110 protein-coding genes and 5 tRNA genes (1 of these 115 running past the window's edge) are annotated in these 112,378 nt (G+C 62.7%); 26 read left to right on the top strand and 89 right to left on the bottom strand.

The genetic code is table 11. The annotated features are described in order from the left end of the window. Positions 1-180 precede the first annotated feature (180 nt). From QOS90_RS05925 to QOS90_RS05910, 4 genes are all read left to right on the top strand, one after another. Positions 181-1,002 (top strand): ion transporter, encoded by an 822-nt coding sequence (locus tag QOS90_RS05925; protein WP_027592975.1) that lies wholly within the window; start codon positions 181-183, stop codon positions 1,000-1,002. A gap of 217 nt (positions 1,003-1,219) precedes the next feature. Further along, the gene (locus QOS90_RS05920) at positions 1,220-2,218 is read left to right on the top strand and encodes a sulfate ABC transporter substrate-binding protein (protein WP_085272522.1); all 999 of its coding nucleotides are present in this window, start codon (positions 1,220-1,222) and stop codon (positions 2,216-2,218) included. A 103-nt stretch (positions 2,219-2,321) separates the two neighbouring features. Then, positions 2,322-3,524, top strand: a complete 1,203-nt coding sequence (locus QOS90_RS05915; protein WP_085272521.1) for an alginate lyase family protein — start codon at positions 2,322-2,324, stop codon at positions 3,522-3,524. A 93-nt stretch (positions 3,525-3,617) separates the two neighbouring features. Further along, positions 3,618-5,642: a mechanosensitive ion channel family protein gene (locus QOS90_RS05910; protein ID WP_085272520.1), complete on the top strand. Its 2,025-nt coding sequence runs from the start codon at positions 3,618-3,620 to the stop codon at positions 5,640-5,642. Between the two features lie 8 nt (positions 5,643-5,650). Here QOS90_RS05910 and QOS90_RS05905 read toward each other — a convergent pair whose 3' ends face one another. Further along, a complete protein-coding gene (locus tag QOS90_RS05905; protein ID WP_085272519.1) occupies positions 5,651-6,577 on the bottom strand; it encodes a class I SAM-dependent methyltransferase in 927 nt (308 codons plus the stop codon). A gap of 142 nt (positions 6,578-6,719) precedes the next feature. Continuing rightward, a complete protein-coding gene (locus QOS90_RS05900) occupies positions 6,720-7,616 on the bottom strand; it encodes a DMT family transporter (RefSeq protein WP_085272518.1) in 897 nt (298 codons plus the stop codon). Between the two features lie 134 nt (positions 7,617-7,750). On the opposite strand from QOS90_RS05900, the gene QOS90_RS05895 reads away from it, so the two are divergent. The 3 genes from QOS90_RS05895 (at position 7,751) to QOS90_RS05885 (ending at position 10,936) form a co-directional block, all read left to right on the top strand. Next, positions 7,751-8,188: an Lrp/AsnC family transcriptional regulator gene (locus QOS90_RS05895; RefSeq protein ID WP_027592981.1), complete on the top strand. Its 438-nt coding sequence runs from the start codon at positions 7,751-7,753 to the stop codon at positions 8,186-8,188. Positions 8,189-8,659: 471 nt separating this feature from the next. After that, positions 8,660-10,192, top strand: a complete 1,533-nt coding sequence (locus QOS90_RS05890; protein WP_085272517.1) for an NCS1 family nucleobase:cation symporter-1 — start codon at positions 8,660-8,662, stop codon at positions 10,190-10,192. A gap of 15 nt (positions 10,193-10,207) precedes the next feature. Next, the gene (locus QOS90_RS05885; RefSeq protein ID WP_027592983.1) at positions 10,208-10,936 is read left to right on the top strand and encodes an aspartate/glutamate racemase family protein; all 729 of its coding nucleotides are present in this window, start codon (positions 10,208-10,210) and stop codon (positions 10,934-10,936) included. A 214-nt stretch (positions 10,937-11,150) separates the two neighbouring features. Here the strand turns inward: QOS90_RS05885 and QOS90_RS05880 are convergent, their stop codons facing one another. The 16 genes from QOS90_RS05880 to ccmA all read right to left on the bottom strand — a co-directional run bounded on the left by QOS90_RS05880 (position 11,151) and on the right by ccmA (position 24,321). Beyond that, a complete protein-coding gene (locus tag QOS90_RS05880; protein WP_085272516.1) occupies positions 11,151-12,344 on the bottom strand; it encodes a D-amino acid dehydrogenase in 1,194 nt (397 codons plus the stop codon). Positions 12,345-12,389: 45 nt separating this feature from the next. After that, positions 12,390-13,052: a histidine phosphatase family protein gene (locus QOS90_RS05875; RefSeq protein ID WP_085272515.1), complete on the bottom strand. Its 663-nt coding sequence runs from the start codon at positions 13,050-13,052 to the stop codon at positions 12,390-12,392. 326 nt (positions 13,053-13,378) lie between these two features. Next, on the bottom strand, positions 13,379-13,717 hold the full coding sequence (locus QOS90_RS05870; RefSeq protein ID WP_027592986.1) for an FKBP-type peptidyl-prolyl cis-trans isomerase: 339 nt from the start codon (positions 13,715-13,717) through the stop codon (positions 13,379-13,381). Between the two features lie 41 nt (positions 13,718-13,758). Continuing rightward, on the bottom strand, positions 13,759-14,700 hold the full coding sequence (locus QOS90_RS05865) for a DMT family transporter (RefSeq protein WP_085272514.1): 942 nt from the start codon (positions 14,698-14,700) through the stop codon (positions 13,759-13,761). Between the two features lie 391 nt (positions 14,701-15,091). Next, positions 15,092-15,880 (bottom strand): PhzF family phenazine biosynthesis protein, encoded by a 789-nt coding sequence (locus QOS90_RS05860; protein ID WP_085272513.1) that lies wholly within the window; start codon positions 15,878-15,880, stop codon positions 15,092-15,094. Positions 15,881-15,931: 51 nt separating this feature from the next. After that, positions 15,932-16,870 carry a 2-hydroxyacid dehydrogenase gene (locus tag QOS90_RS05855; protein WP_085272512.1) on the bottom strand — a complete coding sequence of 313 codons (939 nt, stop codon included), beginning with the start codon at positions 16,868-16,870 and terminating at the stop codon, positions 15,932-15,934. Positions 16,871-16,966: 96 nt separating this feature from the next. Beyond that, on the bottom strand, positions 16,967-17,386 hold the full coding sequence (locus QOS90_RS05850; protein WP_027592990.1) for a hypothetical protein: 420 nt from the start codon (positions 17,384-17,386) through the stop codon (positions 16,967-16,969). Between the two features lie 12 nt (positions 17,387-17,398). Further along, complete coding sequence (gene ccmI / locus QOS90_RS05845; protein WP_085272511.1) at positions 17,399-18,589, bottom strand: c-type cytochrome biogenesis protein CcmI; 1,191 nt, start codon at positions 18,587-18,589, stop codon at positions 17,399-17,401. After that, complete coding sequence (locus QOS90_RS05840) at positions 18,582-19,070, bottom strand: cytochrome c-type biogenesis protein (RefSeq protein WP_027592992.1); 489 nt, start codon at positions 19,068-19,070, stop codon at positions 18,582-18,584. The genes ccmI and QOS90_RS05840 overlap by 8 nt, the downstream gene beginning before the upstream one ends. Continuing rightward, positions 19,067-19,603 (bottom strand): DsbE family thiol:disulfide interchange protein, encoded by a 537-nt coding sequence (locus QOS90_RS05835; protein ID WP_027592993.1) that lies wholly within the window; start codon positions 19,601-19,603, stop codon positions 19,067-19,069. The genes QOS90_RS05840 and QOS90_RS05835 overlap by 4 nt, the downstream gene beginning before the upstream one ends. Continuing rightward, the gene (locus QOS90_RS05830; protein ID WP_177323878.1) at positions 19,600-21,573 is read right to left on the bottom strand and encodes a heme lyase CcmF/NrfE family subunit; all 1,974 of its coding nucleotides are present in this window, start codon (positions 21,571-21,573) and stop codon (positions 19,600-19,602) included. Before QOS90_RS05830 ends, QOS90_RS05835 begins: the two co-directional genes overlap by 4 nt. 11 nt (positions 21,574-21,584) lie before the next feature. Further along, positions 21,585-22,040: a cytochrome c maturation protein CcmE gene (gene ccmE, locus QOS90_RS05825; protein ID WP_027592995.1), complete on the bottom strand. Its 456-nt coding sequence runs from the start codon at positions 22,038-22,040 to the stop codon at positions 21,585-21,587. Continuing rightward, entirely contained in the window at positions 22,037-22,213 is a 177-nt protein-coding gene (ccmD, locus tag QOS90_RS05820) for a heme exporter protein CcmD (protein ID WP_027592996.1), read from the bottom strand. Before ccmD ends, ccmE begins: the two co-directional genes overlap by 4 nt. Then, on the bottom strand, positions 22,210-22,977 hold the full coding sequence (locus QOS90_RS05815) for a heme ABC transporter permease (protein WP_027592997.1): 768 nt from the start codon (positions 22,975-22,977) through the stop codon (positions 22,210-22,212). The genes ccmD and QOS90_RS05815 overlap by 4 nt, the downstream gene beginning before the upstream one ends. Positions 22,978-23,023: 46 nt before the next feature. Then, complete coding sequence (gene ccmB / locus QOS90_RS05810; RefSeq protein WP_371097214.1) at positions 23,024-23,701, bottom strand: heme exporter protein CcmB; 678 nt, start codon at positions 23,699-23,701, stop codon at positions 23,024-23,026. Continuing rightward, positions 23,689-24,321 (bottom strand): cytochrome c biogenesis heme-transporting ATPase CcmA, encoded by a 633-nt coding sequence (gene ccmA / locus QOS90_RS05805; RefSeq protein ID WP_027592999.1) that lies wholly within the window; start codon positions 24,319-24,321, stop codon positions 23,689-23,691. The genes ccmB and ccmA overlap by 13 nt, the downstream gene beginning before the upstream one ends. Positions 24,322-24,486: 165 nt before the next feature. On the opposite strand from ccmA, the gene fliK reads away from it, so the two are divergent. The 3 genes from fliK to QOS90_RS05790 all read left to right on the top strand — a co-directional run bounded on the left by fliK (position 24,487) and on the right by QOS90_RS05790 (position 29,199). Further along, a complete protein-coding gene (gene fliK / locus QOS90_RS05800) occupies positions 24,487-26,043 on the top strand; it encodes a flagellar hook-length control protein FliK (protein ID WP_085272510.1) in 1,557 nt (518 codons plus the stop codon). Then, positions 26,040-26,378 carry an EscU/YscU/HrcU family type III secretion system export apparatus switch protein gene (locus QOS90_RS05795; RefSeq protein ID WP_085272509.1) on the top strand — a complete coding sequence of 113 codons (339 nt, stop codon included), beginning with the start codon at positions 26,040-26,042 and terminating at the stop codon, positions 26,376-26,378. Before fliK ends, QOS90_RS05795 begins: the two co-directional genes overlap by 4 nt. Before the next feature lie 82 nt (positions 26,379-26,460). Next, positions 26,461-29,199: a dermonecrotic toxin domain-containing protein gene (locus QOS90_RS05790; protein ID WP_085272508.1), complete on the top strand. Its 2,739-nt coding sequence runs from the start codon at positions 26,461-26,463 to the stop codon at positions 29,197-29,199. 186 nt (positions 29,200-29,385) lie between these two features. Here QOS90_RS05790 and QOS90_RS05785 read toward each other — a convergent pair whose 3' ends face one another. From QOS90_RS05785 to QOS90_RS05515, 55 genes are all read right to left on the bottom strand, one after another. Then, positions 29,386-29,781 (bottom strand): DUF2802 domain-containing protein, encoded by a 396-nt coding sequence (locus QOS90_RS05785; protein ID WP_027593003.1) that lies wholly within the window; start codon positions 29,779-29,781, stop codon positions 29,386-29,388. Between the two features lies 1 nt (position 29,782). Then, positions 29,783-30,262, bottom strand: a complete 480-nt coding sequence (locus tag QOS90_RS05780) for a chemotaxis protein CheW (RefSeq protein WP_003254393.1) — start codon at positions 30,260-30,262, stop codon at positions 29,783-29,785. A 42-nt stretch (positions 30,263-30,304) separates the two neighbouring features. Next, complete coding sequence (locus tag QOS90_RS05775; protein ID WP_085272507.1) at positions 30,305-31,180, bottom strand: CheW domain-containing protein; 876 nt, start codon at positions 31,178-31,180, stop codon at positions 30,305-30,307. Further along, a complete protein-coding gene (locus tag QOS90_RS05770) occupies positions 31,180-31,968 on the bottom strand; it encodes a ParA family protein (protein WP_027593005.1) in 789 nt (262 codons plus the stop codon). The genes QOS90_RS05775 and QOS90_RS05770 overlap by 1 nt, the downstream gene beginning before the upstream one ends. Positions 31,969-32,116: 148 nt before the next feature. Continuing rightward, entirely contained in the window at positions 32,117-32,974 is an 858-nt protein-coding gene (motD, locus tag QOS90_RS05765) for a flagellar motor protein MotD (RefSeq protein WP_027593006.1), read from the bottom strand. A 2-nt stretch (positions 32,975-32,976) separates the two neighbouring features. Next, entirely contained in the window at positions 32,977-33,717 is a 741-nt protein-coding gene (locus QOS90_RS05760) for a flagellar motor protein (protein ID WP_027593007.1), read from the bottom strand. Then, the gene (locus QOS90_RS05755) at positions 33,717-34,850 is read right to left on the bottom strand and encodes a protein-glutamate methylesterase/protein-glutamine glutaminase (protein ID WP_027593008.1); all 1,134 of its coding nucleotides are present in this window, start codon (positions 34,848-34,850) and stop codon (positions 33,717-33,719) included. The genes QOS90_RS05760 and QOS90_RS05755 overlap by 1 nt, the downstream gene beginning before the upstream one ends. 46 nt (positions 34,851-34,896) lie before the next feature. Continuing rightward, positions 34,897-37,116 carry a chemotaxis protein CheA gene (locus QOS90_RS05750; protein ID WP_027593009.1) on the bottom strand — a complete coding sequence of 740 codons (2,220 nt, stop codon included), beginning with the start codon at positions 37,114-37,116 and terminating at the stop codon, positions 34,897-34,899. 12 nt (positions 37,117-37,128) lie between these two features. Then, the gene (locus tag QOS90_RS05745) at positions 37,129-37,917 is read right to left on the bottom strand and encodes a protein phosphatase CheZ (RefSeq protein WP_027593010.1); all 789 of its coding nucleotides are present in this window, start codon (positions 37,915-37,917) and stop codon (positions 37,129-37,131) included. Positions 37,918-37,937: 20 nt separating this feature from the next. Continuing rightward, positions 37,938-38,312: a chemotaxis response regulator CheY gene (locus tag QOS90_RS05740; protein WP_077068541.1), complete on the bottom strand. Its 375-nt coding sequence runs from the start codon at positions 38,310-38,312 to the stop codon at positions 37,938-37,940. Between the two features lie 117 nt (positions 38,313-38,429). Beyond that, positions 38,430-39,170: an RNA polymerase sigma factor FliA gene (gene fliA / locus QOS90_RS05735; RefSeq protein ID WP_027593012.1), complete on the bottom strand. Its 741-nt coding sequence runs from the start codon at positions 39,168-39,170 to the stop codon at positions 38,430-38,432. Continuing rightward, the gene (fleN, locus tag QOS90_RS05730; RefSeq protein WP_027593013.1) at positions 39,167-40,000 is read right to left on the bottom strand and encodes a flagellar synthesis regulator FleN; all 834 of its coding nucleotides are present in this window, start codon (positions 39,998-40,000) and stop codon (positions 39,167-39,169) included. Before fleN ends, fliA begins: the two co-directional genes overlap by 4 nt. A 93-nt stretch (positions 40,001-40,093) precedes the next feature. Next, positions 40,094-41,401: a flagellar biosynthesis GTPase FlhF gene (gene flhF / locus QOS90_RS05725; protein WP_027593014.1), complete on the bottom strand. Its 1,308-nt coding sequence runs from the start codon at positions 41,399-41,401 to the stop codon at positions 40,094-40,096. 11 nt (positions 41,402-41,412) lie between these two features. Then, entirely contained in the window at positions 41,413-43,542 is a 2,130-nt protein-coding gene (flhA, locus tag QOS90_RS05720) for a flagellar biosynthesis protein FlhA (RefSeq protein WP_027593015.1), read from the bottom strand. 181 nt (positions 43,543-43,723) lie between these two features. Beyond that, positions 43,724-44,866: a flagellar biosynthesis protein FlhB gene (gene flhB, locus QOS90_RS05715; protein ID WP_027593016.1), complete on the bottom strand. Its 1,143-nt coding sequence runs from the start codon at positions 44,864-44,866 to the stop codon at positions 43,724-43,726. Positions 44,867-44,868: 2 nt separating this feature from the next. Beyond that, the gene (fliR, locus tag QOS90_RS05710; RefSeq protein WP_027593017.1) at positions 44,869-45,645 is read right to left on the bottom strand and encodes a flagellar biosynthetic protein FliR; all 777 of its coding nucleotides are present in this window, start codon (positions 45,643-45,645) and stop codon (positions 44,869-44,871) included. A gap of 7 nt (positions 45,646-45,652) precedes the next feature. Beyond that, positions 45,653-45,922: a flagellar biosynthesis protein FliQ gene (gene fliQ, locus QOS90_RS05705; RefSeq protein WP_027593018.1), complete on the bottom strand. Its 270-nt coding sequence runs from the start codon at positions 45,920-45,922 to the stop codon at positions 45,653-45,655. Positions 45,923-45,943: 21 nt separating this feature from the next. After that, the gene (gene fliP, locus QOS90_RS05700) at positions 45,944-46,699 is read right to left on the bottom strand and encodes a flagellar type III secretion system pore protein FliP (protein WP_027593019.1); all 756 of its coding nucleotides are present in this window, start codon (positions 46,697-46,699) and stop codon (positions 45,944-45,946) included. Next, positions 46,699-47,133, bottom strand: a complete 435-nt coding sequence (gene fliO / locus QOS90_RS05695; protein ID WP_033693999.1) for a flagellar biosynthetic protein FliO — start codon at positions 47,131-47,133, stop codon at positions 46,699-46,701. The genes fliP and fliO overlap by 1 nt, the downstream gene beginning before the upstream one ends. Positions 47,134-47,145: 12 nt before the next feature. Next, positions 47,146-47,610 carry a flagellar motor switch protein FliN gene (gene fliN / locus QOS90_RS05690; protein ID WP_027593021.1) on the bottom strand — a complete coding sequence of 155 codons (465 nt, stop codon included), beginning with the start codon at positions 47,608-47,610 and terminating at the stop codon, positions 47,146-47,148. Positions 47,611-47,657: 47 nt separating this feature from the next. Then, a complete protein-coding gene (fliM, locus tag QOS90_RS05685; protein ID WP_027593022.1) occupies positions 47,658-48,626 on the bottom strand; it encodes a flagellar motor switch protein FliM in 969 nt (322 codons plus the stop codon). A 9-nt stretch (positions 48,627-48,635) separates the two neighbouring features. After that, complete coding sequence (gene fliL / locus QOS90_RS05680; protein ID WP_085272506.1) at positions 48,636-49,133, bottom strand: flagellar basal body-associated protein FliL; 498 nt, start codon at positions 49,131-49,133, stop codon at positions 48,636-48,638. A 198-nt stretch (positions 49,134-49,331) separates the two neighbouring features. Further along, a complete protein-coding gene (locus tag QOS90_RS05675; protein ID WP_085272505.1) occupies positions 49,332-50,597 on the bottom strand; it encodes a flagellar hook-length control protein FliK in 1,266 nt (421 codons plus the stop codon). 72 nt (positions 50,598-50,669) lie between these two features. Next, on the bottom strand, positions 50,670-51,017 hold the full coding sequence (locus tag QOS90_RS05670; protein WP_027593025.1) for an Hpt domain-containing protein: 348 nt from the start codon (positions 51,015-51,017) through the stop codon (positions 50,670-50,672). A gap of 60 nt (positions 51,018-51,077) precedes the next feature. Further along, positions 51,078-52,769 carry a fused response regulator/phosphatase gene (locus QOS90_RS05665; RefSeq protein WP_085272504.1) on the bottom strand — a complete coding sequence of 564 codons (1,692 nt, stop codon included), beginning with the start codon at positions 52,767-52,769 and terminating at the stop codon, positions 51,078-51,080. Between the two features lie 8 nt (positions 52,770-52,777). Further along, positions 52,778-53,083: an STAS domain-containing protein gene (locus tag QOS90_RS05660; RefSeq protein WP_027593027.1), complete on the bottom strand. Its 306-nt coding sequence runs from the start codon at positions 53,081-53,083 to the stop codon at positions 52,778-52,780. Between the two features lie 526 nt (positions 53,084-53,609). Continuing rightward, positions 53,610-54,062, bottom strand: a complete 453-nt coding sequence (gene fliJ / locus QOS90_RS05655; RefSeq protein ID WP_027593028.1) for a flagellar export protein FliJ — start codon at positions 54,060-54,062, stop codon at positions 53,610-53,612. A 6-nt stretch (positions 54,063-54,068) separates the two neighbouring features. Continuing rightward, positions 54,069-55,427, bottom strand: coding sequence for a flagellar protein export ATPase FliI (fliI, locus tag QOS90_RS05650; RefSeq protein ID WP_085272503.1), 1,359 nt, complete (start codon positions 55,425-55,427; stop codon positions 54,069-54,071). Further along, complete coding sequence (fliH, locus tag QOS90_RS05645) at positions 55,417-56,187, bottom strand: flagellar assembly protein FliH (RefSeq protein ID WP_085272502.1); 771 nt, start codon at positions 56,185-56,187, stop codon at positions 55,417-55,419. The genes fliI and fliH overlap by 11 nt, the downstream gene beginning before the upstream one ends. 160 nt (positions 56,188-56,347) lie before the next feature. Next, on the bottom strand, positions 56,348-57,367 hold the full coding sequence (gene fliG / locus QOS90_RS05640) for a flagellar motor switch protein FliG (protein WP_027593031.1): 1,020 nt from the start codon (positions 57,365-57,367) through the stop codon (positions 56,348-56,350). Further along, positions 57,360-59,138 (bottom strand): flagellar basal-body MS-ring/collar protein FliF, encoded by a 1,779-nt coding sequence (fliF, locus tag QOS90_RS05635; RefSeq protein ID WP_027593032.1) that lies wholly within the window; start codon positions 59,136-59,138, stop codon positions 57,360-57,362. The genes fliG and fliF overlap by 8 nt, the downstream gene beginning before the upstream one ends. Before the next feature lie 15 nt (positions 59,139-59,153). Further along, a complete protein-coding gene (gene fliE, locus QOS90_RS05630) occupies positions 59,154-59,486 on the bottom strand; it encodes a flagellar hook-basal body complex protein FliE (protein ID WP_027593033.1) in 333 nt (110 codons plus the stop codon). Between the two features lie 246 nt (positions 59,487-59,732). Continuing rightward, positions 59,733-61,097 carry a sigma-54-dependent transcriptional regulator gene (locus tag QOS90_RS05625; RefSeq protein ID WP_027593034.1) on the bottom strand — a complete coding sequence of 455 codons (1,365 nt, stop codon included), beginning with the start codon at positions 61,095-61,097 and terminating at the stop codon, positions 59,733-59,735. Continuing rightward, complete coding sequence (locus QOS90_RS05620) at positions 61,097-62,314, bottom strand: sensor histidine kinase (protein WP_085272501.1); 1,218 nt, start codon at positions 62,312-62,314, stop codon at positions 61,097-61,099. Before QOS90_RS05620 ends, QOS90_RS05625 begins: the two co-directional genes overlap by 1 nt. 244 nt (positions 62,315-62,558) lie before the next feature. Beyond that, positions 62,559-64,034: a transcriptional regulator FleQ gene (fleQ, locus tag QOS90_RS05615; protein WP_027593036.1), complete on the bottom strand. Its 1,476-nt coding sequence runs from the start codon at positions 64,032-64,034 to the stop codon at positions 62,559-62,561. Between the two features lie 168 nt (positions 64,035-64,202). Further along, positions 64,203-64,496: a flagellar protein FliT gene (gene fliT / locus QOS90_RS05610; protein WP_027593037.1), complete on the bottom strand. Its 294-nt coding sequence runs from the start codon at positions 64,494-64,496 to the stop codon at positions 64,203-64,205. A 16-nt stretch (positions 64,497-64,512) separates the two neighbouring features. Next, on the bottom strand, positions 64,513-64,908 hold the full coding sequence (fliS, locus tag QOS90_RS05605; RefSeq protein ID WP_027593038.1) for a flagellar export chaperone FliS: 396 nt from the start codon (positions 64,906-64,908) through the stop codon (positions 64,513-64,515). Between the two features lie 78 nt (positions 64,909-64,986). Further along, positions 64,987-66,342: a flagellar filament capping protein FliD gene (gene fliD / locus QOS90_RS05600; RefSeq protein WP_027593039.1), complete on the bottom strand. Its 1,356-nt coding sequence runs from the start codon at positions 66,340-66,342 to the stop codon at positions 64,987-64,989. 79 nt (positions 66,343-66,421) lie between these two features. Next, positions 66,422-66,772, bottom strand: coding sequence for a flagellar protein FlaG (locus QOS90_RS05595; RefSeq protein ID WP_027593040.1), 351 nt, complete (start codon positions 66,770-66,772; stop codon positions 66,422-66,424). Positions 66,773-66,848: 76 nt separating this feature from the next. After that, a complete protein-coding gene (locus tag QOS90_RS05590) occupies positions 66,849-68,540 on the bottom strand; it encodes a flagellin N-terminal helical domain-containing protein (protein WP_027593041.1) in 1,692 nt (563 codons plus the stop codon). Between the two features lie 292 nt (positions 68,541-68,832). Continuing rightward, positions 68,833-69,762 (bottom strand): ketoacyl-ACP synthase III, encoded by a 930-nt coding sequence (locus QOS90_RS05585; RefSeq protein ID WP_085272500.1) that lies wholly within the window; start codon positions 69,760-69,762, stop codon positions 68,833-68,835. Positions 69,763-70,056: 294 nt separating this feature from the next. Further along, positions 70,057-71,622: a flagellar hook-associated protein 3 gene (locus QOS90_RS05580; RefSeq protein WP_027593043.1), complete on the bottom strand. Its 1,566-nt coding sequence runs from the start codon at positions 71,620-71,622 to the stop codon at positions 70,057-70,059. 12 nt (positions 71,623-71,634) lie between these two features. Next, positions 71,635-73,677: a flagellar hook-associated protein FlgK gene (gene flgK, locus QOS90_RS05575; protein ID WP_027593044.1), complete on the bottom strand. Its 2,043-nt coding sequence runs from the start codon at positions 73,675-73,677 to the stop codon at positions 71,635-71,637. Between the two features lie 10 nt (positions 73,678-73,687). Further along, complete coding sequence (gene flgJ / locus QOS90_RS05570; RefSeq protein ID WP_085272499.1) at positions 73,688-74,842, bottom strand: flagellar assembly peptidoglycan hydrolase FlgJ; 1,155 nt, start codon at positions 74,840-74,842, stop codon at positions 73,688-73,690. Positions 74,843-74,853: 11 nt separating this feature from the next. Next, on the bottom strand, positions 74,854-75,963 hold the full coding sequence (locus QOS90_RS05565) for a flagellar basal body P-ring protein FlgI (protein WP_027593046.1): 1,110 nt from the start codon (positions 75,961-75,963) through the stop codon (positions 74,854-74,856). 12 nt (positions 75,964-75,975) lie between these two features. Next, positions 75,976-76,671 (bottom strand): flagellar basal body L-ring protein FlgH, encoded by a 696-nt coding sequence (gene flgH / locus QOS90_RS05560; RefSeq protein ID WP_016488460.1) that lies wholly within the window; start codon positions 76,669-76,671, stop codon positions 75,976-75,978. A gap of 48 nt (positions 76,672-76,719) precedes the next feature. Further along, entirely contained in the window at positions 76,720-77,505 is a 786-nt protein-coding gene (gene flgG / locus QOS90_RS05555; protein WP_027593047.1) for a flagellar basal-body rod protein FlgG, read from the bottom strand. Between the two features lie 46 nt (positions 77,506-77,551). Next, positions 77,552-78,292: a flagellar basal body rod protein FlgF gene (locus tag QOS90_RS05550; protein WP_027593048.1), complete on the bottom strand. Its 741-nt coding sequence runs from the start codon at positions 78,290-78,292 to the stop codon at positions 77,552-77,554. 159 nt (positions 78,293-78,451) lie between these two features. Next, positions 78,452-78,643: a hypothetical protein gene (locus tag QOS90_RS05545; RefSeq protein WP_085272498.1), complete on the bottom strand. Its 192-nt coding sequence runs from the start codon at positions 78,641-78,643 to the stop codon at positions 78,452-78,454. A 154-nt stretch (positions 78,644-78,797) separates the two neighbouring features. Then, positions 78,798-80,120, bottom strand: a complete 1,323-nt coding sequence (gene flgE / locus QOS90_RS05540; protein ID WP_027593050.1) for a flagellar hook protein FlgE — start codon at positions 80,118-80,120, stop codon at positions 78,798-78,800. A gap of 27 nt (positions 80,121-80,147) precedes the next feature. Further along, on the bottom strand, positions 80,148-80,849 hold the full coding sequence (gene flgD / locus QOS90_RS05535; RefSeq protein WP_085272497.1) for a flagellar hook assembly protein FlgD: 702 nt from the start codon (positions 80,847-80,849) through the stop codon (positions 80,148-80,150). A 12-nt stretch (positions 80,850-80,861) separates the two neighbouring features. After that, a complete protein-coding gene (gene flgC, locus QOS90_RS05530) occupies positions 80,862-81,305 on the bottom strand; it encodes a flagellar basal body rod protein FlgC (RefSeq protein ID WP_027593052.1) in 444 nt (147 codons plus the stop codon). 2 nt (positions 81,306-81,307) lie between these two features. Then, positions 81,308-81,715, bottom strand: a complete 408-nt coding sequence (gene flgB / locus QOS90_RS05525; protein WP_027593053.1) for a flagellar basal body rod protein FlgB — start codon at positions 81,713-81,715, stop codon at positions 81,308-81,310. A gap of 346 nt (positions 81,716-82,061) precedes the next feature. Further along, positions 82,062-82,889, bottom strand: a complete 828-nt coding sequence (gene cheR / locus QOS90_RS05520) for a protein-glutamate O-methyltransferase CheR (protein WP_027593054.1) — start codon at positions 82,887-82,889, stop codon at positions 82,062-82,064. A 51-nt stretch (positions 82,890-82,940) separates the two neighbouring features. Beyond that, positions 82,941-83,870, bottom strand: coding sequence for a chemotaxis protein CheV (locus QOS90_RS05515; protein WP_027593055.1), 930 nt, complete (start codon positions 83,868-83,870; stop codon positions 82,941-82,943). Positions 83,871-83,947: 77 nt separating this feature from the next. Between QOS90_RS05515 and flgA the strand changes: the two genes are divergently transcribed. From flgA to QOS90_RS05490, 5 genes are all read left to right on the top strand, one after another. Further along, positions 83,948-84,700 (top strand): flagellar basal body P-ring formation chaperone FlgA, encoded by a 753-nt coding sequence (gene flgA, locus QOS90_RS05510; protein WP_085272496.1) that lies wholly within the window; start codon positions 83,948-83,950, stop codon positions 84,698-84,700. Between the two features lie 156 nt (positions 84,701-84,856). Further along, on the top strand, positions 84,857-85,171 hold the full coding sequence (gene flgM / locus QOS90_RS05505; RefSeq protein WP_085272495.1) for a flagellar biosynthesis anti-sigma factor FlgM: 315 nt from the start codon (positions 84,857-84,859) through the stop codon (positions 85,169-85,171). 50 nt (positions 85,172-85,221) lie between these two features. Continuing rightward, on the top strand, positions 85,222-85,689 hold the full coding sequence (locus QOS90_RS05500) for a flagella synthesis protein FlgN (protein ID WP_027593058.1): 468 nt from the start codon (positions 85,222-85,224) through the stop codon (positions 85,687-85,689). Between the two features lie 79 nt (positions 85,690-85,768). Next, positions 85,769-86,512, top strand: a complete 744-nt coding sequence (locus tag QOS90_RS05495) for a flagellar brake protein (protein ID WP_027593059.1) — start codon at positions 85,769-85,771, stop codon at positions 86,510-86,512. Between the two features lie 151 nt (positions 86,513-86,663). Continuing rightward, positions 86,664-87,242, top strand: a complete 579-nt coding sequence (locus tag QOS90_RS05490; RefSeq protein ID WP_085272494.1) for a hypothetical protein — start codon at positions 86,664-86,666, stop codon at positions 87,240-87,242. Between the two features lie 58 nt (positions 87,243-87,300). On the opposite strand, the gene QOS90_RS05485 is transcribed toward QOS90_RS05490, so the two are convergent. The 3 genes from QOS90_RS05485 to bkdR all read right to left on the bottom strand — a co-directional run bounded on the left by QOS90_RS05485 (position 87,301) and on the right by bkdR (position 90,808). Further along, a complete protein-coding gene (locus QOS90_RS05485) occupies positions 87,301-88,641 on the bottom strand; it encodes an MFS transporter (RefSeq protein ID WP_027593061.1) in 1,341 nt (446 codons plus the stop codon). Positions 88,642-88,771: 130 nt separating this feature from the next. Further along, on the bottom strand, positions 88,772-90,013 hold the full coding sequence (locus tag QOS90_RS05480) for a glutamine synthetase family protein (protein WP_177408591.1): 1,242 nt from the start codon (positions 90,011-90,013) through the stop codon (positions 88,772-88,774). A 309-nt stretch (positions 90,014-90,322) separates the two neighbouring features. Then, a complete protein-coding gene (gene bkdR, locus QOS90_RS05475) occupies positions 90,323-90,808 on the bottom strand; it encodes a Bkd operon transcriptional regulator BkdR (protein ID WP_027593063.1) in 486 nt (161 codons plus the stop codon). Between the two features lie 197 nt (positions 90,809-91,005). On the opposite strand from bkdR, the gene QOS90_RS05470 reads away from it, so the two are divergent. Genes QOS90_RS05470 through lpdA form a run of 4 tightly spaced genes read left to right on the top strand, consistent with a single transcriptional unit; the run spans position 91,006 to position 95,967 of the window. Continuing rightward, positions 91,006-92,238 carry a 3-methyl-2-oxobutanoate dehydrogenase (2-methylpropanoyl-transferring) subunit alpha gene (locus tag QOS90_RS05470; RefSeq protein WP_027593064.1) on the top strand — a complete coding sequence of 411 codons (1,233 nt, stop codon included), beginning with the start codon at positions 91,006-91,008 and terminating at the stop codon, positions 92,236-92,238. A gap of 1 nt (position 92,239) precedes the next feature. Then, complete coding sequence (locus QOS90_RS05465; RefSeq protein ID WP_027593065.1) at positions 92,240-93,298, top strand: alpha-ketoacid dehydrogenase subunit beta; 1,059 nt, start codon at positions 92,240-92,242, stop codon at positions 93,296-93,298. After that, positions 93,299-94,585, top strand: coding sequence for a dihydrolipoamide acetyltransferase family protein (locus QOS90_RS05460; RefSeq protein ID WP_027593066.1), 1,287 nt, complete (start codon positions 93,299-93,301; stop codon positions 94,583-94,585). It abuts the gene before it with no gap. Positions 94,586-94,587: 2 nt separating this feature from the next. Continuing rightward, on the top strand, positions 94,588-95,967 hold the full coding sequence (gene lpdA, locus QOS90_RS05455; protein ID WP_027593067.1) for a dihydrolipoyl dehydrogenase: 1,380 nt from the start codon (positions 94,588-94,590) through the stop codon (positions 95,965-95,967). Positions 95,968-96,096: 129 nt separating this feature from the next. On the opposite strand, the gene QOS90_RS05450 is transcribed toward lpdA, so the two are convergent. Continuing rightward, a complete protein-coding gene (locus tag QOS90_RS05450; protein WP_027593068.1) occupies positions 96,097-97,095 on the bottom strand; it encodes a sensor domain-containing diguanylate cyclase in 999 nt (332 codons plus the stop codon). Between the two features lie 215 nt (positions 97,096-97,310). Here QOS90_RS05450 and QOS90_RS05445 point away from each other — a divergent pair, with 215 nt between their 5' ends. The 6 genes from QOS90_RS05445 to QOS90_RS05420 all read left to right on the top strand — a co-directional run bounded on the left by QOS90_RS05445 (position 97,311) and on the right by QOS90_RS05420 (position 102,411). Next, positions 97,311-97,832 carry a hypothetical protein gene (locus tag QOS90_RS05445; RefSeq protein ID WP_085272492.1) on the top strand — a complete coding sequence of 174 codons (522 nt, stop codon included), beginning with the start codon at positions 97,311-97,313 and terminating at the stop codon, positions 97,830-97,832. 131 nt (positions 97,833-97,963) lie between these two features. Further along, on the top strand, positions 97,964-98,584 hold the full coding sequence (locus QOS90_RS05440; RefSeq protein ID WP_097151317.1) for a GntR family transcriptional regulator: 621 nt from the start codon (positions 97,964-97,966) through the stop codon (positions 98,582-98,584). Positions 98,585-98,848: 264 nt separating this feature from the next. Beyond that, entirely contained in the window at positions 98,849-100,222 is a 1,374-nt protein-coding gene (abaF, locus tag QOS90_RS05435; RefSeq protein ID WP_027593071.1) for a fosfomycin efflux MFS transporter AbaF, read from the top strand. 37 nt (positions 100,223-100,259) lie between these two features. Then, positions 100,260-101,204, top strand: a complete 945-nt coding sequence (locus tag QOS90_RS05430) for a dihydrodipicolinate synthase family protein (protein WP_371097234.1) — start codon at positions 100,260-100,262, stop codon at positions 101,202-101,204. Between the two features lie 140 nt (positions 101,205-101,344). Next, positions 101,345-102,085 carry an AzlC family ABC transporter permease gene (locus QOS90_RS05425; RefSeq protein WP_027593073.1) on the top strand — a complete coding sequence of 247 codons (741 nt, stop codon included), beginning with the start codon at positions 101,345-101,347 and terminating at the stop codon, positions 102,083-102,085. Beyond that, entirely contained in the window at positions 102,085-102,411 is a 327-nt protein-coding gene (locus tag QOS90_RS05420; protein ID WP_027593074.1) for an AzlD domain-containing protein, read from the top strand. Before QOS90_RS05425 ends, QOS90_RS05420 begins: the two co-directional genes overlap by 1 nt. A gap of 69 nt (positions 102,412-102,480) precedes the next feature. On the opposite strand, the gene QOS90_RS05415 is transcribed toward QOS90_RS05420, so the two are convergent. Together QOS90_RS05415 and phnN are read right to left on the bottom strand one after the other, a co-directional pair. Then, positions 102,481-102,557, bottom strand: a tRNA-Arg gene (locus tag QOS90_RS05415). 88 nt (positions 102,558-102,645) lie between these two features. Then, positions 102,646-103,275 (bottom strand): phosphonate metabolism protein/1,5-bisphosphokinase (PRPP-forming) PhnN, encoded by a 630-nt coding sequence (gene phnN / locus QOS90_RS05410; RefSeq protein WP_085272491.1) that lies wholly within the window; start codon positions 103,273-103,275, stop codon positions 102,646-102,648. A gap of 347 nt (positions 103,276-103,622) precedes the next feature. On the opposite strand from phnN, the gene QOS90_RS05405 reads away from it, so the two are divergent. Beyond that, the gene (locus QOS90_RS05405; RefSeq protein ID WP_003254499.1) at positions 103,623-103,949 is read left to right on the top strand and encodes an Arc family DNA-binding protein; all 327 of its coding nucleotides are present in this window, start codon (positions 103,623-103,625) and stop codon (positions 103,947-103,949) included. Positions 103,950-104,142: 193 nt separating this feature from the next. On the opposite strand, the gene mgtE is transcribed toward QOS90_RS05405, so the two are convergent. The 10 genes from mgtE to QOS90_RS05355 form a co-directional block, all read right to left on the bottom strand. After that, the gene (mgtE, locus tag QOS90_RS05400; protein ID WP_027593075.1) at positions 104,143-105,585 is read right to left on the bottom strand and encodes a magnesium transporter; all 1,443 of its coding nucleotides are present in this window, start codon (positions 105,583-105,585) and stop codon (positions 104,143-104,145) included. Between the two features lie 377 nt (positions 105,586-105,962). Then, positions 105,963-106,039 (bottom strand) — tRNA-Arg (locus QOS90_RS05395). 72 nt (positions 106,040-106,111) lie between these two features. Continuing rightward, positions 106,112-106,188, bottom strand: a tRNA-Arg gene (locus tag QOS90_RS05390). Positions 106,189-106,260: 72 nt separating this feature from the next. Then, positions 106,261-106,337, bottom strand: a tRNA-Arg gene (locus QOS90_RS05385). Positions 106,338-106,444: 107 nt separating this feature from the next. Next, positions 106,445-106,535, bottom strand: a tRNA-Ser gene (locus QOS90_RS05380). A gap of 72 nt (positions 106,536-106,607) precedes the next feature. Next, entirely contained in the window at positions 106,608-106,796 is a 189-nt protein-coding gene (gene csrA / locus QOS90_RS05375; RefSeq protein WP_003254503.1) for a carbon storage regulator CsrA, read from the bottom strand. Between the two features lie 160 nt (positions 106,797-106,956). Beyond that, positions 106,957-108,192 (bottom strand): aspartate kinase, encoded by a 1,236-nt coding sequence (locus tag QOS90_RS05370; RefSeq protein ID WP_027593076.1) that lies wholly within the window; start codon positions 108,190-108,192, stop codon positions 106,957-106,959. Positions 108,193-108,276: 84 nt separating this feature from the next. Continuing rightward, on the bottom strand, positions 108,277-110,901 hold the full coding sequence (gene alaS / locus QOS90_RS05365; RefSeq protein ID WP_085272489.1) for an alanine--tRNA ligase: 2,625 nt from the start codon (positions 110,899-110,901) through the stop codon (positions 108,277-108,279). Positions 110,902-111,294: 393 nt separating this feature from the next. After that, positions 111,295-112,302, bottom strand: a complete 1,008-nt coding sequence (astE, locus tag QOS90_RS05360; protein ID WP_085272488.1) for a succinylglutamate desuccinylase — start codon at positions 112,300-112,302, stop codon at positions 111,295-111,297. Positions 112,303-112,312: 10 nt separating this feature from the next. Then, positions 112,313-112,378: the final stretch of a hypothetical protein gene (locus QOS90_RS05355; protein WP_027593079.1), read on the bottom strand. It continues 225 nt past the right edge of the window; 66 of the gene's 291 nt are visible here — the last part of the coding sequence; its start codon lies beyond the right edge, outside the window; the stop codon is at positions 112,313-112,315.

Below are 112,378 nucleotides of genomic sequence, written 5' to 3'. Positions count from 1 at the left end.
ATACCAAGCCAGGCTGGTCAGCTGCCCTATTCATGACCGACTCACACGCTCGCCCATACCTGATGCCATTCTGCGGCCAACATTCGCGTCTCAACAACTGGCATTATTGCCAGCTCGCCCTGTTGCAGGCCCAAGCGCTGACCTTCTAGGCTTAATGCTTACGCACCCGGAACAAAAACCATGCAAACCCCGCAATCAATACGTGAGCGGCTCTACGTCATCGTCTTCCAGACCGACACCGTCGCCGGGCGCCGCTTCGACAAGACCCTTCTGCTGATCATCCTTGCCAGCCTGGTCACGGTGATCCTCGACAGCATCGACGAAATCCACCAAGGCTACGCCGGCCTGCTCGCTGCCATCGAATGGGGCTTCACCGCGATCTTCCTGGCCGAATACCTCACGCGCCTGTACTGCTCGCCCAAGCCCCTGCGCTACGCCTTCAGCTTCTACGGCCTGGTCGACCTGCTGGCGATCGTCCCCGGGGTCATCGCCCTCTATTACAGCGACGCGCAATACCTGCTGATCATCCGGGTCATCCGCATGCTGCGGATCTTCCGCGTACTCAAGCTTGGCCAGTACCTCAAGCAGGCCAACTACCTGATGGCCGCGCTGCGGGGCAGCAAGCAGAAGATCATCGTGTTCCTGGTCACTGTCTCGACCCTGGTGACGGTGTTCGGCACCTTGATGTACGTGATCGAAGGGCCGGAGCACGGCTTTACCAGCATTCCCAAAGGCATCTATTGGGCCATTGTCACCCTGACCACGGTGGGCTTTGGCGACATCGTGCCGAAGACGCCGCTGGGGCAGGTGCTGTCGTCACTGGTGATGATCACCGGTTATTCGATCATCGCCGTGCCTACCGGCATCTTTACCGCAGAATTGGCCAATGCCATGCGTGGGGAGCAGTTGCAGCATGACTGCCCAACCTGCCACAAGAGCAGCCACGAACACGATGCGTCATTCTGTTCGCGCTGCGGCAATGGGCTATTTCCCAAGCAGTGATGCTGCCTGTGCCGGCCCTTTCGCGGGTAAACCCGCTCCCACAGGATCACCACAGGCCTGAGCAGTGCGCGTTCCCTGTGGGAGCGGGTTTACCCGCGAAAGGGCCGGCACAGGCAGAAGCATAACCAAAGTCGTTTTTGTTCTTTAACCCGCATAAACCCAGCCGCTATAGTCGCTGGCAATCTGCCCCAATAACCTTCAAGAACAAGGAAGCAACGTGAAAAAACTCTTCACCGCCTCGCTGCTCGCCGCAGGCCTGGCCCTCGGCAACCTCGCCCAGGCCGCCCCGACCCTGCTCAACGTCTCCTACGACGTGATGCGCGACTTCTACAAGGACTACAACCCGGCCTTCCAGAAACACTGGGAAGCCGAGCACAACGAGAAGGTCAATGTGCAGATGTCCTTCGGCGGCTCGAGCAAGCAAGCGCGCGCGGTGATCGACGGCCTGCCGGCCGATGTCATCACCATGAACATGGCCACCGACATCAACGCCCTGGTCGACAACGGCAAGCTGGTGCCGGACAACTGGGTCACCCGCCTGCCGAACAACAGCGCGCCGTTCACCTCGGCCACCGTGTTCATCGTGCGCAAAGGCAACCCTAAGGCACTGAAAGACTGGCCCGACCTGCTCAAGGATGGCGTGCAAGTGATCGTGCCCAACCCGAAAACCTCGGGTAACGGCCGTTACACCTACCTCTCGGCGTGGGGCTATGTGCTCAAGCAAGGCGGTGACGAGACCAAGGCCCGCGACTTCGTCGGCAAGCTGTTCAAACAGGCGCCCGTGCTGGATACCGGTGGCCGCGCCGCGACCACCACCTTCATGACCAACCAGATCGGCGACGTGCTGGTGACCTTCGAAAACGAAGCCGAAATGATCGCCCGCGAGTTCGGCCGCGACCAGTTCGAAGTGGTCTACCCAAGTGTGTCCGCCGAAGCCGAGCCACCGGTGAGCGTGGTCGACAAGGTGGTGGCGAAAAAAGGTACCCAGGCCGTGGCCGAGGAATACCTGAAGTACCTGTGGTCGCCAGCGGCACAAGAAATCGCCGCGAACAACTACCTGCGCCCACGTGATCCGGCGGTGTTGGCCAAGTACACCGACCGTTTCCCGAAAGTGGACTTCCTGTCGGTGGAAAAAACCTTTGGTGACTGGCGTACCGTGCAGAAGACCCACTTCAATGACGGTGGTGTGTTCGACCAGATCTACAGCGGACAGTAACTTACAAACACAGTCCTCGCCGTACGGCTACTGATAGTTCTGTCAGTAGCCGTACTTCAGAAACTTGGCAGCATGGGCCTCATGACTCAATGAGGCACTCACCATGCGTAAATTCCTTTTAATCTCCGCCCTCACCCTTGCAGGCCTCAGTACGGCCATTTCTGCAGACTCCCCAAGCCTTTCGCCGACTGTCGGTCTGCCACTGAACCACCCTGGCATCCTGGTTGACACCGCACTTTTGAATTTCGTCAAAGCCCGATTAGACACGCAGCCTTGGAAGGATGCCTTTGCGCAAGCAAAGGACAGTAAATGGGCCGCTGAGGACTACCAGGCCACCCCCTTCGCCACGGTTGAATGCGGCTCGGGCTCCACTAATCCGCGCGTTGGCTGCTTTGAAGAAATGGATGACGCAGCGGCGACGTACACACAGGCGTTGCTGTGGTCGTATACCGGTAATCCTCAATATGCCGCGAACGTCAGAAGCATTCTGCTGGCGTGGGCAACGACGCTGACGGGCGGACATCAGGCGAGTAATGGTCCATTGCAAGCTGCCTGGACAGCCGCGCTCTTTACCCGAGGCCTTGAAATCGTCGATGAAGGCTACACCGGTTGGTTGCCGGATGAACGGGCGCAGGTTAAGAAAATGCTCACAGAGCAGCACCTCCCCACTATCAAGCAGATGTTCATCTCTGGCTCGCTTTGCCATAACAAGAACTGGCATGCCACCGCGATTGAGGCAATGGCCAATATCGGTATCGTCACGGATGACCGCGGGTTATTCGACGAAGCCATCAGGCGTTGGCATCAACTCGTACCTGCTTATATTTATGACGAGCAAGGCGATAACAGGCCGCCCAATGCGCCGTGGTGCAGGCTCGATGACGACCGGATCAAGGCGCACTGGCACTTTCCCAAGCACTACGTGAAGGGCCTTAGCCAAGAAACCTGCCGTGACCTCGCCCACACTTCGATGGGCTTGGCAGCCATCATCAACGTCGCAGAAACCGCCAGGCTGCAGGGCGTCGATTTGTATAGCAAAGAGCAGCAACGCATCGTCGCAGCGCTGGAACTGCATAGCGCGCAGATGAATGGCAACATCCCGCAGCCGCTCTGCGAAGGGCCTATCCTCGAGAACATCAGCGGCACCTTCGAAATTGCCTACAACCATTACGCACTGCGCAAAGGGGTCAACCTGCCCGAGACGCAAACATTTCTGGCAAAAAAACGCCCACAAGTGGGCGCGTTCCACCTGCGCTGGGAAACGCTCACCCATGGGCTGACGGGCTCACTGCAAGGCAATCGCTGACCCCAGCACACGCACATCGAACTTTCGCGCCGCTGAACAGCTCAGTTTCTGGAGTAACCCTGCCCCGCTCATCCCGGCCCAAGGAGTACTCCAGTGCTGCGCTACCTCACCACCCTGCTGCTCGGCTGCCTGCTGAGCACCCACCTGCTGGCGGCCGACCCCGCCCCCACCGACGCACAACCTGCCGAACCGGAGCCGGTGCTTCAGGGCGGCCTGCTCGGTGCCTTGGCCGACGGCCTGGACAGTGCCGCCCAGGAGCTTGACCTGGATGCCCACTTGGTCGACGCCTGGCGCCTACGCACCGACCGTGCAGCCAAGGAAGTGGAACGCCTGGTCGATCGCCATTCGGCCAGTGACTCGCTCACCTTGGCAGGTAACTTCATCCTGCTGACATTCACTTGGGCCGCGGCCTTCGCAGTGCTCACCACCCTTGGCCGCTGGGGCGCCACGCGCAGCGCCCGCACGGCATGGCTGCGCGACCGCCCGCGCGCCAGCAGCCTGCTCGGCTACCTGCTGCCCTATACGCTTCCCGCCCTGGCCAGCTTGCCGCTGACCTTGTATGTCAGCCGCTTCCTTGACCCATCGATCGCCCGCGCCCTGGGCCTGAGCCTGGCGTACGCCACCAGCAGCGGCCTATTCTCAACCTCGATCATTCTGTGCCTGGTCACCTTGTTCGATGCCGGCCACAAACGCTCGGCCGTGGCAGTGATCAAACGCCTGGCACCGCGCCCGCTGTTCCTGATCGGCTTCCTGGCTGCCTGGAGCGATGCGCTGACCAGCCCGCAGATCGCCCGCCAGTTAGGCGGCAACATCACCGCCAGCATCGCGGTACTCACCGGCCTCACCGCCACAGTCATCTTTGCCAGCCTGGTGATTCGCCTGCGCCGCCCGGTTGCCCACCTGATCCGCAACCGCGCCTTCAAGGACCGCCTGCAACACCGGGCGGTGCAGGAAACCCTGCGCATCTTCTCGGTAGTGTGGTATTTGCCGATCCTGCTGATGATTCTGGTCTCGGCCATTCACCTGATCGGCGCTGGCGAAGAAAGCCAGAAGGCGCTGCAAAAAGCCTTGCTGACCACGGTGCTGCTGGTGTCCACGGTGTTTCTCAGTACTTTGCTGCAACACCTGTTGGCGCCCCGCGAAGCCGATGCTGGGCAACAGGTACGGCCTTACAAGGAACTGCTGCGCAGCCTGGCCCACGCGCTGCTGCGCATTGCCATGGCGGTGGCCTTCATCGAACTGCTGGGGCGTATCTGGGGCGTCTCGGTGATCGGCTTCGCCCTGAGCAACCGCCTGGGCCAGGCCATCAGCAATTCGCTGTCGAGCATCGGCCTGATCCTGCTGGTCACCTGGCTGCTCTGGGTGGTGCTCGACACCGCTATCCAGGAAGCGCTCAAACCAGCGCCCGGGCGCCGTACCGCGCGCCAGCCGAGCACGCGGGTGCGGACCATCCTGCCCATGCTGCGCAATGCCATCAAAGTGGTGCTGATCGTCATCTGCACCATCACCACCATGGCCAACCTGGGCATCAACGTCGCGCCACTGCTGGCCGGTGCCGGGGTGATCGGCCTGGCCATCGGCTTTGGCTCGCAGCAACTGGTGCAGGACGTGATCACCGGGCTGTTCATCCTGATCGAAGACACCATCTCGATCGGCGACTGGGTGGTGCTCGACTCCGGCCACGCCGGCACTGTCGAAAGCCTGACCATCCGTACCCTGCGCCTGCGCGACGGCAAGGGGTTTGTGCACTCGGTGCCGTTTGGCCAGATCAAGGCGGTTACCAACCAGTCGCGGCAGTTCGCCTATGCGTTTTTCTCGGTGCAATTCACCTACGACAGCGATGTGGACCAGTCGCTGGCGCTGATCCATGAGGTGGGGCAGTCGATCAGCGACGACCCGCTGCTGCGCATCAACCTGCAGGGGCCGTTGCAGGTATTCGGGGTCGACCGCATGGACTTGAACGGGTTTGTGCTGACGGCGCAGTTCCGCACCATTTCCGGTGGGCAGTATGCGGTGAGCCGCGCGTTCAACGAGCGGCTGAAGAAGCGGGTGGACCAGACGGAGCAGGTGAGCTTTGCCCAGGTGTATCCGCTGCCTATGCGTGGAGTTTCAGCGTGAAGCAAGCCTCAAACCTGCCGGAATACCAAGGCTTTAAGGCCCCCAGCCGGATCCGCATCAGGAAACTCCGGCGGGTTCTCCAGTCGCTCGACAAAAGCCAACGCCGGCGCCTGCTCGGCCATGCCTTCGATCAAAAACTCTGGCCCGATCCCCGGGTCGTTCACACAGGCCAGCACGGTCCCGCCCTCATTCAGCAGCTCCGGCAACCGCCGCAGAATCTTCGCGTAATCCTGGGTCAGCACAAAGCTGCCCTTCTGGAAGGTGGGCGGGTCGATGATGATCAAGTCATAGGGCCCGTACTTACGAACCTTGCCCCAGGACTTGAACAGCTCATGCCCCAGGTAGGCCACCCGTGACGCATCGTGGCCATTGAGCCGGTGGTTGTCTCGCCCGCGGGACAACGCCGACTTGGCCATGTCCAGGTTCACTACCTGCTCCGCCCCACCCGCAATGGCCGCTACCGAGAAACCGCAGGTATAGGCAAACAGGTTGAGCACCCGCTTGCCTGCTGCCTGTTCGCGTACCCAGCGTCGGCCATAGCGCATGTCCAGGAACAGGCCATTGTTCTGCCGTACGCCCAGGTCCAGCAGGTAGGTCAGGCCGTCCTCGACGACCTCCCGCTGCTGGCACGGCTCGCCCCACAGCCATTGGCCGGGGCTGTCCGGCAGGTAGCGATGCTGGATGAGGATGGCCTGGCCATGCCATTGCGGGCGCTGGGCGAGGTTACGCAGCATGGCCTCCAGCTCCGCCAGTTGGCCTTCAGGCGGCTCACGGAACAGCGCCACCGACAGCACGCCTTGCAGCCAGTCCACTGTCACCTGCTCAAGGCCCGGCCAGCAGCGGCCACGGCCGTGGAACAGGCGACGGGTTTCCTGGGGGGCGGGGTCGAGGGCGGCGAGCAGGTGTTGCTCAAGGGTCTGGATCGGCGAGGTCATGGCGGGTCGCAAGCTGGAAAAAGCGGCATTCTACCCTTGCGGGCCGCTTCGCGGGTAAACCCGCTCCCACCCGTACTGCACCGCTTCGAAGGACAGCACCTGTGGGAGCGGGTTTACCCGCGAAGAGGCCCGCAAGGTCACCTCAATGCTTGGCTGCAACCCGCGCAGAACTAAACCACCACCCCTGCTGCATCCCCGCCGCTGCCAGCAGAATCAGTGCCACGCCCAGCCATTGCAACGGTGCCAGCCGGTGCCCAAAGGCCACCCAGTCGACAAGAATTGCCGCAATCGGGTACACGAACGACAGCGCGCCAGTCAGTGCGGTAGGCAAGCGCTGGATAGCGCTGTACAGCAACACATACATCACCCCGGTATGAACGATGCCGAGGGTCACCAGGCTGGCCAGTGCCGAAGTCTCACCCGGCAACCCACTCAGCTTGACCCACGGCGCCAGCAGCAGCACGCCGGTGGCAACCTGGATCAATGCGATCAAGTGCGGTGGCGTACCTTTAAGGCGCTTGATGATCAACGCAGCGACTGCATACAAAAACGCCGCGCCCAGCGCCAGGCCAATACCCAGCAGGTAATCCTCGCCACTGCCCTGCCCCACGCCGTGGGCGCTGACGATAGCCAGCATGCCCAGGAAGGCAACGCTCAGCCAGGTGACCTTGGGCAAGGTGATCTTCTCGCCCAGAAACACAGCCGCCAGGCCCACCAGCATGAACGGTTGGACGTTGTAAACGGCGGTGCCGATGGCGATCGAAGCGCGTGAATAAGAGGCGAACAGCAACACCCAATTGCCGACGATGGCCACACCGCTGGCAATCGCCAGCACAAACGCCGTGCGGCCGATCACACCCGGCTTGAGAAAGCCCAAGGCCGCGCAGATCACCAGCAACGTGCCGGTACCGAACACGCACCGCCAGAACACCACGTCGAGTACTGGCTGGCCCGACACCAGCACGAACCAGCCGATGGTCCCGGAAATCAGCATGGCAGCGACCATTTCCAGCGAGCCACGGCGCAATGAACTGTCCATCTCACACCTCCCATTGATAATGGCAACAGTATGCAAAGGGTGACGGGGGACCTTCCAGCGGATATCAAAGGCGCATCCGCAACCTTGCCTTTACTATCAAGGCAAATCACCCGAATAGCCTGATGAGGTTACGCATGACCGATGCTATCGACCAACTGCTGATCAACGCGTTGATGGAAGACTCGCGGCGCTCACTCAAGGCCCTGGCGCAGATCAGTGGCTTGTCTGCCCCCAGCGTCAGCGAGCGCTTGCGCCGCCTGGAAGAACGCGGTGTCTTGCGCGGTTACACCGTGGATGTCGACCCACGCAGTTTTGGTTACCAGCTGCAGGCGATCGTGCGTATCCGCCCGCTGCCGGGGCAGTTGCAGGAAGTGGAGCGGCAGATCATTGCGATCCCTGAGTTCACCGAATGCGACAAGGTGACCGGCGAGGACTGCTTCATTGCGCGTTTGCATGTGCGCTCGATGGAACAGCTCGACACCCTGCTCGACCGGATCAACGTGCTGGCCGAAACCAACACCGCGATCATCAAGAAGAGCCCGGTGAAGCGACGCCTGCCGCCGATGGGCTGAACCTGCCTCGAGGTGGTCGGCACAGGCAAAAGCTGACTATTTTTTGTACACAGGAATGTCACCATAGGTGCCATTTTTGTGTGCACTTTTCTCAACCTCGCCCCAATACGTTACACCCTCCACGCCACTAATTTTGACCAAGTGATCAACTAACAAAACGATCAAAAAATAAAAGCTGTTTAGTTGGTCAATTTTTATTTCCTTAATTTCATCTAGTTAGCGTTTCACAAGACGAAATCAAAACAATGGCAACTTGAACGTCGCTTTTCGGCTGGCATGGAACTCGCTTTTGTGTGTTCGTGTTTTGTATACAAATTAGGCAAAACATAAATACACAAGAACCCGCGACGTCGCCCTACCCGTCGGCCGTCGCGCCCAGAACCCAGTGATGCCAACGCTGCACCGACGAGATGGCGAGCCCGTGCGCATTGCCCGCTCATCGCAGTCCACGTGCATCAGGAGCCTGCCGGAATGCGTACAAGCCTCGACCTTGCCCCTGAACTTTCCGTCGCCAGCAGCAACCCCATCTCCACACTTGCTGGCCCTGCGCCAGCACTTGAACTGAGCCCGCGCCTGCACAACCGCGACCTCGCCCCGACACGCGCCGAAGGTCGGCGCTGGGGCGGTTACAGCATCTTTGCGTTATGGACCAACGATGTGCACAACATCGCCAACTACTCGTTCGCCATGGGGCTGTTCGCCCTCGGGCTGGGCGGCTGGCAGATACTGGTGTCGCTGGCCATTGGTGCGGCGCTGGTGTACTTCTTCATGAACCTGTCCGGTTACATGGGGCAAAAGACCGGTGTACCGTTTCCGGTCATCAGCCGCATTGCCTTCGGTATCCATGGTGCGCAAATACCGGCGTTGATACGCGCGGTCATTGCCATTGCCTGGTTCGGCATCCAAACCTACCTGGCCTCGGTGGTGCTGCGCGTGCTGCTGACTGCCGTGTGGCCGCAACTGGCCGTCCACGACCAGGACAGCATCCTTGGCCTGTCGAGCCTGGGCTGGGTCTGCTTCGTGGCAATCTGGCTGGTGCAGTTGGTGATCCTCGCCTACGGCATGGAGATGGTGCGCCGCTACGAGGCCTTCGCCGGCCCGGTGATCCTGCTCACCGTCGCCAGCCTGGCGGTGTTCATGTACTTCAAGGCCGACGCGCGAATCGCCTGGTCGGTGGCGGCGCCGCTGACCGGTTACGAGATGTGGCGCAACATCTTCGCGGGCGGAGCCCTGTGGTTGGCGATCTACGGCACCCTGGTGCTCAACTTCTGCGACTTCGCCCGCTCATCGCCCTGCCGCAAGACCATCCGCGTCGGTAACTTCTGGGGCTTGCCGGTGAACATCTTGGTGTTCGCGATGATCACCGTGGTGCTGTGCGGCGCGCAGTTCCAGATCAACGGCCAGATCATCGACAGCCCGACGCAGATCGTCGCCAGCATCCCCAACACCCCCTTCCTGGTCCTGGGTTGCCTGGCCTTCCTGATCGTCACGGTGGCCGTGAATATCATGGCCAACTTCGTCGCCCCGGCTTTCGTGCTCAGCAACCTGGCGCCACGCCACCTGAACTTCCGTCGCGCCGGGCTGATCAGCGCCACCCTCGCCGTGCTGATCCTGCCCTGGAACCTGTACAACAGCCCGCTGGTGATCGTGTACTTCCTGTCGGGCCTGGGCGCCCTGCTCGGCCCGCTGTACGGGGTGATCATGGCCGACTACTGGTTGCTGCGCAAAGGCTGCATCAACGTGCCGCAGCTGTACAGCGAAGACCCGGCTGGCGCCTATCACTACACCAAGGGCATCAACCTGCGCGCCGTGGCCGCCTTTGTGCCGGCCGCACTGCTGGCCATCGTGCTCGCCCTGGTACCCAACTTCCATAGCGTGGCGCCGTTCTCCTGGCTGATCGGTGCCGGCATCGCCGCGGCCCTTTACCTGCTGATCGCGCCACGCAACCGCCACTACCTGGATGTCAGCGGTGAGTGCATCGCCGTTGACCACAGCAGCCACTGATCAGGGAGAACTGCCATGCGTATTCTGATTGCCAACGTCAACACCACCGAAGCCATCACCGAGGCCATCGCCGAGCAGGCGCGCGCCGTTGCCGCACCAGGTACCGAAATCATCGGCCTGACCCCGTGGTTTGGCGCCGAGTCGGTGGAAGGCAACTTTGAAAGCTACCTGGCGGCCATCGCGGTGATGGACCGGGTGCTTGCCTACGATGGGCCCTACGATGCAGTGATTCAGGCCGGCTACGGTGAGCACGGCCGCGAAGGCCTGCAAGAGCTGCTGAACGTCCCCGTGGTGGACATCACCGATGCCGCCGCCAGCACGGCCATGTACCTGGGCCACGCCTACTCGGTGGTGACCACCCTGGACCGCACCGTGCCCTTGATCGAAGACCGCTTGCGGCTTTCCGGCCTGTACGACCGCTGCGCGTCGGTGCGCGCCAGTGGCCTGGCCGTGCTCGAGCTGGAAGCCGACCCGCAGCGTGCCGTGGAAGCTATCGTCGAGCAGGCCGAGCGCGCTGTGCGCGACGACAAGGCCGAGGTGATTTGCCTGGGTTGTGGTGGCATGGCGGGGCTGGATGAGCAGATCCGTCAACGCACCGGCGTGCCGGTGGTGGACGGTGTGAGCGCAGCGGTGACCATTGCCGAGTCGTTGGTGCGGATGGGGTTGAGTACGTCCAAAGTGCGGACCTATGCCACGCCGAGGGTGAAGAAAGTGGTGGGCTGGCCGATGCGCTTCGGGCGGTAAGATTCAGGTGCCTTAAGTGGCCCTAACGCCGGCAAGCCGACTCCCACAGGATGACCACAGGCCAGAAGGTTCTGAGACACCTGTGGGAGCAACTGTCTTGTGGTGCTTGTTCCGGCCTCATCGCTGGCAAGCCAGCTCCCACAGGTGCGGCGCTAGACTTGAAGGCTACATAGTTCGGGTGGGAGCTGGCTTGCCAGCGATAGGGCCGGTCCAGTCAGCGCAACATTCTGGCCAACCGCTCCCCACTGCCACAGGCCAACGTAAAACCCAGTGCCCCATGCCCCACGTTCAGCCACAGGTTCCGATACGCCGTCGCCCCAATGATCGGCACCCCGGTGGGCGTCGCTGGCCGCATCCCCGCCCATTCCACCGCCTGCCCGTAGTCGGCGGCGTTGGGCAGCGTATCCACCGCCAGCCGGCGCATGCTGTCGAGTCGGCGCGCATCCACCGATTCATCGTAACCGACGATATCCACCATCGCCGCCACCCGCAGTTGGCGGTCCAGCCGCGCATAGACGATCTTGCGCTCGTAGTCGGTAACACTGACCTCCGGCGCCCGATGCTCAGGGGCAATCGGCGCAGTCAGGCTGTAGCCCTTCAGCGGATAGACCGGCAACTTCAACCCCGGTAGCGCCAACCCCGCACTGCGATGACCTGCACACAGCACCAGGCGCTGCACATCGACCCGCTCGCTGCCCAACTGCAACGCAACCACCCGATCGTGATGTGTGACCAGCTGAGTCACAGGCTTACCGAGCAAAAACTGGCACTGCCCGGATGCGCGCAAGCGCTCGGCCAGGCGTACACAGAAGCGGTAACAGTCGGCGACTTCCTCATCAGGTGTGAGCACGCCCCCCACGAACGGCGCCTCGGCCAAGGCCGGCTCCAGGGCCTTGAGCTCGGTGGCATCGAGCACGCGTTGGCTGATTGGATCGAGCAGGCGCCTGCGCCCTTGGGCGAACGCCCGCTCACTACGAAAAGCGACCAGCTTGCCGTTACGTCGCCAGGCAAAATCCGTCAACCCATCCTCCTCGCGCCAACGCGCCAGGGCGGCTTGGCTTTCCAGCGCCAACGCCAACAGTTGTGCGCCATTGCGAGCATTGACACGGCTGCGACAGGCCATCATGAACGCCAGTAACCAACGCCACTGCGCCGGGTCAAATCGCAACCGCAAACGCAGCGGCGAATCCCCCTGCAGCATCCAGCCCAGTGCCTGCCACGGCACACCGGCATCGGCCAATGGCGCCACATAGCGGTACGACAACTGCCCGCCATTGGCGAAACTGGTGGCAGATGCCAGGCTGTCCCGCGCCTCGATCAGCGCTACCGACAACCCTTCGCGCACCAGCGCATAGGCCGTCGCCAAGCCAATGACACCCCCTCCAATGACCGTCACCTCGTGCTTCATGCATGGCCCCTGTTTCGGCTTCCTTGCCCACACAGTAGCAGCGCATCAGCTCGGACAGCTATGGGCACCGTCATTGAGGCCCTGCCGCACATTGCGGCTGAGCAGGCTGGCCTTGCCGTCGTGCCAGGTCAGCGTGAGCACATACAGGGTGTCGAAATCGTCACCGTTCCAGTCCTCGGTGATCACCCGCTCTTCACCCAGGGCCTTGCCGGCCACGGTATTGATGAGTTCTGGCAGGTAACCATGGGACCAAGCGGTGTAGACCGTCGCGTTGCGGTATTTGTCGCTCAGCAACTCTTCGGCCAGCGCGTCGGTGTCGTTGGCACCGTAGTCGATGTTCACCGGCAGGCCCAAGCGGATGGCGCTGGGGGTGATGGTCATCAGCGGGCGGATATAGCTGTAGCTCTCGTCCTTGCTGCCCTCCTCGACATGCCGCGACGGGTTGGCAGCGAACACGTAGTCGGCATTGCCAAAACGTTCTGGCAGCAACGTGGCCAGGTCCAATGCCCGGTTGAGGCCTTGGCAGTTCAGTTGCCCCAGCCCCTCGCCCGGTTTCTCGGCGTGGCGCAGGAAGACCAGGGTCTGGGTGCCATCGACCGGCTGCGCACGGCTTTCGACAGCATCCAACGCCAGCGGTATGGCCACAGCCGTGAGCACCAGGCTCAACAGCAAGTGGCGACGACGGCGGAGAAAGGTTGGCAACTTCATCAAGGCAGGCTCTTGTGGCAGAGAAAATCGGGTTGACCCGCCACGTTGCCCTGCGTCGCAGCCGCAGGGCGTCCTTGTAGTGAGTGCCATCCCTGGCAACGAGTGAGGGTCAGAGTGCCGTCAACCCGTTTGGTTCCTCCCTGAGCGTGATTGCCGTTCCCTAGGCAAGGCCAACGTTAGAGGATGTGTGTTGCTGAATTATGTATACCCTGTATGTACGGCGTGAATGATCTGGCGCCTACGAGACCGAGCGCCGCGCGGGCGGCGCTCGATCTCGTAGGCACTGCAAACCTCAAGGCATACACCCGCAAAAACTCATCAATATCTCAATCATCCCGCGTCAGCACTTCCAGCAGCTCGATCTCAAACGTCAAATCCGAATTCGGCGGGATCGCCCCCACACTGCGCTCGCCGTACCCCAGGTGCGCCGGCACCTGCAGTTTGCGTTTGCCACCGACGCGCATGCCCATCAAGCCTTGGTCCCACCCTTTGATCACGCGCCCCGTGCCGATCACGCACTGGAAGGGTTTGCCGCGCGACCAGGATGAATCGAACGTGCTGCCGTCGGCCAGCCAGCCGGTGTACTGGGTGGTGATCAGGGCGCCTTTGACGGCGGCTTTACCGTCGCCTTCGACGAGGTCGATGATCTGCAGTTCGCTGCTCATGGGCATGCTCCAACGCTGAAAAAATCAAAGCCGCCCTTTTCTCAGGTATGCACCGGTTTGGCAAGTTCTCGCGGCGTTCCGTGCTGGCGCATGGACCACAGCACGCCGCCAATCACCAGAATGATCGCTGCCGCCTCTAGCACGCTCGGCCCGGTCTGCCGCCAAAGGAAAGCGTAAAGCAGGGCGAACAAAGTTTCGAAGACGATCAGTTGGCCGCTCAGGGTGAGTGGCAGGCGCTTGGAGGCAGCGTTCCACAGCGCCATGGCCAACCACGAACCCAGCACCGCGCAGCCCAGGCTGGCCGCCCAGAACAACCACCAGCGCGCCATCGGCGCGTCCACCTGCAACTGTTGCGGCTGCCACAGGGCCAGGGCTGCAACCATCACCAGGCTGGCCAGTCCGGTCATCACCCCGCACAGCACCGACCACTGATGGCTGTCGAAATGCCCGCATTGTTTGAGGTAACGGCTGTTCTGTACCGCGTACCAGGTCCAGCAGGCCAGGGCGGCCAATGCGTAGAACAGGCCCAGGAGCTTGTCGCCGATGTCGCCGGGGGCGAAGGCGAACGTCTGCAGGTTGATGCACAGCATGCCCGTCAGGATCAGCGCCAATGGGCCGATCAGCCGCGCCAGCGGTACCGCGCCACTGTCGTTGCGACCGTACAGGGTGATGGTCAGGGGCAGTACGCCGACAATCAGCGAAGCCGGCGCCACGCCCAGACGCTGGATGGCGGCCACCAGGAAAACGAAATAGACCAGGTTGCCGATGACGGCCAGGCGCAGCAGCATCCACGCGTCGTGCAGGGTCAGCTGACGCAGTTGGCGGGCCATGGGCAGTGCCAGCAGCAACGAGATGACCCCGACCATGACATAGCGCACGCTGCTCAGCAGCATCGGGTTGAACTCAGGCAGCAGCTCAGGGACCATCAACACCATGCCCCACAACGCACCGGCCATGCCGGCGTACATCACACCGCGTCTCACGTCTGCGATCCTCGTTTGAATTGGGCGCAGGCTACTGGTTGTGCGGGGGGGAGGCAATGATTTGGGGGATGCGGGTGGGGTTGCGGGGGCATGTCTTGGGGTTTGCAGCGCCTGGGAGATCGAGCGCCGCCCGCGCGGCGCTTCGCAGCACAAGGCTGCTCCTACATTTGTTTCGGGCCAATTAGTCCTGGGGCATTGGCGCGCGGCCCCTTGGCGCACACCATGATATCGCGTCGGACCAACAAGGCGGTCGCGCGCCGCCCCCACAGGCGTGACTGGCCCGAAACAGATGTGGGAGCAGCCTTGTGCTGCGAAGCGCCGCGCGGGCGGCGCTCGATCTCCCAGGCGCTGCAAACCTAAAGACATGCACCTCAGGCACCAAAAACATCCCTCAGATAAACACCTGCCCCCGCAGATACAACGCCGCCCGCCCGCTGATAATCACCCGCCCATTGCCCGGCACCTCGCACAGCAACTGCCCCTTGCGCACCCCACCCTGCTCGCAACTCAGCACATTCTTGCCCAGCCGCTCGGCCCACAACGGCGCCAGCGAGGTGTGCGCCGAGCCCGTTACCGGGTCCTCGTTCACGCCCACCCGCGGGCCAAACCACCGGGTAACAAAATCAAACCCGCGCCCAGCCGCAGTCACGGCGATCCCGCGCACATCAAAGGCCGACAGGGCGACAAAATCGGGTTTCAACGGGTCCAGCAACGACGCGTCATCGATCACCACCACCAAGTCATCGCTGCGGTACACCGCACGCGCACTGCTCAGGCCCAGCGCCTCCAACAGGCCCGCTGGGGCCTCCACCGCTTCCGGCTGCTTGGCCGGGAAATCCATCGCCAGCAGCCCGTCGGCGCCACGGCTGACGCGTAACTCGCCGCTGCGGGTATTGAACCGCAACACGGGCGCCTGCTCGCCCAACTGCTCGAACAACACATAGGCCGAGGCCAAGGTGGCATGGCCGCACAGGTCGACCTCGACCGTCGGGGTGAACCAACGCAGGTCGTATGCCTCACCGTTACGCACGAAATAGGCGGTTTCGGACAAGTTATTCTCTTCGGCGATGCGTTGCAGCACATCGTCCGGCAGCCAGCTGTCCAGCGGGATGACTGCCGCGGGGTTGCCACCGAAAGGCTCAGCGGAAAACGCATCGACCTGGAAGATCTCGAGTTGCATGCACACACTCCTTGTTGGCCGGGACGCTGCCAGGCTCATGGGTGAAAAGAGTCAGTTTCGTACCGGGGTCAACACCGGCTCGCCGGCAAAGAACGCCTGCAGATTGCGCACTACCAACGTCACCGTGTCGCGCGCGGCCTCCGGCGACTGGCCCGCCACATGGGGTGTCAGCACCGTATTGCCGAGCGCCTTGAGGGCACCGGGCACTGCCGGCTCGTCGTCGAACACGTCCAGGGCGGCACCGGCAAGCTTGCCGCCCGCCAGCGCCGCCACCAGGGCCTGGGTGTCCACCACGCTGGCACGGGCGATGTTCACCAGGTAGCCCTCGGCGCCGAGGGCTTCGAGTACCGGTGCATCGACCAAGTGATGGGTAGCGGCGCCGCCTGGCGTGGCCACGACCAGAATGTCGACGGCATCGGCCAGGTGCAGCGGGCTGTCGTACCAGGTGTACGGCACATCCGGGCGCGGCGTGCGGCTGTGGTAGCTGATGCTCATGTCGAAGCCAAGGTTGGCACGCTTGGCGATCGCCAGCCCCACCGCGCCCAAGCCGAGAATGCCCAGGCGCTTGCCGCTCACCGACGGGCTGATCACACGGTTCCACTCGCCACGGCGGGTACTGGCATCGGCACGGGGAATGTCGCGCAGTAGCGCCAGTACCATTGCCAAGGTATGGTCGGCGACCGCGGCGGCATTGGCCCCGGCACCGTTGGTCACCGTGATACCGCGCGCGGCAGCGGCGGCCAGATCGACCTGCTCGTAGCCGGCACCGATCACGCAGATGATCTGCAAGTGGGGCAGCGCCTCGATTTCCGCGGCAGTCAGGCCCAATGGGCCCCGGGTGAGCACGGCATCGATTTCGCGGGCGTGGCGCTGGATGGCTTCGGTACGCAGTTGCGGCGACGGTGCGCGGATCAGCCGATAACCCGCCTGTTCCAGCAGGGGCAGGTAATCGTCGACGGTTTCCACCAACACCAGGACTGTCTTGCTCATGCCACCTCCGCGTCTGATCGAAGGGGCATTATGCGTAATCAGCGGTCGGTACAGTCAATCGATAAATGAGCAGAAAACTGTACTGTACCGGGCAACTTACTGGGCGAACGCCCGCCCAAGGCCACCGGGTACACCGCTGCTGTCGGTGTCCTGCCATGGGCCATCGGGGCTCAGTGACCAGCTCCAGCCCCCGTCGTAGCGGTAGTAGGTGCGCTGGCGGTAGAAGGTGTTGGGTTTTTTCTCCAGCACGTACACGCCCAGCTTAGGGTCCCAATGGCTGGAACCGCCCGGTGGCGGTGCAAAGCTGGCGGACGTGCGGGGCATCGGCTTGGGCGTCGCTGCGGGTTTGCTCGGCTGGGTCGAAGGCTGCCCGCCCGGCAACGGCTTGACCACCGGCCCCTGGTGCGGCGGTAGCCGCTCGATCGGTGGCGCGGGCTGCTCGTAAGGTTCATGCACCGTACACGCGGACAAACCCAGGGCCAGGGTGATCAGGGTCAGGCGGACGGTGCTGTGCATGGCAATGCTCTCTTACGGGTCTGGGCTGTCGATGGTCAGGTGTTGCGTGGCCTGGGTGGCAGTGGCCAGTGGCGAACCCTGGCCGATCCACTCGCCATGAGTGGGCTGGCCGGCACGCGACACACGGGCAACGAGTTGGACTTCAGTAAAGTCCGACAGTTTCATCTGCGGCATCATCGCGTCGGCATCAGACAACTCCACCTCGATCGGCAACTGCGCCACGGTCACCCGCTTCGCTGCCACGGGCATGGGCGGGCCATTACTGGCACGGGCGAAAATGAACACCGTGTCGTCGGGCTTGACCTTGTCTTTGAGCGCCGCTGCCAGCTCCACACGCACCTTCAGCCGGGCAGCCACGGGTGTGACGGTTTGGCCAGGCTCACCGCCCAGGCGCTCAGCAGCCCGGTCGATACCGCCTTGCAAGGCGGCGCGCGAGGCATCGCCTTCAGGCAGTTGTGCCAGTAGGCGCTTCCAGTAGTCGATGGCTTCCTGGTAACGCTCACCCTCGAACGCAGCAATGCCGCGCAGGCCCAGGCTGGTCACTTCGTTCGGGTCAGCCTTGAGGGCTTCATCGGTCAACGCCTGCAGTTGCGGGTTCCACTGTTTGTCGGCGGCAAAGTACTGCGCTTGGGCCCATTGCCCCAGCAACTCGGGCTGACGGCCCGCCAGGGCCACGGCACGTTCGAAGGTGCGTGCCGCATCGCCCGGGCGCTGTTCGGCCATGTAGGCACGCCCAAGGAAATACAGGGCTTCGGCGGAATCCGGCTGGGCCTTCACCACACGCTCAAGGCGCGTGGTCATCTCTTCCATGGTCTTGGGCGCCTGGGCAAATTCCTGGGTCAGCTCGACTTTGTCAGCCGCGCCAAAGTGCAGGTACAGCCCCAACGCCATCAGCGGCACCAGCACCGCCGCCAACAGCGGCAGCGCTTTGCCCAGGTGGCCTTGGCGCGCGGCCTCGCCCCCTTCGGTGTCAGCCAGCAGTTCACGGGCTGCTTCGTCACGGCCTTTGGCCAATTGCACGTCATCGAGCACGCCAGCGGCTTGCTGCGCAGCCAGTTCGGCCACGCGCTCCTGGTACAAGGCGACGTTCAGGGCGGTGCGGTCTTCCTCTTGCTGACGGCGACGGCCACGCAGGATCGGGATCAGCAGAAAGCTGAGGGCAGCGAGCAGCAGCAGGCCCGCGCTAAGCCAGAATTCAATCATGGGTCTGTTCTTTTTCCAGCAGTTTGGCGAGACGCTCGCGTTCGTCGACGGACAACTCATGCGCACCTTGGGCCGCTGCACCGCGGCGGCGGCGAACGATCACCAGCAGCACCACGAAGCCACCGGCCAGCAGGATCCCCGGGCCAAACCACAGCAACCAGGTGCGCCCGCTGAGCGCGGGCTTGTAGCGCACGAAGTCGCCATAGCGGTCGACCATGAAGTCGACGATCTGCTCGTTGTTCTTGCCTTCGCCCAGCATGCGGAAGATTTCGCGGCGCAGGTCGGCGGCAATCGGTGCGTTGGAGTCGGCGATGTCCTGGTTCTGGCACTTCGGGCAGCGCAGCTCCTTGGTCAGTTGCTGATACCGCTCACGCTCGGCGTCATCGCGGAACTGGTAGGTATCGATGGCCGCCCTGGCCACGCCCGCCACGCCCAGGCCCAGGGCCAACCCCAGTACGGCTGCTGCCAGCCCGCGCTTCATGGCTTGGCCTCATCGACCAGGCCCTGGTACAGCGGCGCCAGCTGTTCGCGCCAGACGCTGGCATCGACAATGCCTACGTGCTTGTAGCGGATGATGCCCTTGGCGTCGATCAGGAAGGTTTCCGGCGCGCCATACACGCCCAGGTCCAGGCCTAGGGTGCCCTGCTCATCGCGGATATCCAGCTGGTAGGGGTTGTGGAACTCGGCCAGCCACTTCAGCGCCGCGCCATTGTCATCCTTGTAGTTGACCCCGTGGATCACCACGCCCTGCTCGGCCAGCTGATTCAGGTACGGGTGCTCGACCTTGCACGACGGGCACCAGGTCCCCCACACGTTGACCAGCGCCGGGCGGCCCAACAGGTCGGCCTGGGTCAAATTGCGATCACCTTGCACCGAGGCCAGGGAAAACGCCGGGAAGGGCTTGCCGATCATCGCCGAAGGCAGTTCGTCGGGCTTGAGGAACAAGCCTTTGTAGAGGAAAACCGCCACCAGCAGAAACACCGCCAGTGGCACCACCATGATCCAACGCTTCATGCAGCTGCTCCAGACACGCCCAGGACATCACGCACCCGGGTCTTGACCTTGACGCGGTAACGCCGGTCCAGGGCCGCCAGCAAACCGCCCAGGCCGGTCAGCAGACCGCCCAGCCAGATCCAGCGGACATAAGGCTTGATATGCACACGCACCGCCCAAGCGCCGTTTTCCAACGGCTCGCCCAGGGCCACGTACAGGTCGCGGGTGAAGCCGGCGTCGATGCCGGCTTCGGTCATCATCGACTGCTGCACGGTGTACAGCCGCTTCTCAGGGTGCAGCGTGGTCACTTCGCGACCGTCGCGAGACACCACCACAGTACCCTTGTCGGAAATGAAGTTCGGCCCCTCGAAGTGCTTGGCACCCTGGAACAGGAAGTGATAACCGCCAAGCTCCACGCTTTCGCCCGGCGCCATGCGCAGGTCGCGTTCGGCACTGTTGTTGCTGGACAACACCACGCCCAGTGCGCACACCGCCAAACCCAGGTGCGCCAGCTGCATGCCCCAGTAGCTGCGGGTAAGGCCACCCATGCCTTTGGCCAGGCCCTTGTGGCGGGTCTTGTCGAGCACATCACGCAACCCGCTGAGTACGACCCAGGCCGCCAGGGCAAAGGCCGTCAGCGTTGGCCAGTCGAAGTCGTCGACGATGAAGCCCGCGACCGGGGCGAGCACTGCGCTGCCGATCAGAACCGGGGTCATCATGCTTGCCAGCCATTTGCCGGGCGTGTCCTTCCAGCGCACCACCACGCCCACCCCAAGCACCACCATCAGCAGTGCCATCAGCGGCAGGAACAACGCATCGAAGTAAGGCGGGCCGACCGACAGCTTGGCCCCGGTCAGGGCATCAAGTACCAGGGGGTACAGCGTGCCCAGCAGGATCATCGAGGCCGCCACCACCAGCACCAGGTTATTGGCCAACAGCAGCGTTTCGCGCGACCACAGGGCAAAGCCGACCTGGCTCTTGACCACCGGCGCACGCAGGGCGAACAGGGTGAGCGAGCCGCCCACCACGAACAGCAGGAAGATCAGGATGAACACGCCGCGTGACGGGTCAGCGGCAAAGGCATGCACCGAGGTCAGCACCCCGGAACGGACCAGGAAGGTGCCCAACAGGCTCAACGAGAAGGCAGCAATGGCCAGCAGCACGGTCCAGCTCTTGAACACGCCACGCTTCTCGGTCACCGCCAGCGAGTGGATCAATGCCGTGCCCACCAGCCAAGGCATGAACGAGGCGTTTTCCACCGGGTCCCAGAACCACCAGCCGCCCCAACCCAGCTCGTAGTAAGCCCACCACGAGCCCAGGGTGATGCCCACGCCAAGGAAGGCCCAGGCGACGATGGTCCACGGCCGCGACCAGCGTGCCCAGGCGGCATCAAGGCGCCCGCCAAGCAAGGCGGCGATGGCGAAGGCAAAGGCCACCGAGAAGCCCACGTAGCCCATGTACAGCATCGGCGGGTGGACGATCAGGCCGATGTCCTGCAGCAACGGGTTGAGGTCACGGCCATCGGTCGGCACTTGCGGCAGCAGGCGCTGGAACGGGTTGGAGGTGATGATCAAAAAGCTCAGGAAGCCCACGCTGATCATGCCCATTACCGCCAGCACACGGGCCAGCATCACTTGCGGCAGCTGGCGCGAGAACACCGACACGGCGAAGGTCCAGCCGCCCAGGATCAACGCCCACAGCAGCAACGACCCCTCGTGCGCGCCCCACACGGCACTGAACTTGAAGTACCAAGGCAAAGCGCTGTTGGAGTTGCTGGCGACGTAGGCGACCGAGAAGTTGTCGGTCATGAAGGCATGGGTGAGGCAGGCAAAAGCAAAGGTCAGGAAGGCGAATTGCCCCCAGGCCGCCGGGCGTGCCAGGCTCATCCACAGGCTGTCGCCGCGCCAGGCGCCGAGCAGCGGCACACTGGCCTGCACGGCGGCGAAGCAGATGGCCAGGATCATCGCCAACTGGCCGAGTTCGGGTATCACCAGTGCCGCGTTCATGGTTTGGCCCCCGCGCCGGCGGCGGCTTGGCCGCTTTCTTTCAGGGCCTTGGTGACCTCGGGCGGCATGTATTTTTCGTCATGCTTGGCCAGCACTTCATCGGCCACCACCACGCCCTCGGCATTGAGCTTGCCCAGGGCAACGATGCCCTGCCCTTCGCGGAACAGGTCGGGGAGGATGCCGCGGTAGGTGATCGGCACCGACTTGTTGAAGTCGGTGACCACGAAGCGCACGTCGAGCGAGTCGGCCGAACGCTGCACCGAGCCTTTTTCGACCATGCCACCGGCACGGATACGGGTATCCTGCGGCGCCTCGCCGTTGGCGATCTGAGTGGGGGTGTAGAACAGGTTGATGTTCTGCTGCAAGGCGCTCAGGGCAAAGCCGACGGCAACCCCGACACCGACCAACAGGCCGACGATGAGCAACAGGCGTTTCTTGCGCTGCGGATTCACTGGTTGTTCTCCCGGCGCAAACGGCGCGCCTCTTCTTGCAGGTAGCGACGGCGGGCCATCAGCGGCGCGGCGACATTCAGCGCCAGCACCGCCAGGCAGATGCCATAGGCCGTCCACACGTACAGGCCATGGTGGCCCATGGCGAGAAAATCACCGAACGAGGCAAAACTCATCGTGCGGCCCTCCGCCCCAGGCTGTTCAATACTTCCTCCTTGACCCAACTGGCGCGTGCCTCACGCTTGAGCACTTCAAGGCGCATGCGCATCAACAGCACCACGCCGAAGAAACAGTAGAAACCCAGCGCCGTGCACAGCAGCGGCAACCACATTTCGGCAGGCATCGCGGGTTTTTCGGTCAGGGTGAACGTGGCGCCCTGGTGCAGGGTGTTCCACCACTCCACCGAGTACTTGATGATCGGGATGTTGATCACACCGACAATCGCCAGCACCGCACAGGCCTTGGCCGCGCTGTCACGATTACTGATTGCCTGGCCCAGCGCAATGATGCCGAAGTACAGGAACAGCAGAATCAACATCGACGTAAGGCGGGCATCCCACACCCACCAGCTGCCCCAGGTCGGCTTGCCCCAGATGGCACCGGTGACCAGCGCCACGGCGGTCATCCAGGCGCCGATCGGCGCTGCGCACTGCAGGGCGACGTCGGCCAGTTTCATCTTCCACACCAGCCCCACCACCCCGGCCACCGCCAGCAGCACGTAGCAGGACTGCGCCAGCATCGCCGCCGGCACATGGATGTAGATGATGCGGAAACTGTTGCCCTGCTGGTAGTCCTGGGGCGCGAATGCCAGGCCCCAGGTGATGCCCACCAGCAGCAGCGCAAGGGAGGCAATGGCCAGCCACGGCAACATACGGCCGCTGATGGCATAGAACCATTTGGGGGAACCGAGCTTGTGGAACCACGTCCAACTCATTTTCATCAGGGTACATCCAGGGTATTAGCCAGGCTTGAGAGCCCAGGACTCGTTATTCGCCGACGCTGATCTTCAGGCCGGCCGCTATCGCAAAGGGTGCCAGTGTCACCGCCAGGGCCGTGAGGCTGGCAAGCCAGAGCAGATGGCCGGTGGCTGGCATATTCTGCAACGCCGCCTGCAACGCACCACTGCCCAGGATCAATACAGGGATATACAACGGCAGAATCAGCAATGCCAGCAGCAGACCACCGCGTTTAAGACCGACCGTCAGCGCCGCCCCCACCGCGCCCAACAGGCTCAGCACGGGCGTACCCAGCAGCAACGAGGCGAGCAGCACCGGCAGGCAATGGCTCGGCAGCCCCAACATCAGTGCCAGCAGTGGCGCCAACAATACCAGCGCCAGGCCGGAAAAGATCCAGTGCGCCAGCACCTTGGCCAATACCAGTAGCGCCAGCGGATGCGGCGACAGCACCCATTGCTCCAGCGAGCCATCCTCGAAATCGCTGCGGAACAGGCCGTCCAGCGACAGCAGCACGGCCAGCAAGGCCGCCACCCACACCAGGCCCGGCGACAAGGTTTGCAACAATTGGCTCTCAGGGCCGACCGCCAGCGGGAACAGGGCCACGACGATGGCGAAGAACACCAGCGGGTTGGCCAGCTCGGCCGGGCGGCGGAACAACAGGCGCGCTTCGCGACGCAACAACAGGATGAATACGCTCATGCCGCCCATTGCCCCAGGTTCAGTTCACGGTAGCCCGACGGTTTGCGTTCGAGGCTGTGGTGGGTGGTCAGCACCACCGTGCCGCCCTGCTCGCAATGCGCCGCCAGGTGCGCTTCGAGCTGCGCCACGCCTTGTTTGTCGAGGGCGGTGAACGGCTCGTCGAGAATCCACAAGGGGGGGCTTTCGAGGTACAAGCGGGCCAGGGCCACACGGCGCTGCTGGCCGGCGGACAAGGTATGGCAAGGCACGTCTTCGAAACCGCGCAGGCCGACCGCCGCCAGCGCCGCCCAGATTGCCTCGGCGCTGGCAGGTTGGTGCAAAGCACAGAGCCAGGTGAGGTTCTCCTCGGCGGTGAGCAGGTCCTTGATCCCCGCAGCATGGCCAATCCACAGCAGGATGCTGGCCAGGGCATGGCGCTGTTCGGCCAACGGCTGGCCACCGAGCAGAATCTGCCCGGCAGTCGGCTGCATCAACCCGGCCAGCAGGCGCAACAAGCTCGTCTTGCCGCTGCCGTTGGGGCCACTGATCTGCAGCATGTCGCCGGGCCGCAGCTCGAAATCCAGGTGCTCGAACAGCAGGCGCCAGTCGCGCTCGCAGGCCAGGCCCGCGGCTTGGAGGTGAAGGGTCACGGTTTCGCCTTATCTGTGTAGGGTTCAAGACCAGTCGCCGATCTTGAACCCAGTGTCTCAAGTCGCCCCCCTCCCTGCCGTTACAGTGGCAGTGGCGGACGGGCGGCATTATTACATGCACGGCCTCGCTGCCAAGAGGGCGGGTTCGACAGGTTGTATACAATCATGACTGAAATCAATAGTCTCGGCGCACAAACCGCGATCAGCGCCCAGGCCATCAAGGCGGGCATGACCGGCGAACTGCTGCGCCTCACGCAAGCGCAACCCGGCTTGCTGGCCCCGGGCGAAACGGCGCAGGCCGAGGTGTTGTCGATGCGCCAGCTGGGCCGGGAATTCCAGCTCGTGCTGCGGCTGATGCAGGCCAACGGCGCCCAGACCCAGCTGCAAGCCAGCGCCAGCCAGCCCCTGCCCCCGGGCAGCCAGGTCACGGTCAGTCAAACCGAAGGCAATCGCCTGGCCATCTTGTTGCAACAGGCCAGCACCAGCAACATCGCCGCCCTCGCCCGCCTGGACACGGCCAAGGTACCGGTCGGCACCCTGCTGCAAGGCAAGGTCCTGACCAACCAGCCCATCCTTCAAGCGCAGGGCCAGGCCGCCGGTTACCGTTCGCTGGTCAGCCTGCTAAACAGTGCCCAGGCCGGCGCCACCCTGACCATCGACAGCCCACGCCCGCTGCCGGTGGGCAGCCTGCTCAGCGCGCGGGTGCAAGGCGACCAGTCGCTGCAATTCGTGCCACTCAGTGGCAGGCAAGACCAGCTCAGCATTGCCCAGCAACTGCTCACCCAGCAAAACCGTCAGGCCTCGTTACCGGGCCTGCTCAGCGCATTGCAACGGCTCGCCCGCGACCCCGGCGCCGACGGCGATCTGCGCGCGACCGCCGACCGCGTGCTCGCCGGCCTGCCGGACGCGCGCCAGCTCGGTGATGCCAAGGCCGTCGCCCAGGCCCTGAACAACAGCGGCGCCTTCCTCGAGGCAAAGCTGCTGGGCGGCCTGCCAGCAAGCGTCGCGACCGACCTCAAGGCGCACCTGCTCAGGTTGGTGACCCAGGCCTCGGTCACCACACCCGGCGCACCAGCCCTAGCCCCCAGCACCTTGGCCCTGACAATGCCGGCCTTGGCCCGCGGGGCGCTGGGCATGCTCGACCGAGTCAGCCCGAAACCCCAGCCTGGGGCGTTTCCGCTGCCCTCACGGCTGCTCAAGGCCATGGAAGACGAAGGTGACCTGCAACAACTGCTGCGCCTGGCCGCGGCGGCTGTCTCGCGCCTGCAAAGCCACGCCATGAGCAGCCTGCAACAAACTGGCACGCTTGAAAACGGCAACCTGCAAACCACCTGGCAGACCGAAGTCCCCATTCGCCATGGCCAGGAGTTCATCCCGCTGCAGGTCAAGCTGCAACGCGAGGAAACGCCGCAGCAGCAAGCCGACCGCCAGCAGGCATCGCAAGACCCGCTGCAGGCCCTGTGGCGCATCGAGCTGGCCTTTGACCTCGCGCCGCTTGGCCCGCTGCAAGTCCAGGCCCAGTTGAGCCAGGGCCGCTTGAATGGCCAGCTGTGGGCAGAACGTGAACCCACCGCACGGCTGATCGACAGCCAGCTCGGCACCCTGCGCGAGCGCCTGCTGGCCCGCGGCCTGGACGTCGGCGACCTGGAATGCCACCCCGGCATCCCCCCTCAAGGCCCCCGCACGCGGGTCGAACAACGCTGGGTGGACGAAAACGCATGAGCCTCAACCCACCCCGTCAGGCCATTGCCCTGAGCTACGACGGCCAACAGGCACCCACCCTCAGCGCCAAGGGCGACGATACCTTGGCCGAAGCCATCCTCGCCCTGGCCCGCCAACACGAGGTGCCGATCTACGAAAACGCCGAGCTGGTGCGCCTGCTGGCCCGGCTGGAGCTAGGCGATCAGATACCCGAGGCGCTGTACCTGACCATCGCAGAGATCATTGCCTTTGCCTGGCAACTGCGCGGCAAGGTGCCGCCAGGCTTTGACGATTCCGCCAAACCCGAGCGTGACGTCACCGAGCTGTTGCCGCGCCTGACCGGCCAAGCGGGCTGAACCGCCCGGCAAGCATTATCTACCGTCGCACCCTGGCCCTGTCGGTCGATCCTGTGGTTTTTCCCGAGCCACGGAGACCGACATGCCGACCACCCACATCAACGCGGCTGGCGTGCAGTACGTACGCAATCACCTCGCCACCCTGCCCCGACCCGACCGCGACGCCAAGCAGGCCATCCAGGACTGGCTGGCGACACAAGGCGTGCACCTGGACCCCGACCAGGTCGAGGTGGTGACGCTGCACATACACCCGGCCGGAGCCACCCAGTACCAGGCACAGGTAGTGCAGCGTGTGAACCTGACGCAAGCCGTACTGATGAACTGGCAAGGTGAATCCAACAACGACTTTTTCGGCGGCCTGTTCAAAGCCCCCTGGGCCGGCAGGCTGCCCGAAGACGGCCCAATCACCTGTGTCGAGCACCTCCCAGTACAACCGCACGTCGACAACGGGGCCTGGTATGAGGTGTTCAACGGCCTGTTCAAGCGTACCGAACCTGCCCGCTACGACCACTCGACGCTACTGAACGTGCGCGCCGAAGCCCTGCAGCGTCACATCGAGGCACTGGACTTCCACACCCGCTACAAGGCGTCGCTCGACGCTTACTGGCACGACCAACTGCCCAGCTACCGCCTGTGCTGCAAACTCAACTTCCTTGCTGCCTGCAACAAGCAGATCGGCGACGGCAGCCTCAGCGACGCCGCGCGCCAACTGGCCTGGCGCGCGGCCGATGTCATCCCACGCGGCAAGGGCCTGCGCCTGAGCACCCTGAGCATTTACGGCTACGCATCCACGGACCTGCTGTACATCAACGACAGCCACAGCGACCTGACTTTGCTCTATGTACCCGGCAACAGCTCGCCCCTGCTGGAATTCGCCAGCGAAGCTCTGTTGAAGGATTGGGTCGGCCAACAGTGCAAGGACGCCACCCGGCGCCAGGCGCTCAAGCAACACTTTCGCTTGGCCGATGGCCCCCAGGGTATCGACTTCAGCGGCCTGGACACCGCGCTTGAAGGCTTGGGCGAATACCCACGCAGCCATCGCCTGCCACCGGAACATGGCTTTTTCAACGACGACGGCACCTGGCCCCCGCGCACCTATGTCAACTACCGCCCCGGCAAGTACAACCCGCGCATCACCGGCGACCTGTTCCAGGCCATGGCCCTGCGTCAGCGGCAGCGCTGCTACGACGACGCCGATTTCATCATCACCAGCAACAGCGAGATCAGCAAACGCAAATGGCGCAGCTACCTCAATAGCACGCTCAACCTGCTGGCGCCGCTGACCTTCGTGGTGCCTGGCCTGGCGCCCTTGCTGGCGCTGGGCGGTATCGTGCAACTGGGCCTGGGCCTGGACCAAGCCATCAATGGCAAGACCCTGCACGACAAGCTCGACGGCATCGGCAACATCACCTACGGCCTGCTCAATGCAACGCCGCTGGCACTGGAAGCGGTGGCCAAAGGCAAGGGCCTGCTGCGTTTCGAGCAGGACGGCTTCGTCGCCCCGCGCCGGGTGAACGAGCAGTGGGGTTACCCGCTGAGCCCTTCCGACCCACCGCATTTGCCCCCGGTGGATGTCGCGCCCTACTTCCACCGCCCTACCCCCATCGCGCCATTGCCGGACGGCGATGCTGCAGTGGCCAACTCTATACGGCGCTACCCGCGGTACAACGGCGATACCGATCGTATGATCAGCTATTACGAGGAGACGCCGGATTACCCGGAAGAGCTTGAATTGGTTTATGACATGCAGGCCGACCTGTTCATCACTGAGGAAGGCACCAATGAGGTAGACCCGACCTACTTCGAAGCCGAACCGCTCACCGGCAACATGCGCCTAGCCAACCCCGAAGGCCGGGCCGTCACCGACCCGATGCGCATGGCATCACTGCGTGGCCTGGGTATCGACCTGCAACTGCCTGTGCAGCTACCCAGCCCATTTCCCGCCGGCGCTCGCCCCATCCCGCAACGGATTACATCGCTGTGGGTAGGCGACAAGACACTTGGCCCCGAGCTGCTTGAGACGTTGGCTGGCAATGCCCGGCGCCTGGAGGAAGGCCCGTACCAGTACCGGCTGTACCTCTCCAAGGCAAACCCCCAGGCCTATGCGCACAACGTCGATGAACTGGCCAGGAACGTGCCGGGGCTGCAAGTACTGCCATTGGAGGACCAGGCCTTTTTCAAAGCCTTCGAGCAGAGCCAGTACTTCGGTCATTACCAAGCGGCCATCGAGGGCAATGATGGCGTGGCAAGCAACTTCGCCTCCGCCTCGGACGTATTGCGCTACCCGATGCTGCACGCCGAAGGTGGGCTGTACATGGACGTCGATGACGAACTACTGGGCCAAGGCGCACACGCGGCGATCGATGATGTGGTGCTGGCAACCACGGATGACGGGTTGCTCCTGCATCCGCCCATGTCCAACCAGAAACTGGGCATGAACACCCTGTACAACAACAGCATGATCGGCAGCCATGCCGGCAACCCGACCTTGCTGGCGATATCGGAAGAGATGCAGGCGCGTTTTCTTGCCGACCCGGACTTCTACCGGGCGCGGCCGACCTTGGCCAGCGACCCGCGAGGGTTCTATGCGTACGCCAAACGCCTCAGCCACATCACCGGCCCGGCGATGCTCAGCGCCGTGACCGACCGCTTGCTGCCCGACCTGTACCTGATTCGTCAGCTGTACAACCTGTACACGATGCCGCGTATCAACAGCTTCCTGTACGTCGACCTGGAGGCCTTGCGCCTGGTCTGGCGTGACCGCTTGCCGCTCAATCGCCTGGCCAAGGTGGGTGGCATGCATTCCTGGTCTACCACCTGAGGTGTGAGCCATTGGGGCTGCTGTGCAGCCCTTCGCAGCACAAGGCTGCTCCTACAAAATGGCGCTGTACCTGTAGGAGCAGCCTTGTGCTGCGAAGGGCCGCACAGCGGCCCCAAGGACCACCGCACATTCTGTAGGAGCAGCCTTGTGCTGCGAAGGGCCGCACAGCGGCCCCAAGGATTCAGCTCACTCGGTACGGTGCAACTTGCTCATCAACTCCGCCTCGGCCTGGGTCAGGCCGCAGGTCTCGGTCAGCTCGGACACGCTCGCCCCCATGCCGACCAGCTTGGCCGCCTGGCTGAAGGTGACGCTGCTGGGGTCACGCTGCTCCAGCCGCTCCAGCCGATCCGGCAAGGTGGCCAACGTCTCGCGCACGTCTTGGATAGCCTCACCCATGCGCACGGTACCGTTCTGGTAGTCGTCCAGGCGCTTGGCCAGGTCCTTGATACGCTGATCACGCAGCGCATCGCCCGCAGCCTGTTGCGCCGCCAGCTCGCGCTGGCGCTTGGTGTGGTTGAGGAACATCCACACACCCAGCGCCCAAAGCAGCGCCAGGAAGATGACAGCAACCTCAAGGATCAACTCAGATGTTCTCAAGCTCGGACCACTCTTCCTCGGTCATCATCTTGTCCAGTTCCACCAGGATCAGCAGCTCGCCGTTCTTGTTGCACACGCCCTGGATGAACTTGGCCGATTCTTCGTTACCCACGTTCGGCGCCGTCTCGATCTCGGACTGACGCAGGTAGACCACCTCGGCAACACTGTCGACCAGGATGCCGACCACTTGCTTGTCCGCCTCGATGATGACGATACGGGTGTTGTCGGTCACCTCGGTCGGCATCAGGCCAAAACGCTGGCGGGTGTCGATCACCGTCACCACGTTGCCACGCAGGTTGATGATGCCCAGCACATAGCTCGGCGCGCCCGGTACCGGGGCGATCTCGGTGTAGCGCAGCACTTCCTGCACCTGCATGACATTGATCCCGTAGGACTCGTTGTCCAGACGGAAGGTTACCCATTGCAGGATCGGATCTTCGGAACCTTGTGCGGACGACTTTTTCATTCCCCTACCCCTCAAAATCCGCGCTAGGCGGTGTGTTCGGTGTCATTTGTGTTTGGCGTGCATCTGCTTGACTGCGCCGCTGGCGATCAGCTCGGCCAGTTCGGCGACGTCAAGCAAGGCACACATGTGTTCGATCACCGTGCCGGCCAACCAGGGGCGCTGGCCACGCTGGCTGCGCCACTTGATCTCGGACGGGTCCAGGCGCAGGGAACGGCTGACCTGGTGCACGGCCAGCCCCCATTCATAGCCCTGGACCGAAATCACATACTGCAGGCCCTGGCGAAAATCGTCGCGGTAGCGGTCGGGCATTACCCAACGCGCGGTGTCGAGGACCTTCAGGTTGCCGGCCTGGCAGGTCAGGATGCCAAGAAACCAGTCCGGTTGGCCGAACAGCGGCGTCAGCTCCTGGCCGGCCAGGTTGTAGATCGAGCCCAGGCACACCAAGGGCACCGCCAGGGTCAGCCCGGCGACGTCGAACAGCAGGCACTCGAACGGCTCCGCTGCCCAGGCCGGGCGGCCATCGATGCTTGCTGGCGGCACCGGCAGGTTCGGCGCAGGCAGGTGCACATCCACCACCGGCACCGCCGGTTCTACCGCGGGCGCTTCGATCAGCACCGGGATGCTGGCCTCGGCCACTACCTGCTGCTCGACCACCGCCACCACCGGTTCTTCCACCGGCAGCACGCTGGGCAGTACTTGTAACCGCGGCTCGGCAAAGGGCCGGGGCGCCGCGAGGGTGGCCTGGGCAGGCTGGCGTGCATCACGCGCCTGCTCCTCGCGCACCGCGTCGGCGAAGTCCTCCGGTGCTGTCGGCAGCTCGAGCAGGTCGTCGGCCTCGGTGGCCTCTTGCAACAAGCCATCGAGGTAGGATTGCAGGGCCATCTGCGGCCGCGTGCTGGTTTGCCGTGTCTGCGTCATCAGGCCACCTGCACTGCGGTTTTGTAGGTCAGTAAATGCTTGAGCAGCGCCCGGTAGGCAATCAGCCCACGGCTCTTGCCATCGAACTGCGAAGGCGTCACGCCCTTGCGGCTGGCATCGCGCAAGCGCGTGTCGACCGGGATGTAACCCTGCCAGACATGCTGCCCATAGGTGTCACGCAGCAGTTTGAGCGTGCCCAGGGAGGCCTGGGTACGGCGGTCGAACAGGGTCGGCACGATCTGGTAAGGCAAGGCCTGTTTACGCGAACGGTTGACCATGGCCAGGGTCCCAACCATGCGTTCCAGGCCCTTGACCGCGAGGAATTCGGTCTGCACTGGGATCACCAGCTGCTGGCTCGCGGCCAGGGCGTTGACCATCAGCACGCCGAGCAAGGGCGGGCTGTCGATCAAGGCAAAGTCGAAGTCTTGCCACAGCTGCGCCAGACTCTTGGCGATCACCAGCCCCAGGCCGTTCTTGCCCGGCGACTGGCGCTCCAGCACCGCCAGCGCAGTGCTCGATGGCAACAGCGAAATACGCTCGTCGCTCGTCGGCAGCAGCAATTGCCCCGGCAAGCCCTCGGGCACGCTGCCTTGGTGCAGGAACAGGTCATAGCAGCTGTGTTCCAGCGCATCGGGGTTGTGCCCGAAATAACTGGTCATCGACCCATGCGGGTCGAGGTCGACGACGACCACGCGCTTGCCCGCCTCAGCCAGCAGGCCAGCCAGGGCGATGGTCGTGGTGGTCTTGCCGACGCCACCTTTTTGATTGGCTACTGCCCAGACTCTCATAGGACAACTCTTGACTCATGATGACGCTGATACCCTGTGGGAGCCGGCTTGCCGGCGATCACCGGCAAAGCCGGTGCCACACACCGCGTTGCCTGCATCGCCGGCAAGCCGGCTCCCACAGGGTACGCGGTGACAGAGAATTGACGAGTTATTGCCCCGTCCCCATTGCTGGCGTTGCCGGTGCACTTTGTGTGCCAGCACGGCGCAACGCCGCATCCGGCGTGGCATTGGCGCTACCTGTGCCAGTCAGGCTGCGGCGCACTTCGAGGTTGCGCGAAATCACCAGCACCACGCGGCGGTTGCGCGCACGGCCTTCGGCACTGTCGTTGCTGGCGACCGGCTGATACTCGCCATAGCCCACCGAGGCCATGCGCGCCGGGTTGACCCCTTCCATGGCCAGCAGGCGGACGATGCTGGCCGCCCGCGCCGACGACAGCTCCCAGTTGGTCGGGTACTGCGCGGTGCGAATCGGCAGGTTGTCGGTAAAGCCTTCGACATGCACCGGGTTGGCGAACGGTTTGAGGATGTTCGCCACCTTTTCGATGATGTCGAAGGCCTTGTCGCTGGGCATGGCATCACCGCTGCCGAACAACAGCGAGGAACTGAGCTCGATTTCAATCCACAGCTCATTGCCGCGCACGGTCATCTGGTCGGTCTTGATCAGGTCGCCAAAGGCGTCGCGCACGTCATCGCTGATGGTCTTCAGCGGGTCGACGTTGGTCTGCGCCAGGCCCGCTTCGGTCTGCTCGCTGTCCCTGACCAAAGGCTCGGCCGGGCGCACGCTCAGCGGCTGCTCATCACCGATGGGGATCGGCTTCATGCTCCGCTCGGGGTCGTTGAACACCCCGAGCAAGGCCTGCGAAATGACCTTGTACTTGCCCTCGTTGATCGAGGAAATCGAGTACATGACCACGAAAAACGCGAACAGCAAGGTGATGAAGTCGGCGTACGACACCAGCCAGCGCTCGTGATTCTCGTGTTCCTCGGTATGACGACGGCGGCGCATGGTTACTCCATGAAGCCTTGCAGCTTCAGCTCAATCGAGCGCGGGTTTTCACCCTCGGCAATCGACAGCAGGCCCTCAAGCAGCATCTCGCGGTAACGCGACTGGCGCATGACGATAGCCTTGAGCTTGTTGGCGATCGGCAACAGGATCAGGTTGGCGCTGGCCACGCCGTAGATGGTGGCGACGAACGCCACGGCGATGCCGTTACCCAGCTGCGACGGGTCGGCCAGGTTGCCCATCACATGGATCAGGCCCATGACCGCGCCGATGATGCCGATGGTCGGGGCGTAGCCGCCCATGCTCTCGAACACCTTGGCGGCCTGGATGTCACGGCCCTCCTGGGTCAGGAAGTCGACTTCAAGAATGCTGCGGATGGCTTCAGGCTCGGCACCGTCGACCAGCAACTGCAGGCCCTTGCGCGCATAGGGGTCGGGCTCGGCATCAGCCACCCCTTCCAGGCCCAGCAGGCCCTCTTTGCGCGCCGTCAGGCTCCAGTTCACCACCCGGTCGATACCGCCTGCCAGGTCGACCCGGGGCGGGAACAGGATCCAGCGCAAAATCTGCAAGGCACGCTTGAAGGCCGACAGCGGCGACTGCAACAGCGCCGCCGCCAAGGTGCCGCCCAGCACGATCAAGCCCGCCGGGCCATTGATCAGCGCACCCACGTGCCCGCCTTCGAGGAAGTTGCCGCCGACAATCGCGACAAACGCCAGGATCAGGCCGATCAGGCTTAGCACGTCCATCAGACGCAGGCCTCGACCAGGTGCTTGCCGATCTCGTCCAGGCTGTACACCGCGTCGGCCAGGTTGGCCTTGACGATGGCCATGGGCATGCCATAGATCACGCAGCTGGCTTCATCCTGGGCCCACACGGTACTGCCGCCCTGCTTGAGCAGGCGCGCGCCTTCACGGCCGTCGGCGCCCATGCCGGTGAGCACCACCGACAGCACCTTGTCGCCGTAAGACTTGGCCGCCGAGCCGAAGGTGATGTCCACGCACGGCTTGTAGTTCAGGCGCTCGTCACCCGGCAGGATCTTCACCGTGCCACGGCCGTCGATCATCATCTGCTTGCCACCCGGGGCCAGCAGCGCCAGGCCTGGGCGCAACAGGTCACCGTCCTCGGCTTCCTTCACGCTGATCTTGCACAGCTTGTCCAGGCGTTCGGCAAACGCCTTGGTGAAAGCCGCCGGCATGTGCTGGATCAGCACGATCGGCGCCGGGAAGTTGGCGGGCAGTTGCGTCAGCACCCGCTGCAGCGCCACCGGGCCGCCCGTGGACGTACCAATGGCCACCAGCTTGTAAGGTTTGCGCTTGGGTGCCGGGGCATGTGCCGCGGGCGCTGCGGCCGGGGTGCGTACCGGCGGTGCCGTGCGCGCCGGGGCCGTGGCCGGGCTTGCGAAGCTGCTGGTCGGCGCATGGCTGCTGCTGGTAGTGACCGGCGCAGCAGCAGGTGCTGGGTTGTAACTGCCGAAACGACGGTTGCTGCGCGACAGGGTATGCACCTTTTCGCACAGCATCTGCTTGACCTTCTCGGGGTTGCGCGAGATGTCTTCGAAGTTTTTCGGCAGGTAATCCACCGCACCGGCATCCAGCGCGTCGAGGGTCACCCGGGCGCCTTCATGGGTCAGCGAAGAGAACATCAACACCGGCGTCGGGCAGCGCTGCATGATGTGCCGCACTGCGGTGATGCCGTCCATCATGGGCATTTCGTAGTCCATGGTGATGACATCGGGCTTGAGCGCCAGCGCCTGGTCGATTGCTTCCTTGCCATTGGTCGCGGTACCCACTACCTGGATCGTCGGGTCCGCCGAGAGGATTTCCGAGACACGGCGGCGGAAGAAACCGGAATCATCCACCACCAGGACCTTGACTGCCATAAACACTCCATTAGGCGGCGCAACCCGCCAGGGCGCGCCACCGAAATCAAATACGCCGCGCGGCGTAACGCTTGAGCATGCTCGGAACGTCGAGGATCAACGCGATGCGACCGTCGCCGGTGATCGTGGCCCCGGACATGCCCGGCGTGCCCTGCAGCATCTTGCCCAGCGGCTTGATTACCACTTCTTCCTGGCCCACCAGTTGATCGACGACAAAGCCGATGCGTTGGGTGCCGACCGACAGGATCACCACATGGCCCTCGTGCTGCTCTTCGTGCACCTGGCCCTGGACCAGCCAGCGCTTGAGGTAGAACAGCGGCAATGCCTTGTCGCGCACGATCACCACTTCCTGGCCATCGACCACGTTGGTACGCGAGAGGTCGAGGTGGAAGATCTCGTTGACGTTCACCAGCGGGAAGGCGAAGGCCTGGTTGCCCAGCATCACCATCAAGGTCGGCATGATCGCCAGGGTCAGCGGCACCTTGATGACGATCTTCGAACCCTGGCCCTTGGCCGAGTAGATGTTGATCGAGCCATTGAGCTGGGAAATCTTGGTCTTCACCACGTCCATGCCGACACCACGGCCAGACACGTCAGAGATCTCGGTCTTGGTCGAGAAGCCCGGGGCGAAGATCAGGTTGTAGCAGTCCGACTCGCTCAGACGCTCGGCGGCGTCCTTGTCCATCAGGCCCTTCTCCACGGCCTTGGCGCGCAGGATGTTGGGGTCCATGCCCTTGCCGTCATCAGAGATCGACAACAGGATATGGTCGCCTTCCTGTTCAGCCGACAGCACCACCCGCCCCGTACGCGCCTTGCCGGTGGCTTCACGCTCGTCGGGCATCTCGACGCCATGGTCGACGGCGTTGCGCACCAAGTGCACCAACGGGTCGGCCAGGGCCTCGACCAAGTTCTTGTCGAGGTCGGTTTCTTCACCGACCAGCTCCAGGTTGATCTCTTTCTTGAGCTGGCGGGCCAGGTCGCGAACCAGGCGCGGGAAGCGGCCGAAGACTTTCTTGATCGGCTGCATGCGGGTCTTCATGACCGCGGTCTGCAGGTCGGCGGTGACCACGTCGAGGTTCGACACGGCCTTGGACATGGCCTCGTCACCGCTGTTCAAGCCCAGGCGCACCAGGCGGTTACGCACCAGCACCAGTTCGCCGACCATGTTCATGATCTCGTCCAGGCGCGCAGTGTCGACGCGCACGGTGGTTTCCGCCTCGCTGACCGCATGTTTTTCTGCCGCTGGGGCCGGCGCGCGAGGCGCAGGTGCGGGCTTGCTGGCAGCTGCTGGGGCGGCGGCTGGAGCAGGTGCCGGTTTGGCCACCGGCTTGCTCTCGACCTTGGCGGCGACAGGCGCTTCGACCGCGACCGCGTCACCCGAGAACTTGCCCTTGCCGTGCAACTCATCGAGCAAGGCTTCGAACTCGTGCTCGCTGATCTCGTCACTCGTTGCGCTGGCCGCTGCAACGCTTTGCGGCGCTGCCGCTGCTGGCGCATTGGCGGCCGGCAAGGCATCGGCCTGGAAGGTGCCCTTGCCGTGCAACTGGTCGAGCAGCGACTCGAACTCTTCATCGGTGATTTCATCGCTGACCGGGGCCGCAGCGCTGGCCACAGGCTCAGCGGCGACTTCGGCGCTGAACTGGCCTTTACCATGCAACTGGTCGAGCAACGATTCGAATTCGGCGTCGGTGATTTCGTCACCGGCGCTGCTGACGGTTTCGCCTTGCATCTGCTCATCGGCAGCGGCCTGGGCCTTGACCGCGTCGAGCGAGTCGAGCAGCTGCTCGAATTCGCTGTCGGTGATGTCTGGCTCTTCGGCAGGCGCCGCGGCGACCGGCTCGGCTGCAGCCGCAGGCGCTGCGACCGCGTCGGCAGCAGCAGGCTCGGCCAGGCGCGACAACGCCGCCAGCAGTTCTGGGGTAGCGGGGATGACCTCGCTGCGCTCGCGGACCTGGCCAAACATGCTGTTGACCGTGTCCAGCGCCTCCAGCACCACGTCCATCAATTCGGCGTCGACCCGGCGCTCACCTTTGCGCAGGATGTCGAACACGTTCTCGGCGATATGGCAGCACTCCACCAGCTCGTTGAGCTGGAGGAAGCCGGCGCCCCCTTTTACAGTGTGGAAACCGCGAAAAATGGCATTGAGCAGGTCGGCATCATCCGGTCGGCTTTCCAGCTCGACCAGTTGCTCGGACAGTTGCTCAAGAATTTCGCCGGCTTCTACCAGGAAATCCTGAAGGATTTCTTCATCGGCGCCGAAGCTCATTAAACGTGCTCCTTAAAAACCCAGACTGGACAGCAGATCATCGACATCGTCCTGACCGGACACGACGTCTTCACGCTTATCGGCATGAATCTGCGGACCTTCACCCCGAGTCGGATGTTTTTCTTGATCTTTTTCAGCACGCAGCTGCTGGTGGTCATGTTCGATACCGGCAAACCGGTCGACTTGACTGGCCATCAGCACGAGCTTGAGCAGGTTGCTTTCCACCTCGGTGACCAGCGCGGTGACCCGCTTGATCACCTGCCCGGTCAGGTCTTGATAGTCCTGAGCCAGCAGAATGTCGTTGAGGTGGCCTGAGACCTTGCGGTTACCTTCAGCGCTGTGCGTCAGGAAACTGTCGACGCGTTTGACCAGGTCACGGAATTCCGGCGCGGCCACTTCGCGGCGCATGAAGCGCTGCCAGTCCACGCTCAGGGCCTTGGCCTCACCCGCCAGGTCGTTGAGCACCGGCGTGCTTTCCTCGACCAGGTCCATGGTGCGGTTAGCGGCACCCTCGGTCAGCTTGACCACATAGGACAGGCGCTCGGTGGCGTCGGTGATCTGCGAGACCTCCTCGGCCTGCGGCATGTGCGGGTCGATCTGGAAACTGACGATCGCACTGTGCAGCTCACGGGTCAGCTTGCCGACTTCCTGATACAGGCCGCGATCGCGGGTCTGGTTCAGCTGATGAATCAGCTGCACCGCCTCGCCGAAGCGCCCGCGCTCCAGGCTCTCTACCAGCTCCTGGGCATGCTTCTTCAGGGTCGATTCGAACTCCCCCAAAGACGTTTGTGATGAATCCATGGCGCGCCCCCTGACGTGACTCAGCCGTTGACGCGTTCGAAGATCTTCTCGATCTTTTCTTTGAGCACCTGAGCGGTGAACGGCTTGACCACGTAACCATTGACGCCGGCCTGGGCCGCTTCGATGATCTGGTCGCGCTTGGCTTCGGCCGTCACCATCAGTACCGGCATGGTTTTAAGCTTTTCGCTGGCGCGGACTTTGCGCAGCAGGTCGATACCGGACATGCCCGGCATGTTCCAGTCGGTCACCAGGAAGTCGTAGTGGCCGTTTTCCAGCATCGGCAACGCAGTGGTGCCGTCGTCAGCTTCGTCGGTGTTGGTGAAGCCCAGATCACGCAGCAGGTTCTTGATGATCCGCCGCATCGTCGAAAAGTCGTCAACGATGAGGATTTTCATGTTCTTGTCCAATTAGACCTCCAAGCAGTCTCAAACGCGCTCGGCCCCCGAGCACGCATTCATTCAATTCGGCACAACGTGAAACGGCTGCAGCGTCTTCAGTGCAACGGCTGGCGTTCAGCGCGCCCGCCACTCACCCAGACGGCTGCGCAAACGTGCGGCGCACTGGCTGTGCAACTGGCTTACCCGCGACTCGCTGACGCCCAGCACTTCACCGATTTCCTTGAGGTTCAGCTCTTCGTCGTAGTACAGCGCCAGCACCAGCCGCTCGCGCTCTGGCAGGTTGGCGATCGCATCGGTCAGGGCAGCCTGGAAGCGCTCGTCTTCAAGGCCCCGCGCCGGTTCCACCTGGCCACTGGCGCCGTCTTCGTGCAGGCCTTCGTGCTCGCCATCCTGCAACAGGTCGTCGAAGCTGAACAGCCGGCTGCCCAGGGTATCGTTCAAAATCCCGTAGTAATCATCGAGACTCAATTGGAGTTCGGCAGCAACCTCGTGATCTTTAGCGTCGCGACCGGTTCTTGCTTCAACCGCGCGCATTGCATCACTGACCATGCGGGTATTGCGGTGCACCGACCGCGGTGCCCAATCACCCTTGCGCACCTCGTCGAGCATGGCGCCGCGGATGCGGATGCCGGCGTAGGTCTCGAAGCTGGCGCCCTTGCTGGCGTCATACTTGTTGGCCACTTCCAGCAGGCCGATCATGCCGGCCTGGATCAGGTCTTCGACCTGGACGTTGGCGGGCAGCCGCGCCAACAGGTGATAGGCGATGCGCTTGACCAGCGGGGCGTAGCGTTCGATCAGCTCATACTGGGCGTCTTTCGACGCCCTGCTGTACATCTTGAAGCCGCTCGCATTCATAGTACCGGTCCTGCGCTGGTGGGCTGCACCAGACGCTCGACGAAGAATTCCAGATGCCCGCGCGGGTTGGCCGGCAACGGCCAGCTGTCGACCTTCTGCGCAATGGCCTTGAAGGCCAACGCACACTTGGAACGCGGGAACGCCTCGTACACCGCGCGCTGCTTCTGCACTGCCTTGCGCACGCACTCGTCGTACGGCACGGCGCCCACGTACTGCAGGGCAACGTCAAGGAAGCGATCGGTGACCTTGGTCAACTTGGCGAACAGGTTGCGCCCTTCTTGCGGGCTCTGCGCCATGTTGGCCAGCACCCGGAAGCGGTTCATGCCGTAGTCACGGTTGAGCAGTTTGATCAGTGCGTAGGCGTCGGTGATCGAGGTGGGTTCGTCGCACACAACCAGCAGCACTTCCTGGGCCGCGCGAACGAAGCTGACCACCGAGTCACCGATACCCGCAGCGGTGTCGATCACCAGCACGTCGAGGTTGTCGCCGACGTCGCTGAACGCCTGGATCAGGCCAGCGTGCTGGGCCGGCGCCAGGTGCACCATGCTCTGGGTGCCGGAGGCCGCCGGTACGATGCGCACACCGCCGGGGCCTTGCAGCATCACATCGCGCAGCTCACAGCGCCCTTCAATAACGTCGGCCAGGGTGCGTTTGGGGGTCAGGCCAAGCAATACGTCGACATTGGCCAGGCCCAGGTCGGCGTCCAGCAACATGACCCTGCGGCCAAGCTCGGCCAGCGCCAGAGACAGGTTCACTGAAACGTTAGTCTTGCCGACGCCACCTTTGCCACCGGTCACGGCGATCACCTGTACGGGATGCATGCTACCCATGTCTGTTTTTTACCTTGTCTCGCTGGGACTCAGGCCACACGTGAGGCAATTCTGCGTGCCCCTTGGCATAGCTACGTTGCACACACTTCATCATCAACCCGCTCGCCGTGGGTTGTGATAGAGATCAGCGAACATATCGGCCATGGCCTCTTCGCTGGGCTCGTCCTGCTGCTGCACATTGACCGCACGGGTGACCAGCTGGTGCGCCCGGGGCAAGTGCAAATCATCGGGAATGCGCGGCCCATCGGTCAGGTAGGCCACCGGCAATTCATGACTGATGGCAAGGCTCAGCACGTCGCCGAGGCTTGCCGTTTCGTCGAGTTTGGTCAGGATACAGCCGGCCAGGCCACAGCGCTTGTAGCTGTGGTAGGCGGCGGTCAGCACCTGCTTCTGGCTGGTGGTTGCCAGCACCAGATAATTCTTCGCGGCGATGCCACGGCTGGCCAGGGTTTCCAGCTGCATGCGCAGGGCCGGGTCGCTGGCCTGCAGGCCAGCGGTATCGATCAGCACCACGCGTTTACGCAGCAGCGGTTCCAGCGCCTGGGCCAGGGACTGGCCCGGGTCGACGTAGGTCACCGGCACATTGAGGATGCGCCCCAGGGTCTTGAGCTGCTCCTGGGCACCGATGCGGAAGCTGTCCATGCTCACCAGCGCCAACTGCGGGGCGCCGTACTTGAGCACGTAGCGCGCAGCCAGCTTGGCCAGGGTGGTGGTCTTGCCCATGCCAGCCGGGCCGACCATGGCGATCACACCGCCCTCTTCAATCGGCTCCACCTCGGGGATTTCGATCATCCGCGCCAGGTGCGCCAGCAGCATGCGCCAGGCCTGGCGTGGCTCTTCGATCTCAGTCGTGAGGTCGAGCAGTTCACGGGCAATCGGGCCGGACAGGCCGATGCGTTGCAGGCGGCGCCAGAGGTTGGCCTGCTGCGGCTTGCTGCCTTGCAGCTGGCTCCAGGCCAGCGAGCCGAGCTGCACTTCCAGCAGCTCGCGCAGGCCCGACAGCTCCGAGCGCATGGCATCGAACAGGCGCGGGTCGACCGGCGCCGGGGCTGGCGCAGCGGCAGGTGCCGGGGCGTCCACGTGCGGCTCGACCAGCGGCTCGGAGGCCGTCAGCGACTGGCCGGCGAACAATTGGCGGTTGTTGTCGCTGGTGTCGCTGCGCTGGTCCAGTTCGGCCTGGGCCGTGGCAATGCGCGTGTGGGTCTTGCGCAGCTCTTCTTCAAGCTCGGCGTTGGGTACGCGCGGGGCCAGGGCGGACAATTTGTAGTCCAGCGCGGCCGTCAATTCGACACCACCGGCGATGCGGCGGTTACCGATGATGGCGGCATCGGAGCCAAGCTCATCCCGGACCAGCTTCATGGCCTGACGCATATCGGCGGCGAAAAATCGCTTAACTTGCATTATCCACTACCTCAGCCGTTAGGGCCCACGGTGGCAACGATGGTGACTTGCTTGTTGTCAGGTATTTCCTGATACGCCAGAACATGCAAATTCGGTACAGCCAGGCGACCGAAGCGCGACAGCATGGCGCGGATCGGGCCGGCGACCAGGAGAATGGCCGGCTGGCCTTGCATCTCTTGGCGCTGGGCCGCGTCAATCAGCGAACGCTGCAGCTTTTCGGCCATGCTCGGCTCCAGAAGAACACCGTCTTCCTGACCCTGCCCGGCCCTTTGCAGACTATTGAGCAAAATCTGTTCCAACCTCGGTTCAAGGGTGATCACCGGCAGCTCAGACTCAACGCCGACAATGCTTTGCACGATGGCGCGACACAATCCGACGCGCACCACGGCCACCAGCGCGGCGGTATCTTGACTCTTGCCTGCGTTGTTGGCGATCGCCTCGGCGATGCTGCGGATATCGCGCACCGGCACTTGCTCGGACAGCAATGCCTGCAGGACCTTCAGCAGCCCCGACAAGGAAATGACACCCGGCACCAATTCTTCTGCCAGTTTAGGCGAAGCCTTGGACAACACTTGCAGCAATTGCTGCACTTCCTCATGGCCGATCAGCTCGTGACAGTGCTTTTGCAGGATCTGGTTGAGGTGCGTGGCCACCACCGTACTGGCATCGACCACGGTATAGCCCAGCGACTGCGCCTGGGAGCGCTGGCCGACGTCGATCCACACCGCTTCCAGGCCAAAGGCCGGGTCGCGTGCGGCAATGCCGTTGAGGGTGCCAAATACCTGGCCCGGGTTGATCGCCAGTTCGCGGTCCGGGTAAATCTCCGCCTCAGCCAGGATCACCCCCATCAACGTGAGGCGGTAGGCGCTGGGCTGCAGGTCGAGGTTGTCGCGAATGTGCACGGTGGGCATGAGGAAACCCAGGTCTTGGGACAGCTTCTTGCGCACGCCCTTGATCCGCGCCAGCAACTGGCCGCCCTGGTTGCGGTCGACCAGCGGGATCAAGCGGTAGCCGACCTCGAGGCCGATCATGTCGATCGGGGTGACGTCGTCCCAGCCCAGCTCCTTGGTTTCCAGCGCACGCTGTGGCGAGGGCAGCAGGTCCTGCTGGCGCTGCGCCTCTTCCTGGGCCTTGACCTTCACCTGCTGCTGTTTCTTCCACACCAGGTAGGCACCGCCACCGGCCATCAGGCCCAGGCTGAGGAAGGCCACATGCGGCATGCCCGGCACCAGGCCCATGATAATCATCAGCGCACCGGAGACCGCCAGGGCCTTGGGTGAGTCGAACATCTGCCGGTTGATCAGCTTGCCCATGTCTTCCGAGCCCGAAGCCCGGGTGACCATGATGGCCGCAGCGGTGGACAGCAGCAGTGATGGCAATTGCGCCACCAAACCGTCACCGATGGTCAACAAGGCGTACACCTTGCCGGCTTCGCTGAACGGCATGCCGTGCTGGAGCATGCCGATGAGCATGCCGCCGATGAGGTTGATGAACAGGATCAACAGGCCGGCGATGGCGTCGCCGCGCACGAATTTGCTGGCACCGTCCATCGAGCCATAGAACTCGGCCTCCTGCGCGACCTCGGAGCGGCGGGCCTTGGCCTGGGCCTGGTCGATCAAGCCGGCGTTGAGGTCGGCGTCGATGGCCATCTGTTTGCCGGGCATGGCATCGAGGGTGAAGCGCGCGCTTACCTCGGAAATACGCCCGGCACCCTTGGTCACCACGACGAAGTTGATGATCATGAGGATGGCGAACACCACCGCACCGACCACGTAGTTGCCGCCGATGACCACTTCACCGAAGGCCTGGATCACCTTGCCCGCAGCGCCATGGCCCTCCTGGCCGTGGAGCATGACCACGCGGGTGGAGGCGACGTTCAGGGCCAGGCGCAGCAGCGTCGCCACCAGCAGGATGGTGGGGAATGCGGCGAAGTCGAGTGGGCGCAGGGCGTAGACGCAGACCAGCAGCACCACGATCGACAGGGCGATGTTGAAGGTGAAGAACACGTCGAGCAGGAACGGCGGTATCGGCAACATCATCATTGCCAACATCACCAGCAGCAACAGCGGCACACCCAGGTTGCCCCGGCCGAGACCGGCCAGGTTGTGGCGTGCGTTGTTGATTAACTGAGTGCGATCCACCGCGAGTCCTCTTGATGCAAAACTTTGACGCCCAGGGGGCGCCTGGGCGTGGCTCTGCAAGAAGCCTTCCAACTTTGCTGTTTGGGTGTTCGCCTTGGGGTTTTTGGGTGGGTTTGAGATCGAGCGCCGCGCGGGCGGCGCTCGATCTCACAGGCGCTGAACGACCATCGCCATGCACCTATCAGCTATCACGCCGCAAATCCGGCGGAATCGGCAGGTCATCCTTCAACGGCTCCGGCCGCTTGCCTTTGCCCGACCGGTACTGACGAATCTGGAACACATACGCCAACACCTGCGCCACCGCCAGGTACAACCCCGCCGGGATCTCGTGTTCAAGCTCAGTGGAGTAATAGATCGCCCGCGCCAGGGCCGGCGATTCAAGGATCTGGATCTTGTGCTCGACACCAATCTCGCGAATCTTCAACGCCATGAAATCGGTACCCTTGGCCAGCAGCAAGGGCGCTGCCCCGCCCTTCTCCGGGTCGTACTGCAGGGCCACGGCATAGTGCGTGGGGTTGGTGATGATCACGTCCGCCTGCGGCACCGCCGCCATCATGCGCCGCTGCGACACTTCGCGCTGCAGCTGGCGAATACGCTGCTTGACCTCAGGCTTGCCCTCCGAGTCTTTGTACTCGTCACGCACTTCCTGCTTGGTCATCTTCATTTTCTTGTGCGTCTGCCACAGCTGGAACGGCACGTCCGCCGCCGCGATCAGCAGCAGCCCCGCCGACATCCACAGCGCACTCCACCCCACCACCTGGACACTGTGAATGATCGCCTGCTCCAACGGCTCATTGGCAATCGACAGCAACGCCTGGCGGTCGCTGACCAGCACCACCACCGCCACGATCAGGATCGCGAAAAACTTGGCCAGGGCCTTCAGCAACTCGGTCAGGGCATGCATCGAGAACATGCGCTTGATCCCCGACAGCGGGTTCATGCGGCTGAATTTGGGCTGCAGCAGGCTGCCGGAAAACAGGAAACCGCCCAACGCGATCGGAGCAACGAACGAGATCACGAACAGCAGAATCAGTACGGGCTGCACCGCCCAGATCGCCATCTTGCCCGAGGCCAGCAAAAACGCGCCCATGGCGCGTTCATCGACGATCATGTCCCGGGTCAGGCTGAAGTTCATGCGCATCACGCTCAGCAGCGTCTCGGCCAAGTGGCCGCCGAACATCAGCAGGCCGCCGGCGCCTGCCAGGGTCACCGCCACCGTGTTCAGCTCCTTGGAGCGGGCGATCTCACCTTTTTCGCGCGAATCGCGCTTGCGCTTGTCGGTGGGGTCTTCTGTCTTGTCCTGACCACTCTCGCTTTCAGCCATGCTCAGCGCGCCCTTGCCAGATCACGCAGCCATTGCAGCGCGTCGCTGGCCAATGCCTGGTAGTGGGAAAGCATATCGGCCAGGCCGACCCAGAAAATCCCCATGCCCATGACCAGCGTCAGCGGGAAGCCAATGGAGAAGATGTTCAGCTGTGGCGCCGCCCGCGTCATCACGCCAAAGGCGATGTTCACCACCAGCAACGCGGCAATCACCGGCAAGATCAGCAACAGCCCGGCACCGAACACCCAACCCAGGCGCCCGGCCATTTCCCAGAACTGGCTGACCATCAGCGCATTGCCCACCGGCAAGGTGGTGAAGCTTTCGGTCAGCACTTCGAAGACCACCAGGTGCCCGTTCATCAGCAGGAACAGCACACTGACCAGCATGGTCATGAACTGGCTGATCACCGTGACGTTGACGCCGTTGGCCGGGTCGACCATCGAGGCGAAGGCCATGCCCATCTGCACCGCGACGATCTGGCCAGCGATGACGAAGGCCTGGAACAGCAGCTGCAACGAGAACCCGAACAACGCCCCAACGATGATCTGCTCGCCACACAGCAGCAGGCCCTGCAGGCTCAACGGCTCGAACTCGGGCAACGGCGGCAGCGCCGGGACGATCACCACGGTGATGGCCACCGCCACGTACAGGCGCACCCGCGCCGGCAGCATGCGCGTACCGAAGATCGGCATGGTCATCAGCACTGCCGTCACCCGGAACAACGGCAGGATGAAGGTGGCGACCCAGGTGCCGATCTGTGCGTTGGTCAGCTCCAGCATGGCCGTGTCAACCGATCAGCTGCGGGATGCTGGTGTAGAGCGTGGTGATGTATTCCATGAACTTCTGCACCAGCCAAGGCCCCGCGACGATCAGCGTGACCAGCATCACCAGCAGACGCGGCAAGAAGCTCAGGGTCTGTTCGTTGATCTGCGTGGCGGCCTGGAACATCGCCACCATCAGGCCCACCAGCAGGCTCGGCACCACCAGGATGCCGACCATCAGCGTGGTCAGCCAAAGCGCGTCACGGAACAGGTCGACAGCAACTTCAGGGGTCATGCGTGGCTCTCCTTGACGGCGTCAAACGCCGCCGAAACTACTGGCCAGTGTGCCCATGATCAGCGCCCAGCCATCGACCAGGACGAACAGCATGATCTTGAACGGCAGCGAAATGATCAGCGGCGACAGCATCATCATACCCATGGCCATCAGCACGCTGGCGACCACCATGTCGATGATCAGGAACGGGATGAAGATCATGAAGCCGATCTGGAACGCGGTCTTCAGCTCGGACGTGACGAAGGCCGGCACCAGGATGGTCAGTGGCACCTGGTCAGGGCCTTCGATGTCGGTGCGCTTTGACAGGCGCATGAACAAGTCCAGGTCGCTCTGCCGGGTCTGCGCCAGCATGAAGTCCTTGAGCGGCCCCTGGGCCTTGTCGATGGCCTGTTGGGCAGTCATCTGCTCTTTCAGGTAGGGCTGCAGCGCATCCTGGTTCACCCGGTCGAACACCGGCGCCATGATGAACATGGTCAAAAACAGCGCCATGCCGGTCAGAATCTGGTTCGAAGGCGTCTGCTGCAGGCCCAGGGCCTGACGCAAAATCGAGAAGACAATGATGATGCGGGTGAAGCTGGTCATCAGGATGACGAACGCCGGGATAAAGCTCAGCGCCGTCATGATCAGCAGGATCTGCAGGCTGACCGAATACTCCTGCTGCCCGTCTGCCCCATTGGACAGGGTAATGGCCGGGATCGACAGCGGGTCGGCGGCCAGGGCCAATGGCGCGGCCAGCAGCAGCGCCAGGGTCAACATCATGCGCAGCACGCCGGTCATCACTTCTTGTCCTTCTGGTCCTTGCCCATCAGCTCCATCAGCCGCTGGGCAAACTCCGGCGCTGCCTGACGGGCAGCTGCGGGCACTTCGACGGGTTCGGCCAGCACATGCAGGGCCTCGATACTGCCTGGGGTGTGGCCGATCAGGATCTGCTCCTTGCCGACCTGCACCAGCAACAGGCGGTCACGCGGGCCAATGGCCCGGCTGCCGACGATCTCGATCACCTGGCCACCTTTGACCGCCGCGCCTTGCATGCGGCGCAACATCCAGGCCAGGAAGAAGATCAGGCCCACCACCAACAGCAGGCCAAAGACCATCTGCGCCAGTTGCCCACCCAGGCTGCCAGGCGCGGCAGCGGTGGTTGCCGCAGGGTTGGCCGCCGCGCAGGCCCACTGGCTGGCGAGCAGCCCGGCAAAAGCAGCGCCGGCGCGCATCGTGCCCTTCACTCAGCGCAGCTTCTTGATACGTTCGCTGGGGCTGATCACGTCGGTCAGGCGGATGCCGAACTTCTCGTTGACCACCACCACTTCGCCATGGGCGATCAGCGTGCCGTTGACCAGCACGTCGAGCGGCTCGCCGGCCAGGCGGTCGAGCTCGATCACCGACCCCTGGTTGAGCTGCAGCAGGTTGCGGATGTTGATCTCGGTGCTGCCCACTTCCATGGAAATGTTCACCGGAATGTCCAGGATCACGTCCAGGTTAGGGCCTTCGAGGCTGACGTTCTCGTTAGGCCGCGGCGAGCTGGCGAACTCTTCCATCGGCAGGCGGCCCGCGCCGCTGTTGCCGGTGTCGCCGCCCAGCAGCGCGTCGATATCGGCCTGGCCGGCATCACCGGTTTCTTCCAGCGCCGCCGCCCATTCGTCGGCCAGGGCCTGGTCTTCCGGGGACGTGATCTCGTTTTCGTTAGCCATGATTTCCTCGACAGGCATTCAATTCGTAGTGAGCGACCGGCACGCCGTCAGCGGCGTTCGATCGGGTCGATGATCTGCAGGGCCAGGTTGCCCTTGTGCGAACCCAGCCGCGCTTTGAACGACGGCACGCCGTTGGCGCGCAGCACCAGGTGCTCGGGCAGCTCCACCGGGATCACATCGCCAGGCTGCATGTGCAGGATGTCGCGCAGCTTCAGCTGGCGGCGGGCAACCGTGGCGGTCAGTGGCACGGCCACGTCCAGCACGTCTTCGCGCAGGGCCTTGACCCAGCGCTCGTCCTGGTCGTCCAGGTCGGACTGGAAGCCCGCATCGAGCATCTCGCGCACCGGCTCGATCATCGAGTACGGCATGGTCACGTGCAGGTCGCCGCCACCGCCGTCCAGCTCGATGTGGAAGGTCGACACCACCACCGCCTCGCTGGGGCCGACGATGTTGGCCATGGCCGGGTTGACCTCGGAGTTCATGTACTCGAAGTTGACCGGCATGATGGCCTGCCAGGCTTCCTTGAGGTCGACGAAGCACTGGTCGAGGACCATGCGCACCACGCGCAACTCGGTCGGGGTGAACTCGCGGCCTTCGATCTTGGCGTGACGGCCGTCACCGCCAAAGAAGTTGTCCACCAGTTTGAACACCAGCTTGGCGTCGAGGATGAACAGCGAGGTGCCGCGCAGTGGCTTGATCTTGACCAGGTTGAGGCTGGTCGGCACATACAGCGAATGCACGTACTCGCCGAACTTCATCACCTGCACGCCGCCAACCGCCACGTCCGCCGAGCGGCGCAGCAGGTTGAACATGCTGATGCGGGTGTAGCGGGCGAAGCGTTCGTTGATCATTTCCAGGGTCGGCATACGACCGCGGACGATACGATCCTGGCTGGTCAGGTCGTAGCTTTTGATACTGCCTGGTTCGGAAGCGCTCTCGGTCTGCACCAGACCATCGTCGACACCGTGCAACAGCGCATCGATTTCATCCTGGGACAGCAGGTCCTGTACGGCCATTGCGGACTCCTACTGCAATACGAAATTGGTGAACAGCAATTGGTCGATGACCGGCTTGCCGACTTCCTTCTGGGCGACTTCCTGCACCACGGCGGTGGCTTTCTGGCGCAGCATCTCTTGCCCTACCGGGCTGCCGGCCAGGGTGTCGAAGCCCTGCCCGGAGAACATCATCACCAGGTTGTTGCGAATCACCGGCATGTGCACCTTGAGGGCATCCAGGTCAGCCTGGTTGCGCGCTTGCAGGGTGATGCTCAGTTGCATGTAGCGCTGGCGGCCGTTCTGGTTGAAGTTGACCACGAAGGCCGGGGTGAGGGCTTCGTAGATGGCCACAGGCTTGACGTTGGCGGCGGCCGGGTCGGTGGCCGGCGCGGACTCGCTCTTGTGCATGATGAACCAGGTAGCGCCCACCGAAAGGCCGATCGCCAGCACCAGGCCCAGCACCAACAGCAGGATCAGCTTGAGTTTGCCTTTTGTGGCGGGGTCTTTTACTGCTTCGGTTTTCGCCATGCCAATAATCCGTCGTCCATCGGGGGTTCAAAGGAGGATGACGTGGCTTGAGCAAGTGTTATGCCAGGTTTTGGGTGGGGGATGGAATGAGGTTTGGGTGGGTTTGGCGTTAGGGGGGCAGCGCCTGGGAGATCGAGCGCCGCCCGCGCGGCGCTCGTTCTCAACGGCACCAACAACCTAAAGACAGGCACCCCGCCCTCACGCGTAATAATCAACCGCACTGTCGCCAATCACCACCTGCTGCTCAAGCGGCCTGCTGCTATCGACCTGTTCGGAGCCGCCCTGCCCAGCCTGTTGCCGCGCCGCGACGCCCGACAGATTGCTGCCCTGTTCCTGCGCCTGCTGATGCTGTTGCCCGCGTGACTGGTCAGCAACGTTGACGTCTGGCTGCGCCAGGCCCTGCTGGGTAAATAGCTCGCGCAAGCGGTGCACCTGGCTGTCGAGGGCATCACGCACACCGGCGTGGCCGCTGATGAAGGTCACCTGGGTCGACTGATCCGCCGCTACATTGACGCGAATGTCCAGCCGCCCCAACTCGGCGGGCTCCAGCTGGATGTCTGCCGACTTGAGGTTCTGGCTGGACAGGTACATGACCCGATTCACCAGGCCTTCGGTCCAGGCGTTCTGGTTCATCGGCAAGGGTTGGTGCAAGGGGCTGGCATTCGCCGGCACGGCATTGGCGGTTTTCGCCGTGGCCGCCTGGGTCAGGCTGGCCAGGCGATCGGCGAAATCGTCGACGCGCGTGTCGCTGTTGGCGCTCTTGGTGTCCTTCAGGCCCTCTTCAAGCAGTGCACCGAAGGCCTTGTCGCCTGGCTCGCCCGCCTCACCCTCAGCGGTATCGACCAGATTCGCCAAGGTATTGACGGCTCCTCGGCCTTCATCACCTTGAGCTTGCGAAGGGTCCACGGCGTGTGCCGAGGTGGTGCCTTTGGCCTGGGCGCTCTGTTCCAGTGCCAGGCGCAAGGTTGGCAGGTTGGCCAAGGGGTCGGCGTCGGGGTCGAACGCCTCTTCGGCGGCAGGCTCCTCCGTCAGCGCTGCGCTGGCTTGCGACTGTGCAGTGGCAGCCTGAAGCACGGGCGCCACGGCCTCAGCCTGGGCTTGAATCAGTTGCGCGCCGGGCTGCGCATCGGTGACCTGGCCGGCCACCAGGCTGGCGTCGCGCAACCCTGTGTCAGCGGGGTCTGAGGCCTGATCGTCGGCTGGCAATTTGTTGCCGTCATCGGCAACCGATGGCTTGTCGGCAGCATCTTTCTTGCCGCCGTGTGCCACTTCTGGCTTGTCCTTGGGCTTGGCCTGGGCGACCTTGTCGTCCTGCCCAAACGCTGTCTGCTTGGCCATGACCTGGTCGAAGCCACCGCCCGCGTCACCCAGCGCCTGCGAGGGCTTGTCCACCATCGAGCTGGTCGCTCGCGACGACTTGCCAACAGCGTTTGCTTGCAACAAAGGATTGGGTGCGACAGGCATTGAGCGGTCTCCGCGCCAGAAACTGAAAAGTCATCCGGGCAAAGAAAAGCAAGACTCGCGCCAAGTCGCGCATCAGCCTGCTGAGATACGGTGCTCCTCACCGCGGTAGAAGCGCCGAACCTCTACATATTCCAGGTCGATACGGTTGATCAGGTCCTCGATGCCATACAGCGGTGGCTGGCGCACGCGGTCTTCCAGTTGCTGGCACAGGCCAGCCAGCGCGACAGCCCCCATGTTGCTGCTGCTGCCCTTGAAGCTATGGGCCGCTGAGCCCAGCTCATCGGCGTTTTTAGCAGCGTGCAACTCGCTCAAGCGCCGCTCGGAGTCATCCAGGAATGTCTGCACCAGATGCAGGTAGCCATCCTCCATGACCTCACGCAGGTCGTTGAGCACCTTGTGGTCGATATGAATCTCAGTCACTTGCTCACTCCTTGATCAAGCCAGATTATGCCCGAGCCAGCCCCAGGGTCACAGGCGGGCTCACCATACAAACTCTACCCGGGCGCAGCGGCCGCCTTCGCACCATTGCGCATTACTGCCCAGCCGCGTTACCAGCTGCAGGCCACGGCCACTCAGGCCCTGCTCCGAGGGCGGTTGCGACAGCACCCGCTGTACATCAAACCCTGCGCCGCTGTCACGCACCTCGATCATCAGACGCCCGCCATCGGCGAGGGGTTCAACCTTCAAGTCAATGCGCACAAAACCGTCAGCCAATGCCGCCAGGCGCTGGGCTCGCTCCCGGTAGTAATCTGCAAAGCCCTGCACATCGCGCTTGAGCCGTGAATCCAGGCCCAACACCCCATGCTCCAAGGCATTGGAGAACAGCTCACTGAGCACACTGTGCAGATTGCCGGTGCGCGCGCGCAGCGGGTGGATTTCCTGCAACAGCTGCACCAGGTACGGCACTGGGTTGGACTGCTTCAGGCTTTCGCCGCGCAGTTCGAACCCAAGCGACCAATCCAGCGGGCTGGGGCGACCGCGTTCAGCGTAGATCATCGGTGCCGGCACCCGCTCATCGGCCGCGAACATGCGGATATCGCACAGGCTGATGTCGTCCCGAGGCTGCCCGCCGAAACGTTCCAGGGCCTGCATCACCTCATCGAACAAGTGGGCCGGGTCTCGGTTGCCAGCCAGCACCCCTTGCAAGCGCTCGACGCCAAACAAGCGTTCCTGGTCATCGGCCGTGTCCAGCACGCCGTCTGACAACAGCAGCAAACGCTCACCCGCCGCCAGCGGCAGCACTTGCGTGCTGTCGTCGAAGCGCTCAGGGGCAAGAATACCCAGCGGCAAATGGCGCGAAGCCAGCGTCGACAGCACCTCGCCGCCTGCAGACAAGCGATAGCCGTCCGGCATGCCGCCGTTCCACACCTCCACCGAACCACGCTGCACGCTCAGGTTGAGCATCACTGCACAGCAAAACATGTCCACCGGCAGGATGCGTTTGAGCTTGGCGTTCATTTCGCGCAGGGTTTGCGCCAGGCCATACCCCTTGGCTGTCATGCCGTAGAACACTTCAGCCAGGGGCATGGCGCCGACCGCGGCGGGCAGGCCGTGGCCGGTGAAATCCCCCAGCAGCACCTGCATGTCCCCCGAGGGCGTGAACGCGGCTAGCAGCAGGTCACCGTTGAACAGCGCATAGGGCGATTGCAGGTAGCGAATATTGGGGGCAGCCAAGCAGCCCGCATGGGCCACCTTGTCGAATACCGCCTTGGCCACCCGCTGCTCGTTGAGCAGGTGGTGATGGTGGCGGGTGATCTCGTCGCGCTGGGCCAGCACGGTGGCCTGCAGCCTGCGCAGGCGGCCCATGGCGCGAATCTTGGCGGCGAGGATCACCGCGCTGTAGGGCTTGGCCATGAAGTCATCGCCGCCGGCCTCCAGGCAGCGCACCAGGGCATCCTCCTCATTCAGCGAGGTAAGGAAGATGATCGGCACCAACGCTTCGCCGGCCAGGGCCTTGATCTGCCGGGCCGCTTCGAAACCGTCCATCACCGGCATCAGCGCATCGAGCAGCACCAGGTGCGGGCGCCGCTCGACAAACAGCGCCACCGCCTGCTCGCCGTTTTCTGCCGTGAACACCTGATGGCCCTGGCGCCGGACGATCTGCGCCAGCAACAAGCGGTCGGCGGCCCCGTCTTCGGCGACCAGCACGGTCAACGCCTGTTCGGCAGCCATCACGCGGCTCAACTGATGTCGAACAGTTTTTCGAAATTGGAGATGGCGAGGATCTTGCGCACATCGGAGCTGGCGTGCACCACACGCACATCCGAATCGTCGCCGCCCGCGTGATCGCGCAGCAGCAACAACATGCCGAGCGCAGAGCTATCGAGGTAGGTGGTTTCTGTCAGGTCGACAACCACCGAGTCCGGCCGACCCGGCTGGCGCTCGTAGGCTTCGCGAAACGCCTGGTGCTTGCCGAAATCGAAACGACCCTTGACCTTGATCGTCAGCTTTTTCCCGTCCTGCGAAAAATCAGTCTCGACTGCCATGCTAGCGATTCCTTCGATGATGGCGGATGCAACCCTTTAAGGTTTAGCAGCCTGGGGTGGGAGTGCAAGCGAGACGGCCAACAGATCCCCCTCAGCGGCGCGCCCCCCTGTAGGAGCAGCCTTGTGCTGCGAAGGGTCGTGAGGGCAAGCTGGGGCTACTGGCCTCTTCGCAGCGCAAGGCTGCTCCTACAAGGAATTGTGCGCCGCTGCTCAGAAGCAAGCGAGACGGCCTGGGAGATCGCTCTGCCTGTAGGGCAGCCTTGTGCTGCGAAGGGGCCGTGAGGGCAAGCTGGGGCTACTGGCCTCTTCGCAGCGCAAGGCTGCTCCTACAAGGAATTGCGGGCCGCTGCTCAGAAGCAAGCGAGACGGCCTGGGAGATCGCTCTGCCTGTAGGAGCAGCCTTGTGCTGCGAAGGGGCCGTGAGGGCAAGCTGGGGCTACTGGCCTCTTCGCAGCGCAAGGCTGCTCCTACAAGGAATTGTGCGCCGACGATTAGAAACAAGGCATTGTGCGCCGGCGATAAGAAATCAGGGGTGATTCTGCCTGGGCAAGCGCTGCGAGAGCTCATCCAACAGGCGCTGCTCGCGCTTGTCTTCGGCGCGCCGCGCTTCATCCAGGTAACGCTGTACCAACTTGCGCAACCCCTCGACCCGAGCATAGGCCTGCTGCCAGGTGCCGCGGGCGTTGTTCAAGTTGTTCTGGTGCCAGGTCAGGCTCTGGCGCTGCTGGGTCATGGCTGTTTCCAGCTGCCCGAGAAAACGCTGGTAATTGACCAGCCAGCTGCCATTGACGCCCTGCCCGCCGCGGTTGATCCACTGCAGCTGGTAGTCCTCGCGAAAACGCTCCAGCTCAGCCAACTTGACCTGCGCCTGGGTCACCAGTTGCTGAAAATGCCCAAGGCGCTGGGCGGCCTTGCGCTCGGCCTCTTCGGCCATGTCCACCACAGGCGCCAGGCGCGCGGCACGTCCGGGCAGTGCCATGGCCTATCAACCGCCCGCCGGAGGCGTGAAAATCGCCCCCAACTGATCGCGGCTCTGCGCCATGCCGACGTTCTCGTCCAGGCCTTGACGCAGAAAATCCACCAAGCGGGACTGCAAGGCGATCGCCAGGTCGGTCTCCGGGTCACCACCGGCCACATAGGCACCGACGCTGATCAGGTCGCGGCTCTGCGACAGGCGCGACCACAACTGCTTGAATTTTTGCGCCTGGCGCAGATGATCAGCATCGACCACTTGCGGCATTACCCGGCTGATCGACGCTTCGATGTCGATCGCGGGGTAGTGGCCTTCTTCGGCCAACCGCCGGGACAACACGAAGTGGCCGTCGAGCACCCCCCGCGCCGAGTCGGCGATCGGGTCCTGCTGGTCGTCGCCCTCCGACAATACCGTGTAAAACGCAGTGATCGAGCCGCCACCAGGCTCGCCATTGCCCGCCCGCTCCACCAGCTTCGGCAGCTTGGCGAACACCGACGGCGGGTAACCGCGGGTGGCCGGCGGCTCGCCGATCGCCAAGGCGATCTCGCGCTGAGCCTGGGCAAAACGGGTCAGCGAATCCATCAGCAACAGGACATTCTTGCCCTTGTCGCGGAAGTATTCGGCAATGCGCGTGCAATACATGGCCGCGCGCAGGCGCATCAACGGCGCGTCATCGGCGGGCGAGGCGACCACCACCGAGCGCTTGAGGCCCTCTTCACCGAGGATGTGCTCGATGAATTCCTTCACCTCGCGGCCCCGCTCGCCGATCAGCCCGACGACGATGATCTCGGCTTCGGTAAAACGCGTCATCATGCCCAGCAACACCGACTTACCCACACCGGTACCGGCGAACAGGCCCAGGCGCTGGCCACGGCCGACGGTGAGCAGGCCGTTGATGCTGCGGATGCCCACGTCCAGCGGCACGCTGATGGGGTCGCGGTTGAGCGGGTTGATCACCGGGCCATCCATTGGCACCCAGTCTTCGGCCTTCATGCCGCCTTTGCCATCGAGGGCGCGCCCGGCGCCATCCAGCACTCGCCCGAGCATGCTCATGCCCATGGGCAAGCGGCCGCCGTCGTCCAGCGGTACCACCCGCGCACCGGGGGCGATGCCGACGATGCTGCCAACCGGCATGAGGAATACCTTGGACCCGGCAAAGCCCATGACTTCGGCCTCGACCTGCACCGGGTGGTAGCTGTCGTCGTTGATCACCAGGCAGCGGCTACCCACTGCGGCGCGCAGGCCTTCGGCTTCGAGGGTGAGGCCAACCATGCGCAGCAGGCGGCCTTCGACGATTGGCTGCACCGGCAGCTCGATCGCCTCGGCGTAACTGCCCAGGCGCTTGCCGAAACTGGTGCGGTCAAGGCGCATCGGGGCGGTCCAGGTCGATCGACACATCGGCCGGTGCGGGGTGCAGGGAATGGTCGTGAAGCTGGTCGAACAGCTGCGCCACGGCCTTCTCGATGCGTGTTTCCATGCTGGCGTCGATACGGCTGTGGGCGGTCTCGATGCGGCAGCCACCCGGCAGCAAGGCTTCGTCTTCGAGCAGCCGCCAGTTTTCTTCGTGGCGCTCGCGCAGGGCCTTGGCCAGCTCGAAGTCCTGGGGGTTGAGGTGAATGCGGATGTTGTCGGCGCCCATTGGCAGCAGCTTGAGGGCTTCGCGCAGCACGTGGGTAATCTGGCTGGAATCGCTACGCAGCTCGCGGCCGATCACCTGGCGGGTCATGTGCGCGACCAGGTGCACCAGGGTTTTCTCGATCTGCGTGTCTTGCTCGGCGATGGGCGCCATCAGGTTGACCATCAGCCGCTCGAGGCTGCCGACCTTGGCCGCCAGGGCCTGCTCAGCCTCTTGGCGCACCTTCAGCTGGGTGCTGTGAAAGCCCTCGCGCTCGCCGGTGGCAAAGCCTTCGTTGTAGGCGTCCTGGCGAATGGCTTCGAGTTCTTCGAGGGTCAGCGGCTGGACTTCTTCCAGCGGCACTTCCTCGACTTCTTCCTCGATGACTTCGGGTTCCGGCTCGGGCTCGGGTTGCGGCTCGGGTTCCGGGTCGAAGCTGGGCAGCGCCCAGACATCGACGCCCTCGAGGTCGCGGGCGCGGATCAGGTCGCTGGGGTGATGTTCTTTGCTGGACATGCTGTGATGTTCTCAAACCACGTTCAGCCAACGCGATCCCTGTGGGAGCGGGCTTGCCCGCGAATGCGTCGGCAGGGACAACCTCATCACCCGATCTGGCGCCTTCGCGGGCAAGCCCGCTCCCACAGTGGGCTGCGCCAGTCGGCAGAATCCGGCAACGTTAGATCATTTCCTCGGCACCCTTGCCGCCGAGCACGATCTCGCCGGCCTCGGCCATGCGTCGGGCGATGGTGAGGATTTCCTTCTGTGCCGTTTCCACGTCGCTGACCCGTACCGGCCCTTTGGCCTCCAGGTCGTCGCGCAGCAGTTCCGACGCACGTTTGGACATGTTCTTGAAGATCTTGTCCTTGACCCGCTCGTCGGCGCCTTTGAGCGACACCACCAGCACGTCCGAAGACACCTCGCGCAGCAGCGCCTGGATGCCACGGTCGTCGACGTCGGCCAGGTTGTTGAAGACGAACATGAGGTCTTCGATCTGCTCCGATAGGTCGTTGTCGACTTCGCGGATCGAGTCCATCAGCGCACCTTCCACCGAACTGTCGAGGAAGTTCATGATGTCAGCAGCCCGCTTGATACCGCCCAAGGTGGTCCGCGCAGCATTGGAGTTGCCCGAGAACTGCTTCTCGAGGATCTGGTTCAGCTCTTTCAGCGCCGCCGGTTGCACGGTGTTCAGCGACGACACGCGCAGGATGATGTCCAGGCGCACCTTGTGGTCAAAGTTGCTCAACACTTCACCGGCCTGGTCAGGGTCCAGGTAGGCGACCACGATGGCTTGGATCTGCGGGTGCTCGTAGCGGATCACATCGGCCACGGCACGCGGCTCCATCCACTTGAGGCTGTCCAGGCCGCTGGTGTTGCCCCCCAGCAGGATGCGGTCGATCAGGCCGTTGGCCTTGTCCTCGCCCAAGGCCTGGTTGAGCATCTTGCGGATGTAACCGTCAGAGCCCACGCCCAGGCTGGTCTGGTCGCCGACGATGTCGACGAACTCGCTCATCACCTGCTCGACCTGGTCGCGGTGCACGTTGCCCATCTGCGCCATGGCCACGCCCACGCGTTGCACTTCCTTGGGGCCCATGTGCCGCAGTACCTGGGCCGCATCGGTTTCACCCAGCGAGAGCAGGAGGATCGCCGCTTTGTCGACGCGGCTCAGCTTGGCGGTAACGGCTCGGTTATCACTCATCGGCGTTGATCCAGTCTTTCACGACCTGGGCCACGCGGCCCGGGTCTTCGGCCACCAGGCCTTTGATTGCGTTGAGCTGTGCCTCGTAGCCCTCGCTCGGGCTTGGCAACAGAATGCTTGTCGGGCCACCCAGACTGACGCGGTCGTTGGCCAGTTCGCCATCCAGACCGATCATGCCGCCCAGCTCCATGTCGCTGTCTGAGGCAGCCTGCTTGCCGCCCCCTGTGATGTTGTTGAGCACCGGGCGCAGCACGCCGAACACCAGCACCAGGATGAACACCACGCCCAGCACTTGCTTGACGATGTCCCAGAACCACGGCTGCTGATAGAAGGCGATGTCGGCGATTTCTTCGCCACGGTCGGCAGCAAACGGCACGTTGATCACCGTCACGCTGTCGCCACGGCTGGCATCGAAGCCGACTGCGTCCTGCACCAGGCGGGTAAAGCGCGCCAGGTCCTCGGTACCCCAAGGGGCACGCGTGGTCTCGCCACTGGTGGGGTCGATCTTGAGCTGGTCGTCGACCACCACCGCCACCGACAGGCGGGTCATGCGGCCCTGCTGCTGACGGGTGTGGCTGATGGAGCGGTCCAGCTCGAAGTTCTTGGTGCTTTGCTGGCGTTTGTCTGCCGGGTAAGGCGCAAGCATCGGCTGGCCGGTGGCCGGGTCCATGATCTGCTGGCCGTTGGCATCCACCAGCGGCTGGCCGGGCTGGATGGCAGCGGCCGGGGTAGCGGCAGCGCCCGTGGTTTGCGGCGCAGACGCCGCACCCGGTGGCTGGTTGCTCAGCGCGCCGGGCACGCCTTGCGGGCCCTGGCTGCTGGCGCGCTGTTCGTCGACCGACTGTTCGCTGCGCAGCGCCGGCTGGTCGGGGTTGAACTGCTCGGAGGTCGATTCGACCGCACTGAAATCCAGGTCGGCGGAGACTTCGGCCTTGTAGCGATCGTTACCCAACACCGGCTGCAAGATATTGTGCACACGCTGGGTAAGCATGCTTTCCATGCGGCGGCTGTAGTCGAACTGTTTGCCCGCCATGGTCAGGGCGGTGTCCTGCAGCTGTTCGGAGAGCAGGTTGCCCTTCTGGTCGACGACAGTGACTTGCGACTTGTCCAGCTCTGGCACGCTGGTGGCGACCAGGTTGACAATCGCCATCACCTGCCCGGCTTCCAACCCACGGCCTGGGTACAGCTCGACCAGTACCGAGGCGCTGGGCTTGCGTTCGTCACGCACGAACACCGAACTTTTCGGAATGGCCAGGTGCACGCGCGCAGCCTTGACGTTGTTCAGGCTGGAAACAGTACGGGCCAGTTCGCCTTCCAGGCTGCGGCGATAACGGGTGGCCTCCATGAACTGGCTGGTGCCCAGGCCCTGCTCCTTGTCGAGCAGCTCGAAACCGACGTTGCCATCGCTCGGCGCCACGCCTGCGGCCGCCAGTTTCAGGCGCGCACGGGAGAGGTCGTCGGCCTTGACCAGCAGCGCGCCGGAATTGGGCTCGACGTTGTAGGGAATGTCTGCGGCGGCCAGGGTTTCCATGACCTGCTTGGTGTCCATGCCCGACAGGCTGCCATACAGCGGCCGATAGTCCGGCTGTTGCGACCACAGCACCACGGCGAAGCCGATCGCCACGCTCGCCGCCAACCCGACCATGAGGCCGACCTGACGCAGCATGGGCATCTGCGAAATGTTTTCCAGAAACGCCATGCCGAACAGCGGCGGTTTGGCCGCTGGCTGGCCGCTCTTGGCGGGGGCGTTATCGACGACTGCTTCAGCCATGGGTTACGTCCGTCCTCAAACCGGCATCTGCATGATGTCTTGATACGCCTGGACCAGCTTGTTGCGTACCTGGGTGAGTGCCTGCATGGAGACGCTGGCCTTTTGCGAGGCGACCATGACATCGGTCAGGTCGACGCCGGTCTTGCCAATTTCGAAGGCGTTGGCCAGCTGGGTGGAAGCCTGCTGCGTCTCATGCACCTTGCCGATGGCCTGGCCGAGCATGTCGGCAAAGCTGCTCTGGCCCGGGGCCAGTTCGGGGGCAGCGGACACCTTGGGCAGCGACATGGCATCAGCCTGCATCGCGCGCATGTCCAGCATCAGACGATTGAATTCAACACCTTGGCTCATGACCTTCTCTCTCCGGCGGCCGCATTTTTTTGACACTCATGCGGCGGATAGCTCGTGTAAAGCAACAAAGGTGCCAGCCTTGCCACCCTGTCCATTTGGTTTAGCGCGATCCCTGCAAAGCAGGCTGGTGATGTTTGCTGTGGAGCTGAAATCCAGGGGCTGCTTCGCAGCCCATCGCAGGCAAGCCAGCTCCTACAGAAAAACCCATAACCTGTTGATTTAGCGGGTGCCTGTGGGTGCGATGCATCAGCCGAAGAGGCTGGCCTCGACGTCGAACCCGGCATCGCGCATCTGCGCCAGCTTGTAACGCAGGGTGCGCGGGCTGATGCCCAGGCGCTCGGCGGCTTCCTTGCGGCGGCCGCGTTCGGCGCGCAAGGTGTCGATGATGGTCTGGTACTCATGGCGGCGCAGGTCATCGCCCAGGCCACTGGCTTCGGCAACCACGGCTGCCACTGACGGCGCCGCGCCGGCCGACAATGGAATGGCGCCCGCCAGACAGAAATCCGCCGCTTCGATCACCCCGCCCTGCTGCAGGATCAAGGCGCGCTGCAAGGCGTTGTCCAGTTCGCGCACGTTGCCGGGCCAGGCATGCGCCTGCAGGCAGGCCCGCGCATCGGCAGACAGGCGCACGGGTGCGTGCTTCATCTTGCTGACATGGCGTGCCAGCAAACGCTCGGCCAGCGGCAGGATATCGCCCTTGCGCTCGCGCAGCGCGCACCAGGCCAGGGGGAACACCGACAGCCGGTAATACAGGTCTTCACGGAAGCGGCCAGCCGCCACTTCGCCTGCCAGGTCGCGGTTGGTGGTGGCCAGCACGCGGATATCCAGACTGATCGGCTTACGCCCACCTACCCGCTCCACCTCGCGCTCCTGCAGCACCCGCAACAGCTTGGCCTGCAAGGCCAGCGGCATCTCGGAAATCTCGTCGAGCAGCAAGGTGCCGCCCTCCGCCTGCTCGAACTTGCCGGCCTGGGCCGCGATGGCGCCGGTGAAGGCGCCTTTCTCGTGGCCGAACAGCGTGGCCTCGAGCATGTTGTCGGGGATGGCCGCGCAGTTGATCGCCACAAAGGGCTCGGCCGCCCGCGGGGACTGCTGGTGAATGTAGCGCGCCAGCACTTCCTTGCCGGTACCCGACTCGCCAGAGATCAACACGGTCGAGTCGCTGCGCGCTACCCGCGCAGCCAGCTCGAGCAACTGCCGGCTGGCAGGCTCGCAGGCCACCGGCCCTTCTTCTTCCGCTGCACTGACACGGCCTGCGGCGTGGCGCTCCACCAGGCTCAACAGCGCCTTGGGTTCGAAGGGCTTGACCAGGTAATCGGCAGCGCCTTGGCGCATCGCCTCCACGGCACGCTCGACTGCGGCATGCGCCGTCATCAGCAGCACCGGCAGTTGTGGCTGCTGGCGACGCAATTGCGCCAGCAGCTGATGCCCATCCATGCCGGGCATGTTCACATCACTGACCACCAGGCTGAACGCCTCGGCCAGCACCGCCTCCAGCGCCTCTTCGGCACTGCCCACGGCACGGTAGTCGAAGCCGCCGATTTCCAGGGTGTCGCCAAGCGCCTGGCGCAATACGCGGTCATCCTCGACCAGCAGCACCTTGATCGCCATCAGCCCGCCTCCGCCAGTTGCCCATCAATCAGCGGCAGCTCGACCCGCACGCAGGTGCCGCGCCCAACTTTCGAGCGCAGGCTGAGGGTGCCCTGGTGCGCCCGCACCACGGCCTTGACCACGGCCAGGCCCAGCCCGGTGCCAGTAGCCTTGGTGGTCAAGAACGGCTCGCCCAGGCGACCCAGCAACTCGGCGTCGATACCGCTGCCGGCATCGCTCACGCACAGGTGCAACACCTGCTCACGACGGAACACGTGCACCTTGAGCCGGGCCGGTTCTTCGCTGGCTTGCAGGGCGTTCTCGATCAGGTTGAGCAAGGCGCCAACCAGGGTATCGCGGTTGCACAGCAGCTCGCCCAGGTGGCTGTCGCACTGCCAACGCACGGCATGCCCTTGCACGTGCGACTGCGCCGCCTGCTGCAGGGCCTGGAACAATGCTTTCGGGGTCACACGATCACCCAGCGGCAGCTCGCCACGGGCGAATACCAGCATGTCGCGCACCTGGTGCTCCAGCTCGTGCAGGCGTTCCTTCAAGGTACCGGCGAAGCGCTGGCGGGTTTCGGCGCTCAGGTCTTGCTCGCTGTCGGCCAGGTGGCTGGCGTAGAGCATGGCCGCCGACAGTGGCGTGCGAATCTGATGGGCCAACGAGGCGACCATGCGCCCCAGCGACGACAAGCGCTCATGGCGCGCCAGCTGATCTTGCAGGCGACGGGTTTCAGTCAGGTCGTTGAGCAGCACCAGTTGGCCGGGTTCGGCATCCAGCGAGCGGGTGGCGATGGACAGGCGGCGGCCGTCGCGCAGCGACACTTCATGGCCGTCATCCTTGCGCGGGGCAAAGCTGCGGGCAATGACCTGGCGCCACAGCTCACCGATCAGCGGCTCGCCGAGCAGCTCGCAGGCGGCGGGGTTGGCTTCGCGCACCCTGCCCTGGCCATCGATCACGATCACCCCACCCGGCAACAAGTCCAGCAGGTTCTGCAGGCGATTGGCCAGGCGTTCCTTTTCGTTCAGTTCGTCCATGCGCTGGGCGCTGACCACGGCCAGTTCGCCCTTGAGCTCGCTGACGCGGGCTTCGAGCAGGCTGTAGGATTGGCTTAGCTGGCTGGAGACCTGATTGAACAAGGCGAAAGCCTGCTCGACACCCTGTCGGCTTTCCTGCTCGACCGGGGTATGCCCCTGCAGATCGGGGGCTCGGGAAACGTGGGCGGCCTGGGGCATCGTGCTCTCTCGCGTGGCTGACCGTCATAAAAACGGTGTGGTGCCAGCGGTGTAGCAATAGCCGTGCCGAAGATGGGGTTTTACCAAACTGCGATGCGTATTGTGCAACCCGTGTAGGAGCAGCCTTGTGCTGCGAAGAGGCCGGCGCATGCACAGAGCCTTTCTGTGCTGCCACCGGCCTCTTCGCAGCACAAGGCTGCTCCTACACGGGTTTACCGACTGCCTGAAACAGGCGCAAAGGGGGTCAACCCTCTGCCTGTTCCTCGCCACCCTGACGGCTCATACCGTACTTGCGCATCTTCTCGACCAGCGTGGTACGGCGGATACGCAAACGTTCAGCCGCGCGCGCAACGATACCGTTGGCATCGTCCAGCGCCTGCTGGATCAGGCCCTGCTCCAGGCTGCCCAGGTAGTCCTTGAGGTCAAGGCCTTCGGGCGGCAGCATCGCGGGGTTGGCGAAGTTGGGTGCATGGCCGTTGATGGCCACGCGCTCTTCGAGATCACTGCGCAGGTGGTCGACCATCTGCTCGTCTTCATCATCGACGTAGCGGAATTTTTTCGGCAGTTCGGACACGCCGATCACCCCGTACGGGTGCATGATCGCCATGCGCTCGACCAGGTTGGCCAGCTCGCGCACGTTGCCCGGCCAGCCATGCCGGCACAGCGACATGATCGAGGCAGAGTTGAACCGGATCGAGCCGCGCTTCTCGTGCTCCATGCGCGAGATCAGCTCGTTCATCAGCAGCGGGATGTCTTCCACCCGCTCACGCAGGGGCGCCATCTCGATGGGGAAGACGTTCAGGCGGTAGTACAGGTCTTCGCGGAACGTCCCATCCTCGATCATGCTTTCGAGGTTTTTGTGGGTCGCGGCGATGATGCGCACGTCGATGCTCTGGGTCTTGTTGCTGCCCACGCGCTCGAAGGTGCGCTCCTGCAACACGCGCAGCAGCTTGACCTGCATCGGCAGCGGCATGTCGCCGATCTCGTCGAGGAACAGGGTGCCGCCGTTGGCCAGCTCGAATCGCCCGGCACGGCTGGTGATGGCACCGGTAAAGGCGCCCTTCTCGTGGCCGAACAGTTCGCTTTCCAGCAGCTCGGCCGGGATCGCGCCGCAGTTGACCGGCACGAACGGCGCATCGCGGCGCTTGGAGTGGTAGTGCAGGTTGCGCGCCACCACCTCTTTGCCGGTGCCCGACTCGCCGAGGATCAACACGCTGGCATCGGTGTCCGCCACTTGCTGCATCATCTGCCGCACATGCTGGATGGCGCGGCTGGTGCCGACCAGGCTGCGGAACAGGTTCGGCTCGCGCTGGCGCCCGCGCTCGCGTGCTTGGTCGTACATCTCGCGATAGACCTGGGCACGGTGCAGCGAATCGAGCAACTGGCTGTAGCTCGGCGGCATTTCGAGGTTGGAGAGGACCCGACGGCGAAGCTCTTCCGGCAACTCTGCAGAAGAAATTTCACCTAAAAGCAGCACCGGAAGGAACTCATCCCACCCGGCCACTGTCTTAAGGAGCCCAAGGAGATTGCCCGGAGCATTCACGGCACCGACAAGTACGCACAGCACTTCCCGGCTCGAAGACAACGATTCCACCGCCTGCTGCCAGTCCTGGCTCGAGCACGCGAGGTTTTCTTCGCCTAGAAAATTCAGGACCACCGCCAGATCGCGGCGGCGGGCGCTGTCGTCATCGATCAGAAGAATCTTGGTTTCACGCCACATGCAATAGCAACTTCCCTAGTCATATCGGCGCCCTGTGGGGCGTGCTCGACATCATTCCGACTGAATGGTCAGTGTTCGGACGTCTGAAATTCGAAAACAGCCACTAGTAAAGTCAAAAACTTAGAAGCAGTCAAATTTATGGCGCCGAGCTTTGCGTTCTGCTCAGCGTCAGCTGAACAGATGGTATACCTTTGTGGCCTGTTTCGCTTGATTGATATTGGACATTTGCTGGACTAAAGATTGACGTTCGTCACTTGCAACGTCGATTAGTTGGCGATAAACGTCCATCAGCGCTTCGAGGTTCACCCGAACCGCCGCCTCATCCTCCACCGCCCCTTGCAGCAATTCGTCCATCTGCGCCCTGCAGGCCAGGTCTAGCTCGCCAATGGCGGCCCAGTCGCGCGCTTGCAGTGCCTCGTTCAGGGCCTGACGGGTGTCTTCGATTCGCTGCAACGCGTTCATGTGGCCTCCTGGCGTGTCACTGCTCGGCTGTGGCGATGGCATCCCAACCGCTTTTCACGGTGATCATCAGCTGGGCGACTTCGTCGATGATGGCGGGGTCGCTGTCCAGGTTGGCCTGGATCAGACGGGTGGCCATGTAGGCATACAGGCTGTCGAGACGGTCCAGCTCGTCTGGGTTGTCGGTCTTTTCCTTGTCCAGCCCTTCACGCAGGCCACCGATGATGTCGATCGCCTTGCCCAGCATCACACCCTTCTGCGCCACGTCGCCGCGGCTGATCGCGCCCTTGGCCTGGGCCATACGGTCCAGCGAACCTTCCATCAGCATCTGCACCAGGCGGTGCGGGGTCGCTTCGGAGATCTGGGCGTGGGAATTGACCTTCTGGTACTGGCGAAGGGCTCTCATCGGGTGCATGGGGGATCCTCAGTGAACGGGGCAGAACAGTGGCCGTATACCTAGGTAATCGGCCCTGAGCTGGATTTCTTTAGGCGATCAATCGTCGCTGTTGGACTTGTTGAGCGCGTTTAGCGTGGTCATCACGCTGTCGCTGGTCGCCTTGAGCTTGGCCACCAGGGTGTCCATGGCGTTGTACTTCTTGGTCAGGGTGTCGGTCAGCGACTCAATACGGCGATCAAGCGCGGTCTGCGACTCTTCCAACTGCTTGAGCTGGGTGGTCAGGCTCGCCTGGCGCGACGCGAGGATACCCCCTGTCTTGGCGTACTCTTCAGTGGCCGCGGTCATGCGGCTGAGCAGGCCTTCCTTACCGACGAACAGGCCACTGATGTCAGCGCCCATCGTTTTGACTGCGGCATCCCACTTGTCGTTGTTGAGCTCAAGCAACCCCGTCTTCTGTACGGTATTGATGCCTAGCTGCGACAGCGTACGCAGGCCACCGGTACCCACACTGCGGGTGAGCTCGCTACGGATTGAGCTGACCAGCGAACGCATGGTCGCATCCCCTGTCAGCGATGCACCCGAGGCGCTGCTGTCGTCGGCGCCCGTGGTGACCTTGGTCTGCGCATTGATGGTCGTCATCAAGGCGTTATAAGCGGTCACGAAGGACTGCACCGAGGTTTTCAAGGTGTCGTTGTTGCTCGCCACCACAAGGCTCGACTTGCCTTCTTTGACCAGGGTGATGTCCACGCCACTGACCGCACCGGTTACGGTGTTGGAAGCCGATTCCAGCTCGAGGCCGTCGAGCTTGTACTTGGCATTCTGCGGCTCTGCAATGGTCGTCACACCGGTGGCCATGTCGGCGGTGCCACCCAAGGTCAGCTCGGTGCCATCACCCATTTTGGTCGACGAGAAGATCAGCCGCGAACCACTGGCGTCAGTGACGATGTTGGCCGTGATGCCCTTGGATTGCAGCTGATCGTTGATCGAGTCGCGCGCCTGCTGCAGCGTTGCACCCGCAGCGATGGACACGTTGTGCGTGGCATTGCCCTGGCTAATGGTCAAGGTTTGCGACTCGCCGGAATCGTTGACGATGGTCGAGGTGTTCTTGTAAACCTGAGTCGAAATCTTGGATGCCGTTGCCAGCTGGGTCACTTCAAGCGAGTACGTGCCCGACGACGCGCCATCACCCAATTTGATCTTGGCGATAGCTTCGTCAGACGACGACCCAGACAAACCATTGAAGCTCGCTGCGGTATTAAGCTTGGTCAGCGCCGCGCGGTACGTTTCCAGCGCACTTTTGATCGTACCGATGGCCGACAAGGTGGTGGTGGCGGTGGCGGTCTGATTATTGATCTGGGTTTGCTTGGGGGCTTTTTCTGCACCCGCCAACGCCGCAACAAGCTCGTCGATCTTTAGACCCGAACCCAGTCCGGTAATAGTAGAACTCGCCATCTTCACACTCCTTATCGGTGACCGTCGAAAATCCGACGAAAACGCGTCCGTGCGGCTTTACAACAAAAGCCGTGCCAACTCAGGCCTGGGTATCGAACAACAGGCTGTTGGCATCCTTCAGGTTTTCCGCCAGTTTCAGTGCCACTTCGGAGGGCAACTGGCGGATGACTTCGCCGCTCTGGCGGGCGATGACCTTGACGACCACCTGGCCGGTGGAGTCATCGATCGAAAAATCGAGTTGTCGCTCTGAAGCCTTGACGAAGTCCTGGATGGCATTGACTGCGGTTTCCAGGGTTTCTCGGGCTACAGGCTGGGATTCTGGCTTGGCAGGCTCGTTGGCCGCCAGCTCGTTCTCTTGCCGCTTGCTCGCTGTTGCTTCGGGAGCAGCGGAGGCGGGATAGGACAGGCCCAGTTTCACGCTCATATCCATTTCTGGCACCTCTTGTTCTCGGAAAGACGAAAGGGTACGTCACCGTACCCTTCGTCAAACTACTTAGCGATCAGGATCAGCCCAGCAGTTTCAGTACCGACGACGGCAGCTGGTTAGCCTGGGACAGGATCGCGGTGGACGCCTGTTGCAGGGTTTGCTGCTTGGTCAGCTCGGCGGTTTCCGAAGCGAAGTCGGCGTCCTGCACACGGCTGCGGGCAGCGGTGGAGTTTTCCGAGATGCTGTTCAGGTTGGCAACGGTGCTGTCGAAGCGGTTTTGCACAGCACCCAGCTGAGCGCGCTGGCTGTCGATTTGGGCGATAGCGGCATCCAGAGCCTGGATGGCTTTCTGCGAATCGGCAGCAGTGGTGATGCTCAGGTTGGAAACGGTGGTTTCCTGGGTGATGGCTACGGTGCTGTTGGTGGTAGCCAGGCCCAGAGCGGCCAGACCGGTACCTTGGCTGCCGTCGGCAACGGTGATGTTCTCTTTCGAGAACAGCTTCAGGGTGTTGTCGGCGTTCTTGCTGGCGGTGACGCCGGTGCTCGCGGTGTTGATCGCCGAGATGATGCCGTCCAGGGTATCGCCCTTGGTGAACTTGACTTCAGTGCCGTTCAGGGAGATGGAGGTATCAGCGACCAGCTTGGCTTCGGTAGTACCGGCAGCCAGACCAACCTTGGCCAGCGCGCCTTGGCCAGCGGCACCGGTGCCGTTGGTCAGGTTGATGGCTTTGCCATCGGCGGAGCTCAGTTGCAGACGGCCTTCGGAGCTCAGGGTTGCCGCGACGCCGGTTGTAGCGGTTTCAGCGTTGATGGCAGCGAGCACATCAGACATATCTTGGCCAGCGGTTGCGCCGATTGCGGTGCCATTGATATTGAAGGAAATGTCGCTGTCGAAGCCCGCTGCAACGGTCGCAGTGGCGGCGAAGCCAGCAGTACCGCCACCGGTGGTGGCTGCAGTTGCAGTGAAGGTTGCCGACGAGCTCATGACGATATCGCCGTTGCCATCGATGGCCGCGGTTACGCCAGTGTTGGAGGCGGTGTTGGCAGCGTTGATCTTGCCGACAGTGGTAGCTGCAGTGTCGGTGTCATCGAGCGCAACAGCAGTGCCGTTCAGGGTCAGCGTAACAGTTTCACCAGCAGCAACGGGTGCGAAGGTTACAGGGTCAGCGCGGAAGGTAGAGGCGCTGGTAGCGACTGCACCCGTAACAACTGCGGACAGGTCAGTAGCAACACCATCAGTCTTGGCTTCGCTGAACGAGCCTTTCAGGCCAGTCGAGCTGATGTCGGTCATGCCGAACGAGATGGTTTCGTTAGCGCTGGAACCGATCTGGAAGCTGACGTTCTGGAACGAACCGTCGAGGACTTTACGGCCACCGAAGGTGGTGGTGTTAGCGATACGGGTCAGTTCGCCCGACAGCGCGGTGAATTCTTGTTGCAGGGAAGTACGGTCGTCATCGCTGTTCGAGCCGTTGGCGGACTGCAGGGACAGTTCGCGCATACGCTGCAGGATGCTGGTCGATTCTTGCATCGCGCCTTCAGCGGTCTGGGCGATGGAGATGCCGTCGTTGGCGTTTTTCACGGCAACGCTCAGGCCTTTGATTTGGCTGGTCAGACGGTTGCCGATCTGCAGGCCGGCGGCGTCGTCTTTGGCGCTGTTGATTTTCAGGCCGGAAGACAGGCGGGACATCGAAGTACCCAGCGCGTCGGAAGCACGGTTCAGGTTCTTCTGAACGCCCAAGGAGGTGATGTTAGTGTTAACGGTCAAAGCCATGACGAATTCCTCGTTGAATGGATACAGCGGCTTCCGGCCCTGGCAACCGCCGGGTGTGGCCTAGAGAACCTTCGTAATGGTTATCGTCGGGTGCGCGGGTTGCTTGAGGGGTTTTTCAAAAAAAAAATGGTGGCACGCTGCCAGCCCAGTGAAATCAGGGGGTTATGATTTTTTTTGGCGTCAAATTGTTGTGGGGCGGGAGGAGTTGAGGCAACGAGAGCCCTGTTTCAGGCAGGCACAAAAAAAGCGCCGGGCGGTGGCCGCCGGGCGCTTTTTTTGAGGCTGCTGAGGGTCAGTCGCGATAGAGAATCGCCGAGCCCCACGACAGGCCCACACCGAACCCGCTGATCGCCACACGCTTCCAGTTACCGTCGAGCATGTGCTTCTGCAGCAGCAGCGGCACGCTGGACGACACGGTATTGCCGGTCTCGAGCATGTCCTTGACGAACTTCTCCGGGTTTTCTTCCTCGAAGCGGCGCGCCACGGCATCGACAATCGCCGCACTGCCCTGGTGGATGCAGAAGGCGTCGATATCCTTCGAGGTCAGCCCGCTGGCATCGAGCAGCTCATGCAGGTGCGCCGGCACTTTGATCAGGGCAAAGTTGAACACCTGGCGGCCGTTCATGAAGAACTTGCCGTCGTTGACCTTCAGGTGCTCCGCGCCGGAACCGTCAGTGCCAAAACGCGCCTGGCCCAGGTTCCACACTGCATTTTCGCCCATCCAGGTGGCCGTGGCGGCATCACCGAACAGCATGGTGGTGTTGCGGTCTTCCGGGTCGACGATTTTCGAGTACGGGTCGGCAGTGATCAGCAGGCCATTCTTCAGCCCTGCCGCTTCCATGAAGCCCTTGATCGCATACAGGCCATACACATAACCCGAGCAGCCCAGCGACACGTCGAACGCCGCCACGCGGGTCGACAGGCCGAGCTTGCTCTGGACGATGGCGGCCGTGTGCGGCAGGCCTTCTTCGTCACCGTTCTGGGTGACCACGATCAACGCATCGATCGATTGCGGATCAAGGTCAGGATTGGCGGCGAACAGGGCCTGGGCCGCTTCGACGCACAGGTCCGAGGTTTCTTGGTCTTCGGCCTTGCGCGGCAGGAAGGACGCGCCGATCTTGCCGAACATGAACTCTTCGTCCTTGCCGAACTTCGCACCCTGAACGTAGTTGTCCAGGCCAGCGGTGGGCACGTAACTCGCGATGCTTTTGATGCCAATCATTCTGGCTTCCCAATGAAAACAGCCAAAGACCACCACTCGATGAATTGAGGGCGCCAAATACCGGAGCGTCACCCCACAGGGGGCAAGCAAGGCCTGGCAGCCTCGCTCGAATGCAAACCGGTAACAAAATGCTGCAACAGCTGCTGCATAGAATACAGGGAAGATGACCGTTTTGACTCATTGGTCACATTGAAATGCTACGAAAGCCTGGCGGGGGGTGTGGAGACTGGAGGGTTTTGCGGGGGGATTGAGGGATTTGGGGGCGCTTTGCGCCCCCAAAATCTCACAGCAAGATCAAAGCTTGTTGAACAGGCTCAACTGCGAAATCCGCGCAAACGCCAGCTGCGAGGCCTCGAGCATCGCCTGTTGCAGGGTCAGCTGGATGGTCGCCGACGCCATGTCGGTGTCGCCAATGGCGCTCTGGGTGGTCTTGTTGGCCAGGCCCAGGCTGATGTTCTCCTGCTCCTGGATCTCCAGCGAGTTACCGCGCGCACCAATCGAACCGCGGGTAATGTCGATACGCTCGCGGGCACTGGCCAGGTTGGAAATCGCCGAGTCGGTGGCCGTCTTGAGCGCTGCCTGCGCCTCCGGGCTGTCGACTGGCTTGCCCAGCGCCGTGCGCAATTGGCCGAGGCTGTCGAGCACGTTCTGCGTGCGGTGCGTGTTGGCCGTCACCGAGAACTGGTCGCCCTCGCCGGGCGCACTGTCGAGCTGGAAGGTCACGCCCGCCACCGTAACCGCATTACCCGCCCCGACCGTACCGGAGGCCACTGGCTTGCTGTCGGCACTGTACGGCTGCGCATACAGCGAATACTCGGTCGCACTGGTGAACTTGATCACCGCGCCATTGCTGGGGAACGTGCTGCGATAGGCATCGGCATCGGTGATGCTGCTACCGGTAACCTGCGCGGTCGATGGGTTACCCGCACTGCGCGTAGCATTCAGGGTGTCGGGCTTGGCTTCGAGGGTGAACACATGGCCCGCCACCGCCGCGTCGGCATCGTCACCTTCCTGCAGGTTCAGGTTGATCTCGAAATCGACACCGCGCAGCGAAATCATCTTGCCGCCTTCGGTGTTGACGTCGAACTTGCCGTTGCTCGCGGTTTCGCTGGTGATGTCCTTGCCGGTGGCATCCTTGACGCTGTACTCGGTGGCACTGGTGAAGGTGATGGTGTACGGCTGGCCGCCGGCGAACTGGTTGTTGTAGGTGTTCGCCGAGGTCATCAGGCCACCGGACAACAGCACCTTGCCATCATCCGGGGTCGGCGCCTGCAGGCTCGACTGCGTACGGCTGTTGTTGGTCGCCTGGTCGAAGATGCTGAAACCGCTGTCATTGGTCGCCAGGCTCAAGGTATCGGAAACCTGCAGGCTGAGCTGGGTCTGGTCACCCTGGTAGCTGTAGGTACCGTCGCTATTGCGCACGTAGGGCGGCGTTGACGACTTGGAGCCGCCGAACATGTAGTCGCCATTGGCGTCGCGGGAATTGAGCAGGCCGAAGACGTTCGCCTCGATCTCTTTGATCTCGCTGGCGATCGATGCGCGGTCGGCATCGCTCTTGCCACCGTTACCCGCCTCCAGCGCCAGCTCGCTGGCACGCTGCAGGGCATCGTTGATGGTCGAGAGCACGCTCTCTTCCTGCAGCAGGGCATTCTTGACCGTGGTCATGTTGCCGTTGTACTGGTCCAGCAGCGCGCTTTGCTGCTGCAGCAACAGCAGGCGCGCGGCACCGACCGGGTCATCGCCCGCCGTCTGGATACGCGACTTGGACGTGATCTGCTCGGTGGTCTTGGCCGTGTCCGAGAAGTTCTTCGAGTAGGTGTTGGCGCTGGTCTCATAAAACTGAGCAGTAGAAATACGCACGGCCAGCACTCCTTAAAGGGCGTTGATCAAGGTCGAAAAGGTTTCTTGCGCCGCCTTGATGATCTGCGACGACGCGGTGTAGTAATGCTGGAACTTCACCAGGCTGGCCGCCTCGTCATCGAGGTTGACCCCCGACACCGCACTGCGGCTTTCGGCGGCGGACTTGAACACGGCCTGGGTCGCGGTGGTGTCGATGGCGGCCTGGCTGGCCTTGGCCCCCACGCGCTCGACCAGCGAGGCGTAGGCCGAGGTGAAGCTGGTGCCACCGCCAGAGCCGGTGGCCACGGTCGATTTGGTCTGCAGCTCCAGCAGCGAGGTAGCGTTGCGGTTGTCGGCCTTGCCGTCGGCATTGAACGACAGGGTAAAGCTGTCGTTGGCAGACGGGCTGCCGCCGATGGTGGTCTCGACATTGAAACTGCGCGGCTTGCCGTCGCCATCAAGGATCGGCTGGCCAGCGGCATCGAGCATTGGCACGGCGACGGACAATTTGTTGTCCTGGCCAGGCACCACGCTGCCGGTGCCGATCTGCGTGCCCTTGGCATCGAACAGCTTGTAGCCCTGGGAACCGCCGTTGGCGGCATCGAACACCACACGCACCGGCATCGAGTCACGAATCGCCTGCTGCACCAGCGCTGTATCGGCACCGCCGTAGATGTCCAGCGAGTCGCCCAGCACCGGCTGGGTGATGGTGCCGGTGCCACCGTTGCCGCTGCCCGCCGTGGCGCTGATCGGCCCGGCAAAGGCCAGTTTGTTGGCATCGGTCATGATGGTCGAGATGTTGCCCGCCGCGGAGCGGGTCGGGATCACCTTGAAGCTGTCCCCCGCTGCCAGGCCACCGCCCTTGAGCGCCAGGCTGAAGCCGTCGATCACCGGGGCCGGGTCGGCGTTCAGGTCGAAGCTGCCCATGTCGGTGCCATCGGAGCGGCGCACGCTGTACTGGTTGGCGCTGGTGAACTTCACTTCGTAATCGTATGTGGTCAGCGCGCCGCTGTCGGCAATGGTCACATCGAGGTTGCCGGACCCGGCACTGTTGCTCGACGAAGCCAGGCTGCGCTGGGCCAATGCACTGGCGCTGTTGATGCTGGAGAACAGCGCGCTGCCGAATTGGGCGTTGGCATCCAGGCCTTGGCCCAGCTGGCTGTTGATGCTGTCAGCAACCACCAGGGCCACGCGGCCGAGCTCGTTCATCGACGGCATCAGCACATCCTGGCGGTAGCGCAGCAGGCCGCCGATCGTGCCACCGGTCACCACCGAGGTCACGTCAGAGCTGAACGACTCGTAGTTGATGCGCAGGCTGGCTTGGCTTTTGTCAGCCACGCCCGGCTGCACCGACAAGGTGTTGGCCTTGACCCCGGTGACCAGTGACTGGCCACTGCCCAGGTAGACGTCGTAGTTGCCGTCGCGCTCCTGCACCGTGACCCCGACCAGCTCGTTGAGCTGGCGCACGGCTTCGCTGCGCGCATCCAGCAGGCTGTTAGGGGTATTGCCGGTGGCGGTGGCCGCGACGATCTGCTTGTTGTACTCGGCGATGTTGCTGGTGAGCTTGTTGACCTGGCCTGCGAGCGTGCCGAGCTGAGAGTTGATCGTTTCGTTCTGCTGGGTCAGCTGCGTGCCCACCGCATTGAAGCGGTTGCTCAGGGTTTGCGCCTGGGTCAGCAGCAACTGCCGCGAGGCGACATCACCCGGTGTGGCCGAAGCGGTCTGCAACGCCGAGAAGAACGCGGTCAGCACCGAGCTGATGCCGGTATCACGGTCGGCCAGCAATTTGTCGACGCTGGTGATCTGGTCCTGGAACGCCAGCGAGTCGGCCTGCAACGAGGTCGCGGTCTGCAACTGATTGTCCAGGTAGGCGCTGTAGATCCGGCGCACATCCGACAGCGTGGTGCCCGTACCCAGAAAGCCCGCGCCCATATTGTGCGAGGGGCCCGCAACCTGAACCGCTTGCTGGCGCGAATAGCCACTGGTGGCGGCGTTGGCAATGTTGTTACTGGTTACCGACAGTGCCGCCTGGCTGGCACCCAGGCCACTCAGACCGATCGAAATCAGACTCGACATGTTTTAGTCCTTATAGATTCGTAGTTCTGCCAGCCATGGCGTATTGCGGGGTTGCTTGCATTTGCTGGGCGATGCTGATGATCTTCTTCGCATAGCCCGGGTCGGTCGCATAACCTGCTTTTTGCAGCTCTCTTGCAAACTGCTCAGGGTTATCGGCCGCGTCCAGCGCACCTTGATAGCGGGAATTGCCCTGTAACAGGTTCACCAGGTCATGGAAGCTGTCCTGGTAGGAATCGTACGAGCGGAACGCTGCGGTTTCCTTGACGAACTGGCCATCGCGGAACTCGCTGGTGATCGCCCTCGCCTGCTCGCCCTGCCAGTTGCCACTGGCCTTGATGCCGAACAAGTTGTGGCTGCTGCTGCCATCGGTGTTGCGCATGACCGACTTGCCCCAGCCCGTTTCCAGGGCCGCCTGGGCGACCAAGTAACGCGGGTCGATACCGATGCGCTTGGCGGCCTGCTCGGCCATCGGCAGCATGGTGGCGACAAAGGCGTCGCTGTCGGCGAAAGCCTTGTTCGGCGCCAGCGGCGGCTGGGCCACGGCACGCCCGACAATGCGCAGGCCGTTTTCTGGCACGGCGAAGGCCTTGGCCACTTGCTGGCCGTCACGGGCCGGCACACTGGCGGTGTTGGTGGTCGCAGCCGACGGCACGATGCCTGCCAGCAGGCGGTCGGTGAGCTTGCTTGGCAAGGCCAGGCGCCGCGCATTGAGGGCCGCGACGTCATTGCGCGTTGCACTGGCCTGGGCGGCATGCGCGGGTTCGGCCACCTTGTTGCCCCACAGCGCCGGGCCACTGCCCTCGCTGCGCGGAAACGGGCTGGTGGCACCAGCCGTGCTCTTGCTCTTGGTCAACTGGCGCACCAGTACGTCCTGCAGGCCGATACCGCCCCCCTCGCGGGACATGCTCACGGCCAACTGCTGGTCATACATGTCGCGGTATTGCTTGACCGTCTCGGTGTTCATCGGGTTGTCGTCGGCCAGCACATCGCTGGCCTTGCGCGAGGCCTTGAGCATTTCGCTGATGAACAGCGACTCGAATTCCTGGGCCACCTTGCGCACGTTGGCTTCGCTGTCGCGGTCGCCGTGCTTGAGCGAACTCAGGCGGTTGAGGTCGGTGTAGGCGCCGCTGTCGGCACTGCCGGACACCAAGCTTTTGCTGTTCATGCGCGGCGTCCTCAGATGACGATCAGGTCGGCCTGCAAGGCGCCGGCCTGTTTCAGGGCTTCAAGGATCGCCATCAGGTCGCCGGGTGCCGCGCCGACCTGGTTCACCGCGCGGACGATTTCATCCAGCGTGGTGCCTGGGCCGAACTTGAACATCGGCTTGGCTTCCTGCTCGGCGTTGACCCGCGAACGCGGCACCACGGCGGTCTGGCCGTTGGAGAACGCGCCCGGCTGGCTGACGATCGGGTCTTCGGTAATGGTCACGGTCAGGCTGCCGTGGGTGACCGCCGCCGGCGACACCTTGACGTTCTGGCCGATGACAATGGTGCCGGTACGCGAGTTGATGATGACTTTCGCCACGGCTTGGCCTGGGTCGATATCGAGGTTTTCCAGAATCGACAGGTAGTCCACGCGCTGGCTCGGGTCCATCGGCGCACTGACGCGTACCGACCCGCCATCCACAGCCTGGGCAACGCCGGGGCCGAGCAGTTCGTTGACCTTGTCGACGATACGCTTGGCCGTGGTGAAGTCCGGGCGGTTAAGGTTCAGGGTCAGGCTGTTGCCCTGGTTGAACCCGCTCGGCACCGACCGCTCAACGCTGGCGCCGCCAGGAATTCGCCCGGCCGACGGAACGTTGACGGTGATCTTCGAGCCGTCACGGCCTTCGGCATCGAAGCCGCCCACCACCAGGTTGCCCTGGGCGATGGCGTAGACGTTGCCATCGATACCCTTGAGCGGGGTCATCAGCAAGCTGCCGCCGCGCAGGCTCTTGGAGTTACCGATCGACGAAACGGTGATGTCCACCACCTGGCCCGGCTTGGCGAACGCCGGCAGGTCGGCATGCACCGACACCGCCGCGACGTTCTTCAACTGCACGTTGCCAGAACCGGCCGGCACCTTGATGCCGAACTGCGACAGCATGTTGTTGAAGGTCTGCAGGGTGAACGGCGTCTGGGTGGTCTGGTCACCCGTGCCGTTGAGCCCCACCACCAGGCCATAGCCGATCAGCTGGTTGGAACGCACGCCAGAGATGCTGGCGATATCCTTCAAGCGCTCGGCCTGGGCCGCGAAGGCGCAGGACAGTAGCAGGGTTGCGGCAATCAGCTGCCTCACGTTGAACATGGTCATCTGTACTCAGAAAGGCCAAAGCGGGCTGATGAAGAAGCGGTCCAGCCACCCGGGCTGGCTGGCATCGGCAAACGAGCCGGTGCCCGAATAGGTGATGCGCGCATCGGCCACGCGGGTGGACGGCACGGTGTTGTCGGTGGCGATGTCATCGGCGCGGATCATGCCGGCAATGCGCACCAGCTCTTCACCGGTGTTCAGGGTCAGCCACTTCTCGCCGCGCACGGCGATGATGCCGTTGGGCAGCACTTCGGCCACGGTCACGGTGATCGAGCCGGTCAGGGTGTTGCCCTGGGTGGCCTTGCTGTCGCCCTTGGTGGCGCGCTCGCCGTTGTAACCGGCCTCCAGCGACAGGTCACCGCCGCCGAACGGGTTGTTGGTGTTGGGCGTGCTGCCGAACAGCGAGGTCAGGCCAATGTCGGCCTTGCTGTTCTTCTGGATCTGCGAACCGGCGTTCTTGCTGGCCGAGGTCTTCTCGTTAAGGGTAATGGTGATGATGTCACCGACCCGGAAGGCCTTGCGGTCGCTGTACAGGTTCTGTTCGAAACCGGCCTGGTAGATCGAACCGTTGTTGGCCGCCGCCGGCAACGGGGTGCGCGGCAACACCGGCGCATAGTACGGGTCGTTGGGCTTGGGCGTCGGCCCGACGCAACCTGCCAACAACACCGCTCCCCCCAGGGCGAAGACGGACAACAGACGATTCATGACGCTTACCTCACGGTGTATCTGGGCTACGGGGCCGGGATCAGGGGCTTACAGCTGCTGGGTGACGAACGACAGCATCTGGTCGGCGGTAGAGATGACTTTCGAGTTCATCTCGTAGGCACGCTGGGTGGTGATCATGTTCACCAGCTCTTCCACGGTGCTGACGTTGGAGTTTTCCAAGGTCTGCTGCAGGGTGGTGCCAAAGCCGTTCAGGCCTGGGGTGCCGACTTGCGGCGCGCCGCTGGCGGCGGTTTCCAGGAACAGGTTGTTGCCGATTGCCTGAAGGCCAGCAGGGTTGATGAAGTCGGCAGTCTGGAGATTGCCAATGACCTGAGCAGCCGGGTTACCGGCAGTGGTGATCGATACGGTACCGTCCTGGCCAACGGTGAACGTCTGTGCGTCATTCGGCACGACGATCGCAGGCTCCAACGCCAACCCATCGGCATTGACGATCTGGCCATCGGAATTCAGGTGAAAGGTGCCGTCACGGGTGTAGGAAACGGTGCCATCCGGCTGCAGAATCTGGAAGAAGCCACGCCCATTGACCGCCATGTCCAGCGGGTTTTCGGTGGTCTGCAGGCTGCCGGCGGTGAAGTTTTTCTGGGTGCCGACAATGCGCACACCGGTACCCACCTGCAGGCCCGAAGGCAGCTCGCTGTCTTGGGTCGACTGGGCGCCGGGTTGACGCTTGATCTGGTAGAGCAGGTCCTGGAATTCGGCGCGATCACGTTTGAAGCCGGTGGTCGAGACGTTGGCCAGGTTGTTGGAAATGACCGTCAGGTTGGTGTCCTGGGCGGACAGGCCGGTTTTAGCGACCCAAAGAGCCGGAAGCATGCTGTTCTCCTCGTGCGCCTGTTTTACGGCACCCGTTCAAATGTGATTAGCCGATTTGCAAAACCCGAGCCATGGCTTCGTCGCCTTCCTTGGCCGTGTTCATCATCTTGACGTGCAGTTCGAACTGACGGGACAACGCCAGCACCGAGGTCATTTCCTCGACGGCGTTGACGTTGCTGCCTTCCAGGAAGCCCGACACCACGCGCACGTTGACGTCGGCATCCGCCGGTTGGCCATTGGTGGTGTGGATCATGCCGTCCAGGCCCTTGGTCAGGCCTTTGATGTCGGGGTTGACCAGCTTGATGCGGTCGACCTCGGCCATCATGCGCGGGTCTTCGCCCATGGCGCGGATGCTGATGGTGCCGTCTTCACCTACTTCCACCTTTTGCTCCGGCGGAATGGCAATCGGGCCGCCGTTGCCGATCACCGGCATGCCGTTGCCAGCACGCAGCACGCCCAGGGCGTCGATGTTAAGGCTGCCGGTGCGCACGTAGGCTTCGCTGCCATCCGGTGCCTGTACAGCGATGAAACCTTTGCCGGTCACAGTCACGTCCAGCTCGCGGCCGGTCTCGACCATCGGGCCTTCGCTGAAGTCGGTGGCCGGGCGCTCGGTCATGGCAAAGGCGCGCGCCGGAAAGCTGTCGCCAAACACCGGCATCGAGCGCGCCTGCTCCAGGTCGCGCTGAAAGCCGTTGGTGGAAATGTTCGCCAGGTTGTTGGCATGGGCCTTCTGCGCCAGCGCGTTCTGGCTGGCGCCGGTCATGGCCACGTAAAGCATCTTGTCCACAGCATCTCCTATGCGCGTACCTGCCGCGCTGTCACTGAGCAGGGATAAGCAATAATCGAACCAGATCCGCAAACCAACGAATTCAGGGGTTGCAGCGCGCCGAGAGGCAAAAACCGTCAGTTTGTCGGCGGATGTTTGCCGCGAGCGGCAAGGCAGTGTTCAGTACGCGCGGCAACCGGCGTTGTTGTAGGGGCCGGAAAAGCGCATCCAGCCTTCGCCTGGATTGGTGGCCGAGCACATGAAACGGCCGGTGGTCAGGCTTTGCCATTGGTAGAAGGGGGCGGGGGCGGCGGCGAGCAAGGGGGCCATGGCGAGGATGGGGAGAATCGCTAGTAGCAGCAGCCTTTTCATGGGGGTGACCTTTGGGATTTTGGGGCCGCTTTGCGGCCCATTCGCAGGCAAGCCAGCTCCTACAGGGATCGCGTAACCTGTAGGAGCTGGCTTGCCTGCGATGGGCTGCAAAGCAGCCCCAATTACAGAAAACAACACACCACACTAACCACCATCAGCTCATCTGGATGATGGTCTGCATGATGGTGCTTTCAGTGGAAATGGTCTTGGCGTTTGCCTGGTAGTTGCTCTGCGCCTTGATCAGGTTGACCAGCTCGCCGGTCAGGTCGACGTTCGAGTCTTCCAGCGCGCCGCCGGTGATCTGCCCCAGCGTCCCGGTATCCGGCTGGCCGACAACAGGCACGCCCGATGTGTAGGACTCTTTCCAGGCAGTGCCGCCCACCGGCGTCAGGCCTTGGAGGTTGGCGAAGTTGACCAGCGCGACCTGGCCGATCACCTTGTTCTCACCGTTGGTGAAGTTGGCGAACATGTTGCCGCTGGCATCGATGCTCAGGCCAGACAACTCACCCGTCGCAAAGCCATCCCCGCTCTTGGCGGTAGTCGCGGACGCGGCGTTGTATTGCGTGGTGGCGATCATGTCCAGCTTGACCCCGGAGGCATGCGCGTTGGCGCCGTTGGCCGCCCACACACCTGCAACTGTCTTCTGCGCCGGCACCCAGCCGTCCAAGTTGAAGGTCTTGTCGGCGTTGATGCTGAGCCCACCTGCCACTGCACCTTCGTTCATGAGCGCCGTGTCCAAGGTGCCGTCACTCTTGAATGGCAGCGTGTTTGCCAGCGGGGTGGTCGACGTCGGGTCGGCTGGGTTGCGGCCGTCGATGGTGGTGTACATGGTCCAGGAGTTAGTACCCTCATCCTTCATGAAGTACTGGTTCATCTGGTGCAGGTTGCCCTGGCTGTCATACACATCGGTGTTGAAGGTGTAGTTGTAGGTCTTGACGTTGCCCGGGTCGAACGGCGACTCGGCCGGGGCGGTATCGCTGGACTTGAGGTTGAGCGTCTCCGTGATGCGCCCGGTAGGGTTGGGCGTCAGGTTGGACGTGTCGATCTTCAGGTCAGTCAGCGCGCCTGGGACGACATTGCCATTGCCATCTACACCATACCCTTGCAGCTTGGCGCCCGACGAGCTGATGACATTGCCTTCCTTGTCGCTGTAGAACATGCCGGCACGGGTGTAGATCTTCGAGCCATTGTCATTCAGGGCGAAGAAGCCGTTGCCGTCGATCGCCATGTCCAGGGCTTGGCCGGTGCCGTTGATATTGCCCGGCGTGAACATCTGCGACACCGATGCGGTTCTCACACCAGTGCCGACGACCGTCTTGCCGCCACTGGTGCCGCGAATGGAGTTGGAGTACTGATCCGCGAACTCGGCGCGCGAAGCTTTGAAGCCGGTAGTGGCGACGTTGGCAATGTTGTTGCCAGTGACGTTCAGGGCCTTATTTGCTGCATTGAGGCCGCTAAGGCCGGTATTGAAAGACATGTGCTACTCCTGTCGTTAACTTAGGCCCTAGATGCCAATGGTTTGAACTTTGGACAGCGCGACGCTGCCCAGCCCGGCGAGGTTGAGCGTCATTTCGGCGCCGTTGGTACCCATGGTCACACTGGTGACCGTGGCCGGCAGGTTGGTGGTCATGGCCGTGGACGTGCCATCGATACTGGCGGTCGCCTTGAAGGTGTAGGTACCCGCCTCCAACGCCTCGCCGTCGTCGTCCAGGCCATCCCAGGTGAAGTCGGCCTTGCCGGCGGCCTTGGAGCCCAGGTCCAGGGTGCGCACCAGCTTGTCGTCTTTGTCATAAATGCCGACAGACGTGGCGGTACTCGACGAGGTCAGGTTGACCGACCCTTTCATCTCTTTGCTGGTGTCGACCAAGGCCTTGTCGGTCTGGACGATCACATTGCGCCCAACCAGCGACGAGGCCTGCAACGCCTGCGAAGACTGGAACGACCCGGCGATGTAGTTCACCGTGTCGTTCAGCGTCTGCATGCTTTCAAGGCTGCTGAACTGCGCCAGCTGCGCAACGAACTCGCCGTTTTCCTGCGGGTCGAGCGGGTTCTGGTTTTTCATCTGCGTTACCAGCAGCTGCAGGAACGCATCCTTGCCCAGTGCACTGCCGGCAGCGCCGGTGCTGCTGTCGGTTTTGCTGGTCTGCTTTTGCAGCGAGGTCAGGTACGCGCTGCCGACGTCACTGGTGGAATTGGTCGTGGTCATGTCGGCTTCCTATCACTGACCCAAGGTCAAGACTTTCTGCATCATGCTTTTAGCGGTGTTCATCAGTTCGGCGTTGGTCTGGAACGCACGGCTGGCAGAGATCATGTCAGCCATCTCTTCAACCACGTTGACGTTCGGGTAGTAGACGTAGCCGTCCTTGTTCGCCGCGGGGTGGTTAGGCTCGTAGCGCGCCTCCAGATTGCTCTGGTCTTCGACGATGCCTTTGACCTGCACGCCCTGCCCCGCTTCTCCCTGGTCCTCGAACAGCGACTGGCTGGCGCCGCCCTGTGCGTTCTGGAAGGTGGTGGCGAACACCGGGTGGCGGGCGCGGTAGGTCTGGTCGATGCTCGACGACACGGTCTCGGCGTTGGCGATGTTCGAGGCCACGGTGTTGAGGCGGGTGTTCTGCGCGCTCATGCCGCTGCCGGCAATGTTGAAAACACTGGAAAGGGACATGGTTACTCTCCGCGCAGGGCCGAAACCAGCCCTTTGAATTTACTGTTGAGCAAGGTGAAGCTGGCCTGGAAACCGATGGCGTTTTCCGCGTAGTTCGATTGCTCGATCTGGGCATCCACGGTGTTCTGGTCGATCGACGGCTGCAACGGCGTGCGGTACTTGAGCGCCTCGTCGCTGAGGGCCAGGCCGTCGGCCTCGATGTGCCGGCTGTTGGTGCGGTCCAGGGCGAAGCGGCCGCTTTGCTGCTTTTCACTCTCGGCGGCGAGCACCGAAGAGAAGTCCATGTCACGCGCCTTGTAGTTGGGCGTGTCGGCGTTGGCGATGTTGTTGGCCAGCACTTCAGCGCGCTGGGCGCGGAAGCCCAGGGCCTTTTCGTGAATGCCAAGCGCCTTGTCGAAACTGATGCTCATGTCGGGGAAACCTTCGGAGGTTGACCGGAGTGTCTTTGGTCAAGGTATAGCAAGGGCTGTGCCAACCGGCTTAAAGGCCGGAAACATGGGGTTGCAAGGGGGATGCTGGCAGGCGGGATGCCAGAAAAGCGGCAAAGTGCTTCCGCTTGGGGAGGGAAAAGCGGCAATCGCCGAGCGGCAAAAGCGGCAAAACAAAATATTGACGTCAGACCATCGCAGCCGAATCCAGGCCCGTGTAGGAGCAGCCTTGTGCTGCGAAGAGGCCGGTGATAACAGCGGAGATCTTCGCTGCAGTCACCGGCCTCTTCGCAGCGCAAGGCTGCTCCTACAGGAATCGCGTCTGGCTTTACTTGGCCTGGTAGATGATCCCTGGGCTGCACTGCACCATCTGGTAATGGTCCGGCAACCCGTTCAGCGCCTCCGAGGCGCCGAGGAAAAGGTACCCGCCAGGCTTGAGCGTGCTGTGGATGCGCAACAGGATGTCCTTCTTCACCTGGGCCGAAAAATAGATCAGCACGTTGCGGCAGAACACGATGTCGAACTTGCCCAGGCTCGCGTAGCTGTCGAGCAGGTTGAACGAGCGGAACTCGACGCGGCTGCGAATGGCCGGCTTGACCGCCCAACGCCCCGGCCCTTTGGGGTCGAAGTAGCGCTGCAGGCGCTCTTGCGACAGGCCGCGGGCGATGGCCAGGCTGTCGTACTCACCGGTTTTGCAGTTGTTCAGCATGGTCCCGGACAGGTCGGTGGCAACGATCTGCGCGCCCATCTTCAACTGGCCCAGGTTGCTGCGCTCGAACTCGTCGATGGCCATCGAGATCGAGTAAGGCTCCTGCCCTGACGAGCACGCCGCCGACCACATGCGCAGGCGCTGGCCTGGGTTGTTCTTGATGAACTCGGGGATGACCTTGTTCTTCAACACCTCGAAGGGGTAGCTATCGCGGAACCACAGGGTTTCGTTGGTCGTCATCGCATCGACCACCTGTTCGCGCAAACCGCTGCGCGGCTGGGCCTGGATGCGCTGCACCAGCTCGCCCAGGCTCTTGATGCCCTGTTGCTCCATCAGCTTGTTGAGACGGCTGGAGACCAGGTACTGCTTATTCTCGCCCAGCAGGATGCCACAGGCTTTCTCCAGGAAGACCCGGAACTGTTCGAAATCCAAATTACCCGTAGACACTCTTGCCGCCTCTTTTCAATCGCTGGTGCCGGGAGCGGGCTCCCGGCTGCTTCAATGCGTTGCCTTGATCCGGTCGACCACGCGCTGGGCCAGGTCGTCCGGCTTGAACTTGGCCAGGAAATCATCGGCGCCGACTTTCTTGACCATCGCCTGGTTAAATACCCCGGAGAGCGAAGTATGCAGGACGATGTGCAATTTTTGCATGCGCGGATCGCTGCGGATCTCTGCGGTGAGCGTATAGCCGTCCATTTCTGGCATTTCAATGTCCGAGATCATCATCAGGAACTCTTCTTCCGGCCGCTTGCCCTCCTCCACCAACTGGCGCAGGTAATTGAGCGCCTGGCGGCCGTCGTTGAGCGCCACCACCTCGACACCGACGGTTTGCAGGCAGCGGCTGACCTGCTTGCGCGCCACCGACGAATCGTCGACGGTCAGCACCCGCAGCAGCACAGCCTTGTCCTGCACCTCGGCATCGACCACCCCGGCAGACACCTGCTCGGACGACGGCGCCACTTCCGCCAACACCTTCTCCACGTCGATGATCTCGACCATGCGGTTGTCCACACGGGTGACGGCGGTCAGGTAATGGTCGCGGCCGGTGCCCTTGGGTGGCGGGTGGATTTCTTCCCAGTTCATGTTGACGATGCGCTCGACCGAGTGCACCAGGAAGCCCTGGGTCTTGGTGTTGTATTCGGTGATGATCACAAAACTGTTGCACGTGTCTTCCTGCAGCGGCGCCAACCCGGTGGCCATCGACAGGTCGAGGATCGGGATGGTCGCCCCGCGAATGTTGGCCACGCCGCGCACCACCGGGTGTGACTTGGGCAGCAAGGTCAGCGCCGGGCACTGCAGCACCTCTCTGACCTTGAACACGTTGATGCCATAGAGCTGACCGCCATTGAGGCGAAACAGCAACAATTCCAGGCGATTCTGCCCCACCAGCTGAGTGCGCTGGTTGACCGAATCCATAACACCCGCCATGCCAGACTCCTTAACGTTTCAGCCTTTCGTTGCAACTCAGGTACCGAGTCGGCACGGGCTTTGCTTTTTTGAGCGCCATGTACACGAAAACGACATTTTTCCGACGATTGACGCACCTGCTGACTGGCTCGCTGGCCACGCTGTGCCTGCTGGCGCCCGGCGTTCGCACGCTGGCGGACGCTTTTACCTTGCCTGAACAGCTTATCGGTGTCACCCAAGGGTTTCTTGAATTCACCGTAGAAGATTATCTGGCCAGCACCCAGACCGCCGGCCGTTACGAGATCCAGGTCAGCACCCTTGACCCGCGCTTGCGCATGCCGTTGTGCAGCCAGCCGCTGGACGCGTCGCTGGAAAGCCCCGCGCAGCCAATAGGCCGGGTCACGGTGCGGGTCCGCTGCGACAGTGCCGCGCCGTGGACCGTGTTCGTGCCGGCAACGGTGCGGCTGTTCCGCGACGTGGTGGTGGTTACCCGCCCGCTCAAGCGTGACAACGTGGTAGGCGAAGGCGACGTGGCGCTGCGCGAGCGCGATGTCGGCACCCTCGGCCAAGGTTTTCTCAGTGAGCTGGACCAGGCGGTGGGCATGAAGATGCTGCGCCCCACAGTCATCGACCAGGTCCTTACCCCGCAGCACCTTGAGCAAGCCGAAGTGGTGCGCAAGGGCGACCAGGTGGTGATCATCGCCCGCAGCGGCAGCTTGAGCGTGCGCATGCCCGGCGAAGCGTTGAGCAAGGGCGGCCTGAGCGAACAGATCCGGGTGCGCAACCTGAATTCCAAACGGGTGATCAAGGCCAGGGTGACCGGCCCCGGCCAGGTCGAGGTGACAATGTAGCGGCATTGTGCTGGCGGTGTGGAACCGCTTTTCCTAAACTGTGTCAGAAAACGGGTTCGCGAGCTTGCTGACAGGCGGCTACGCAATTGGGCCTAAAGTTTCTTTCGGGTTGGCCGAAAACAAGGCAAGCGTCCAAATACCCAGGGGTTTCTGATCATGGTCATCGACTTCAGTCGTTTGAATAACTCTCCGTCCGTTACGGGCGGCGTTCGCGGCAATGCTGCGGCCGGCAGCGCCGAAAAGGCCGCTGCCAGCCCGGAAGCGCCAAAAGGCACCACCGCCAGCGGAGAGGCAGTACACCTCAGCCAAGAGGCACAGCAGTTGCAGAAGGTCAGCGATACGCTGCGCGACCAGCCCGTCGTCAACAGCGCCCGCGTGGCCCAGTTGAAACAGGCCGTTGCCGATGGTAGCTACCAGGTCGATGCCGGCCGGGTTGCCAGCAAACTGCTCGATTTCGAAGCCCAGCGCTGACCGTTCGGCGCGCTGACTTCACGGACGCTTACTAAAGCCAAGAGTTAGCCATGCACGACACCACCTTGCTGCAACTGATCGAAGATGACATCGCCCCGATGCAGGAACTGCTCGAGCTTCTTCAAAAAGAAGCGATTGCCCTGCATGGCCGCGACATGACGCTGCTGGAACAGATCCTGGCCCGCAAGCAGTCATTGATCATCTTGCTCGAGCAGCATGGGCAGCGGCGCAGCCACTTGCTCACCAGCCTCGGCCTCAGCGCCGACCGCGCCGGTGTGCAGGCAGTGGCCGCGCAGTCACAGCATGGCGACGCGATGCTGCAACGGCTGGACATGCTCTCGCAGCTGATGGACACCTGCCAGCAGGTTAACGAGACCAACGGCCGGATCATCCAGGTGCAGCAACACATCACCAACAATCAGGTCAGAATCCTCATGGGTGGCGATTCTCCGTCGCTCTACGACAGCCGCGGCAGCACCTCGCTGCTGGCCAAGCCGCGCGCCCTCAGCCAAGTGTGATACTTCTATCAAGCCACGTCACATACTGGCAAAATGCCGTTACTTGCGTGTGTCGTTTTTGCCTGGAGAGTGATTAGCCGTGTTCAATGAAGCCGATGCCCCGCAGCCGCCAAAGGTGCTCAGTACGCCTTTGGAGATCGCGGCCAACCTGCGACAGCTGCAGGAAAGCCATGACCCCCTGATCATCACCTTCCCTGATCGCAGCCAGCGCTTCCAGAGCTACGTGGTGCATGTCGACCGCGACAGCAATACCCTGGCACTGGACGAGATGATCCCCCGCGACGGCGAAAAATTCATCGAGAACGGCGAACCGTTCCGCGTCGAGGGCTTCCACGATGGCGTGCGTATCGCCTGGGAATGCAATGCCCCGCTCACCATCAGTGAAGTCGACGGCCACCGCTGCTACCGCGGCGCGATGCCTGACGAAATGACCTACCATCAGCGCCGCAATGCCTTCCGGGCTGCGCTGAAGCTGTCGCAACTGGTCGACATCATCCTCGACGGCACCCACCTCAAAGGCAACGGCGCCCTGCGCGGCAAGCTGCTGGACATCTCGGCTACCGGCTGCAAATTGCGTTTCGACGGCAACGTCGAGGATCGCCTGCAACTGGGCCAGGTGTACGAGCGCTTCAAGGCTGGCAACCCGTTGGGCCTGGTCGACACCATGGTCGAATTGCGCCACCTGCACTTCGAAGAGCGTATCAACACCACCTTCGCAGGCGTGCGCTTCCATAACCTCAGCGGCCAGGCGCAGCGCAAGATCGAGAGTTTCGTCTACCAGCTGCAGCGCGAAGCGCGTCGGTTCGATAAAGACGATTACTGATCCGCCTGCCTGGCTTACAGCAAAGGCCGAAGGGGCTGCTGCGCGGCCCCATCGCTGTAGCCAGAAGGGATTCCCCGTTACCGTTATTTGACCGACTGCATAGTGTGGCTTGCGCCGCGCCGACTTCAGGCGCCTTCAGGAGCCGGACACTATGATTCGTTCAACATTCACAGCCGCGCTGCATTGCCAATACGGCCAGGTCGGGGTGGTCGATACGCCTCGATGGGCCCATCCGTTGTTTTCCGCCGACCAGGACGGCTGGTTGTGCACCGATGACAAGCGAGGCTTCACCGCCAGCTTCAAGCCGATCGAATTCACCTTCACGTTTGTCAACGCAACGAAGAACCGTCTCTATTACAGGATCAATAGCGCGACTGGCCCGAAGTTTCTCAGCGGCCGGTTCGAGCAGAACTCAAACGGCTGGCTGGGCTTGTATGGGTATGCGTGGGGGGATGATCTTGCCAACTGCATCTTCCCACCCAGCCTGCTGGCCCGGCTGCCCGCCTTGCAGGACACGTGGAAAATGGAATTGCTCGACGCATGGGATGGCGATCTGGAGAGCGCTGAGCATGTCGAGTTCTACCTGCGTGACAAAGAGGGCCACAGAGTCGCGCAAGTGGAGGCGCGATACTCAAGAACCAGCCCACCGCTACGTAACTGGTTCTTGCACGCCGGTAACAAAGAAGGCGATATCTTGAGATTCCACCTGCACGACATCAAGGTTGAATGACTGCCGCGTGGCCCACCGATGAAGCGAGCAGCGCCCCTTCATCGGTGCCCACACCGCATCACACCGACCTGTCGACCTCGACCTCAGGCTTGACCCCACGCTCACTCGCCGCCTGCTCTTCTTCGGTATCCTCGGCCGCCACCGGCGTCTGCATCACATCCTGCACGGTCTGCTCATCGACCCGCGGGTCGAGCGCCGCCGACAACGGCGAACCAGCCGCTGGCATCGCCACGTGGCCCAATGGAGCGTCCTGCACCTGGTGCAGCCCGGTGACCGCTTTCGGCCGAATGCGCCACACCAGCACCAGCGCGAAGAACACGAAGAAGGCATAGAGCATCTGCGCGCCCAATACCTTCATCAGTACCCCAGCAGCCAACGGCCCGATACAGGCGCCGACACCATAGGTGACCAGTAGCATGGCCGTCAGCGAGACGCGGCGCTCGCTCTCCACATGGTCATTGGAAAACGCAACCGCCAACGGATACAGGCAAAACTGCAGCAACGAGATGACAAAGCCGATGCCGAACAGCAGCTCCAACGGCACGCTGGGCAAGATCGCCAAGGGCGCAGAGGCCAGCGCCAGCCCCACCGCGGCACTGCGGATCAGCACCGCGCGGTCGTAGCGGTCAGACAGCCAGCCCAATGGCCACTGCACCACCAGTCCGGCAAAGATGCAGCTACCCATGAACAGACCGATCTGCTCGGTACTCAACCCCTGGCTGGAGGCGTACAGCGGCGCCAGGCCGTAGAACGAGCCGACGATCAAGCCCGAGCCCAGCACCGTACTGAGTGACTGCGGCACGCGCTTGATGAAAAATTTCGGCTCCATCGGCGCCGGCCGCAAAGGCGCCGGGTGGATGCGCCGGGTCATTGCCACCGGCACCAGGCACAGGGCAAAGCACATGGCGACCAGCATCAGCAGCTCAGGGCCGAGTTCAGGGTGCACCACCAGGATCAGTTGGCCGAGTACCAACCCGAGGTAGGAGGCGATCATGTAGCCACTGAACACTGCACCCCGGTGCTTGGCGTCGGCTTGTTCGTTGAGCCAGCTCTCGATGACCATGTACTGGCACATCATCCCCAAGCCGACCACCATCCGCAGCCCGACCCAGGCCGGTAGCCAGTTGGTCATGCCATGGCCAAGCACCGCCGCACAGACGATGCCGGCGCACGTCGCATAGGCACGGATGTGCCCTACCCGGCCGATCAGCCGGTGGCCGACCTTGCCGCCCACGGCCAGGCCAAAGTAGTTGGCGGCCATCAACGCACCGACCCACAAGCTGTCGACATGATCGGCTGCCAGGCGCAGCGCCAGGTAGGTACTGAGCAGGCCCGAGCCGATAAGCATCATCAAGGCAGCGAAATACAGCGACTGAAACGGCTTCCAGATGTTTCGCATACGTCCCGTCGGGCTCCCTGGTCAGGTGGCGTTGGCTTGCTGGCTAGCATAAAAGCAATTTTGCCGCGGCGCAGTCCCCTGCCAGCGAAATAGCCAACGGGGGACGCGTCCAGTAGTGGTTGTGTCGCGATCAGGCCTGTGCCGCCAGCACACGCCGCTCCCAGGGTGTGATCTCGTCGTAGAAATCGCTCAGCTCCAGGGTCTTGGTGGCGACGTAGCCTTCGATGAACTCAGCCCCGAACAGTTCCCGCGCCAGTGCACTGCGCTTCAGTCGTTCGAGTGCCGCGTGCAGCGTGCATGGCAGGCTCAGGTGCTCTGGCACAGCGAACTCACCCTGAATCGCCGGGGTCGGCTGCAGGCGTTGCTCGATGCCATGCAGCCCGGCAGCCAGGCTGGCGGCGATGGCCAGGTAGGGGTTGGCGTCGGCGCCCGGCAGGCGGTTCTCGACACGCCGGGCCACCGGCGCACTGGCCGGGATGCGCAGCCCTGCGGCGCGGTTGTCCTCGGACCAACAGGCATTGTTGGGCGAGGCGTAGGGGTGACAAAGCCGCTGATATGAATTGACGTTGGGCGCGAACAGCGCGGTGAAGTCGGCCATGCACGCCTGCTGGCCGCCGATGAAGTGGTAGAAGGTCTCGGTCGGCTGCCCCTGGTCATCGCTGAACACATTTCGGCCGCTGTCGATGTCCACCAGGCTCTGGTGGATGTGCATGGAACTGCCCGGCGTATGCGCCAATGGCTTGGCCATGCACACCACGGTCAGCCCATGCTTGAGCGCCACTTCCTTGAGCAGGTGTTTGAACAGGAACGTCTGGTCGGCCAGCAGCAGCGGGTCACCGTGCAAGAGGTTGATCTCGAACTGGCTGATGCCCATCTCGTGCATGAAGGTGTCACGCGGCAGGCCAAGCGCCGCCATGCAGCGGTAGACCTCATTGAAGAACGGCCGCAGGCCATTGTTGGAGCTGACACTGAACGCCGAATGGCCCAGCTCCCGACGGCCATCCTTGCCCAGTGGCGGCAAGAACGGCTGCAGGGGGTCGGTGTTAGGGGCGAAAACAAAAAACTCGAGCTCTGTCGCCACCACCGGCGCCAGGCCCAACGCCGCATAGCGGGCGATGACCGCCTTGAGCTGACCGCGGGTGGACAACGCCGAAGACCTGCCATCCAGTTCGTTGGCATCGCAGATCGCCAAGGCCCGGCCGTCTTCGCTCCAGGGCAGGCGGTGAATGTGAGCGGGCTCGGCCACCAGCGCCAGGTCGCCATCATCACTGCCATAGAACCGTGCCGGCGGGTACCCCCCCATGATGCATTGCAGCAGTACACCGCGCGCCATCTGCAGGCGCCGGCCTTCGAGGAAGCCCTCGGCGGTCATCACCTTGCCGCGCGGTACACCATTGAGGTCGGGGGTGACGCATTCGATTTCATCGATGCCCTGGAGGTGCTCGGCGAGGGTGCTCAGGCCTGGGGTGGTCATGACGCTTGTCCTTGTTGTTATAGGCTGGCAACAACATAGGCTGGGGGTGTTTAAAATATCAAGCACCTGATTCTGGATGGCCCCCATTCTGTAGGAGCAGCCTTGTGCTGCGAAGAGGCCGGTTATCGCCCTCCACATCTTTGCAGCCATTACCGGCCTCTTCGCAGCGCAAGGCTGCTCCTACAGGTGTGTGTAATTCCGCTTCCCTTATTCGCGCAGGGTCATCCCATTCGCGGGCAACGGCAGCGCCGTTTTATAGCGCACCTGCTTCAAGGCAAAACTCGACCGGATATTCGCCACGCCCGGCAACCGCGTCAGGTAATCGAGAAACCGCTCCAGCGCTTGAATACTGGGCAGCAACACCCGCAGCAGGTAATCCGGGTCGCCCGTCATCAGGTAGCACTCCATCACCTCGGGGCGCTCGGCGATCTCTTCCTCAAAGCGGTGCAGCGACTGCTCGACCTGTTTTTCCAGGCTCACATGGATGAACACATTCACGTCCAGCCCCAACGCCTCCGGCGACAACAAGGTCACCTGCTGGCGGATCACCCCCAGCTCTTCCATCGCTTTGACCCGATTAAAACAGGGGGTCGGCGACAAGTTGACCGAGCGCGCCAGCTCCGCGTTGGTGATGCGGGCGTTTTCCTGAAGGCTGTTGAGAATACCGATATCGGTACGATCGAGTTTGCGCATGAGACAAATTCACCGGTTTTTTGTGTTTATGCGGAATGTTTATCTGCGCCCGTCAGCAAAGGCAACTAAGTTGAGAGAAAAATTCTCCTGCCGTGCCACTAAGATGTAGGTGACGCTGACTTACCAGTCACAAGCCGGTACTCAGCGGCGGCCGCTTCAGAGCTCACAAAAACAACATTCGAGCGAGCGTAAAAAGCATGAACGAGTACGCCCCCCTGCGTTTGCATGTGCCCGAGCCCACCGGCCGGCCAGGCTGCCAGACCGATTTTTCCTACCTGCGTCTGAACGATGCAGGTGTTGTCCGCAAACCGTCCATCGACGTCGACGCTGCCGACACCGCAGAGCTGTCCAACAGCCTGATCCGCGTGTTGGACGCGCACGGTGACGCCCTCGGCCCATGGGCCGAAGACATCGACCCGCAGGTGCTGCGCCAAGGCATGCGCGCCATGCTCAAGACGCGCATCTTCGACAGCCGCATGGTGGTTGCCCAGCGCCAGAAAAAGATGTCCTTCTACATGCAGAGCCTGGGCGAGGAAGCCATCGGCAGCGCCCAGGCCCTGGCCCTGAACCGCACCGACATGTGCTTCCCCACCTACCGCCAGCAGAGCATCCTGATGGCCCGCGACGTGTCGCTGGTGGAGATGATCTGCCAGTTGCTGTCCAACGAGCGCGACCCGCTCAAGGGGCGCCAGCTGCCGATCATGTATTCGGTACGCGAGGCCGGCTTCTTCACCATCAGCGGCAACCTGGCGACCCAGTTCGTGCAGGCGGTTGGCTGGGCCATGGCTTCGGCGATCAAGGGCGATACCAAGATCGCCTCGGCCTGGATCGGCGACGGCGCCACCGCCGAATCGGACTTCCACACCGCCCTGACCTTTGCCCACGTGTACCGCGCGCCAGTGATCCTCAACGTGGTCAACAACCAGTGGGCGATCTCCACCTTCCAAGCCATTGCTGGCGGTGAATCGACCACCTTCGCCGGCCGTGGCGTGGGCTGCGGTATCGCCTCCCTGCGCGTCGACGGCAACGACTTCGTCGCTGTGTACGCCGCCTCGCGCTGGGCCGCCGAACGCGCCCGCCGTGGCCTGGGCCCGTGCCTGATCGAATGGGTCACCTACCGTGCCGGCCCGCACTCCACCTCCGACGACCCGTCAAAGTACCGCCCTGCCGATGACTGGAGCCACTTCCCGCTGGGCGACCCGATCGCCCGCCTGAAGCAGCACCTGATCAAGATCGGCCACTGGTCCGAGGAAGAACACCAGGCGGTCACCGCCGAGTTCGAGGCTGCGGTCATCGCCGCGCAGAAGGAAGCTGAACAGTACGGCACCCTGGCCAACGGCCATATCCCGAGCGCGGCCTCGATGTTCGAGGACGTGTACAAGGAAATGCCCGAACACCTGCGCCGTCAACGCCAGGAACTGGGGGTTTGAGATGAACGACCATAACAACAGCATCAACCCGGAAACCGCCATGGCCACCACTACCATGACCATGATCCAGGCCCTGCGCTCGGCCATGGATATCATGCTCGAGCGTGACGACAATGTCGTGATCTACGGCCAGGACGTCGGCTACTTCGGTGGCGTGTTCCGCTGCACCGAAGGCTTGCAGACCAAGTACGGCAAGTCGCGCGTGTTCGACGCCCCGATCTCGGAAAGCGGCATCGTCGGCACTGCCGTGGGCATGGGCGCCTACGGCCTGCGCCCGGTGGTGGAAATCCAGTTTGCCGACTACTTCTACCCGGCCTCCGACCAGATCGTGTCGGAAATGGCCCGCCTGCGCTATCGCTCGGCCGGCGAGTTCATCTCCCCGCTGACCCTGCGCATGCCCTGCGGTGGCGGCATCTATGGCGGCCAAACGCACAGCCAGAGCCCCGAAGCGATGTTCACCCAGGTGTGCGGGCTACGTACCGTCATGCCGTCCAACCCCTATGACGCCAAGGGCCTGCTGATCGCCTCGATCGAATGCGACGACCCGGTCATCTTCCTTGAGCCAAAACGCCTCTACAACGGCCCGTTCGACGGCCACCACGACCGCCCTGTGACGCCGTGGTCCAAGCACCCGCACAGCGCCGTACCGGATGGCTATTACACCGTGCCGCTGGACAAGGCGGCAATCACCCGCCCCGGCAGCGACGTTACCGTGCTGACGTATGGCACCACGGTCTACGTGGCCCAAGTGGCCGCCGAGGAAACCGGCGTCGATGCCGAAGTCATCGACCTGCGCAGCCTGTGGCCGCTGGACCTGGAGACCATCGTCGAGTCGGTGAAAAAGACCGGCCGCTGCGTGGTGGTGCACGAGGCTACCCGTACCTGCGGTTTCGGTGCCGAGCTGGTGGCGCTGGTTCAGGAGCACTGCTTCCATCACCTCGAAGCGCCGATCGAGCGCGTCACCGGTTGGGACACCCCCTACCCTCACGCACAGGAATGGGCTTACTTCCCAGGGCCTTCGCGGGTAGGTGCGGCATTGAAACGGGTCATGGAGGTCTGAATGGGCACGCACGTCATCAAGATGCCGGACATTGGCGAAGGCATCGCGCAAGTCGAGTTGGTCGAGTGGTTCGTCAAGGTCGGTGATGTGATCGCCGAAGACCAGGTGGTGGCCGATGTCATGACCGACAAGGCGACCGTGGAAATCCCTTCGCCGGTCAGCGGCAAGGTATTGGCCCTGGGTGGCCAGCCGGGTGAAGTGATGGCAGTCGGCAGCGAGCTGATCCGCATCGAAGTGGAAGGCAGCGGCAACCATGTCGACGCGCCGCAGGGCAAGCCCGCTGAAGCCAAGCCCGTCGAGCCAGTGGCCGCGCCTGTAGCCAACACACCGCCAGCGCGTGCCGCAGTCGCAGCACCAGCCTGCCAGGCCGCAGCCACCGCCACAGCCGCGCCCATCGTACCGCGCCAGGCGGGCGACAAGCCGCTGGCCTCCCCGGCTGTGCGCAAGCGTGCGCTGGATGCCGGCATCGAGCTGCGCTACGTGCATGGCAGCGGCCCAGCCGGGCGCATCCTGCACGAAGACCTCGATGCGTTCATGAGCAAGCCACAGACCGCCGCCGGGCAAGCGCCCAGTGGCTACGCCAAGCGTACCGACAGCGAGCAGGTGCAAGTCATCGGCCTGCGCCGCAAAATCGCCCAGCGCATGCAGGACGCCAAGCGCCGGGTCGCGCATTTCAGCTACGTCGAAGAGATCGACGTCACGGCCCTGGAAGCCCTGCGCCAGCAGCTCAACCAGAAGCACGGCGACAGCCGCGGCAAGCTGACCCTGCTGCCGTTTTTGGTCCGCGCGTTGGTCGTGGCCCTGCGCGACTTCCCGCAGATCAACGCCACCTATGACGACGAAGCGCAAGTCATCACCCGCCATGGCGCGGTGCATGTGGGCATCGCCACCCAAGGCGACAATGGCCTGATGGTACCGGTGCTGCGCCATGCCGAAGCCGGCAGCCTGTGGGGCAATGCCAGCGAGATCGGCCGTTTGGCGACCGCCGCGCGCAGCAACAAGGCCAGCCGCGAGGAACTGTCCGGCTCAACCATCACCCTGACCAGCCTCGGCGCGTTGGGCGGCATCGTCAGCACACCGGTGGTCAACACCCCGGAAGTGGCGATCGTCGGCGTCAACCGCATGGTCGAGCGGCCGATGGTGATCGACGGCCAGATCGTCATACGCAAGATGATGAACCTGTCCAGCTCGTTCGACCACCGGGTGGTCGACGGCATGGATGCTGCGCTGTTCATCCAGGCCGTGCGTGGCCTGCTTGAGCAACCCGCCTGCCTGTTCGTGGAGTGAGCATGCAACAGACTATCGAAACCACCCTGCTGATCATCGGCGGCGGCCCTGGCGGCTATGTGGCCGCCATCCGCGCCGGGCAATTGGGTATTCCCACCGTGCTGGTGGAAGGCCAGGCGTTGGGCGGCACTTGCCTCAACGTTGGCTGCATTCCGTCCAAGGCGCTTATTCATGTCGCCGAGCAGTTCCACCAGACCTCGCGCTACACCGAGCCATCGGCACTGGGCATCAGTGTCAGCTCACCGCGCCTGGACATCACCCGCAGCGTGGCCTGGAAAGACGGCATCGTCGACCGTCTGACCACCGGGGTGGCTGCCTTGCTGAAGAAGCACGGGGTCAAGGTGATCCATGGCTGGGCGAAGGTCCTCGACGGCAAGCATGTCGACGTCGACGGCCAACGCATCCAGTGCGAGCACCTGTTGCTGGCCACAGGTTCCAACAGCGTTGAACTGCCGATGCTGCCGCTGGGCGGGCCGATCATTTCCTCGACCGAAGCGCTGGCACCCGAAACCTTGCCGCAGCATCTGGTTGTGGTGGGCGGTGGTTATATCGGCCTGGAGCTGGGTATCGCCTACCGCAAGCTGGGCGCGCAGGTGAGCGTGGTGGAAGCGCGCGAGCGCATCCTGCCGACCTACGACAGCGAACTAACCGCCCCAGTGGCCGAGGCGCTGAAGAAGCTGGGCATCGCCGTGCACCTGGGCCATAGCGTCGAGGGATACGAGAACGGTTGCCTGCTGGCCCGTGACGGCCAGGGCCAGCCACTGCGCCTGGAGGCCGACCGGGTGCTGGTGGCTGTAGGCCGGCGCCCGCGTACTCAAGGCTTCAACCTTGAATCGCTGGAACTGAAGATGAACGGCGCCGCCATCGCCATCGACGAACGCTGCCAGACCAGCATGCGCAATGTCTGGGCCATCGGCGACGTGGCGGGTGAACCGATGCTCGCACACCGGGCCATGGCCCAGGGCGAGATGGTTGCCGAGATCATTGCCGGCAAGGCACGGCGCTTCGAGCCGAATGCGATCGCCGCGGTGTGCTTCACCGACCCGGAAATCGTGGTGGTCGGCAAGACGCCGGAGCAAGCCAGCCAACAAGGCCTGGACTGCATCGTTGCGCAGTTCCCGTTCGCGGCCAATGGGCGGGCCATGAGCCTTGAGTCGAAAGCCGGCTTCGTACGCGTGGTGGCGCGGCGCGACAATCACCTGATCTTGGGTTGGCAGGCGGTTGGCGTGGCGGTCTCGGAACTGTCCACGGCGTTTGCACAATCGCTGGAAATGGGCGCTTGCCTTGAGGACATCGCCGGTACCATCCACGCCCACCCGACGCTGGGTGAAGCGGTACAGGAAGCTGCGTTGCGCGCACTGGGCCACGCCTTGCATATCTGACACTGAAGCGGCTGAGGCCGATTTGGCCCGCTGCGCCGCAAGGCGCCGCGGGTCTTTTTTCTTTCGCTAAGCGGGGACCTGTGGCGGCCAAAGGGGCCGCTGCGCGACCCCAATTCACCCATCGTCAGCTCATTCAGCTATCGCGTTCTTACCCACGCCTTTGGCGCGATACAGGGCCTTGTCGGCACGGGCCAACAAATCATCCGGGTCTTCACCCTCCTGCCACTGCACCACCCCATAGCTCATGGTCAGGCGACACTCGCCAACCGGCTCCACCTGTTCCATTACCTGACGCAACCGTGCGGCCACTTCAAGCGCATCGTCCAGCGCCGTCTGCGGCAGCACGATGACGAACTCGTCACCGCCCCAGCGCGCCAGCAGGTCATGCTCGCGCAGGCAAGTACGCAGGTTGTCGACCACCTGCACCAGCGCCGCATCGCCACGGGCATGGCCGTAGTGGTCGTTGATCGGCTTGAAGTCATCCACGTCCATGGCAATCAGCGACAAGGGCTGGCGGAAGCGCTGGGCGCGCTCGCACTCTTGCTGCAACACCTGTTCCAACCGGTACCGATTGGCGATGCGGGTCAACGCATCGCGCTCGGCCAGTTCGCGGTTTTCATCCAGCTGACGCTGCAATTGCTGATTGACCCAGGACAGCTCGCGGGTGCGCTCGGCCACCAGGGTTTCCAGCGACAGGTTCTGCTGCTCAAGCTGGGCCACCCGCCGCTTGCCGGCATCGATATTGCGGTGGGCGCCAAGCATGCGGGCCACCGAGCCGTCGTCGTTGCGGGCGATGATGTAGCCGCTGTCTTCGATCCACAGGTAGCTGCCATCCTGGCAACGGCAGCGGTACTCGATCAGGTAGCGCTCGTTGCGGTGATTGATGTAGGCCTCGAAATGCGCCATGACCCGCGGGTAGTCCTCCGGGTGAATCACGCTTTCCCAGGTCAGCACCGAGTTGGCCATGGAATGGCTGGCATAGCCGAGCATGGCGTACCAGCCTGGGTTGCGGTAGACGTAGCCGGTGTTGGCATTCCAGTCCCAGATGCCGTCACTGACCAACTCGAACAAGGTCTGCAGCTGCTGCTCACTGAAACCGGCGGGTGCCGGCATGGTTTCCTGACTCATGGACGCTCTCCCTGATGCCCAGCAACTGCGCTCCGTTCAAGGGGCTGCCGACAGTATTGATGGTTGCCGCATGCGGCAAGGCAATGCCTCTGACGGGCAAGCATATGCCCAGCGGGAAGTAACCGGAATAGGCCCAAAGCCCTATTTTGCGCCTGTTCAGTGCTGGCATGGCTTTTGCGCGTAATGCCTGCCAATGAGATTTCCAAGGAGGAAACATGATAATCGCCCCCAACGGCGTCAGCTGGCAGCCCACAGTTCACCAACCCCAGCGCGTCACTGATGAACAGGCCGTTGCCCAGGCCGCGCAACTGCGCGCGCCGGTGGCTACCGGCAACGCCGCAGCGCAACAGCACAATCAAAGCAATACCTCACAGCAAAAGGCCGAGGATGCACGCGAAGAGGCCTTTGCCAAACTCAAGGTTGCGATGCAAAACCCTGAGGTCCCTGCGCGCCAGCAAGCTAGCGCTGACACGCAGACAACCAGCAACGCCCTTCAGGACTTTCGCGATTTCATGGCCAAATCGCCTGGCGAGTTGATCAAGGAAAAGCTGCTGCTCGAAATGGGCCTGACCGAGGAGGAGTACAACGCCTTGCCGCCTGAGGCGAGGGCGAAGGTCGACGAACTGATCGCCCAGCGTATGAAGGAAGACATCGAGCGCAAGCTCCATGCGAAGGTCGAGGAGCAACTCACCCAGCAGCAAGCCACTGCGAGTAACGAGGAACAGGCAGCCAGCTAAGCGTGAAACAACGCAGGCGGTTGGTTTGGATAACCCTGCATTTCGTATAAAATATCCACCAAGCCCGCCTGCTGGAAAATCCCGTGCCGCTGCCGTCGTTCAAAGCCACCAACCTGGGGGCAACCCCTTCAATGTCCGAAATCATCGCCAAGCACCTGCGCGAGGCGATCATTTCAGGCCAACTCGCCGAAGGCGAACCCGTGCGCCAGGACGAGGTGGCGCAAGCCTTCAATGTCAGCAAGATTCCTGTGCGTGAAGCCTTGAAACGCCTTGAAGCGGAAGGCCTGGTGGACTTTCATCGTAACCGCGGCGCACTGGTCACGCGCATCTCGGAGCCCGAACTGGCGCAGATGTTCGAAGTAAGGGTGCTGCTGGAAGTGAAGGCGATCCGCCTGGCGATCCCCAACATGACCGAAGAACACTTTGCCCGTGCCGAAGCCATCTGCGCAGAGTTCATCGGCGAGGATGACATCGGCCGTTGGGCCGACCTCAACTGGGCGTTGCACGCTTGTTTGTACGAGCCGGCGAAACGCCCCTACCTGATCGGCCTGATTCGCTCCATCCATGACAAGGTCGAACGTTATTTGCGCATGCAGATGAGTTTGTCGGCGGGCAAGGACCGGGCCGATCACGAGCATCGCGATATCGTCGCCGCCTGCCGTGCACGGGATGTAGAGCTGGCCGCTCGGCTGATCGAAGCGCACATCAATGGTGTGTGCCAAAGCCTTTACGATCACCTGCCCCATAACTAACTCTCTCACCCACCGCGCGCTCGTTGTAGGAGCAGCCTTGTGCTGCGAAGAGGCCCGTAATAACCCCGTAAATCTCCGCCGACAGCACCGACCGCTTCGCAGCACAAGGCTGCTCCTACACGCCATACCGAGACCGGCCTGTTTGGCTTCGTTTTTGCTTATCTAGATATCGTATACGAAATACCATATAAGGAATACACGGCACCCAATCGATGCCGAACTGCCTACTCCTTCTTCCAATAATACGTATCGGAGTGCAAAACGATGGCCACACCCTCAACGGCGGCATCAGTGAATGCCGTGAACACAGCAGACAAGGCGCCTGCGGGCATCAAACGTGTGGTGGCAGCCGCGATGGCGGGCGCTGTTGCCGAGTGGTACGAGTTCTTTCTCTATGGCACAGCATCGGCCTTGGTGTTCGGCCAACTGTTCTTCCGCCAGACCGGCAGTGCGATGGACGGCATCATCGCGGCTTTCGCCCTTTACGCCGTGGGCTTTCTCGCTCGCCCCATCGGCGGCTTGGTGTTTGGCCACTACGGCGACAAGGTCGGCCGCAAGCACCTGCTGCAGATCAGCCTGATCGTCGTCGGGGTGACTACCTTCCTGATGGGCTGCTTGCCCACCTTCGAACGCATCGGCTACGCCGCCCCCATCCTGCTGGTGGTACTGAGGTTGATCCAGGGCTTTGCCTTTGGCGGTGAATGGGGCGGCGCGGTATTGCTGGTGTCCGAACACAGCCCGGACAACCGCCGCGGCTTCTGGGCCAGCTGGCCGCAAGCCGGCGTGCCAGCAGGCAACCTGATTGCCACGGTCATCCTCCTGCTGCTCTCCACCAACCTGAGCGAAGCGCAGTTCCTGGACTGGGGCTGGCGCGTTGCCTTCTGGTTCTCGGCGGTGGTCGTGCTGATTGGCTACTGGATCCGTACCCGGGTCGACGATGCGCCCATCTTCAAAGAAGCCCAGGCCCGCCAGCAGTTGATGGAAAGCCAGCAACTGGGCGTGGTCGAGGTGGTCACCAAATACTGGCGCGAGGTGCTGATCGGCATTGGTGCGCGGTTTGCCGAAAACATTCTGTACTACATCGTCGTTACCTTCTCCATCACCTACCTGAAGCTGGTGGTGCACAAGGACACGTCACAGATCCTGCTGCTGATGTTTGGCGCTCACCTGCTGCACTTCTTCATGATCCCGTTCATGGGCTACCTCTCGGACATCATCGGGCGCAAGCCTGTGTACCTGATCGGCGCCGTGCTCACCGCCTTCTGGGGGTTCATCGGCTTCCCGATGATGGACACCGGCAACAACTGGCTGATCATGGCCGCCATCACCCTGGGGCTGGCCATCGAGTCGATGACCTACGCGCCCTACTCCGCCCTGATGGCCGAGCTGTTCCCCACCCATGTGCGCTACACCGCCCTGTCGCTGTGCTACCAGGTCGCGCCAATCCTCGCCGGCTCGCTGGCCCCGCTGATCGCGGTGACCCTGCTCAAGGAATACAACAGCTCCACACCGATCGCCTGGTACCTGGTGGCCTCCGCCGTGATCTCGATCATTGCCGTCGCCGGTGCCAGGGAGACACGCGGCAAATCGCTGCGGGCGGTGGACGAAGAATCCGTGGCGCGCACTGCCAAGCGCTGACAGACCAACAAGAACGACAACTCTCGAGGTAATGACCATGAGCAACATCTTCACCGGCACCATCCCTGCACTGATGACCCCTTGCACACCGGACCGTAAACCGGACTTCGACGCGCTGGTACGCAAAGGCCGCAAGTTGATCGACGCCGGCATGAGCGCCGTGGTGTATTGCGGCTCCATGGGCGACTGGCCGCTGCTGACCGAGGCCGAACGCCAGGAAGGCGTGGCCCGCCTGGTCGCCGCCGGCATCCCGACCATCGTTGGCACCGGTGCGGTCAATTCCCGCGAAGCCGTGGCCCATGCCGCCCATGCCGCCAAAGTCGGCGCCCAGGGCTTGATGGTGATCCCTCGCGTGCTGTCCCGCGGCGCCTCGGCAGTGGCCCAAAAGGCCCACTTCAAGGCCATTCTCGACGCTGCCCCTCAGCTGCCGGCGGTGATCTACAACAGCCCGTACTATGGTTTCGCGACCCGCGCCGACCTGTTTTTCGACCTGCGCCGCGAACACCCGAACCTGATCGGCTTCAAGGAATTCGGCGGCGGTGCCGACCTGCGCTATGCCGCAGAATTCATCACCTCCAAAGATGACGACGTGACCTTGATGGTGGGCGTCGATACCCAGGTGGTGCACGGTTTCGTCAACTGCAATGCCACCGGCGCCATCACCGGCATCGGCAATGCCCTGCCGCGCGAAGTGCTGCACCTGGTCGCACTGGCCAAACGCGCAGCCAAAGGCGATGCAAAAGCGCGCCGGCTGGCCGCCGAGCTGGAAGCGGCCCTGGCCGTGCTGTCGTCGTTCGATGAAGGCTGCGACCTGGTCCTGTACTACAAGCACCTGATGGTGCTCAATGGCGACCAGGAATACACCCTGCACTTCAACGAAAGCGATGCGTTGAGCGACGCCCAACGCCGCTATGCCGAACAGCAGTACGCGTTGTTCCGCACCTGGTACGCCGATTGGTCGGCGGCCAACAACATAGACTGACCGCGCGGATCCATCGCTGAGCCATGCCCCCTTCCTCTGGCAGGGGGCGACACCTTGAACACGCAGCCATTGCGGGCAACTTTCACGCGCATTACCTTGGGAGCGAGCATCCCCCTCCCGTACACCGTCAAGGAATTCAAATGCCGTACCCCAGCGCGACCCAAGCGTTCAGACAGGGCGCCCACAGCGTCCTGCCATTGACCTCCGGGGTCGTACCCTTTGGTTTGATCACGGGGGTCACGGCCATCGGCATGGGCCTGTCGCCCGCCGATGCCATCGGCATGACGTTACTGTTCTATTCAGGCTCCGCGCAGATGGTGGTGATGCAATTGATGCAAAGCGGCGCCCTGCCGGTGACGATGGTGGTTACGGCGCTGGTGATCAACCTGCGCTTTCTGATGTACAGCGCCAGCCTCGCCCCGCACCTGAGCCACCTGCCACGGCGCCATAAATGGCCGATGGCCTACCTGCTTTCCGACCAATCCTTTGCCTTGTGCTCATTGAAGATGTCTTCAGGCGAGCTCGGGCGCTTCGCCTTTCACTACTACGCTGGCACGGCGATTACCATGTGGTTTGGCTGGAACCTTTCGGTGCTGGCCGGCATGTACCTGGGCGCAGGCATCCCCGAAGACTGGTCGCTGGGCTTTGCCATCCCTTTGTCGTTCCTGGCGCTGCTGATCCCCAGCATCCGTAACCGGGCGACACTCGGCGCCGCGCTGACCGGCGGGCTGCTCGCGGTGCTGGCGGTCGACCTGCCTTATAACCTGGGCCTGTTGGCGGGTGCATTGGGTGGGATCATCGCCGGCTTGACCCTCGAGAACCTGCAGAAAACAAAACCCGTACAGCCCGTGGCGGATGAACACATCGAGCAGGACGCATGATGAGCGAAATGAGCCAGTGGATTACCTTCCTGCTGATCGGCCTGGGTACCTTCGCGGTCCGCTTGTCGTTCATCGAGTTCTACACCGTGCTGCGCATCCCGCCGCTGTTTCGCCGCGCGCTGGCCTACGTGCCAGCCAGCGTGCTGGCCGCACTGGTGCTGCCGGCCGTGGTGCTCCCTGACCGGCACGCCGACTTCGATTGGATGAACCCGCAAATTCCCGCCGCGATACTGGCGGGCCTGGTGGCCTGGCGTACGCGCAGCACGCTGTTGACGCTGGGCGTGGGCATGGGCGCGCTGTGGGCATTGAAGCACTGGGGGCTGTAGGCAAAGCGCGCGCACGTCTGCCGACAAAAGCGTCGGAGGGCGATGAAGGTGCGGGATCGTTTTGAAGAATGGCGTCCCAGGCAGGAATTGAACCTGCAACCTTCCCCTTAGGAGGGGGATGCTCTATCCAATTGAGCTACTGAGACGCTAGAACCGGGCAGTGAACACTGCACGGTTGGACGGCCAGCATGTTAACCAGCATGCTGCCGTTTGTCATGCTGCAACAGGCCTTTTTCACGTAATCCTTTTCTGCGGTTCCGTGGCTGGTTGGGTCAGGTACGGGATTACGCCTTCATCATGAAGCAGTTTGAACAACCCGGTCACCGCTGCCTCGAGCGTAGTGGAATTGTCCAGCACATGCACGGCAGGGTCGTTGAAGGCTTGCAGCCCCGCATTACGCGCCAGCCGCTGTTCGATCTCGTCCGGGGTTTCCCTGCCTCTAGCCAGCAAGCGCTGGCGCAATACCTGGGGCTTCACGTCGATGAGCACTGCCAGAAGATCTGGGTACCGCCGCCGCGCTTCAGCCAGATAGGCACGAGAGCCGTTCACCAGCACCGCGCTGCCCGCTTCCAGCCATTGATCAACGTGCTGCGCGATCCCGTAGTTCAGCCCATTGGCTTGCCAATTCATGGCAAAGGCACCCTGCGCACGCATCGCTTCGAACTGTTGGGCAGTGACGCCTTGGGCTGCTTCGCCCTTGGCTTCGGCCGAGCGCGTGATGATGCGGCGAGCAATTTTCACCCCGGCAGCAGTGAGTTGCTCGCGCGCGGCATCGATCAGGGAATCTTTCCCTGAACCCGACGGTCCTATCAGAAATATCAGGCGGCCTGTCGCTGATCGCCGTGCGCTTGCGTCATGTTGCATAGCCACTATGCTCTATGGAAGGAAACCCGCGCATTCTAGGAGTTTTCTTGGCCTTTTGCTGCGTTTTACCAGTTTTTGACGGCAGAAGACTGACGGCGGGACAAGTCGGAGCATGTAAAACTTTTCAAACCAGTGCTCATTTCTGATAATTGGTACTGGCAGAAAGCCTTTACCGGGCTCACTATTTGTCACAGAATTGACGCCAAGGAAACGGCGACCATGAGGCAAGATGAGCATCCAATTTTCCACGAGGGTTGAACATTTTGTTGTCGCCACGGTCGTATTTCCACCCCGTGCGGCCAATTTGAGAACCGCGTCCCCTGAACCAGTAAATCCGGTCAATTTATATGCGCCCAATGAAACAGGCTATTTACTCCAGCCGCACCGCTGACAAGTTTGTCGTCCGCCTGCCAGATGGGATGCGTGAGCGCATTGCCGAGGTAGCGCGCAACCATCACCGCAGCATGAACTCCGAGATCATCGCGCGCCTGGAACAGAGCCTTATCCAGGAAGGCGCGTTGGGTGACGAGCTGAGCATGCGCCTGGACAGCCCTGAACTGTCCCTGCATGAGCGCGAGTTGCTGCAACGCTTCCGCCAACTGTCCCACCGCCAGCAGAACGCTCTGGTCGCCCTCATCGCTCACGATGTAGAAATGGCCGCCGACGCTTCCTGAAGGTTGCCAGCGAACACAAAAAAGCCAGCGTAAGCTGGCTTTTTTATTGTTCGTCACATCATTAGCAATCGTGTGTAGGAGCGGCCTTGCACTGCGAAGACGCCAGTGACAACGCCATGAATGTTGGCTGCTATCAGGGCCTCTTCGCAGCACAAGGCTGCTCCTACAGGCCATGGGCTGGCCCCTCCACGAATTAGAGCAGGAACAGCGTCGCCAAGCCCAGGAAGATGAAGAACCCGCCGCTGTCGGTCACTGCCGTGATCATCACGCTGGAGCCCATCGCCGGATCGCGCCCCAGGCGTGTCAGGGTCATCGGGATCAACACCCCCATCAACGCTGCCAACAGCAGGTTCAAGGTCATAGCCGCGGTCATCACCAGGCCCAACGACCAACTGCCATACAGCCAGAACGCCACCGCACCGATCACGCCACCCCAGATCAAGCCGTTGAGCAACGATACGGCCAGCTCCTTGCGCATCAGGCGGCTGGTATTACCCGGCGACACCTGGTCCAGCGCCATCGCGCGCACGATCATGGTGATGGTCTGGTTGCCAGAGTTGCCACCGATACCTGCCACGATCGGCATCAAGGCGGCCAGCGCCACCAGCTTCTCGATCGAACCCTCGAACAGGCCGATCACCCGCGAAGCCAGGAATGCGGTAATCAGGTTGATGGCCAGCCACGCCCAACGGTTGCGCAGCGAACGCCAGACCGAGGCGAAGATGTCTTCTTCTTCGCGCAGACCGGCCATGTTCAGCACTTCGCTCTCGCTCTCCTCACGGATCAGGTCAACCATTTCGTCAATGGTCAGACGGCCGATCAGGCGATCGCTCTTGTCCACCACCGGGGCGGATACCAGGTCGTAACGTTCAAAGGCTTGAGCCGCGTCGTAGGCATCTTCCTCGGGGTGGAAGGACACAGGGTCGGTCGCCATGACCTCTGCCACCTTCTTGTCCGGGTCATTGACCAGCAGGCGCTTGATGGGCAGCACGCCCTTGAGAATGCCGTCATAGTCGACCACGAACAGTTTGTCGGTGTGGTTCGGCAGCTCTTTCAGGCGGCGCAGGTAACGCAATACGACTTCGAGGCTGACGTCTTCGCGGATGGTGACCATCTCGAAGTCCATCAACGCACCGACCTGCTCCTCGTCGTAGCTCAGCGCCGAACGCACGCGCTCGCGTTGCTGGGCATCGAGGGTTTCCATCAACTCGTGAACGACGTCGCGCGGCAGCTCGGGTGCAAGATCGGCCAGCTCGTCGGCGTCCATTTCCTTGGCAGCGGCGAGCAGTTCGTGATCGTCCATGTCGGCGATCAGCGATTGGCGAACCGAATCGGATACTTCAAGCAGGATGTCGCCGTCGCGGTCCGAGCGCACCAGCTGCCAGACCGTCAGGCGGTCTTCCAGGGGCAATGCTTCGAGGATGTAGGCGACGTCGGCGGGGTGCAGGTCATCAAGCTTGCGCTGCAGCTCGACGAGGTTCTGGCGGTGGACGAGGTTTTCGACCAGGTCGTGATGAGCACCCTCCTGGCGGTGGGTGAGGTCTTCGACCACGCGCTGGCGCTGCAGCAGTTCGACCACCTGAGCCAGGCGATCCTGCAGGCTCTCTTGCGCTTTCTTTACTTCTACTTCAGTCATAGGCGAACTCCACTCCCAGCAGCGGAGCACGCCGGGGGAATCAATCGGTCAGATCTTTCTGTATGAATCTTGTTAGGGAGTAACTACTGGGTAAGTCCATGGTGGTATTCCACAAGCCCCGGCGGGGCTGACGGGCGCAATCATACACTGCCTAAGCTGTCAGATCGCTTAAATTTTTGGCCAGAACAATCGTTTGCGAGATAAAGCTAGGACAACGCTCGAAGCTATGTGTGCGACGGCGCAAGCAAAAGAAAAAACACAGATGCCGCGCAAAAGATTATCGGGCCGGTTTATGTGCAGTCTAGCGGGCATCACTGAGAAACAGTGAACGGGAGAAAACAAAAAGCCCGCTCATTTGAGCGGGCTTCTTGATTGTATGGCGGACTCAGCAGGATTCGAACCTGCGACCGCTCGGTTCGTAGCCGAGTACTCTATCCAGCTGAGCTATGAGTCCGTGGTCGGTATTTTTAGGCCAGATTACCACTGGCTTGTTGAAGCGTCTTTGCAAGCAGAGCCACTTCAAAAGTGGCGGACTCAGCAGGATTCGAACCTGCGACCGCTCGGTTCGTAGCCGAGTACTCTATCCAGCTGAGCTATGAGTCCGTGGTTGGTAGTTTTAGACCAGATTACCACTGGTTGTTTGAAGTAGCCTTGTAAGCAAAGCCACTTCAAAAGTGGCGGACTCAGCAGGATTCGAACCTGCGACCGCTCGGTTCGTAGCCGAGTACTCTATCCAGCTGAGCTATGAGTCCGTGTCTTGCCGCGCATTATAGGTCGCTGAAACATTTTTGCAAGAACTTTTTTCGTTTAATTTCAACTACTTAGCGTTCTTACTGTTTACAGCGGCCTAAGCGAATAATGGCGGTGAAGGGGGGATTCGAACCCCCGATACCCTTATGAGGTATACTCCCTTAGCAGGGGAGCGCCTTCGGCCACTCGGCCACCTCACCGCAACACGAGGCGAATATTAAAGAACCTCTTTCACCTTTGCAACCCTTTTTTTGAAAAAAACTTCAAAAGAATTAAAGGCTTGGCTCCTCGTCCTTCTCTTTCTTGATCCGCAGGTAGATTTCCTCGCGGTGCACAGCCACTTCTTTCGGGGCGCTGACGCCAATACGCACCTGGTTGCCTTTGACGCCAAGCACCGTCACGGTGATCTCGCCGTCTCCAATGATCAGGCTCTCGGCGCACCGGCGAGTCAGAATCAACATAGCTTTCTCCTTACGCAAAACATTCAGGGATAACAGTCTTTGGTATCGGGGGCCTGGTCGTGGACGACGACCCAGCCCTGGTTGCCCACCCCGCAGCAGCGCGTGCGTGGCGAGCAGAAACGCGAAGGGCGCGGCAAGCCGCGCCCTTCCAGGCAGCGCCTTACTCGCCCTGTCGGGCAGGAGCGTCCAGTTCGAACGCGGTGTGCAGCGCGCGTACGGCCAGCTCCAGGTACTTCTCTTCGATCACGACCGAAACCTTGATCTCGGAGGTGGAGATCATCTGGATGTTGATGCTCTCCTTGGCCAGGGCTTCGAACATGCGGCTGGCAACACCTGCGTGGGAGCGCATGCCAACGCCAACGATCGAGACCTTGGCGATCTTGGTGTCGCCGATCACTTCACGGGCACCGATTTCGCGGGCGGTGTTTTCCAGCACGTTCTGCGCCTTCTCGTACTCGTTGCGGTGTACGGTGAAGGTGAAGTCGGTGGTGTTATCGTGCGCCACGTTCTGCACGATCATGTCGACCTCGATGTTCGAGGCGCTGATCGGGCCGAGGATCTTGAAGGCCACGCCCGGGGTGTCCGGCACGCCGCGAATGGTCAGCTTGGCTTCATCACGGTTGAAGGCGATACCGGAAATGATCGGCTGTTCCATGGATTCCTCTTCATCAATGGTAATGAGGGTACCCGGACCCTCCTTGAAGCTGTGCAGCACGCGCAGCGGGACGTTGTACTTGCCGGCGAACTCCACCGAACGGATCTGCAGCACCTTGGAACCGAGGCTGGCCATTTCCAGCATCTCTTCGAAGGTGATCTTCTCCAGGCGCTGTGCCTGCGGCACCACACGCGGGTCAGTGGTGTAGACGCCATCGACATCGGTGTAGATCTGGCACTCGTCAGCCTTGAGCGCCGCCGCCAGGGCTACGCCGGTGGTGTCGGAGCCGCCACGGCCGAGGGTGGTGATGCTGCCGTGCTCGTCGACCCCCTGGAAACCTGCAACCACGACCACACGCCCTTCCTTGAGGTCGGCGCGAATCTTCTGGTCGTCGATCTGCAGGATGCGGGCTTTGTTGTGCGAGCTGTCGGTCAGAATGCGCACCTGGTTACCGGTGTAGGACACCGCTGGCACACCACGCTTGATCAAGGCCATGGTCAGCAGGGCAATGGTGACCTGCTCACCGGTCGACACGATCACATCCAGTTCACGCGGAACCGGCTGATCGGTGATCTGCTTGGCCAGATCGATCAGGCGATTGGTTTCACCGCTCATGGCCGACAGCACGACCACCAGGTCGTCGCCCGCCTCACGGTGTTTCTTGACCTTTTCGGCTACCTGCTCGATCCGCTCGATGGAACCGACAGAGGTGCCGCCAAATTTCTGTACGATCAACGCCATTTCAATGGTGCCTCAGCCCATACAGGGCCCCAAAAAACAATCCAACATGAAGGAGCCGGCGACTAGACCGCCGGCCCCCTCATCTCAAAGTCCCTGCTCTGCGAACGGCACGGCCAGCGCCAGGGCCTGGTCCAGCGCAGCGACGTCGACGCCGCCACCCTGTGCCATGTCCGGACGGCCACCGCCCTTGCCACCCACTGCCGCAGCGGCTTGTTTCATCAGATCGCCAGCCTTGAGTTGGCTGGAGAGGTCCTTGGTCACGCCGGCCACCAGCACGACCTTGCCCTCATGCTCACTGCCCAGCAGGATCACTGCGTGGCCGAGCTTGTTCTTCAGCTGATCGACCAGGGCCAGCAAGGCCTTGCCATCTTGCCCATCCAGGCGAGCGGCAAGCACCTTGGCACCCTTGACCTCAACGGCCGCGTTGGAGAGATCATCCCCGGCGGCGCTGGCGGCCTTGGCCTGCAGCTGTTCCAGCTGCTTCTCCAGCTGACGGTTGCGCTCGAGCACCGCCGACAGCTTGTCGATCAGGTTGTCACGGTTACCCTTGACCAGTTGCGCGGCTTCCTTCACCTGCTCTTCAGCAGCGTTCAGGTAGGCCAGCGCAGCCGCGCCGGTAACCGCTTCGATACGACGTACCCCAGAGGCCACGCCGCCTTCGCTGATGATCTTGAACAGGCTGATATCGCCAGTGCGCTTGGCATGGATACCCCCGCACAGCTCCACCGAGAAGTCGCCACCCATGCTCAGCACGCGCACGGTATCGCCGTACTTCTCGCCGAACAAGGCCATGGCGCCTTTGCGCTTGGCGGTCTCGATGTCGGTCACCTCGGTCAGCACTTCGGTGTTGCGGCGCACTTCACGGTTGACGATGTCTTCCAGGGCCTTGATCTGCTCTGGCTTGACCGCCTCGAAGTGGCTGAAGTCGAAACGCAGGCGCTGGCTGTCGACCAGCGAGCCTTTCTGCTGTACGTGATCGCCCAGCACCTGGCGCAGCGCTTCGTGCAGCAGGTGAGTGGCCGAGTGGTTCAGCGAGGTGGCGTGCTGCACGTCGGCGTCGACCTTGGCCTCGACCTCGGCACCCACGCTCAATGCACCGCTGGCAACCACACCGTGGTGCAGGAAGGCACCGCCGGTCTTGGTGGTGTCGCGCACGTCAAAGCGCACGGCGCCGGCCTGCAGGAAGCCGCTGTCACCCACCTGGCCGCCGGATTCGGCGTAGAACGGCGTGCGGTCGAGGATCACCACGCCCTGCTCGCCTTCGCCCAACTGCTCGACGGCCTGGCCGTCCTTGTACAGGGCAATGACCTTGGCCTGGCCTTCGGTGGTGGTGTAGCCCAGGAAGTCTGTGGCGGTGTCGACCTTGACCAGGCTGTTGTAGTCCATGCCGAAGGCGCTGGCAGAGCGCGCACGCTCACGCTGAGCGTCCATTTCACGCTCGAAACCGGCTTCGTCGATGGTCAGCTCGCGCTCGCGGGCGATGTCGGCGGTCAGGTCCATGGGGAAGCCGTAGGTGTCGTACAGCTTGAACACCACGTCACCCGGCACCACGTCACCCTGCAGTTGCGCCAGGTCCTGCTCGAGGATGCGCAGGCCTTGCTCCAGGGTCTTGGCGAATTGCTCTTCTTCAGCCTTGAGCACGCGCTCGATATGCGCCTGCTGGCTCTTCAGCTCTGGGAAGGCTTCGCCCATCTCGGCCACCAGTGCGGCAACGATCTGGTAGAAGAAGCTGCCCTTGGCGCCCAGCTTGTTGCCGTGGCGGCAAGCGCGGCGAATGATGCGGCGCAGCACGTAGCCACGGCCTTCGTTGGACGGCAGCACGCCGTCTGCAATCAGGAAGCCGCACGAACGGATATGGTCGGCGACCACTTTCAGCGACGCCTGGCTGTCATTGCTGCAACCGATGGCCTTGGCCGCGGCGCTGAGCAGGTTCTGGAACAGGTCGATCTCGTAATTCGAGTGAACATGCTGCAGTACCGCACTGACACGCTCCAGGCCCATGCCGGTGTCTACCGAGGGGGCAGGCAGCGGGTGCAGGACGCCATCGGCGGTGCGGTTGAACTGCATGAAGACGTTGTTCCAGATCTCGATGTAGCGGTCGCCGTCTTCTTCCGGCGAGCCGGGTGGGCCGCCCCAGATGTCGGCGCCGTGGTCGTAGAAGATCTCGGTGCAAGGGCCGCACGGGCCGGTATCGCCCATGGTCCAGAAGTTGTCGGACGCGTACGGGGCGCCTTTGTTGTCACCGATGCGCACCATGCGCTCGGCCGGTACGCCGATTTCCTTGGTCCAGATGTCGTACGCTTCGTCATCGGTGGCGTAGACGGTGACCCAGAGCTTTTCCTTCGGCAGGTTCAGCCACTTGTCCGAGGTCAGGAAGGTCCAGGCGTAGGTGATCGCGTCGCGCTTGAAATAGTCGCCGAAGCTGAAGTTGCCCAGCATCTCGAAGAACGTATGGTGACGCGCGGTATAGCCGACGTTTTCCAGGTCGTTGTGCTTGCCACCGGCGCGTACGCATTTCTGGCTGCTGACGGCGCGGGTGTAGGCGCGCTTTTCCTGGCCGAGGAAGCAGTCCTTGAACTGGTTCATGCCGGCGTTGGTAAACAGCAGGGTCGGGTCATTGCCCGGGATCAGGGAGCTGGAGGCAACTCGGGTGTGTCCCTGCTCTTCGAAGAAGCGAAGGAAGGCTTCACGGATTTCTGCGCTTTTCATAGGTTCTTCCACGGAAACGGCGGCCCTGGTGGGCAAACGCGTCGACGAAACGACGGCAAAGGGCCGCATTATATCGGTCCTGCAAACTCGGTGCAGTGTGTTTATGCGATGGAAAACGTCGAATAGACGGTTTTCAGGCGGTTGCAAACGAAAATGACATGATCGGATGCTAATTGCAGCCTTTCGCCACTGGCAAGCCCATTACGGCCGAAGGGAAGGGAAAATGGAATAGACGGTGAATTAAAAGGTTTTCATGGTGAAACAGGATCCAATAAAGCTGCATTTCCGGTAGGAGCAGCCTTGTGCTGCGAAGCGGCCAGTGCAAGCAGCGAGCATTCATTGTGCTTGCACTGGCCGCTTCGCAGCACAAGGCTGCTCTTACAAGGGCGGTATTCAGCCTAGGCGCTGGCCCGAATCCGGTACTACCAGAATTCCCGCGCGCAGCCCGTTTTTTACCTTGGGGTTGGGGAAGATGATCCGCGCGCCCTCCTCCTCGACCACCCAGCGCATTTCGGCCAGGTCTTCGGCCAGCAGGTAACCCTTGCTCAGCTCGGAGAAGTTTTCGATATCCGCCGGCAAGTGCAGGCGGAAGCCCTCGCTGTGCTTGATGATCTCGCGGGCGACGCGGAACAGTTTCAAGCCCTCCAGCGAGTCTTCAGTCTCAGGCTCGGTGCCTTCGATGATCTGGATCAGGCGCTCTTCCAGCTTGTCGAGGTTGACCTGCTCGTTCTGCCCAAACGGCCGCGCCTTGCCAAGCTCCAGGGTGAACGCTTCGGCGTCGAGCTGCTCGTAGGTGAAGGCGCTGAAGGTAATGGACGACTTGCTCTGCAACAGCACGGCCTCCATACCCGCTGCGGCCAGGCGCGCCAGCTCCCGGCGGGAATGCTTGCGCCCTTCCTTGTAGGGGTACAGGGCAAACTGCTCGATCTTCGAGCCACGGATGGCGGTATGCAGGTCGTAATGCAGGCGGGGGCGGCCCGGCTTGCTGAAGAACACCCGGGCAAACTGTTCAAGCTCGGCGGCGCGCAGCGCCTCGAAACCACTGGACAGCTCGTGGCGACCATTGAACAGGCGGTTGATGTCCTGCTCGACGAAGCGCTCGCCCTTGCGGATGGCCGCCGGGTTGCCGAACAGGAACAACACCCGCGAACGCGGCTTGATCTTGCCATTGGCCACGCCATGCAACAGGCGCTCGAGCAACTCGATCGGCGCCGTTTCGTTACCATGGATACCGGCCGACAGTAGCAGGTCGAGCCCACTGTCCTCATGCTCGGGCGGGCGCACCTCAAGGGCGCCCTCCCCCAGCCAGCGCAAACGCACGCCCTTGGGTGTAACTTGGGTCTTCTCGGCCGGTTCGTGATCGGTCAAGGTCAGCTCAAGCAATTTGCCGAGGGCGAGCATAGGCACTTCCTTAATGGTGGTGACCGCAATCAGGGCCATGGACGTGATCGTCGCCATCAGCGGCTTCAGCCAGCTC

This window comes from Pseudomonas sp. LAIL14HWK12:I10, from assembly GCF_900184205.1.
In the GTDB taxonomy this organism is placed as follows: Bacteria; Pseudomonadota; Gammaproteobacteria; order Pseudomonadales; family Pseudomonadaceae; genus Aquipseudomonas; species Aquipseudomonas kermanshahensis.
The sequence above is the reverse complement of the archived record's forward strand: the minus strand, read 5'-3'. Positions and strand labels throughout refer to the sequence as shown.

What these genes read in the sequence shown, in the direction of transcription:
- QOS90_RS05925 (WP_027592975.1), top strand. Translation starts at nt 181, where the DNA reads ATGCAAACCCCGCAATCAATACGTGAGCGGCTCTACGTCATCGTCTTC.
- QOS90_RS05915 (WP_085272521.1), top strand. Translation starts at nt 2,322, where the DNA reads ATGCGTAAATTCCTTTTAATCTCCGCCCTCACCCTTGCAGGCCTCAGT.
- QOS90_RS05905 (WP_085272519.1), bottom strand. Translation starts at nt 6,577, where the DNA reads ATGACCTCGCCGATCCAGACCCTTGAGCAACACCTGCTCGCCGCCCTC.
- QOS90_RS05900 (WP_085272518.1), bottom strand. Translation starts at nt 7,616, where the DNA reads ATGGACAGTTCATTGCGCCGTGGCTCGCTGGAAATGGTCGCTGCCATG.
- QOS90_RS05895 (WP_027592981.1), top strand. Translation starts at nt 7,751, where the DNA reads ATGACCGATGCTATCGACCAACTGCTGATCAACGCGTTGATGGAAGAC.
- QOS90_RS05890 (WP_085272517.1), top strand. Translation starts at nt 8,660, where the DNA reads ATGCGTACAAGCCTCGACCTTGCCCCTGAACTTTCCGTCGCCAGCAGC.
- QOS90_RS05885 (WP_027592983.1), top strand. Translation starts at nt 10,208, where the DNA reads ATGCGTATTCTGATTGCCAACGTCAACACCACCGAAGCCATCACCGAG.
- QOS90_RS05880 (WP_085272516.1), bottom strand. Translation starts at nt 12,344, where the DNA reads ATGAAGCACGAGGTGACGGTCATTGGAGGGGGTGTCATTGGCTTGGCG.
- QOS90_RS05875 (WP_085272515.1), bottom strand. Translation starts at nt 13,052, where the DNA reads ATGAAGTTGCCAACCTTTCTCCGCCGTCGTCGCCACTTGCTGTTGAGC.
- QOS90_RS05870 (WP_027592986.1), bottom strand. Translation starts at nt 13,717, where the DNA reads ATGAGCAGCGAACTGCAGATCATCGACCTCGTCGAAGGCGACGGTAAA.
- QOS90_RS05860 (WP_085272513.1), bottom strand. Translation starts at nt 15,880, where the DNA reads ATGCAACTCGAGATCTTCCAGGTCGATGCGTTTTCCGCTGAGCCTTTC.
- QOS90_RS05855 (WP_085272512.1), bottom strand. Translation starts at nt 16,870, where the DNA reads ATGAGCAAGACAGTCCTGGTGTTGGTGGAAACCGTCGACGATTACCTG.
- QOS90_RS05850 (WP_027592990.1), bottom strand. Translation starts at nt 17,386, where the DNA reads ATGCACAGCACCGTCCGCCTGACCCTGATCACCCTGGCCCTGGGTTTG.
- ccmI (WP_085272511.1), bottom strand. Translation starts at nt 18,589, where the DNA reads ATGATTGAATTCTGGCTTAGCGCGGGCCTGCTGCTGCTCGCTGCCCTC.
- QOS90_RS05840 (WP_027592992.1), bottom strand. Translation starts at nt 19,070, where the DNA reads ATGAAGCGCGGGCTGGCAGCAGCCGTACTGGGGTTGGCCCTGGGCCTG.
- QOS90_RS05835 (WP_027592993.1), bottom strand. Translation starts at nt 19,603, where the DNA reads ATGAAGCGTTGGATCATGGTGGTGCCACTGGCGGTGTTTCTGCTGGTG.
- ccmD (WP_027592996.1), bottom strand. Translation starts at nt 22,213, where the DNA reads ATGAGTTTTGCCTCGTTCGGTGATTTTCTCGCCATGGGCCACCATGGC.
- QOS90_RS05815 (WP_027592997.1), bottom strand. Translation starts at nt 22,977, where the DNA reads ATGAAAATGAGTTGGACGTGGTTCCACAAGCTCGGTTCCCCCAAATGG.
- ccmB (WP_371097214.1), bottom strand. Translation starts at nt 23,701, where the DNA reads ATGGGCGGCATGAGCGTATTCATCCTGTTGTTGCGTCGCGAAGCGCGC.
- fliK (WP_085272510.1), top strand. Translation starts at nt 24,487, where the DNA reads ATGACTGAAATCAATAGTCTCGGCGCACAAACCGCGATCAGCGCCCAG.
- QOS90_RS05795 (WP_085272509.1), top strand. Translation starts at nt 26,040, where the DNA reads ATGAGCCTCAACCCACCCCGTCAGGCCATTGCCCTGAGCTACGACGGC.
- QOS90_RS05790 (WP_085272508.1), top strand. Translation starts at nt 26,461, where the DNA reads ATGCCGACCACCCACATCAACGCGGCTGGCGTGCAGTACGTACGCAAT.
- QOS90_RS05780 (WP_003254393.1), bottom strand. Translation starts at nt 30,262, where the DNA reads ATGAAAAAGTCGTCCGCACAAGGTTCCGAAGATCCGATCCTGCAATGG.
- QOS90_RS05775 (WP_085272507.1), bottom strand. Translation starts at nt 31,180, where the DNA reads ATGACGCAGACACGGCAAACCAGCACGCGGCCGCAGATGGCCCTGCAA.
- QOS90_RS05770 (WP_027593005.1), bottom strand. Translation starts at nt 31,968, where the DNA reads ATGAGAGTCTGGGCAGTAGCCAATCAAAAAGGTGGCGTCGGCAAGACC.
- motD (WP_027593006.1), bottom strand. Translation starts at nt 32,974, where the DNA reads ATGCGCCGCCGTCGTCATACCGAGGAACACGAGAATCACGAGCGCTGG.
- QOS90_RS05760 (WP_027593007.1), bottom strand. Translation starts at nt 33,717, where the DNA reads ATGGACGTGCTAAGCCTGATCGGCCTGATCCTGGCGTTTGTCGCGATT.
- QOS90_RS05755 (WP_027593008.1), bottom strand. Translation starts at nt 34,850, where the DNA reads ATGGCAGTCAAGGTCCTGGTGGTGGATGATTCCGGTTTCTTCCGCCGC.
- QOS90_RS05750 (WP_027593009.1), bottom strand. Translation starts at nt 37,116, where the DNA reads ATGAGCTTCGGCGCCGATGAAGAAATCCTTCAGGATTTCCTGGTAGAA.
- QOS90_RS05745 (WP_027593010.1), bottom strand. Translation starts at nt 37,917, where the DNA reads ATGGATTCATCACAAACGTCTTTGGGGGAGTTCGAATCGACCCTGAAG.
- QOS90_RS05740 (WP_077068541.1), bottom strand. Translation starts at nt 38,312, where the DNA reads ATGAAAATCCTCATCGTTGACGACTTTTCGACGATGCGGCGGATCATC.
- fliA (WP_027593012.1), bottom strand. Translation starts at nt 39,170, where the DNA reads ATGAATGCGAGCGGCTTCAAGATGTACAGCAGGGCGTCGAAAGACGCC.
- fleN (WP_027593013.1), bottom strand. Translation starts at nt 40,000, where the DNA reads ATGGGTAGCATGCATCCCGTACAGGTGATCGCCGTGACCGGTGGCAAA.
- flhF (WP_027593014.1), bottom strand. Translation starts at nt 41,401, where the DNA reads ATGCAAGTTAAGCGATTTTTCGCCGCCGATATGCGTCAGGCCATGAAG.
- flhB (WP_027593016.1), bottom strand. Translation starts at nt 44,866, where the DNA reads ATGGCTGAAAGCGAGAGTGGTCAGGACAAGACAGAAGACCCCACCGAC.
- fliR (WP_027593017.1), bottom strand. Translation starts at nt 45,645, where the DNA reads ATGCTGGAGCTGACCAACGCACAGATCGGCACCTGGGTCGCCACCTTC.
- fliQ (WP_027593018.1), bottom strand. Translation starts at nt 45,922, where the DNA reads ATGACCCCTGAAGTTGCTGTCGACCTGTTCCGTGACGCGCTTTGGCTG.
- fliP (WP_027593019.1), bottom strand. Translation starts at nt 46,699, where the DNA reads ATGACCGGCGTGCTGCGCATGATGTTGACCCTGGCGCTGCTGCTGGCC.
- fliO (WP_033693999.1), bottom strand. Translation starts at nt 47,133, where the DNA reads ATGCGCGCCGGCGCTGCTTTTGCCGGGCTGCTCGCCAGCCAGTGGGCC.
- fliN (WP_027593021.1), bottom strand. Translation starts at nt 47,610, where the DNA reads ATGGCTAACGAAAACGAGATCACGTCCCCGGAAGACCAGGCCCTGGCC.
- fliM (WP_027593022.1), bottom strand. Translation starts at nt 48,626, where the DNA reads ATGGCCGTACAGGACCTGCTGTCCCAGGATGAAATCGATGCGCTGTTG.
- fliL (WP_085272506.1), bottom strand. Translation starts at nt 49,133, where the DNA reads ATGGCGAAAACCGAAGCAGTAAAAGACCCCGCCACAAAAGGCAAACTC.
- QOS90_RS05675 (WP_085272505.1), bottom strand. Translation starts at nt 50,597, where the DNA reads ATGCCTGTCGCACCCAATCCTTTGTTGCAAGCAAACGCTGTTGGCAAG.
- QOS90_RS05665 (WP_085272504.1), bottom strand. Translation starts at nt 52,769, where the DNA reads ATGGCTGCCGAACAGGCGTTGACCGTGCTGGTCGCCGAAGACGGGGCC.
- QOS90_RS05660 (WP_027593027.1), bottom strand. Translation starts at nt 53,083, where the DNA reads ATGGCAGTCGAGACTGATTTTTCGCAGGACGGGAAAAAGCTGACGATC.
- fliJ (WP_027593028.1), bottom strand. Translation starts at nt 54,062, where the DNA reads ATGGCACTGCCCGGACGTGCCGCGCGCCTGGCGCCTGTGGTGGACATG.
- fliI (WP_085272503.1), bottom strand. Translation starts at nt 55,427, where the DNA reads ATGCGCCTTGACCGCACCAGTTTCGGCAAGCGCCTGGGCAGTTACGCC.
- fliH (WP_085272502.1), bottom strand. Translation starts at nt 56,187, where the DNA reads ATGTCCAGCAAAGAACATCACCCCAGCGACCTGATCCGCGCCCGCGAC.
- fliG (WP_027593031.1), bottom strand. Translation starts at nt 57,367, where the DNA reads ATGAGTGATAACCGAGCCGTTACCGCCAAGCTGAGCCGCGTCGACAAA.
- fliF (WP_027593032.1), bottom strand. Translation starts at nt 59,138, where the DNA reads ATGGCTGAAGCAGTCGTCGATAACGCCCCCGCCAAGAGCGGCCAGCCA.
- fliE (WP_027593033.1), bottom strand. Translation starts at nt 59,486, where the DNA reads ATGAGCCAAGGTGTTGAATTCAATCGTCTGATGCTGGACATGCGCGCG.
- QOS90_RS05625 (WP_027593034.1), bottom strand. Translation starts at nt 61,097, where the DNA reads ATGGCGATCAAGGTGCTGCTGGTCGAGGATGACCGCGTATTGCGCCAG.
- QOS90_RS05620 (WP_085272501.1), bottom strand. Translation starts at nt 62,314, where the DNA reads ATGCCCCAGGCCGCCCACGTTTCCCGAGCCCCCGATCTGCAGGGGCAT.
- fleQ (WP_027593036.1), bottom strand. Translation starts at nt 64,034, where the DNA reads ATGTGGCGTGAAACCAAGATTCTTCTGATCGATGACGACAGCGCCCGC.
- fliT (WP_027593037.1), bottom strand. Translation starts at nt 64,496, where the DNA reads ATGAACGCGTTGCAGCGAATCGAAGACACCCGTCAGGCCCTGAACGAG.
- fliS (WP_027593038.1), bottom strand. Translation starts at nt 64,908, where the DNA reads ATGCACCCGATGAGAGCCCTTCGCCAGTACCAGAAGGTCAATTCCCAC.
- fliD (WP_027593039.1), bottom strand. Translation starts at nt 66,342, where the DNA reads ATGGCGAGTTCTACTATTACCGGACTGGGTTCGGGTCTAAAGATCGAC.
- QOS90_RS05595 (WP_027593040.1), bottom strand. Translation starts at nt 66,772, where the DNA reads ATGGATATGAGCGTGAAACTGGGCCTGTCCTATCCCGCCTCCGCTGCT.
- QOS90_RS05590 (WP_027593041.1), bottom strand. Translation starts at nt 68,540, where the DNA reads ATGGCTTTGACCGTTAACACTAACATCACCTCCTTGGGCGTTCAGAAG.
- QOS90_RS05585 (WP_085272500.1), bottom strand. Translation starts at nt 69,762, where the DNA reads ATGATTGGCATCAAAAGCATCGCGAGTTACGTGCCCACCGCTGGCCTG.
- flgK (WP_027593044.1), bottom strand. Translation starts at nt 73,677, where the DNA reads ATGTCGAGTCTGATTTCGATCGGTCTGAGTGGCCTGGGTGCCAGCCAG.
- flgJ (WP_085272499.1), bottom strand. Translation starts at nt 74,842, where the DNA reads ATGAACAGCAAAAGCTTGGTGTCCGGCAGTGCCGACAGCGGCGCCTAC.
- QOS90_RS05565 (WP_027593046.1), bottom strand. Translation starts at nt 75,963, where the DNA reads ATGTTCAACGTGAGGCAGCTGATTGCCGCAACCCTGCTACTGTCCTGC.
- flgH (WP_016488460.1), bottom strand. Translation starts at nt 76,671, where the DNA reads ATGAATCGTCTGTTGTCCGTCTTCGCCCTGGGGGGAGCGGTGTTGTTG.
- flgG (WP_027593047.1), bottom strand. Translation starts at nt 77,505, where the DNA reads ATGCTTCCGGCTCTTTGGGTCGCTAAAACCGGCCTGTCCGCCCAGGAC.
- QOS90_RS05545 (WP_085272498.1), bottom strand. Translation starts at nt 78,643, where the DNA reads ATGAAAAGGCTGCTGCTACTAGCGATTCTCCCCATCCTCGCCATGGCC.
- flgE (WP_027593050.1), bottom strand. Translation starts at nt 80,120, where the DNA reads ATGTCTTTCAATACCGGCCTTAGCGGCCTCAATGCAGCAAATAAGGCC.
- flgD (WP_085272497.1), bottom strand. Translation starts at nt 80,849, where the DNA reads ATGACCACGACCAATTCCACCAGTGACGTCGGCAGCGCGTACCTGACC.
- flgC (WP_027593052.1), bottom strand. Translation starts at nt 81,305, where the DNA reads ATGTCCCTTTCCAGTGTTTTCAACATTGCCGGCAGCGGCATGAGCGCG.
- flgB (WP_027593053.1), bottom strand. Translation starts at nt 81,715, where the DNA reads ATGAGCATCAGTTTCGACAAGGCGCTTGGCATTCACGAAAAGGCCCTG.
- QOS90_RS05515 (WP_027593055.1), bottom strand. Translation starts at nt 83,870, where the DNA reads ATGGCGGGTGTTATGGATTCGGTCAACCAGCGCACTCAGCTGGTGGGG.
- flgA (WP_085272496.1), top strand. Translation starts at nt 83,948, where the DNA reads ATGTACACGAAAACGACATTTTTCCGACGATTGACGCACCTGCTGACT.
- flgM (WP_085272495.1), top strand. Translation starts at nt 84,857, where the DNA reads ATGGTCATCGACTTCAGTCGTTTGAATAACTCTCCGTCCGTTACGGGC.
- QOS90_RS05500 (WP_027593058.1), top strand. Translation starts at nt 85,222, where the DNA reads ATGCACGACACCACCTTGCTGCAACTGATCGAAGATGACATCGCCCCG.
- QOS90_RS05490 (WP_085272494.1), top strand. Translation starts at nt 86,664, where the DNA reads ATGATTCGTTCAACATTCACAGCCGCGCTGCATTGCCAATACGGCCAG.
- QOS90_RS05485 (WP_027593061.1), bottom strand. Translation starts at nt 88,641, where the DNA reads ATGCGAAACATCTGGAAGCCGTTTCAGTCGCTGTATTTCGCTGCCTTG.
- QOS90_RS05480 (WP_177408591.1), bottom strand. Translation starts at nt 90,013, where the DNA reads ATGACCGCCGAGGGCTTCCTCGAAGGCCGGCGCCTGCAGATGGCGCGC.
- bkdR (WP_027593063.1), bottom strand. Translation starts at nt 90,808, where the DNA reads ATGCGCAAACTCGATCGTACCGATATCGGTATTCTCAACAGCCTTCAG.
- QOS90_RS05470 (WP_027593064.1), top strand. Translation starts at nt 91,006, where the DNA reads ATGAACGAGTACGCCCCCCTGCGTTTGCATGTGCCCGAGCCCACCGGC.
- QOS90_RS05465 (WP_027593065.1), top strand. Translation starts at nt 92,240, where the DNA reads ATGAACGACCATAACAACAGCATCAACCCGGAAACCGCCATGGCCACC.
- QOS90_RS05460 (WP_027593066.1), top strand. Translation starts at nt 93,299, where the DNA reads ATGGGCACGCACGTCATCAAGATGCCGGACATTGGCGAAGGCATCGCG.
- lpdA (WP_027593067.1), top strand. Translation starts at nt 94,588, where the DNA reads ATGCAACAGACTATCGAAACCACCCTGCTGATCATCGGCGGCGGCCCT.
- QOS90_RS05450 (WP_027593068.1), bottom strand. Translation starts at nt 97,095, where the DNA reads ATGAGTCAGGAAACCATGCCGGCACCCGCCGGTTTCAGTGAGCAGCAG.
- QOS90_RS05445 (WP_085272492.1), top strand. Translation starts at nt 97,311, where the DNA reads ATGATAATCGCCCCCAACGGCGTCAGCTGGCAGCCCACAGTTCACCAA.
- QOS90_RS05440 (WP_097151317.1), top strand. Translation starts at nt 97,964, where the DNA reads ATGTCCGAAATCATCGCCAAGCACCTGCGCGAGGCGATCATTTCAGGC.
- abaF (WP_027593071.1), top strand. Translation starts at nt 98,849, where the DNA reads ATGGCCACACCCTCAACGGCGGCATCAGTGAATGCCGTGAACACAGCA.
- QOS90_RS05430 (WP_371097234.1), top strand. Translation starts at nt 100,260, where the DNA reads ATGAGCAACATCTTCACCGGCACCATCCCTGCACTGATGACCCCTTGC.
- QOS90_RS05425 (WP_027593073.1), top strand. Translation starts at nt 101,345, where the DNA reads ATGCCGTACCCCAGCGCGACCCAAGCGTTCAGACAGGGCGCCCACAGC.
- QOS90_RS05420 (WP_027593074.1), top strand. Translation starts at nt 102,085, where the DNA reads ATGAGCGAAATGAGCCAGTGGATTACCTTCCTGCTGATCGGCCTGGGT.
- phnN (WP_085272491.1), bottom strand. Translation starts at nt 103,275, where the DNA reads ATGCAACATGACGCAAGCGCACGGCGATCAGCGACAGGCCGCCTGATA.
- QOS90_RS05405 (WP_003254499.1), top strand. Translation starts at nt 103,623, where the DNA reads ATGCGCCCAATGAAACAGGCTATTTACTCCAGCCGCACCGCTGACAAG.
- mgtE (WP_027593075.1), bottom strand. Translation starts at nt 105,585, where the DNA reads ATGACTGAAGTAGAAGTAAAGAAAGCGCAAGAGAGCCTGCAGGATCGC.
- csrA (WP_003254503.1), bottom strand. Translation starts at nt 106,796, where the DNA reads ATGTTGATTCTGACTCGCCGGTGCGCCGAGAGCCTGATCATTGGAGAC.
- QOS90_RS05370 (WP_027593076.1), bottom strand. Translation starts at nt 108,192, where the DNA reads ATGGCGTTGATCGTACAGAAATTTGGCGGCACCTCTGTCGGTTCCATC.
- alaS (WP_085272489.1), bottom strand. Translation starts at nt 110,901, where the DNA reads ATGAAAAGCGCAGAAATCCGTGAAGCCTTCCTTCGCTTCTTCGAAGAG.
- astE (WP_085272488.1), bottom strand. Translation starts at nt 112,302, where the DNA reads ATGCTCGCCCTCGGCAAATTGCTTGAGCTGACCTTGACCGATCACGAA.